We start from the raw sequence: 110383 nt of genomic DNA, 5'->3' as shown, positions 1-110383 counted from the left end.
GCCCGGAATAACCCGCCCGCCGCCGACGCCGCGCATAAAAAAGCCCCGCGGCCCAAAGGGCGCGGGGCAAGCGGGTCGAAGCTTCCAACCCAAGGAGCACGCAACGTGCGTTTACCGGTTGGCGAGCTTCTCGCCCGGCCAGCCGCCGCCCAACGAGCGGAACAGGTCCACCAGCGCGATCTGGCGCTGGGTGCCGACTTCGATCAGCGCCGATTCATCGACGAAACTGCTGCGCTGGGCATCGAGGTAGCGTAAGTGACTGTCGATCCCGCCTTCGTAGCGGGCCTTGGCCAGGGTGAGGGTCTCGCGGCTGGTGTCGGCCAGCGCACGTTGGGCCTGTTCCTCGCGGCGCAGGGTGTCGGTGGCCGACAAGGCGTCCGCCACCTCACGGAACGCCGTCTGGATCGTGCCTTCGTACGCGGCCACCGCCGAATCCTTGCGCGCCTCCGCCAGGCTCAGCCCGGCGCGGTTGCGGCCGCCGTCGAACAGCGGCAGCGACAGGGTCGGCACGAAGCTCCAACTGCGCGACCCGCCGTCGAACAGGCCGGACATCTGCGCGCTCGACGTGCCGAAGCTGCCGGTCAGGGTGATGCGCGGGAAGAACGCCGCCCGCGCCGCGCCGATATCGGCGTTGCGTGCCTGCAAGCGGTGCTCGGCGGCCAGGATGTCCGGACGGCGCTCGATCAGCGACGACGGCGTGCCCGGCGCGATGTCCTGCACCAGCATCGGTGAGTCCTGCGCGGTCTTCGGGATCGACTTCGCCGCATCCGGCGTGCCGAGCAGCAGCACCAGGGCGTTGAACGCCTGCTGCTTCTGGCGCAGGTTGCGTTCCTGTTCGGCGCGGGACTGCTCCACCAGCCCCAGCGCTTCCTGGTAGTCCAGGGCGCTGGCGGTGCCGACCGAACGGCGTTGGCTGATCAGGGCGAAGGAGTATTCGCGGCTGATCAGGGTCTGCTGGGTCAACGTCAGACGGCGTTGGGCGCCGTCGTGCACCAGGTACGCCTGGCTGACCTCGGCGATCAGGGCGATCCGCGCGGCGCGGGCCGCCTCCTCCGTGGCCAGGAATTCCTGGAGCGCGGAGTCGCTGAGGCTCTTCACCCGGCCAAACAGGTCCAGCTCGTACTCGGGCAGCGCCAGGCCGACCTGATACTGGCTGGCGACTTCGGAACGGCCGCTGTTGGACAGGTCCGCCGGCTGCCGCTGGCGGTTGCCCGAGGCGCCGGCGTTGAGGCCCGGCACCCGGTCGGCGCGCTGGATGCGGTACTGCGCGCGGGCCTGTTCGATGTCCAGCAGGGTCTGGCGCAGCGAGCGGTTGTTGTCCAGGGCCGTGGTGATCAGGCCCCGCAGCTGCGGGTCGACGATGAACGTCTGCCAGGACAGTTCATTGATGGCCGTGCCGGCCTGGGCCGACTGGCCGCGCCAGTGGTCGGCCACCGGCGCGTCGGGCCGCTCGTAGGTCGGCGCCATGGAGCAGCCGCCCAGGGCCAGGGCGATCAACAGCGAGGAAATGGCTGAAAGACGCATGGGATCACTCCTGGGCCAAGGCCGGTTTTTCGGAAGGCTCGGACGGTTCGATCGGAGCCGGTTTGCGGCGCAGCACTGTCAGCACCCAGACAAAGCAGATCGGCACGAACAGCACGCCCAGCAGCGTGGCGCTGAGCATCCCGCCGATGACGCCAGTGCCGATGGCGCGCTGGCTCATGGCGCCTGCGCCGGTGGCCAGGGCCAGCGGCACCACGCCGAGGATGAACGCCATCGAGGTCATCACGATCGGTCGGAAACGCAGGCGCGCGGCTTCCACCGCGGCGTCGCGCAGGCTGTAGCCCTTCTCCCACAGTTCCTTGGCGAACTCGACGATCAGGATCGCGTTCTTCGCCGCCAGGCCGATGATGGTGATCAGGCCCACCTTGAAGTACACGTCGTTGGGCATGCCGGTGACCATCACCGCCAGCACCGCACCGATGGCGCCGATGGGCACGATCAGCATCACCGTCAACGGGATCGCCCAGCTTTCGTACAGCGCCACCAGCAGCAGGAACACCACCAGGATCGCCAGGGCGAACAGTTGCGTCGCCTGGCCGCTGGACACCTTCTCCTGGTACGACAGGCCGGTCCACTCGTAGCTGAAGCCCGCCGGCAACTGCGCAGCCAGGCGTTCCATCTCGGCCATGGCCTCGCCGGTGCTGGAACCCGGCGCGGCGTCGCCGACGATGCGGATCGACGGATAACCGTTGTAGCGCACCAGTTGCACCGGGCCTTCTTCCCAGTGAGTGGTGACGAACGCGCTGAGCGGCACCAGATTGCCCGCGCTGTTGTGCACGTACAGCTTGAGCACGCTTTCCGGGGTCATCCGGTCGCCCTGCTCGGCCTGCACCACCACCCGCTGCTGACGGCCGGCGTTGGTGAAGTCGTTGATCACCTCGGAACCGAACGCCGCCGACAAGGCGCCGCTGACCGATTCGAAGCTCACGCCCAGGGTGCGCGCCTTGTCGCGGTCGATCACCACGCGCAGCTGCGGCGACTCGGCCAGGCCTTCCATCATCGCGTAGAGGATTTTCGGGTTGCCGTTGGCCTGGCCCAGCAATTGGTCACGGGCGGCGATCAGGGCCTCACGGCCGAGGCCGGCGCGGTCCTGCAGACGCAAGGCGAAACCGCCGGAGTTGCCCAGACCGTCAATCGGTGGCGGCGGCACCGCCATCACTGCGCCGTCGCGGGGCACGGCGAACTGCCCGTTCAAGGCGTTGATTTCCGCCAGGGCCGATTGCTCTTCGTTGCGCAGCGACCAGTCCTTGAAGGTCGGGAACACCAGCGCCGCGTTGTCGCCCATGCCGGAGAAGCTGAAGCCCGACACCAGGAACGTCGAAGCCACGGCCTCGCGGGTGGCGAGGTAGCGCTCAAGCTCCGCACCAGCCGCGTCGGTACGGGTGCGGGTGGCGCCCGGCGGCAGTTGGATGTCGACGATCATGTAGCCCTGGTCTTCCACCGGCACGAAGGACTCCGGCAGGCGCACATAGAAGTAGCCGAGCATGGCGATGATGCCGACGTACACCAGCATCATGCGGCCGGCACGCATCACCAGAGCGTTGTTGAGCAGCGAATAGCGCTCGGTGAGCCGGGCGAAGCCACGGTTGAAGGCGCCGAAGAAACCGCGCTTCTCATGGTGCCCATGGGGGATCGGCTTGAGCAGCGTGGCGCACAGCGCCGGGGTGAAGGTCAGCGCCAGGAAGCCCGAGAACAGGATCGACACCGCCAGCGACACCGAAAACTGCTGGTAGATCACGCCGACCGAGCCGGACATGAACGCCAGCGGCATGAACACAGCCGACAGCACCAGGGTGATGCCGACGATGGCGCCCGACACCTGCCCCATCGCCTTGATCGTGGCGTCCACCGGCGACAGCCCTTCCTCGGCCATGAGCCGCTCGACGTTCTCCACCACCACGATGGCGTCGTCCACCAGGATGCCGATGGCCAGCACCATGCCGAACATGGTCATCATGTTCACCGAGAAGCCGAGCAGATACATCATCAGCAGCGTACCGGCCAGGCACACCGGCACCACGATCGACGGGATCAGGGTGTAGCGCACGTTCTGCAGGAACAGGTACATCACCAGGAACACCAGCACCATCGCTTCGATCAGGGTGTGGATCACCTTCTCGATGGCGACGTCGACGAACCGCGAGGTGTCGTAAGGGACGGAGTATTCCACGTCAGCCGGGAAGTACTGCGACAGCTCGGCCAGACGCTCCTTCACCGACGCGGCGGTCTGCAGCGCGTTGGCGCCCGGCGACAGCTGGATCGCCGCCGCCACCGCCGGCCGGCCGTTGAGGCGCGAGGAGAAGTTGTAGCTTTCCTGGCCGATTTCCACCCGCGCGACATCCGCGAGCTTGACGGTCGAGCCGTCTTCGTTGGCGCGCAGGACGATCTGGCCGAACTCCTGCGGGTTGTCCAGCGTGCCTTTCACCGCCAGGGTGGCGGTCAGCTCCTGCTGGCTGCTGCCCGGCACGCTGCCGAAACTGCCCGCCGGCACCTGCACGTTCTGCCCGCTGATGGCGGCGCTCACGTCGTCGATGGACAGACCGTAGCCCACCAGTTTCTGTGGGTCGATCCAGACCCGCATGGCCGCTTCGGAGGAGAAGAACTGCAGCTTGCCGACGCCCGGCACACGGCGCAGTTCGTTGTTGATGTTGCGCGCGGCGAAGTCGCCCAACGCGGTCGCGTCGGCGTGCTGCGCGCCTTCTTTGTAGTAGAGCGCGTAGATCAGCAGGAAACCGGCGCTGGTCTGCTCCACCTCAAGGCCCTGGGTCAGCACGGCCGGCGGCATGCGCGCCTCGGCCTTCTTCAGGCGGTTCTGCACGTCCACCTGGGCCAGCTGCGGGTCGGTGCCCGGCTGGAACGTCACCACGATCTCGGCGATACCGTTGGAGTTGTTGGTGGACTCGAAGTACAGCAGGTTGCGGGCGCCGTTGAGCGACTCCTCGATCACGCTGGTGACCGAGTCCACCAGCACTTTGGCGGAGGCGCCGGGATAGGTCGCCGTCACCTTGATCTGCGGCGGCGCGACGTTGGGGTACTGCGCCACCGGCAGCATCGGGATGACCAGCAACCCGGCCAGGGAGATGAACAACGCCACCACCCAGGCGAAGTTCGGGCGTTTGATGAAAAATCGGGACATCGGAAAATCCTCGCGGCCACCGGGCCTTACTGATGGGCGCCGGACAACTGTGCTTGAGCTTGTGCTTGAGCCTGGCTGGCCGTGACCTTGGCGCCCGGCTGCAGGCCGGCCATGCCGCCGACGATCACCTGGTCACCGGCCTTCAGGCCTTCGCTGATCTGCCAGCGCGAACCTTGCATCGCGCCGGTCTGCACGCTGCGGGCCTCGACCCGCTCGTCCGCGCCGACCACCAGCACCGTCGCGCCGCCGTCGCTGCCGCGCTGCACCGCGCGTTGCGGCACCAGAATGGCTTGGCCGTCGGTGCCTTGAGGCGTGCGCACCCGCACGTACATGCCCGGCAGCAGCACGCCGTCGGTGTTGGCGAACTTGCCGCGCAGCGACACCTGACCGGTGCCGCGGTCCACCGCCACGTCGGTGAACATCAGGGCACCCTGGCGCTCGTAGGCCGTGCCTTCGACCCGGATCGACAAGGCGCTGTTGCCGTTGGCCGAGAGCTTGCCGTCCTTGAGCGACTCACGCAGGCGCAGCGCGTCGGCCGCCGGTTGGGTGAAGTCGACATACACCGGATCCAGCTGCTGGATCCGCGCCATCAGCGTGGCGTCGCCCTGCCCGACCAGCGCGCCTTCGGTCACGAGCGCGCGGCCGACCCGGCCGGAAATCGGTGCGGTGACCGAGGCATAACCGAGGTTGAGACGGGCGGTTTCCACATCGGCCTGGGCCGTGCGTGCAGCCGCTTCGGCGCCGCGCAGTTGGGCGGTGGCGCTGTCGAAGTCCTGCTGGCTGACCGCTTCGATCTTCACCAGCGGCTCGTAGCGCTTGAGCCGCGCCTGCGCCTCCTGCTGCGCCGAGCGGGCCCGGGCCAGTTCGCCTTCGGCACGCGACAGCGCGGCCTTGAGCGGTGCCGGGTCGATCTGGAACAGCAGGTCGCCGGCCTTCACGTCCGCGCCTTCCTCAAACCGCTTGTGCAGGACGATGCCCGACACCCGTGCGCGCACTTCCGCCACGCGCATCGGCTCGACCCGGCCCGGCAGCTCCGAGCTCAACGCCAACGGTTCGGTGACCACCGGCACCACCTCGACCGGCCGCGGAACCTCAGCCACGTTCTGCTGATCGTCCGCCGCCCCGCACCCGGCCAGCGCAATGGCCATCGCCAATGAACTCGCCATCCCTATTGCACGCAAATTACCCATGAGACACCCAAGGCTTGATCAAGAATGGCGCGAATGCTACTTTCAGATTCGTTATGAGTCAAATGTGTCTCATATGAATGTTTTTTGTCATTCCCTTGAACCCGACCCTGGTCTGCGCCATGCCCCCAACAGAAATGCCTGCTTCCGCCACCGCTCCACCTGCCCCGGACTGGACGCATCCGCCGACACCCCACGACGAGCATCTGTTCAAGCGCCTGACGGCGGCGTTCGTCAGCCGGCCCCGGGCAACCATGAAGGAACTGGCGCAGATGGCCGGCCTGAGCAAGGCCACCCTGCACCGTTTCTGCGGGACGCGGGACAACCTGTTGAACCGGCTGGAGCTGCATGCCGAAAACATGCTCAGGATGATCATCGCCAATGCCCGGCTCGACCCGGCCGATGCGCAGGAGGCCCTGCGTCGCCTGATCCGGGAGCACCTGACCCACCGCGAGCTGATGGCGTTCCTGATGATCCAGTACCGGCCCGACTCGCTGGACTTCGACCAGCCGGACGCACGCTGGAAACTCTATTTCGATGCGCTGGACCGGTTCTTTCTCGGCGGCCAGCAACTGGGCGTCATCCGGATCGACATCACGGCGGCCGTGCTCACCGAACTGTTCATCTCGCTGATGTACGGCATCGTCGACGCCGAACAGCGCGGGCGTGCGGCGCCGGCCGACTCGGCCCGGGCGGTGGAGCAAATGTTCCTGCACGGCGCCGTGGGCCGCGAACAGACCGCGGCGGCCCATTGACCGCGGCGGCCGGACAGACAGTCGCGCAAAGTCAAAAACCAGTCATGCAAAGCCAATCAATCGGCGCAGGACTGGCCAAGAATCCAGGTGCTCTCTTCGCAATCATTCGAGACCTGCACCAATGGAATTCGACTACATCATCGTGGGCGCCGGCTCCGCCGGCTGTGTGTGGGTCAAGTGGAACTGATGACCTTCCACACCGACCTGCAAGCCGACATCTAGGCGTTCGCCAAGGTCCAGGACGAGTATTTCCCCGACCGCTACCCGGCGTGGAGCGCCCTGGGCATCTCGCAGCTGTCGTTGCCGCAGTTGCGGGTGGAGATCCGCGCCGTGGCCGTGGTCGGCAGCGGCCGGGCCGGGTGCTTTCCCCCGATAATTTTCCTATAGTGCGGGACTGGATCACTTGCGCAACGACTGCGCCCGGAGCTCAGCCATTCCCATGCCCAACGCCCCTCGCCCCGCCCCTGCCGACACGCCCGGCCCGCTCCTCGACGGCCAACCCGAACCGCGCGCCCGCCGTGGCCGCCCGGTGGGCAACCATGAGGAAAAACGCACCGGGCTACTCAAAGCGGTGATGTCGGTGATCGCCCGCGAAGGCTATGCCGACACGTCGATGCGTAAGGTCGCGCAGCAGGCCGGCTGCACCACCGGCGCGGTCACCTACTACTTCGCCAACAAAGAGGAAATGGTCACCGCCGCCGCCCGCCACCTGTTCGACGAATTCGACATCCTGCTCCGCGGCGGCAGCGACCTGGACATCGGCGCTTTGATCAAGGAATGGCTGAACCTGGCCAAGACCGAGGAGGCGGACGCCTGGCTGGCCCTGTTCCAACTGATGGCCCACGCCCGGCACGAGCCGGCCTTCGTCAAAGTCTTCGAGGAGCGCTATGCGCGCTTTCGCGAAGCGTTCAGTTCGGTCCTGACCAGGGGGCAGCGTGACGGCACGATCCGCGAGGACGTGGAGGCCACCGTGCTCGCCGACCTCATCTGCGCCATGGGCGACGGCTGGATGATGGCCAAGCCCATCGAGCCCGAACGGTTCACCGACGCCCGCAAGGAAGCCTTGCTTGCGGCGGTGCTGACCCTGATCGCGCCACCGCCCGCACGCTGAACCGACGGCGGGCTGTGCCGGCGCCCTTGGGCGAAGGCGCGCAATTGAATTGACATGGTTGCCTTGGGCAACTATATAGTTGCTCAAGGCAACTATAGGGTCTTACATCATGTCCCCGATCATCGAACGCGCCGAAACCGTCCGCCGCTTCAACCGCTTTTACACCCATCAGATCGGCGTGCTGCAGGAACACCTGCTGCGCAGCGAGTTCTCGCTGACCGAAAGCCGCATCCTCTACGAACTGGGCGCACGGGCCGACCTCACCGGCGCCGACCTCTGCCAGATGCTGGGGCTGAACGCGGGCTACCTGAGCCGGGTCATCGGCGGCTTCGAGAAAAAGGGCCTGATCGACAAGACCCGCTCCGCCACCGACGCCCGGGCCTCGTGCCTCGGGCTCACCGATCAGGGCCGGCAGGTGCTGGCCACCCTGGAGCACGCCTCCCGCGAAGAAGTCATCGCCCTCCTGCAGCGCCTGCCTGAACCCCAGCAGGAGCAACTGATCCAGGCCATGAAGCGGGTACAAAACCTGCTGGGCGACAGCGACCCCTCCTACCTCTTGCGCGACCCCAAGGCCGGCGACATGGGCGCCGTCGTCCAGCAGCAGGCCGAGCTCTACACCCGCGAATACGGCTGGAACAGCGAGTTCGAGGCGTTGGTGGCCGAGATCGTCGCCAAGTACCTGCGCGAATTCGACCCCAGCGGCGAGCGCTGCTGGATAGCGGAAAAGGACGGCCGGGTGGTCGGTTCGGTCTTTGTCGTGCGCCATGACGCCACCACGGCCAAGCTGCGGATGCTCTACGTCGATGCCGGCGCCCGTGGCCTGGGGATCGGCCAGCGCCTGGTCGAAGAGACCCTGCGCTTCGCCCGCCAGGCCGGCTATAAGACGATGATGCTGTGGACGGTCGACATCCTCACCGACGCCCGCCGGCTGTACCAGAAGGCCGGCTTCCGGCTGGTCGAGGAGGAGCCGATGCACAGCTTCGGCAAGGCTCTCGTCAGCCAGACCTGGGCAGTGGACCTGTGACGCTGACCGGACCTAAGCAACGGATTCGACCATCAGCGGGTGGAGTTCAGGGGCAGTTCTGTGGTGTCCTGTCGGCAAAGGCCCGCCGTTGCCGGCGGGGCTCACGTCATTCGGCTACTTCACGATGAGGTTCGATTCATGAGCAAAGCGCCCTACGTCCCGCCCAAGGTCTGGAAACACGAGGCTCCGTCCGGCGGCCAGTTCGCCAACATCAACCGCCCGGTGGCCGGGCCGACCCACGACAAGGCCCTGCCGGTGGGCAAGCATCCGCTGCAGCTGTATTCCCTGGCCACGCCCAACGGCGTGAAGGTCACCATCCTGCTCGAAGAACTGCTGGCCCTGGGGCACTCCGGCGCTGAGTACGACGCCTGGCTGATCCGCATCGGCGAGGGCGATCAGTTCTCCAGCGGCTTCGTCGAGGTCAACCCGAACTCGAAGATCCCGGCGCTGCTGGACCGCAGCGTGGAACCGGCCATCCGCGTGTTCGAGTCCGGCTCGATCCTGCTGTACCTGGCGGAGAAGTTCGGCGCCCTGCTCCCCTCCGACCCGGCCGGCCGCACCGAAACCTTGAACTGGCTGTTCTGGCAAATGGGCTCGGCCCCGTACCTGGGCGGCGGCTTCGGCCACTTCTACGCCTATGCGCCGGAGAAGTTCGAGTACCCGATCAACCGCTTCACCATGGAAGCCAAGCGCCAACTGGACGTGCTCGACCGCCGCCTCGGCGAAAGCGCCTACCTGGCCGGCGACACCTACACCATCGCCGATATCGCCGTCTGGCCGTGGTACGGGCAACTGGTGCGCAACAACGTCTACGCCGCCGCCGAGTTCCTCAACGCCCAGCAATACACCCACGTGCTGCGCTGGGCGGAAGAGATCGCCAAGCGGCCGGCGGTGCAGCGCGGGATGCGCGTTAACCGCACGTGGGGCGACGAGGCGAGCCAGGTGCCGGAGCGGCATCGGGCTGAGGATTTGGGGTAAGGGTGTGGAGTTTTACTGATGGAACGGCTGGTCAAGCATTGGCTTGACCAGCCGTTTTTTGCTTTAGCGCATTGGCGATTCTTTGTGGGGCTGCGCCTACATTCGTAAAGGGGCAGCTATCGGCCAAAAGCGGACGGTCAATCAGGAGTTGTAACAAAGAGTTGTCCGCCATTTAATGAGTGATCGAACATCAGGTTGATGACCCGAAAATGAGTAAATTGGGTTGCATGTGTGGCCATGTGATTACCGATCAGACCGACGGCTTGCCCTATAAGGCGAGCCTGCTTCGCGACGAGGTGGAAAATGAATTTTGGAATGAGGTGCACCGTGAACTCAAACCTCTGGTAGAGGCGGCGGAGTCCGGAGACAAGGCTGCGATCGCCGATGCATTTGGCGAGTTTTCACCCGGGTTCAGCGCTGCTGACGAACTGCAAGACCGAATTTCCAGCCTCTACATTCGCCGAATGTCGACTGCCTACGAGTGTCAAAACTGTGGACGCCTTTGGGTGCAAAAAGCTGACAGTGAAAGATTTGTTTCCTATGTCCCTGAGGAAGGTGCATATGGCGCAATCCTGGCAGTGGCATCAGTAGCATCTGAAAATCTGAATTAAGCGTTCGCGATGGGTCGGAAGCGGAAATTGCAATAGGCAGCAATCGGCCAAAAGCGGTCCCCAACTAGCAATACGAGAAGCAGCCATCACCTGGATCTTGCCCCTTGCCAACCGGGGCACCGTGCAGATACTGTCCATCTATGAATCAGCTTCGTATTGCCTCGACCACCACTACCACGACCGCCCGAGGCGGGTCGTGAGAGGTGTCGTGAGTCAATAATGCACGATCTTCAAAGGCCCGCCAGTGATGGATAGGGCCTTTTCTTTTGCCCTTGTGTCGCTGGCCCAAACGCAAGGAAAAGCACTATGCATGCACTGTTGATTCTCGATATGCAGGTTGGATTGTTTCATGGCCCAGAAAAACCATGGGCTGGTGAGGCGCTGCTAAACACGCTGAATAGTCTGTTGAATAAAGCCCGCAGGGCCGGCGCGCCCATTTTTCTTGCTCGCCATGTGGGGCCGCCCGGCTCACCTATCGAACCAGAAAGCCCGTTGACGCAATTGGTGGAGGAACTGCTGCTGAGGGGCGACGAAGTGATTTTCACAAAAAGCCGGCCTAACGCTTTCGCCATGACTGACCTGGCCGATCGACTAAAGGCTTGTGGTGCTCAAGGCGTGGTTATTGCCGGAATGAAGACCCAGTATTGCGTCGACAGCACCTGCCGCGCCGCACGAGATCTAGGATTCGATGCAGTGCTGATCGCCGATGGTCATACCTGCACCGATACTCCCGCGTTGAAGGCTGAAAGTATCGTCGCTCATCACAATGCAACCCTGGAGGGCCCATTCTGTCGTGTCGTTCACGCTGCGGACTGGCATTTCTGAACGGCATTGATAGATCGGCTCAAGTTCTGGGTCGATCTGTCTGCTTTGGCGGAATAAAGAAAATAAAGAAAATAAAGAAAATATGGGGCGGATTTATTTTCGGATAATAAATTCGCCCCCTTCTTTCGCTTTTCGCTTTTTTGCTCAAGTAAATAATTCTGCCCATTTTTTTCATTGAGTGAGTATAGTTGAAAAGACCGCTTATAACCTTGCCAATAAAATACAAACTAAAATCTTCACAGATCCGCTTCGGACTCCAGAAGCAGGAACTCTTGATAGCGTTCTTTTGGCCACCCTTCATCGTCTGGCTCTAGGCTAATCGCCCTCTCGAACATTTTAACTGCCTCATCGCGTCTATTGCTTATTTCTCCGAGATATATAGCATAATTAACCATTATCCAGTGATTCTCAGGCTCGCACTCTAGAGCTCTTGCATATAGAGACCCTAGTAGATCATGGTTCTCTTCATGATCTAAGTGATCGCGAATAAAGTTGGCATAGGTGCAGGTAAGCCATCCGCTGTCTGGATGTTCAGCCATCAACTTCTTAAATAGCTGTTCAGCCTCGACGAGATCGCCTCTGACATCAGCTAGAAACCGGGCATAAGTGCCGACATGAACTTGATTCTCAGGACCTAGCCGAATTGATTCTTTGTAGTATTCCTCTGCACGATCGTAATCCTCTGTAGTTGAACTTAAGTGATTGGCGTAATCATTGAGAACACTTGCATTGTGAGGATCTATTTCAATGGCCTTCTTATACTCAATATCAGCCTGCTCATTTTCATCGCAGTCGACTGATAAAAAGAATGCGTAGTTCCCGATTAGGTCTGCACTGTCGGGGAAGTGTCTAAGCCCCTCAAGATAAACACTGCGCCGAGATTCGATATCCGTTTCAGCCTGTGCTTTCATATCCCACGCCCACCAACTCTGATCGGAACGCACAGATTGGCTTAATACCTCTCCGCCTCTCCTCTCGGCAGGTGATCCGTGGATTGAGGTGTCACGAAGTTGAATTGCTTGTTCGCGATAGCGACGTGCACGCTCTAGCCCAAGATCAGCAGTTCGCTCAGCGATCGCAGCGACATCGAAATCAGTGACCAACTGCGCAGCCAATCGCAGCATAAATTGGTCAAACCCAGGAACCTTTACGAGTAAGCCATTATGCTTGTTAAGGACATTTAGAGCCTTCTCAGGTGGCGGGGAGCCTTCTCGGTAACACCATACCATACGCCCAGAAATATCTCCTGGCTCCAGATCCATGAGCATATCCATCAAGCTGCCGTCGTTACCCCCATAACCAACTACAACGGGTGTGAAATATTGGAATAGCCTCTTTAAAGCGAGCTTCCAACCTTTCTCCATTTTTGAAACGCCAGCCGGATCATTTATAGGATTTAGATATAGGTCTCTATGAATCTTAGCTACCAATGGACGGCGCATTTGTGGACGTACAAAACCGGCTAGAGACTCATGCGCCACGACTAATGGTGACTGGTGCGCATGCATCGCAAGTGCATCGGCGACCAAATTGTCGAAATTTGTAGTTACAACAACTTTGTGCCTAGTGTTTTGTATGATCTCAGCCAGTAGAGAATAGCCGAGACTTGGAAGTTTTCCCTCCATGGCGGCCTCTAACTCTGCATACCCTGCTTCCTTGTCGCAGCGAAATCGATGCTCAAAAATTTCAGGGTAAAATTCGCCAGAGTTTTCTATCGTTAATTTTTCATCAATTATCTTCGTCTCGTTGAGCCACTCGCGTAAAGGGCGTTCAACGAGGCACTCCCTCAAATGAATGTCCTCAAGCCATCTTTTAGCTAGCTCTTGTCCAGTGGGAATTCCGGATGTTCGGGAGGCACCAGCCCCTAGAATGAATGCGAACTGTCGATCTTTCATTGTTAGATCAATACGCTTCATGTCATCGAGAACACCATCTAGTGACCATTCCGTAACTAGGTTATCCATGTCCCACCATCCTAAAAGCTACGTCTTCGAACAAAAATTAAGCAACTTTAGCGAAGGCGGTGGCCTTTTGCTAGCCCCAACAGTGCTCTGTTGCGAACATCTCTAGTAAGCTGCTAAGCGCATCCCCTACGCCGCGTGGACATCTTCTAGCCAATCGGTGTCATTCGCGTCGGGTAGCAATGCGTGGATAACTGTCCCTAATGAACCACTGCTAATGGCCGACAGCGGTCGCTCCAGAGCGTCCGCTTTTCGCCGTAAGCAGTCGCTCATGAGCGGCAGCTTTAATCAGACCTTCACCTTTTCTCCGGTACGAGAATGCTCCTGCAATCCCACCCCCGTGCTCAGGTGCAGTGACAGCGCCTTCAAAGGATCTCGCACAAAACCTACCCCCATAGCTCCCCGCCCACCCTCCACCTCACCCCAACCTAACAACATCCACCGAAACCTCCCTAGCCACCTCCGCCCCCCGGTTCTCCAACCAATGCGTGGTGTTCCGATCCTCCGGCCAACCGACACCCGGCCCGTAGTCCGTGGCGATGCCATTGCGGTGATCCGTAATCGTGCCTTGCAGAATGAACACCATGCCGGGCCTGTCCTTGTGGTCGTGTAGCGGGCCGAACACGCCGCCGGGGTCGATGGTGACCAGGCGCATGCGCAGTTGGCGCCCTGCCATGCCTTCGATCTCCGGGCCCAGGTCCAGGGTTGCCAGCAGCTCCACGGTGACACCTTGGGTTGCCGGGGCCGTGCGTTCGTCGCTCATTTCGGTGTCCTCCGCAAAAAGACAGGGCTTCATCAGCAGTAGACACCTTGAAGGCCTTCAGCGGGCGATAAGCGACAACCGGTCAGACGGCCCACGGCGCCGCAGGGTCGAACTTCGACTCGATCCACTGCTTGAACGCGACCACCGTCGCACTGGGAAACCGCGCCGAAGGCCTGACCAGGTAGACGCCGCCCGGCGTATCGAGCTGCCAGTCGGCGAGCACTTGGCGCAGCCGCCCGGCGGCGATGTCGCGGCTCATCAGCCAGTCGCCGGCGCCGAGGATGCCCTCGTCGGCGCAGGCTGCCGCCAGCAGGGATTCGCTGTCGTTGGCGGTCAGGTTGCCGTTGGGCGTCACGGTCCGGATTTCGTCGCCCCGGTGCAGGCGCCAGTGCGGAAAGGACGCGAGGCCGCTGAAGCGCAGGCAGTTGTGTCGGAGCAAGTCCTGCGGCGTTTCGGGCGCGCCGTGCCGCTCCAGGTAGGCCGGTGAGGCGCAGAGTACCCGGCGGTGGTCGCAGAGTTTTTTGGCGACCAGTCGGCTGTCTTCCAGCGCGCCGATGCGGATGGCCGCGTCGAACCCTTCGTCGATGATGTCCACCCGCCGTTCGCTGTAGTCGGCGTAGACCGAGACCTGCGGATACGCCTTGAGAAATTCCGGCAGCATCGGCCCCAGCCAACGCCGGCCCATGGCCGCCGGCAACGCGAGGCGCAAGGTGCCGCGCACCTCCCCCGCTGCCTCTGCCGTCTGTTGCTGCGCTTCCTCCAGCAGCTCGATGGCCGCGCGCAGGCGCTGCTCCAGCCGCAGGCCCGCCTCGGTGATGCGCACCTGTCGGGTGGAGCGCTCGACCAACCGCACGCCCAGGCGCGCCTCCATGGCGGCGAGGCGTTTCGAGACGACGGTCGGGTGCCGCTGCAGCACCCGGCCGGCGCCGACGAACGAGCCTTGCGCGGCCACGGCCAGGAACGCCGCGACCTCGTCGCTGTGCTGATGACTCAGGACATCCAGATTCATGGCTTGAGAATGATCGCCCCCGATGATCGCCCGGACTCCAGGTCCGCGTGCGCCCGCGCGGCGTCGGCCAACGGGTAGGCCGCCCAGATCCGGGGCTTGATGATACCTGCCCCGACCGCCGCCAGCACATCCTGCGCCCGCGCCTGGTACTCGGCGTCGGTGGCCGTGTGCGCCGCGAGCGAAGGACGCGTCAGGAACAGGGAACCCTTGGCGTTGAGCGTGGCCAACTCCACCGCCGCCGGTGCGCCGGACGACGCCCCGAACGACACCATCAGGCCGCGCGGGCGCAGGCTGTCCAGCGATGCCTGGAAGGACACGCGCCCGATGGGGTCGTAGACCACGTCCACCTTCTGCCCGTCAGTGATGCGCGAGACCTGCGCCGCCAAGGTGTCCGGGTCGAACACCAGCACTTCGTCGCAACCGGACGCCCGGGCCTTCTCGACGCTGGCCTGCTTCGACACCACGCCGATCACCCGGGCGCCCAGATGTTTCGCCCACGGCGCCATGATCTCGCCCAAACCGCCCGCCACGCCGTACAGCAGCACCGTGGTGCCCAGCCCCACCGGATACGTGGACTTGAGCAGGTACTGGGCGGTGATGCCCTTGAACAGCACGGCGGCGGCCTCATCGAAAGACAGCGTGTCCGGGAGTTTCACCAGCCGCTGCGCGGGAAACAGCCGAGCCGAAGCGTAAGCGCCCAACGGGCCGGTGGCGTAGGCGACACAGTCGCCGACCTGCACAGTGCCGACGCCCTCGCCCACCGCCGCTACGCGCCCGGCCCCTTCCAGGCCCAGCCCGGACGGCAGCGCAACGGGCACAGCGCCCTTGCGTTGGGTCACGTCGAGGTAGTTGACGCCGATGGCTTCCTGGCGGAGCCAGACCTCGCCGGGGCCGGGCGACAGCTCGTCGAGGGTGTCCAGGGTCAACACGTCAGGCGCGCCGGCCTCGGCAAAACGGATCGCTGAAACCATGGGGGTTTTCCTTACTGTCAGAAGCGGTCTTCAAAGGGTTGGCCGAGTATGGAAATTCGCTTCTGCGCCAACAATAAGGCCCCTTGCAGATCATTGCTGCACCCTTTACAGCAATCCAACAAACCGGACATTGACCTCAACCGGCCAAGCATCGAACATTCGCCGCGAACCTCTGAATGAAAGAAACGGGCATGAACCTCGACAAGATCAAAGGACGATTGGCCTTCCTGCGTGAAGCGGAGAAGCTCAAAAGCGTGCTGCGCAGCGCCCATACCGCCGCCGGACGCCCGGAAAGCACCGCCGAACACAGTTGGCGCCTGTGCCTGATGGCCATTGCCTTCGAAGACGAACTGACCGGTCTGGACCTCTCCAGAATCCTCAAGCTGTGCGTCATCCATGACTTGGGCGAAGCCATCAGCGGCGACATTCCTGCCGTCAACAAGGCGTCGTTCCCCGACAAGAGCGAGCAGGAAAAGAACGACCTGCTGCTGTTGACCCAGGCGCTGGACGCGCCCCTGCGGGACGACATCCTCGCGCTGTGGGACGACTACGAACACGGGCGCTCCGCCGAGGCCCAGGCGGTGAAGGCGCTGGACAAGCTGGAGACAATCCTGCAGCACACCCAGGGCGCCAACCCGCCCGACTTCAACTACGCGTTCAACCTGACTTACGGCAAGCGCTACACTGACGCCACACCGCTGTTTCAGACCCTGCGCGCGCTGATCGACCAGGACACCAAAGAACGGATCGGCATGAACATCGCAATCCGCAAAGAACAACCCCAAGACACCGAAACCATCGCCCGCCTCACCGAAGCCGCGTTCCGCGACGCCGAGCACTCCAGCCACACCGAGCACTTCATCGTCGACGCCCTGCGGCGCGCCGGGCAGCTGAGCCTGTCGCTGGTGGCGGAAGAGAACGGCGTGATCGTCGGCCATGTGGCCCTGTCGCCGGTCACGGTGTCGGACGGCACCACGGGCTGGTACGGCCTCGGGCCGATTTCCGTGTGGCCGGAGCGTCACGGCCAGGGCATCGGCGCGGCGCTGATGAAAGCGGCCCTGAGCGAACTGCGGGAACTGGGCGGCGCCGGTTGCGTGCTGCTGGGGGATCCTGACTACTACGGCCGCTTCGGTTTCAAGCCTCATCCGGGCCTGGAATTGCCGGGGGTGCCGGCCGAGTACTTCCAGGCGCTGGCGCTGGGCGACGCGGTGCCGACAGGCGTGGTGCGCTACCACGAGGCTTTCGACGCCACGGAATGATGCCCCACCGGCAGCCCGGTTCCGCCGGGCTGCTACACTCTCGACGCTTTGCGCGATGTTCCGATGTGCTCCCCTGACTGTCCCCGCAGCGCTCGCCGTTCGGGTCGTCGTCCCCCCGTTTCGCCAACCGGAGGTGTCCCATGAGCAACAGTACCGAACTCTCGTCCTTCACCGGCTGGGCCGCCACCGCCGCCGGCGCGCCGCTTGAACGCTACAGCTACGATCCCGGCCCGTTGGGCGACGAAGACGTCGAAGTGGCCGTGGAATACTGCGGCGTCTGCCACTCCGACCAGTCGCTGATCGACAACGATTGGGGCATCAGCCAATACCCGTTCATTCCCGGCCATGAGGTGGTCGGCAAGATCGTGCGCACCGGTTCCCAGGTGCGGGGTCTTGAGGTCGGCCAGCGAGTGGGCATCGGCTGGTACAAGGGCAGCTGCATGCACTGCCCGTCCTGCATGGGCGGTTCGCATAACCTGTGCAGCACCGCCAGGCCCACCATCATCGGCAGCCACGGCGGGTTCGCCGACCGCGTGCGCAGCCACTGGGCCTGGGCCCTGAAGATTCCCGCGGGGCTCGACCCGGCGCTGGCCGGGCCGCTGTTCTGCGCCGGCTCCACGGTGTTCAACCCGCTGGTGGAATTCGGCGTCAAACCCACCGACCGCGTGGGCGTGGTGGGGATCGGCGGGCTCGGTCACTTGGCGTTGCGCTTCCTCAACGCCTGGGGCTGCGAGGTCACGGCGTTCACGTCATCCTTGAGCAAGCAGGACGAAGCCAAGCGCCTGGGCGCCCACAACGTGGTGGCCTCCACCGACAGCGCCGCGCTCAAGGCCATCGCCGGCACCTTGGACTTTCTGCTGGTCACCGCCAACGCCAACCTCGACTGGTCGGCGATGCTCGCCACATTACGCGGCCGGGGCCGCCTGCACTTTGTCGGCATCGTGCCCAGCGCCATTCCGGTGCACGTGTTCGAACTGATTCCCCAGCAAAAAGTCCTGTCCGCCTCGCCGGTCGGCTCCCCCGCCGCCACCGCGACCATGCTGGAGTTCTGCGCCCGGCACCAGATCGTGCCGCAGGTCGAGCAGTTCCCCATGAGCCGAGTCAACGAGGCCGTCGACCATTTGCGCAGCGGCAAGGCGCGGTATCGCATTGTGCTGGATGCGAGCCGGTGAACCGAGGGGCGTGTCGGGAGGTGACCGGCGCGCCCGCCTTTATCTTCGATTCTCAAACGTAGTTCTACTTGAGTCTGGGCAGACCTTGGCAGTGTAAAGTGTCTGCTTGAGAAACTTGTAGAACTATGCTGTCAGCCAATAGGCCACCCGTTAAGTCAAGCCTCCCAAAATTCCAGTTTTTCACCATACTCTTCAAACGTATACTCATGCGCGAGCTTCAGCAGCTTTAGCCGATAGGCTTCAATTTCTTCCAAGTCCGCATCGGCACTACCTATATCTTTGAAGAGCCTGCAAATAGCATCACACGTCGAATAATGCACTGGCAATTTAGCCTTAAACTTATCCATAAAGTTCCGCAACAACTCATTCACCACATATCTTCGAACACCCTCAGACTTGACCTCATCAAGCGCAGCGAACGCCTCCGCAGCTGCTTCTTTCAGGCTATAAACAGTGTTAAGCAATTCAACATCGGCAGGAAACAATCTTAATAGGCTATTTGCGTACCGTTCCCCTACCCAGTCGCGAACTTCTACAAGTTCATCAAGCACTCTCTGAGCATGAGTAGCCATTACTGCAAGCCAGATATCTAGTTTTCCAACAGGTGCATGATCAAGCAAAATCTCCCAAGCACCGGGCATGAACCCTCCGTTCGTACGGACCTTATGCTCAAGCAGCCTGTCAAACATCTCCTGCGGATACTGTCCAACCAACTTAGAAACGAAGTTTGAAACTTTCTCATCATCGGAGCTAGATGTAATGTGTGCCCATGCCTTATTGAACAGCGCATGATCTGGATTCAAAGCGATAGACTCTACTATCGGCTCCCAAGTCTTCCCTCCGGCAAGATGTGCTCCGATATTGCCTAGAATTCCGGGATTCCCCATATAGATTTTCAATGCACATTCAATGAGTGTCGATTCAAACCCCGACAGGGTTACAACCGTCGGCAGGGCCCCAGAAGGGAACACGAGCGCAACCACCTCCGGAGGAACGGCGTACCTTGTCACTGCCGTAGCATGTAACCACCTTTGGTCGACTCTATCTTCGCTCAAATAGCCGAGCACCTGAGTTCGGTCTGCCGCAGTCAGCAAGTCCCATCCATCCACAAGCTCCAGCACGACCCTTATCTGAGCGCCTGTACCATTTACCTTAAACAAACGATCCAGCCTTGTACCCCTTAGGTCAGGCGCAGCCTCTGTCCCTCTGATCAGCAAGTCAGTGACCGCCATTGCGTAGTCGCTCGGAATCGCTCGTAACGCTTCTCTCTCAAGCAAGCCAATCCAGGCATCGGCAATATTGATAAAGTCCGACTGAGCAATATGCTTCAAACTTTTCTCGACCGCCGCATGCAATCTGGCGTCGTTCAGGTTGGCGCCTTCGGGCAATGCGGACAAAATATCAGGAAGCAACCCACCAAACAGTCCCCAGGGCAGTTCATTACCGTACGCCTGATGTTCCATCTTTAGAATAATGGCTATCATTGTTGAGGCTGACGCTGGGAGTGCAGCGCACCTCTTCAACCCAGCCAGCAAGTCACGCTGTCTGTCCGAATCGCATTCCGGCCATATACGTGCCGCACCTTCCAAAGCGGCCTGTGCCACCGAAGGGTGCTGATCCGAAAAAATCTTCTTCAGCACTTCCTGGTCATTGTGCCGGACACTGCTGATCCATACCTTTGCTGCCGCTGCCCTTACACCGCCCAAATCATAACTAAGAAGGCGCAACACAATAGGTTGAGTCAGTTCTTCCGGGCATCCCTCCAAGTAGCACATTGTCTTCCAGGCATCTTCCGCGCTGATTTCTTCATCCGACTCGCCACTGAATGCAATTAGAAACCCTTCGACTTCTTCTCTTTCGTAGAACTCAAAAATCTTCCCTTCAAGTGTAAAATTCTCACCGGCAGGCAGCATTGCCTGCCCTTTCTCCCAAAGCACATGCTTCAGAGTGACAAACGACACTTTGTTGACCCACTTATTAAACTGAGATCGCTTGCCTTCCGAAATATCCTCTATGGACTGAAGAAGAAAAAAGAAACAGGCTTCTTTTGTTACCAGATACCTTGATTCGAGCCCTTCTATCGCAAAGTCCACGACTTTGTGCCGTTGAACAGACGCCCTCATCGCCTCATAAATCCAACGCAGTGCAATCGCAGTGGCCCGCGAAGACTCAAAGGAAAGCGAGAACAAACCTCGCTCTGCGTATTGCAACAATCTTCTGTCTACAGCGCTTGCCCGCCCACTGGCAGAGAGCTCCGCCGCCGACCGGTAAAACTCGTGAGAGAAGTTGAACCGTTCTGCACCCGTTTCTACGATTATTCGACGACGCTCCAGAATTTCAAAAAGCGTTTCGTCTTCCGCAGAGAACGTTAGCTCACCATAGGTTTCAGGCACTCGATCCACTGGTTTCGGCGCCATTCCCAAACTAGCCGACAGGCCTAAGTAGCTGGCGACCGCATAACGGTTTTTCGTTCCGTCACCATTCAGCACATACTTCAGGTCCTGCAACGAGCAGGAGTCCTCATGAGAGGTCACCACAGCCAGTGCCTGCAACAAAGGGCTAAGCCCTTCACCAACCAGTGCCGAGGCCAATGACTTCGAATCCTCACGAGCAAGACGTACCGCCGCGTTCAAATCAGCAGGCTCGTGCAGGCGGTAGCATGAAGCCGCCAAGTGCATCAGACAACCTGGTTCTATACTCAAGGAGCCGCTCCGCAAGGCCCCGAGCATGTTCTCAGACAAAACATCCGGAACGTCGAACAGATTCTGCAGTTCTTGCCAAATCTCCACCAGAAAACTGCTGCGGTACTTGCCTAGATCGTGCCATCGGCGCCTGCCCAGCCATACATCCTCAAGCTGCGCATCTCCGGAAAACTGCAAAAGCCGATCTTGCACTTGAGAGACAATAAGCTTCCTTGACGGTGTCAACCTTTCCGACAGTTGTTGCAATTTAGAAAGCGCCCGGCCGGGATCATCGCTCAGAAAGCTCCCTCCCAAGGGGTCGTCCACGACAGCAAGCCGCTCGCCGGGTGCCGGATCAAGCAGGAAGCGCTCCACCTCGTCGAGATTGCTGCTCAGCTTTAACTGATACCCCAACGCTTCAAATTCAGCCGCCATCCAACGCCCGGCGTTTGTCTTACCTACCCTGGGCGAGCCAGAGAGCAGAAGGATATTATTCTCTGACAGTTCCTTCTTCCAATCCTCTTCGAATCCTCGAAGCACGTAGTTCCTGGGTCGAATCTGTTCGGGAAGATTCTTGTTCAACTCCGCCAACAGATCAGAATGAATATTCCCCTTACTCTCTTTTGCCTTTTTGATTATCGCAACCAGCTTGCCAACAACAACTTCACACCTGTCAAGCGGCAACCTCAGCTTTCGCAGTTTCCTTTCACAGGCGTCCCGCAACTCATCTTCCAACACATTTTCGACAATGGTCAGACGAGCCAAAGCATTTCGGATCTGATCCACCTTTGCACCCTTGACGAACTTACGCAGGTGAAGCACCCTTTCGTCATCGAGGGATGACTCGGTTTCCTCCAACGTACTGGCGTAATTTTCAAGCTCGCCCAACAGTTCGCCGGCAACCTCCCTGGAAAGTTTTTTGCCCTGCACATCCCAGGGTGCGGTGGCGCTCTTGCAAAGCACCGAAATCTTATCGCTGCACCTTGCCGACACCACAAATACGACGTGCGTATCCAGATCGTCACACAATCGTTCCAGCAGCGTATTCACAGCCTTTCTTTCTTCAAAGTGCGAAAGCCATTTTGCGAACTCCGCCAGCGTCACCCCCTCCAGAGCGCCCTTGACTTGTATCTCAATGACTTTCTTTCCACTGGCGGATGGAATGATGACTTTCGCGTCTTCACCGGCCTTTGGCTCTATATACAGTTCGACGCTTTCTTCACCCTGATGACGTAGAAAGACATCAACGCAAACCAAGTCTTGAAAATCGTACTTTTTTGGCCCTACCGTCGCGATCGACATCTGAACTCCATGTAAAAAAACAAATATAAATTTATGCAAAAAACAAAAAACACATCACTACAAAAACAGCCACCCGCACGATGAACTTAAATAATTCGCCATTTCATGAGACTTTGGCGTGCGGATAGTCAACAACCCTTCAGGCGCCATGATTATGCCATCAATCAAATCAAGGCCAACCCTTTATGGTTCACGGGAGAACAGATCTTTTGCTTGCGAAATGGCGGAAGGCAGCCGGAGTCGAACCTGCCCGGGAACGGATGCCGTCCCCAACCGGGTTTGAAGCCCGGCCGCGCCACCGGGCGCGATTGCCTTCCTTTGAACTCAGTGTGCGTCGGCGCTGGCCAGCGCGCTGTCGAAGCGGATTTGCCGGTGATCGGCCACCCGCCGGGTCAGGCCCAGGCGGTCGAAGTACTCAAGCACCTGAATGCTGCGCTTGCGCCCCAAGCCTAGCGCATCACGGAACGCCGTGACCTGGATCTGCGGATTTTCTTCGCCCAGGCGCAGCAGCACCGCCGCCATTTGCCGCAGCGTGAGGTCGGTGACGAACAGGTCGCGCACCACCTGATGCATCAGCCCCAGCCGCGCCAGCTTGCGCAGCAGCAGGCGCACGGCGGCATCGTCCCTGCCCGTCACCGCCGCCACGTCGCGCACCCACGGCGGATCGAATCCCGCTGCTTCGAACAGCGGTTGCAGCACTTGCCACAAAGCCTCGTCGTCGGCATTCAGGCGCACCTGATGGTCCGGTAGATGCAGCCACGGGCCACTGGCGGTGACCGAGCCGGCGGCGCGCAATTCGTCGAGCAGGCTGAGGAAGGTCGAACGCTCCACCTCCAAGCCGCTGAAGCGCCGCAGGCGGTCGCGGTCGGGGCCCATCTGGTCGGGCTCCAGCTCATGCAGGCGGGCGAGCTTTTCCAGGAGGGTGAACTTGAGGATGCCCCAGCGCTGGGCGTTGAACAGCACCGGCCCTTGGCGGGTGTCGATCTGCCGGACGTTCTCCGGCAACGCCCAACCGGCCTGCGGACGGTTGAACTGGCGCTCCAGCCGTTGCGCCGCCAACCCGCTGGAACTGTGGTCGAGCAATGCCGGCAAGGCCGCCTCCATCGCTTCGCTGCCGGCCAACGCCCGCAGTTGCGCCAGGCGCTCGGGGCTGCGTCGCTGGCGCGTAGGGGCAAACGGATCGAGCACCTGTCCGCCGCCCAAGGTGCGCTGGGCGCTGGCATCGCGCAGGATCAACCGGTCCCCTTTGACCGCCTGCACCGGCGAGGCCGTCAGCAATTGCGCGAACGTGCGCTCGCCGGGATTCAGCCGCGCCCCTTCCAGCAGCGCCACGCGGGCGATCACGTCTTGCGTGCCCAGGTGCAGGTGCACCGGCTGGAAGTGCTCGAAGGTGCGGGTCTCGTCGGGCAGCAGCCGCCATTCGATGTCCAGCCGCTGGGTCGGCGCGTGCAGCCAGTCGGCCGACAGCCATTGGCCCCGGTGGATCTGCCCGAGCTCAAGGCGTTCGCCGCTCAGGTTCAAGGCCACCCGCTGACCGGCGAAGGCGTGTTCGGCGGGTTGGTTCTGCGCATGCAGGCCGCGCACACGCACCGACTTGCCGGATGGCCCGAGCACCAGCCTGTCGCCCACCGCCACCGTCCCCGACAGCGCCGTGCCGGTGACCACGATGCCCGCCCCGGCCACGCTGAACGCCCGGTCGATGGGCAGGCGAAACCCGCCCTCCAGGCTGCGGGCCTGCACCTCGCCCTGGGCCAGCAGCAGTTGCTCACGCAGCGCCTCGACGCCCAGCCCGGTCACGCTCGACACTGCCACCATCGGCGCCTGGCTGAACGGCCCCGGCGCCAGCAGCGCCCTCACCTGCCGCCGCACCGCGTCCACCCTGGCCGGTTCGACCCGATCCGTTTTGGTGATCGCCACCAATGCACGCGGGATCCCAAGCAGCTCGACGATTGCCAGGTGCTCGCGGGTCTGGGGCATCACGCCGTCGTCCGCCGCCACCACCAGCAGCACCAGATCAATGCCTTGGGCCCCGGCCAGCATGTTGTGGGTGAATTTCTCGTGGCCCGGCACGTCGATGAAACCGGTCAGCCCGGCGCCCGGCGCGAGCTCCGCGTACAGGTAGCCCAGATCGATGGTCATGCCCCGCGCGCGCTCCTGCGGACGGCGGTCGCCGGCCTGGCCGGTGAGCGCCTGAAGCAGCGAGGTCTTGCCGTGGTCGATGTGCCCGGCGGTGCCGACGATCATTCAGGCACCTGCAGATGCCCGAGCTGCGCCAGCCACGCCGGTTCGTCGTCCAGTTGCCGCAGATCCAGCCACAAGGCATCGTCGTCGAGACGGCCGAGCACCGGCACCGGCAAGCGGCGCAGCGCCGCTTCCAGGTTCAGCAGGCAGCGACCGCGCAGGCGCTTGGACACCTGCGGGCGTGCGCACAGGGCGGCGCTGGGCAGCCGCGCCACCGGTTGGCTGCCGCTGCCGATCATGCCCAGGGCCGGTTCGGCGCTGACCTGCCAGGCAGGCCCCAACGTCTGGGCCAACGCCGGTTGTAGGCGTTCGGCCTGGGCCAGGATGTCCTCCTGCGGGCGGGTCAGCAGGCGCAGGCTCGGCAGGCGCTCGGCCAAGCGGTCCGGATCGCGGTACAGGCCGAGCACCGCTTCCAGCGCCGCCAAGGTCAGCTTGTCGACCCGCAGCGCCCGTTTCAGCGGGTTCTTCTTGATCTTCGCGATCAGCTCTTTGCGCCCGACGATGAGCCCGGCCTGGGGCCCGCCGAGCAGTTTGTCGCCGCTGAAGGTCACGATGTCCGCGCCGTCGAGCAAGGCCTGGCGCACGGTCGGCTCCGCCGGCAGGCCCCAGCGGGTCAGATCCAGCAGGCTGCCGCTGCCCAGGTCTTCGAGCAGCGGCAGGCCATGCCGGTGGGCCAGCTCCGCCAGTTCGGCGGTGGGCACCCGGGCGGTGAAGCCTTCGATGCTGTAGTTGCTGGCGTGCACCCGCATGATCAAGCCGCTGCGCGGGCCGATCGCTGCTTCGTAGTCGCGGGCGTGGGTGCGGTTGGTGGTGCCGACCTCGTGCAGGCGCACGCCGGCGCGGGCCATGATGTCGGGGATGCGGAACGCGCCGCCGATCTCGATCAGTTCGCCGCGGGAAATGATGCCTTCCTTGCGCGCGCCCAGGCTGTTGAGGGTCAGCAGCACGGCGGCGGCATTGTTGTTGACCACGGTCACGGCCTCGGCGCCGGTCAGTTCGCGGATCAGCCCTTCGATCAGGTCGTCGCGGTCGCCGCGCTTGCCGCTGGCCAGGTCGAATTCCAGGTTGAGCGGATAGCGCGCCGCGACCTGCACCGCCTCGATCGCTTCCTCCGGCAGCAAGGCGCGGCCCAGGTTGGTGTGCAGCACCGTGCCGGTCAGGTTGAACACCCGGCGCACGTGGCTGCGCCGCTGCGCCGCCAACCGCTCGGCGGCGCGGCCGGCCAGCGCCTCGGGGCCGATCTCGATGGCCGCCACCTGCCCGCTCAGGACCTCGGGGCGCAGTTCATCCAGCAATTGGCGCAGACAGGCCAGCAGCGCCTCCCGCCCGAAACGCTCGCTCAGCGGCCGGCAGGCGGGATGACGCAACAGGCTGTCGATGGAAGGCAAACGCGGGGCGACACTCACAGACATCCGGCTCTCCCGAAATCAACAGATCGTCGGGCCTGAGTGTAGACGCTGCCGTCATTCGTCTCCGGGGGCCAGCAGCAGATTCGGCGCCAGCCGTTGATGGCCGTCCTGGGCCAGGCGCATGTCCAGCAGCAGGCTGGTCAGATCCGCCGACAGCGCTTCGGCGTCGGGGTCGTTCTCCAGATAGACCAACTTGAGGTAGGTGTTGCAGGTGGGGCACACCTCCGCCCGCAGCGGCGCCCGCTCCGCCGTGTGGCGGTCGTCCGCCAGGCTCATGTATTCCAGGCCTTTGCTCTGCTCGCAGTACACGCACTTGACCCGCACCACGTGCCATTCGCAGGCGCACAGCGAACACACCAAGTAGCGCAGTCCGTTGTGCTTGCCGCGGTGGCGGATCACCCCGGCCATGGCCTGCGATCCGCAGGCCGGGCATTGGCTGAGGCTGTCGCCGGGGGTGAGCCGCAGGTTCGGCACGCTGAGCAGCCAATGGCTCCACGCCGCTTGCAGGGCCGCGCCGAGAAACGGCACCAGCGCCGCCGGCACCAGCGAATACTGGCCGCTGACCAGCGCCACCGCCCAGGCGCGGCGCTGGCCGGGGCTGGCTGTGCGCAAGGTGGTCACGGACTCGACCACCGCCGCTTGTTCGGGTGCGTCATAGCGTTGCAGCAAAGCGTCCAGGTAAGCCTGCCAGGCGTCCTCGCGGATCAATGTGTCGGCGGCGAACGGCGGCAAACCGTGCTGGTGGCACGTCTCCAGCCGCTGCGCATCGGGCGCCACCGCCAGCGGCGGATCGTCCAGCACCTGCTGCTGCACCCGGCACAGGCCGGCGATCAGGCGCAGGTACGCGGCCAGCGGATGCCCCTCGGCGAGATGCTCCAGCCGCAGGGCCCGCAAGGTGAACAGATCGTGCGGCGGCAAATGCAGGAACGGCGGCGAACTGGCCGCCGCTTCGATTTCCCCAGGTTCCAGAATGGTCGGCAACGGTCAGCCCTTCTTGGTGATCGGCGGTTTCGGCGCAGGCTCGCCTTCCACCTCGCGAGCCCACAGCGCGTGGTGCTTGCGGGCCCAGGCGCGGCTGACGCGGCCATGCATCATCGCGTCCACCGAGCCCTTGATCCAGATCCCGGCGTAGATGTGCACGATGATGCTCAGGATCAGCACGAACCCGGCCAGCGCATGCAGCAGCATGGCCCAGCGGATCGTGGTGATGCCGAACCAGTGGCTGAAGTACGCCCGCCAGATCACCAGCCCCGTGAACAGCAACGCCAGCATGCACAGCAGTAAAGTCCAGAACAGCAGTTTCTGCCCGGCGTTGTACTTGCCCACCGGCGGCACGGTCTCCTCGTCGTTGACCAGCACCCGGTCGATGCGCCGCAGCCACTTCCAGTCGTTGTCGATGAAGAAGTTCGAGCGCCAGAAGCGCAACACCAGCCCCATGAAGAACACGAACATCAGCACGCCCATGAACGGGTGCAGGATCCGCGTCCACGGCCCGCCGCCGAACAGGTTCGTCAGCCAGAACAGCGCCGGGTGGAACAGCGCCAGCCCCGACAGCCCGGCCATGAAGAACAGGATCGCCACCAGCCAGTGATTGGTGCGCTGGTTGGCGGTGTAGCGCAGGATCGGTTTGTCGCTCATGGCCTGCCCTCCCCGCGGGGGTCGAAGGTGTGCACCGCCGGATCGACGACATGCACCGAGGTGTCCGGCGGCTGCGGATGCTCATCCTCTTCCGTGCGGTTGGGCCCGACGCGCACGTAATGGAAGAACCCGGCCAGCACCGCCGCGCCCATCGCCAGCAGGCCCAGCGGCTTGCTGATGCCTTTCCACAGGCCCACCAGCGGGCTGATCGCCGGCGCGTCCGGCAGGCCTGCGTACAGCCGTGGCGTGTCGGCGTGGTGCAGCACATACATCACGTGGGTGCCGCCGACGCCTTCGGGGTCATACAGGCCGGCCTGGCCGAAGCCGCGGCTCTTGAGGTCGACGACGCGTTCGGCGGCGTGGACCTTCATGTCTTCCTTGCTGCCGAACACGATGGCACCGGTCGGGCAGGTCTTCACGCAGGCCGGCTCCAGGCCCACGGCCACCCGGTCCGAGCACAGGGTGCACTTGTAGGCCTTGTGGTCCTTCTGGGAGATGCGCGGGATGTTGAACGGGCAACCGGTGATGCAGTAGCCGCAGCCGATGCAGTGGTCCTGATCGAAATCGACGATGCCGTTGGCGTGCTTGATGATCGCGCCGGGGCTCGGGCACGCCGCCAGGCAGCCGGGTTCGGCGCAGTGCATGCAGCCGTCCTTGCGGATCAGCCATTCCAGGTTGCCGGCGTCGGTCTCGTGCTCGGTGAAGCGCATCAGCGTCCACGAGTCGGCGGTCAGATCCTGCGGGTTGTCGTAGGTGCCGTGGTTGTGGCCCACCTCGTCGCGCAGCTCGTTCCATTCCGAGCACGCGACCTGGCAGGCCTTGCAGCCGATGCACTTGGTGGTGTCGATCAGCTTGGCGACCTCTTGCTGACCGCGCACCGACGGCGCCGGCGTGGTGGTGGCCGAGCGGGCGATGATGTCTTGGCTGGCCATTTACAGTTTCTCCACGTTGACCAGGAACGACTTGGATTCCGGGGTCTGGGTGTTGCCGTCGCCGAGGAACGGCACCAGCGTGTTGGTCAGGTAGCCGTGCCGCGTAAGGCCCGTGAAGCCCCAGTGCAGCGGAATGCCGATCTGGTGCACCACCTGGTTGTTGACCTGCAGCGGCCGGATCCGTTTGGTGACCACCGCCACCGCCTCGATGAAGCCGCGTTTGCTGCTGACCCGCACCCGGTCGCCGGCGACGATGCCCTTCTCTTTGGCCAGCACCTCGCCGATCTCCACGAACTGTTCCGGCTGGACGATGGCGTTCAAGCGGCAGTGCTTGCTCCAGAAGTGGAAATGCTCGGTGAGCCGGTAGCTGGTGGCGGCGTACGGGAAGTCCTTGGCCTGGCCGAGGCTGTCCCACACCGAATCGAAGATCCGCGCCGCCGGGTTGCTGGTGGCGTTCTTGTTCTGCGGGTGCAGCGGGTTGATGCCGATCGGCGTCTCGAACGGCTCGTAGTGCTCGGGGAACGGCCCTTCGTTCATCTTGTCGACGGCGAAGAACCGCGCCACGCCCTCGGGGTTCATGATGAACGGGTTCATCCCCGCTTCCGGCGGCACGTCGGCCTTGTAGTCCGGCACGTCGGTGCCGCCCCAGGCCTTGCCGTTCCACCACACCAGGCGTTTCTTCGGATCCCACGGCTTGCCTTGGGGGTCGGCCGAGGCGCGGTTGTAGAGGATCCGCCGGTTGGCCGGCCATGCCCACGCCCAGCCCTGATGCTGGTGCATGCCGTAAGGGTCGTTGTTGTCGCGCCGGGCCATCTGGTTGCCGGCCTCTGTCCAACTGCCGCAGAAGATCCAGCAGCCGGACGCGGTGCTGCCGTCATCCTTGAGCTGGGCGAAGGCCGCCAATTGCGCGTTGGCCTTGACCGCCAGGCCGCTGGCATCGGTGAAGTCGGTGGTGGCGTAGCCGTTGACCTCCTTGGCGATTTCCTCCGGCGACGGCTCGTCGGCAATCTTGTACGGCCACGACAGCTTCAGGATCGGCTCGGCCCAGGCGCCGCCCTCGGCCTGATAGCGCTGGCGCAGGCGCAGGAACAGCCCGCTCATGATCTGCACGTCGGTGCGCGCCTCGCCCGGTCCGTCGGCGCCTTTCCAGTGCCATTGCAGCCAGCGGCTGCTGTTGACCAGCGACCCGTCCTCCTCGGCGAAGCACGTGGTGGGCAGGCGGATGACCTCGGTCTGGATGTCGGCGGTCTTCACGTCGTTGTAGGGGCCGACGTTCTCCCAGAACTGCGAGGTCTCGGTGGCCAGCGGGTCCATCACCACCAGCCACTTGAGCCGCGCGAGCGCTTTCATCACCCGGTTCTTGTCGGGCAGCGCGGCGATCGGGTTGAAGCCTTGGCACATGTAGCCGTTGACCTTGCCCTGGCCCATCAGGTCGAAGACCTTGAGGATGTCGTAGTTGGGGATGTCGAGCTTGGGCAGGTAGCTGTAGCCCCACTGGTTCTCGGCAGTGGCGTTGGCGCCGTACCAGGCCTTCATCAGGCTGACGTGGAACTTGCTGTAGTTCTGCCAGTAGGACAGCTGCCCCGGCCGCAGCGGTTTCTGTGTGCGTTTGGCGATGAAGGCGTCGTAGTCCTGCTCGGCGTCCAGCGGCAGGGTCAGGTAGCCCGGCAGCGAGTTGGACAGCAGGCCCAGATCGGTCAGGCCCTGGATGTTGGAGTGCCCGCGCAAGGCGTTGACCCCGCCGCCCGGCATGCCGACGTTGCCCAGCAGCAGCTGCACCATCGCCGCGCTGCGGATGATCTGTGAGCCGATGGAGTGCTGCGTCCAGCCCAGCGCGTACAGGATCGTCATGGTCTTGCCCGGTTGCGAGCAGGTGGCGATCTCTTCCCAGATCTTCTTCATGGCCTCGACCGGCATGCCGCAGATCTGGCTGGCCAGGTCGATGGTGTAGCGGCTGTAGTGGCTCTTCATCAATTGATAGACGCAGCGCGGATCCTGCAATGTCGGGTCGACCTTGGCGAAACCGTCCTCGCCCAGTTCGTAGCCCCAGGTGGACTTGTCGGTGTAGCTGCGCTTGGCCGCGTCGTAGCCGGTGAACAGGCCGTCCTCGAAGCCGAAGCCGGCCTTCACGATGAAGGACAGGTCGGTGTAGTTGCGCACGTATTCGTGCTGGATCTTGTCCTCGGTCAGCAGGTAATTGATCAGCCCGCCCATGAAGGCGATGTCGGTTCCCGTGCGGATCGGCGCGTAGTAGTCGGCCACCGATGCGGTGCGGGTGAACCTGGGGTCGACCACGATCAGCCGCGCAGCGTTGTGCGCCTTGGCTTCGGTCACCCATTTGAAGCCGCACGGATGCGCTTCGGCGGAGTTGCCGCCCATCACCAGGATCAGGTTCGCGTTGGCGATGTCGGTCCAGGTGTTGGTCATGGCTCCACGGCCGTACGTCGGGGCAAGACTTGCCACCGTCGGGCCGTGTCAGACACGCGCTTGGTTATCGAACCCCAGCATGCCGAGGCTGCGCACCACCTTATGGGTGATGTAGCCGGCTTCGTTGGACGCCGCCGACGCCGCGAGGAACCCGGTGGTGAGCCAGCGGTTCACCGTCTGGCCCTGGGCGTTGCGCTCGGTGAAGTTGGCGTCGCGGTCGGCCTTCATCAGGTCGGCGACGCGGTCCAGCGCTTCGTCCCAGGAAATCCGCGTCCACTCGTTGGAGCCCGGCTTGCGCACCTGCGGGTATTGCAGGCGGCCCGGACTGTGGATGAAGTCCAGCAGGCCGGCGCCTTTGGGGCACAGGGTGCCGCGGTTGACCGGGTGGTCGGCGTCGCCCTCGATGTGGATGATGTTCTGCGCCACGTTCTTGCCGGCGTCGCCCTGGCTGTACATGATCAGCCCGCACCCGACCGAGCAGTACGGACAGGTGTTGCGGGTCTCATGGGTGTGGGCGAGCTTGAAGTGGCGCACCTGCTCGGCGAAGGCCGGCGTCGGGGCCATGCCCAACGCGCCCAGGCTAGAGCCTGCAAGGCCGATGCCGGCGACCTTGAAGAACTGACGACGGCTGAGATCCATCGTGCACTCCTGATCAGGTGGAACCCGGTGCGTTGCCGGGCTGTTCTGGACAATCACGGTTGCGGCAGACGCACTGCCGATCCTTTCACTCTAGCCAACGAACCGACGGCCGGCGCGCCAACCGACCGTCGGTGGCACGCGGTCATTCGCCGATTCCCCTTGTGGGAGCGACTGCCCTGCCCTGGGCCGATGATGTCCGGACTGACGCCATCGCCAGCAGGCTGGCTCCCACAGGGGAATGTATGTGCACCCCGGAACACACGGTCGTCTGCCGATGCCTTTGTGGGAGCCAGCCTGCTGGCGATGGCGGCCTGCCTGGCACACCGCGATGACCGCCCGGTCGCGCAAGGGCAGGCAGTGGCTTATCATGGCGCCCATCAACGACCCCGCCTTCACGAGACCCCGCATGACTTTCGATTTTGATCAGGTATTCGACCGCCACGACACCGGCAGCACCAAATGGAGCCGCTATGCGGCCGACGTGCTGCCGATGTGGGTCGCTGACATGGATTTCGCCGCGCCGCCGGTGGTCATCGAAGCGTTGCAGCAACGCCTGCTGCACCCGCTGGTGGGCTACAGCGTGGCCCAGGACAACCTGCGCCAGGCCATCGTCGCCGACCTGTGGGCCAAGTACGCCTGGCGCGTGCAGCCCCAGGAGCTGGTGTTCCTGCCGGGCGTGGAGTCGGGCTTCAACATGGCGCTCAAGGCGCTGGTGCAGCCGCAGCAGAACGTCGTGGTGCAGACCCCGAACTACCCGCCGCTGCGCCATGCGCCGGGCCACTGGGGCCTGAACAAGGTCGAACTGGAATTCCTCGCGCAGGACGACGGCACCTACGCCACCCCGCTGGACGCCCTGCGCCAGTCCCTCGAAGGCGGTGGCGCGCTGCTGCTGAGCAACCCGCACAACCCGATCGGCAAGGTGTTCGGCCGCGAAGAGCTGCAAGCGGTGGCCGACCTCTGCGTGCAGCAGGACGCCTGGATCATCTCCGACGAGATCCACGCCGAGCTGTGCTACGACGGCCGCGTGCACATTCCGACCGCCTCCCTGGGCGCCGACATCGCCAAGCGCACCATCACCCTGATGTCGGCCAGCAAGGCCTACAACATCGCCGGCCTCAAGACCTCGTTCATGATCATCCAGGACGCCGCCCTGCGCGAGCGGGTCAACCACGCCCGCTGCGGCATGGTCGACAGCGTCAACCCGCTGGGCATGGAAGCCACCCGCGTGGCCTACAGCGAGGCCGGGCCTTGGCTCAAGGCGCTGAAACAGTATCTGCAGGCCAACCGCGATTACCTGGTCGAGGCAGTGCGCAGCCGTCTGCCGGGCATCTCGATCAACGTGCCGCAAGGCACTTACCTCGCCTGGCTCGACTGCTCGGCGCTGGACCTGGGCGACCCGCAGCGGTTCTTCCTCGAACACGCCAAGGTCGGTCTGAGCGCCGGTTCGGATTTCGGCGACCACAGCCAACCGTTCGTGCGCCTGAACTTCGGCTGCCCACGCTCGATGCTCGAAGAAGGCATTGCCCGGATGGAACGCAGCCTAGCGCAGCGACGCGGCGCCTAACCCGCAAAACCTGTAGGCGCTTGCCTGCAAGCGATGACGCCGGCACTGCCGACATCTATGGCGACTGCTCCACCGCCATCGCCAGCAGGCTGGCTCCCACAAGGGGTCGGGGGTGTTCGGAATCGGTGGTCACCGCAGAACCTGTGGGAGCGGGCTTGCCCGCGATAGCGTCAGACGGGTCGCCGCAACATCCGGAAATGAGTAACATGACCGCCCGTCCCTGCAGCCCGTCTGCGCCCTGCCGAATAAGCCGATTCCATGCCCTTCGATCTCAGCGTTGACCTCACCACCCTGGCCATCCTGGCCCTCGTCGCGTTCATTGCCGGTTTCATCGACGCCATCGCCGGCGGCGGCGGCCTGTTGACCACCCCGGCCCTGCTCACCGCCGGCCTGCCGCCGCACCTGGTGCTGGGCACCAACAAGCTGAGCTCGACCTTCGGCTCGGCCACCGCCAGCTTCACCTTCTACCGGCGCAAGCTGTTCCACCCAAGGCAATGGATGCACGCGATCGTCGGCACCCTGGTCGGCGCACTGACCGGCGCCATCGTCGCCCACTACCTGCCGGCGGAGTGGCTGAACAAAATGCTGCCGGTGATCGTGTTCGCCTGCGGCCTGTACCTGCTGTTCGGCGGCACGCCGAAGGCGCCGCTGGACAGCGACGCGCCGATCAAGAAGACCTGGCAAGGCCCGCAAGGCTTCAGTCTGGGCTTTTACGACGGCGTGGCCGGCCCCGGCACCGGCGCGTTCTGGACGGTCAGCAGCCTGCTGCTCTACCCCATCGACCTGGTCAAGGCCAGCGGTGTGGCGCGCAGCATGAACTTCGTCAGCAACGTCGCGGCGCTGGCGGTGTTCGTGTTCTCGGGGCAGGTGGACTGGATCATCGGCCTGTGCATGGGCCTGTCGGTGATGGTCGGCGCGTTCTTCGGGGCGCGCACCGCGATCAGCGGCGGCGCCAAGTTCATCCGTCCGGTGTTCATCACCGTGGTGCTGGGGCTGACCGTGCGGCTAGCCTGGCAGCACTGGTTCAGCGTGGCCTAAGCGGCGGGCCACGTAGACGTCGATCAGGTAACGTGCAATCGATTTCGACGCCGGCAACGGCGGCAGATCGTGCACGTTGAACCACTGGGCGTCTTCGATTTCGTCTTCCTGGCAGACAATCTCCCCGCCGGCATATTCGGCATGAAAGCCCAGCATCATCGAATGCGGGAACGGCCAGCACTGGCTGCCCATGTACTGAATGTTCTTCACTTCGATGCTGACTTCCTCACGCACTTCGCGAATCAGGCAATCCTCGGCCGACTCCCCCGGCTCGGCGAACCCGGCCAGCGTGCTGTAGACCCCGGTGACGAAACGCGGCGAGCGCGCCAGCAGCACTTCATCGCCCCGGGTCACCAGCACGATCATGCTCGGCGAAATGCGCGGATAGCTGCGCAGGTCGCACGGTTGGCAGTACATCGCCCGCTCCCGCGGCACCTGGGTCATGGCCTGACCGCAGTTGCCGCAGAACCGGTGTTCGCGGGCCCAAGTGCCGATCTGCGCCGCATAGCCCAGCACCTTGTAGACGGTGTGGTCACCGTCGAGCATGAACGCCCGCAGGCCTTTCCAGTTGCAGCCCGGCACCTCGCTGTGGCTGCGCAGTTCCAGCAGGTACACCGGCTCGCCGTCGAGGTGGCCGATGCCGTGTTCGGCGAGGATCGCCAGGTCCTGGCGCTTGAGCCATTCCCGGGGGAACAGCGCGCCGTTGTCGTCGAACAGAAAGCCCTCGGGGCTGCGCGCCACGGCCCAGCCGCCGGGTTGGTCGGTGTCCAGTACTGCAGTGGTCCAGCGAGATGTCATGGTTTCTCAATCCAGAAATTCGGGTTTCTGTTTGCTCATGTGGGCGGCCATGGCCACGCGCAAGTCGGTGGATTGCAGCATGGCGGCGTTCCAGGTGGCAACGTACTCGAGGCCGTCGTCGATGCCATGGTCGCGCATGTAGCTGATCATGGCCTTGGTGCCGGCGACCGCGATCGGCGACTTGGCGGCGATCTCCCGGGCGATGTCCAACACGCCTTCGATCAGGCTGTCCTTGTCGCCGTAGACGCGGTTGACCAGGCCGATGCTGCGCGCCTCCTCGGCGCCGAAGGTACGGCCGGTGTAGGCCAGCTCACGCAGCATGCCGTCGCCGACGATCCGTGGCAACCGTTGCAGGGTGCCGACGTCGGCGGCCATGCCGATGTCGATTTCCTTGATCGAGAATTGCGCGTCCTCGGCGGCGTAACGCATGTCGCACGCGGCGATCAGGTCGATGGCCCCGCCCAGGCAATAGCCCTGGATCGCCGCCAGCACCGGTTTGCGGCAATTGTCCACGGCATTGAACGAGGCTTGCAGGGTGAGGATCTTGCGCCGCAGCAGGCGCGCGTTGCGGCCGACGTCCTTGCCCAGTTCGTTGGCCACGCCGGCCAGCATCATCAGGTCGATGCCGGAGGAAAAATGCTTGCCGGCACCGCTGAGCACCACCGCCCGCACTTCGTCGGTGTCGTCGATCCACTGGAACACCTCGACGATCTCGCTCCAGAACGCAGCGTTCATCGAGTTGATCTTCTCCGGACGGTTGATCTGCACATGGGCGACGTTGTCGGCCAGTTCGACGCTGAAGGCGGTGTATTGGGTCATGGCAGAAATCCTTTACCGGGCATTGAATGAGGCCCGCACTATAACAAGGCACCTTGACCCGCAGTAAGGCAGCGGTTCGGCCAAAAGCGGGACTGACCCGGCCTCGCCCCGAACCCTGTGGGAGCCAGCCTGCTGGCGATAAGGTCGGTGAGCGCGCCACAGGGTTGCGCCCTGTGGAGGCTGGGCTGACGCCATCGCCGGCAGGCTGGCCCCTACAGGTTCAGCTGCCCTTCACCGCCACAAACGCCGCCGTCTCATAAGGCACCGTCACCACATCCCGGCCCCGCAGCTCGGGCTCGGAGAGGATCAGCGCGCGGATCCGCTCATCGACCTTCGCCCGCTGCGCCGCCGGCAGCGCGGCGATGAAACTGGTGGAGCGCACCCGGTTGAAGATCACGTCCTCCGGCGAGCCGGTATGGCCATGGTGAAACCGCTGCACCTGCAACGGCCCGAACGCCGGATGCGGAAACGCCTGGCGCCAGGCGCCGGTGTAGTAGCGCGGGGTGTCGCCCTCCAGCGCGTTGACGATGGCGTCGAGCTTCGGCACCCAGCTCACTTGCGTGTCGCGCAGGTTCCAGATCAGACCGAGCCGCCCCCCGGGCTTGAGCACCCGGGCGATTTCGTCCAGCGCCTCGGCGGTGGCGAACCAATGGAACGCCTGGGCGCAGACCACCGCGTCCACCGAGGCGTCCGGCAACGGCAGGTCGGTCGCCGTGCCGCTGACCGCCAAGGCCTTGGGCCAGGTGACGGCGAGCCGGTCGAGCATCTGCGCCACCGGTTCCACAGCGATCACCTGGGCACCGGTCGCCAGCAGCCGGCCGGTGAACTTGCCGGTGCCGGCGCCGAGGTCGATCACCGTCTTGCGGCCGTCGAGCCCGAGCGTGTCGCTCAGCCAGTCCCCCACTTGGGGCGGGTAGTCCGGACGGCCTTTGACGTATAGGTCGGCGGCGCTCTTGTAGCCGGCGGTGGCTGAATGATGGACCTGATCTTTCATGGCGCACTCCAAAAAGACGACGGACGCCGACGAGCATAGCGTCCGGAATTGGGCTTACCTTGAACGAACCCTGACAAAGCGATGAATAAAAATTCACCCTGGGGTGTTCAAAGTGAAACGTGACCCACGGTGGAGCCTTGCCCATGACTATCCGTTCCGTTATGTTCGCCGCCCCGTTGCTGATGGCCGCCGTTCTGGCCAGCCCCCTGGCCCTCGCCCATGGCGATGAGGACGAGCCGGTCAAGGCACCGAACTGCCCCAAAGGCCAGGTGTACGACAGCAAGTCGCAGAAGTGCGTCATGCAGACCAGCCACCTGCTGCCGGACGCCGACCGCACCGACTACGCCTACCGGCTGGCCAAGGCCGGCCGCTATGAAGAGGCCCTGGCGCTGCTCGACACCCTGCGGCAGCCGAACACCGCCAAGGCCCTGAATTACCGCGGCTACGCCACCCGCAAACTGGGGCGCACCGACGAAGGCATCGGCTATTACCTGCAATCGGTGAAGCTGGATCCGCAGTACGCGCAAGTGCGCGAGTACCTGGGCGAAGCCTACGTGGTGAAGGGCCGCATCGACCTGGCGCAGGAACAGCTGCAACAGATCAAGGCGATCTGCGGCACGGCCTGCGAGGAGTACCGCGACCTGGCCGAAGCCATCAACGATTCATCGAAAACCTGACACGACACGCGGAGGCGATCATTTTCAGCGAACAGGCATTCAGAGCCGAACTGGGGCAACACCTGGCGCGCTTGTGGCGCTACGGCCTGCTGCTGTCGCGCAACCGCCACGTGGCCGAGGATCTGGTGCAGGCCACCTGCGTGCGCGCCCTGGAGCGTTCCGGCCAATACGTGGCCGGCACGCGCATGGACCGCTGGCTGCTGAGCATCCTGCATTCGATCTGGCTCAATGAAGTGCGCGCCCGCCGGGTGCGCCAGGGCCAGGGCACCTGCGACGCCGACGGCCAACTGGCGTTCGACGGCGAATACGCCGCCCAGACCCACGTGATGGCCGCGCAGGTGATCCGCCGGGTCGATGCGCTGCCCGAGACCCAACGCGAAACCGTCTACCTGGCCTATGTCGAAGGGCTGTCCTACCGCGAAGTCGCCGAGATCCTGCAGGTGCCCATCGGCACGGTCATGAGCCGCCTGGCCACCGCACGCCTGAAACTGGCCGAATACCCGCCGCTGCAAGCGGTGCCGAACACCCCCGCAGGAGACCGCCAATGAACACGCCTTCAGACGAGCAACTGGTGGCGTACCTGGACGACGAGATCGACCGCGAACAACGCGACCTGCTGGACACTGCCATCACCGACGACCCGCTGCTGAGCCTGCGCGTGCAATGGCTGGCCCGCAGCAACCTGCCGTTCCGGGACGCCTACGACGAACTGGCCCGGCAGGCGCCGCTGGATCGCCTGCAAGCCCGGCTGGACGCCGCCCCCTCCCCGGCCCGCCCCGGCATCAGCCGGCGCTGGTTCATCGGTGCCGCCGCGGCCGCCCTCGCGCTGGGCGGCGTGGCGGCCGACCGCCTGTTCCTCGGCTGGCAGGCGCGGCAGCCGCACAACTGGCGGGCGATGGTCGGCGACTACATGGCGCTGTACGTGCCGCAGACCCTCGAACATCTGCCCACCGACGAAGCCTCCCAACGCGCCCAGTTGCGCACCGTCGACGCGCGGCTGGGCCTGAACCTGACCGCCGCGCAGCTGAAACTGCCCGGCGCCGAGCTCAAGCGCGCGCAACTGCTGGAATACGACGGCATGCCCATCGCCCAGCTGACCTGGCTGGACGCCGCCCATGGCCCGCTGGCGCTGTGCGTCATCCGTTCCAACAGCGGCAGCCGGCCCTTGGCCCACGAGCGGCGCCACACCCTGAACGTGGTGTACTGGACGGAGCGCGAACACGCGTGGATGCTGATCGGCCACAATCCGCCCGCCGATCTGGAGGCGCTGGCGAAAATGTTTAAGGACCGGCTCGGCGCCTGACCGAAGCGGCCGCTATGCTGGGTAAGTGATTATCCAGGGAGGAACACTGTTTATGCCGATCTCACCACGCTCTGCATTGCTGGTCATCGACGTCCAGAACGACTTCGTTCCCGGCGGCCGGCTGCCGGTACCCGAAGGCGACCTGATCGTCCCGCTGGTCAACCGTCTCGGCGCCCGCTTCAAGCAAGTCATCGCCGCCCAGGACTGGCACCCGGCCGGCCACGCGTCGTTTGCCTCAAGCCATCCCGGCCACGGGCCTTACGATGTGGTCCACTTGCCGTACGGCGAGCAGACCCTCTGGCCGGACCATTGCGTGCAGGGCTCGCCGGGGGCCGAGTTTCACCCGGGGCTGGACCTGCCCCACACGCAGTTGATCATCCGCAAGGGCTGCAATCCCGACATCGACAGCTATTCGGCGTTTCTGGAGGCGGACCGGGCCACGGTCACGGGCCTGGCCGGTTACCTGAAGGAGCGCGGCGTCGACACCGTTTACGTGGTCGGGCTGGCCCTGGACTTCTGCGTGATGTTCACCGCGCTGGATGCGCGGGCGGCCGGCTTCAATGCCTTCGTGGTGATGGACGCCTGCCGGGCCATCGACCACAACGGCTCGCTGGCCGCAGCGGTCGAACGGATGCAGGTGGCGGGCGTCGGCCTGATCCAGTCCAAAGACCTTCTCTGACTGGCTTCGCGGGCAAGCCCGCTCCCACAGTGGATCTAAGCCTTGCACATACTCTGTGGGAGCCAGCCTGCTGGCGATGGCGGCCTGCCTGAAACATTGGATCTACGCCGTGCGCCTACCCTGTGGGAACCACTGTCTTGCGCCGGGCCTGTGGTGTCCGGACTGACGCTATCGCCAGCAGGCTGGCTCCCACAGGGGGATCCTCGGCCCAGGCACCGCCATCAGGCCGGGGTCGGCAGGCACAGCCGGAACCGCGCCCCGCCCAGCGGAGAACTCTCCACGGTCAGCGTGCCGCCCTGGGCCTCCAGAGCCCGGCGGCTGATCGCCAGCCCCAGGCCAAAGCCGCCGGTGGCCCGATCGCGACTGCGGTCGAGCCGGTAGAACGGCTCGAAGATCCGCTCGCGCTCGTCGTCCGGAATGCCGATGCCGTCATCGTCCACCCAGATCTCGCAACCCTTGGGGCACACCTGCACGCCGACCTGGATGCGCTTCTCGCAGTAGCGCATGGCGTTGCGCAGCAGGTTCTGCAAGGCCCTGGCGGTGAGGCGCGGATCCAGCGTGAAGCGCTCAAGCTGACCGTGCAGCAGCACGTCGATGACGACCTCCGAGGACTCCTGCTCGTCATCGACGCTGCCCAGGATGCTGTCGATGAACTCGTCCAGCGACACCTCGACCTGCTCCGGCAGCTTCGCCGGATTCTGCAGGCGGCTGTAGGACAGCAGCTCCAGTACCAGGTCATCCAGCTCGCGGATGTGCGCAACCAGCCCTTGCAGGCGCTCGCGGCTGGCCGCCGGCAAGTCGTCGGACAGCGCCAGCGCCAGGCCGAAGTCCAGGCGGGTCAGCGGCGTGCGCAATTCATGGGAGACCGCGTTGAGCAGGTCGCGCTGCTGGTTGAGCAGGCTTTCGATATCGCTGGCCATGGTGTCGAACACGTAGGCCAGGCTGCCGATGTTCGAGCTTTGGGCGATCTGCGTGCGCTCGCTCAGATGGCCCTTGCCGAACCGTTCGGCGGTGCGCTTGAGGCGCTCCAGGTCGCGCCAGTGCGGGCGCAGCCACAGCAGCAGGCACGCCAGCATCGTCGCGCCGATCAGCACGTTGATGCTCCAGTACAGCAGGTTGACGTCCATCGGATCCGGCGGCACCACCATTCGCACCGCCATCTCGTCGTTGAGCGGCGTCACCGCCAGGGTGCGCCAGCCCCAATCGCCGATGCGCACCACGTTTTCGCCCTTGAGCAGACGCTCGCGCTCAGGCGCGGTGAAATCGGCGTCATCGATGCGCGCCAGCACGATGTGCAGCGGCTGGAAGTCCTTGTCCATCGAGGCCGCGACCTCCGGCCAGCGCTCCGGCGGCGCAGCGCGGAACTGCTTGGTGATCAGCGACTGCAAGCCCCGCGAGAATTCCAGGTTGTAGGTGATGAAACGATCACGGAAGACCATCACCACCAGGTCCGGCATCAGATAGGTCGCGGCGCTGAACGAGACGATCGTCACCAGATAGAGGCGGAACAGGATTCTGAACATCGGCTCAGCATTCCCACTCGGAACGGCTGAACAGGTAGCCCTTGCCCCACACCGTCTTGATCTTGCGCGCCTCGCCGGCGTGGTCGTCGAACTTGCGCCGCAGCTTGGAGATGGCCACGTCCACCGAACGGTCGGTGCCGTTGAACTCGATGCCGCGCAGGCGCTGCAGGATCTGGTCGCGGCTCAGCACTTCGCCGGCGTGGCGGGCCAGCACCACCAGCAGGTTGTATTCGCCGCTGGACAGCTCCACCGCCTGCCCGCGCCAGGTCACGGTGCGCTCCGACAGGTCGATGCACAGGTTGCCCATGACGATCCGGTCGTTGACCGTCAACGGCTCGCCCAGGCTGCTGCGACGCAGTAAAGTGCGCACCCGGGCCAACAGCACCCGGGGCTCGCAGGGTTTGGTGACGTAGTCGTCGGCGCCCATCTCCAGGCCCAGCACCTGATCGTGGCTGTCGTCGCGGGCCGTGAGCATCAGGATCGGCAGCGTCGCCGAGTCGGCGCGCAGCAGGCGGCACACCTGCAGGCCGTCGAGGCCCGGCAGCATCAGGTCGAGGATCACCAGGTCCGGCGGGCTGAGCCGCGCCCGCTCGCGCACATGGTCGCCGCGGCCGATCACGCTGACGGAATAACCGTTGCGCTCCAGGTAGCTGGCAATCAGTTCGGCGAGGGCGGTGTCGTCTTCGACCAGGAGGATGTTGGGCATGGGGTGTTCCAGAAAGTGCTGGCGACCGGACAACCGCCATCGCGAGCAGGCTCGCTCCCACAGGTTTTGTTCGTTGTAGGAGCGAGCCGGCTCGCGATGGCGGCCTGACTGTCACAAAAGAATTCAAGGCATAAAGGATATACGCCCTCACCCGTCCCTGACTAAAACCCTTACACAATTTCACACAGCGCCTACAAAGCTTCACCGCTGCCGGCGGTCGCTACCCGTAGGATTCGCCCATCAACATTGGGGGTAGTACATGTCGAAGAAACTGCTGGCCGGGCTCGGCCTGATCGCAACGGCGCTGGCGCTCGGCGCCTGTGGTGCGTCCTCGGACAGCGAAGAGCAGGCGCCGCCGGCCACGGTGCGGATCGAGACCCTCAAGGCCCATCCCCTGTCGCTGAGCAGTGAGCTGAGCGGACGCATCGCCGCGCCGCGCATCGCCGAAGTGCGGGCGCGGGTGGCCGGCGTGGTGCTGCAGCGCACCTTCCGCGAAGGCAGCGACGTGAAAAAGGGCGACGTGCTGTTCCGCATCGACCCGGCCCCGTTCAAGGCTGACCTGGACAGTGCCGAAGCCGCGCTGCGCAAGGCCGAGGCCAATGCGTTCCAGGCTTCGCTGCAAGAGCAGCGCTACGCCCAGTTGATCGGCGACAAGGCCATCAGCGCCCAGGACTACGACAACGCCCGGGCCAACGCACGGCAGACCGCCGCCGAGGTCGCCGCCAACAAGGCGGCCGTCGAACGGGCGAAGCTGAATCTGGGTTACGCCACCGTCACCGCGCCGATCTCCGGACGCATCGGCCGGGCGCTGGTGACCGAAGGCGCGCTGGTCGGCCAGAACGAAACCACGCCGCTGGCACTGATCCAGCAGCTCAACCCGATCCACGCCGACGTCACCCAGTCGACCCGCGAGCTCAACGAACTGCGCCGCGCCTTCCGCTCCGGCCAGTTGCAGCAGGTCGGCCAGGATCAGGTCAAGGCCACGCTGATCCAGGACGACGGCAGCCTCTACCCGTTGCCGGGCAAGCTGCTGTTCGCCGACATCACCGTCGATCCGGGCACCGGCCAGATCATCCTGCGCAGCGAGTTCCCCAACCCGGACCTGGATCTGTTGCCCGGCAGTTTCGTGCGCGTACGCCTGGAGCAGGCGGTCATCCGCGAAGGCCTCACCGTGCCGCAACGGGCCGTGCAACGCGACAGCGCCGGCATCGCCCAGGTGCTGACCCTCGACGACCACCTGCGCGTGGCACAGCAGCCGGTGCAGCTCGGCGCGGTGCAGAACGACCGCTGGATCGTCACCGGCGGCCTCAAGCCGGGCGACCGCATCATCGTCGAAGGCTTGCAGCACGCCCGTCCCGGCGAAACCGTGCAGATCGACGACACCCCTCTTCCACTCGCCCAGACCTCCGGGCAGTAAGCAGGACACCTCTTTATGCCGCAGTTCTTTATCGACCGCCCGGTGTTCGCCTGGGTGGTCGCCCTGTTCATCCTGCTGGCCGGCGCGCTGTCGATTCCGCAGTTGCCGGTGGCCCAGTACCCGGACGTCGCGCCGCCGCAGATCGAAATCTACGCCGTGTACCCCGGCGCCTCGGCGCAGACCGTCGACGAAAGCGTGGTCAGCCTGATCGAGGAAGAGCTCAACGGCGCCGACCATCTGCTGTACTTCGAGTCGCAAAGCAGCCTGGGCAGCGCCACCATCAAGGCCACGTTCCAGCCGGGCACCAACCCGGAGCTGGCCCAGGTGGACGTGCAGAACCGCCTCAAGGCCGTGGAGTCGCGCCTGCCGCAAGCGGTCAACCAACAAGGCTTGCAGGTCGAGAAGGTGTCGGCAGGCTTCCTGCTGCTGATCACCCTCACCTCCAGCGACGGCAAGCTCGACGACGTGGCGCTCAGCGATTACCTGGCGCGCAACGTGATGAACGAGATCAAGCGCCTGGACGGCGTCGGCAAGGCCCAGCTGTACGGCGCCGAGCGGGCGATGCGGATCTGGATCGACCCGCAGAAGCTGATCGGCTTCAACCTGACCCCGGCCGACGTCAATGCCGCCATCGCCGCGCAGAACGCGCAGGTGTCCGCCGGCAGCATCGGCGACCTGCCCGCGCCGAAGGCCCAGGAGATCACCGCCACCGTGTTGGTCAAAGGCCAGTTGTCGACCCCGGAAGAGTTCGCCGACATCGTGCTCAAGGCCAACCCCGACGGCTCCACCGTGCGCATCGGCGATGTGGCGCGGGTGGAGGTCGGCAGCCAGGAATACCAGTTCGGCACCCGCCTCAACGGCAAGCCGTCCACCGCCGTGGGCGTGCAGCTGTCGCCGGGGGCCAATGCCCTGAACACCGCCACCCTGATCCGGGCGAAGATGGACGAACTGTCGCGCTACTTCCCGACGGGCGTCGCGTACAAGATTCCGTATGACACCTCGCCGTTCGTGAAGGTCTCGATCACCAAAGTGGTCTACACCCTCGGCGAAGCCATGCTGCTGGTGTTCGCGGTGATGTTCCTGTTCCTGCAGAACGTGCGCTACACGCTGATCCCGACCCTGGTGGTGCCGGTCGCCCTGATGGGCACCTTCGCCACGATGCTGGCGCTGGGGTACTCGATCAACGTGCTGACCATGTTCGGCATGGTGCTGGCCATCGGCATCCTGGTGGACGACGCCATCGTGGTGGTCGAGAACGTCGAGCGGATCATGGCCGCCGAGGGCCTGTCGCCCAAGGAGGCCACCCGCAAGGCGATGGGGCAGATCACCGGCGCGATCATCGGCATCACCCTGGTGCTGGTGGCGGTGTTCATTCCGATGGCGTTCATGCACGGCTCGGTGGGCGTGATCTACCGCCAGTTCTCGCTGTCGATGGCCACCTCGATCCTGTTCTCGGCGTTCCTCGCCCTGACCCTGACGCCCGCGCTGTGCGCCACGCTGCTCAAGCCGATCGCCAAGGCCGAACACCATGAGAAGGCCGGGTTCTTCGGCTGGTTCAACCGCCGCTTCGAACGGCTGACGGCGCGCTATCAGGGCTGGGTGGGGTACGCCCTCAAGCGCAGCGGGCGCTACCTGCTGATCTACGTTGTGCTGCTGATCGGCCTGGGCGTCCTTTTCGTGCGGCTGCCCTCTTCGTTCCTGCCGACGGAAGACCAGGGCTACACCATCACCGACATCCAGCTGCCGCCGGGCGCGACCCAGAACCGCACGGTGCAGGTGGCCGAACAGCTTGAGGCGCACAATGCCGGCGAGCCGGGCATCAGCGACAGCGTGGTGATCCTGGGCTTCAGCTTCTCAGGCAGCGGGCAGAACGCCGCGTTGGCCTTCTCCACGCTCAAGGACTGGTCCGAGCGCGGCAGCGACGACTCGGCCGCCTCCATCGCCGACCGCGCCAACGCCGCGCTGAGCCAGGTCAAGGACGCCGTGGCCTTCGCCGTGCTGCCGCCGCCGGTGGACGGCCTCGGCACCTCCAGCGGCTTCGAGTTCCGCCTGCAGGACCGCGGCGGCCTCGGCCACGCCGCGCTGATGGCGGCGCGCACCGAACTGCTCGCCGCCGCCGAGAAGAGCCCGGTGCTGATGAACGTGCGCGAGAGCGCCCTGGCCGAAGCGCCGCAGGTGCAGCTGGAGGTCGACCGCCGGCAGGCCAACGCGCTGGGCGTGTCGTTCGCCGACATCAGCAACGTGCTGGCCAGCGCCGTGGGCTCGACCTACGTCAACGACTTCCCCAACCAGGGCCGCATGCAGCGGGTGGTGGTGCAGGCCGAAGGCGACCGGCGCAGCCAGGTCGACGACCTGCTGAAGATGCACGTGCGCAACGACGCCGGGAAAATGGTGCCGCTGTCGGCGTTCGTCCAGGCCAAGTGGACGCAAGGCCCGACCCAGCTGACCCGCTACAACGGCTACCCGGCCATCGCCATCTCCGGCGAGCCCTCGCCCGGCCACACCACCGGCGAAGCCATGGCCGAGATCGAGCGGCTGGTGGCCCAGGGGCCGAAAGGCCTGGGCCAGGAATGGACGGGGCTGTCGCTGCAGGAACGGTTGTCCGGCAGCCAGGCGCCGATCCTGCTCGGGCTGTCGCTGCTGATCGTGTTCCTGTGCCTGGCGGCGCTGTACGAGAGCTGGTCGATCCCGACCTCGGTGCTGCTGGTGGTGCCGCTGGGCGTGCTCGGCGCGGTGCTGGCGGTGACGTTGCGCGGGATGCCCAACGACGTGTTCTTCAAGGTCGGGCTGATCACCATCATCGGCCTGTCGGCGAAGAACGCGATCCTGATCATCGAGTTCGCCAAGAGCCTGTACGACGACGGCCACGACCTGCTCGACGCGACCCTGCAGGCCGCCCGCATGCGCCTGCGGCCGATCGTGATGACGTCACTGGCGTTCATCCTCGGCGTGGTGCCGCTGGCCATCGCCACGGGCGCCAGCTCCGCGAGCCAGCAAGCCATCGGCACCGGGGTGATCGGCGGGATGATCACGGCGACATTGGCGGTCATCTTCGTGCCGGTGTTCTTTGTGGTGGTGATGAAGCTGGTGCGGCGCTCCAGCCGTCACTGATCCCTGTAGGGCGGACTGGCTCGCGAAAACGGTGTGCCGAGAAAGGTCGGTTGACATGACACCGTCGCGAGCAAAGCCCGCCCTACCAACCCGTGTGTGGCAATGAGCCTGTGGGAGCCTGACTGTCGCTCCCGCAAACAACGCACTGAGGCTTTCGGTCAAAAATGCGGTGGGGCTGCTTGACTCCGTTCAACTGAACAGCAGCATGTATATAGATACACCTGTCAACCCTGACAGTTATCTCAATTTTTTTTCATCCTTAGACTCCGGGCAAGCAGACGACATCCTGTCGGTTGCACTCGCTAGGGCTTAAGCCCTCGGAGAACGCAGATGAAACAAGAAAAACAAAAGATGACGGCGACCATCACTCAAAATGACAAAGAAACACATTTCGTTGCCGACTCTTCCTTCTCCTTAGTGGAGACCCCGAGCGGATTTTATGTAAGAGCGGTCGAGGAACATGATGACTACCGGACCAGCCTTTACCTTATGCAAATCCCTCTCAGCATTCCGAAGGATGGCACGCCTATAGGCTTGACGCTGACAGACAAACCGCAAGGGGATAAGCAAGCCAGCGGACGTTATAGGACGACAACAGCCGAAGGTATCGTAGATATGATTTCGGGGGCGGGATCGGCAATCATTCACTACGACGAAAAGCACCATAAAATGTGGGGAACATTCCGTTTCAACAACTCCGATACAAACCGCGGTCTCGTAATCGATCATGGCGAGTTCGAAGTGCACGAGTGAAAAGGCACGAACGAGATAGGCAGCGAAGTAACGAACAGTCACCTGCGGGTGACTGTTTTTTTACGCAGAGGCGCAGAAGTGTGAAACAGCCGTCCTGCTGAAGCTTCTATCCATCACCGCTTTCTTCGGGAGGTGCTTGCCAGTGCAATCAATCCTTGCATCGACTCGAAGGTTGCCCCAAATACGCTAAGGTGTCAGCAAACCCTGACCCTACGAGCCCCCATGCGCTTTCTCGCCCGCACCCACCCTCGCCTCTCCGCCGCCGCGCTGTTCGGCATCGCCGTCGGCCTGCTCACGCCCAACGCCTCTCTCGTCAGCAAGGTCCTGATCGGCTGGAACGCCGGCGTCTGGACCTACCTGGCGCTGATGCTCTGGCTCACCGCCCGGGCCAAGGCCCCGGACGTCAAACGCATCGCGGAAATGGAAGACGAGAATGCCGGCCTCGTCCTGCTGATGGTGAGCATCGCCGCCCTGGCCAGCCTCGCCACCATCACCTTCGAACTGGTCGGCAGCAAGGACCTGGAAACCACCCGCAAGCTGCTGCACTACGGTTTCACCGCGCTGACGGTGATCGGCTCCTGGCTGCTGATCGGGGTGATCTTCAGCGTGCACTACGCCCGCCTCTATTACACCTGGGACGGTCAGGAGCCGGCCCTGCGCTTCGCCGAAGGCCTGACCACGCCCAACTACTGGGACTTCCTGTACTTCTCGTTCACCATCGGCGTCGCGGTGCAGACTTCCGACGTCGGCGTCGCCACCCGCGAGCTGCGCAAGATCGTGCTGGCGCAGTCGTTGATCGGGTTTGTGTTCAATACGGCGATCCTGGGGTTCTCGATCAACATTGCGGCGGGGTTGTTTGGCTGATCTGCACAGGGACCGCCTGTATATAGACACACCTGTCAACTCTGACAGTTACTCAGGTGTTCTCGCTCCATTATGCTGACCCCGCACTCGTGCAACACACAACCCAACTCGCACGAGTGGTAAGACCGTGTACTGAACACTGAAGGCGGTGCGCCGTGCACATGTCATAAGTGCCAGTACACGAGCACCAACATTGGTTCTCGCATGACTCTATCCATGCCTCGCTGGCCTACCGCAGTGCATGGATCATTCGTTTAACCCTACGGAGATGATTCATGAACAGTTCAGCCCTGAAAGTGACCGACACTGACCCGCTGGAAGTCTTCACTGCGATCCTGGAAGACGGCTCGGAGTTCTCTGCCACGCTCACTGAAATAAAACTCGAGCACTCACCCGGCCGCGGCGAACTTTGGGCCGTCATCGCCACTGAGTTCAATGACGGTGCCGCCAGAAGCTTCACCATCAAGTTTTCCAAAGCAATCGATGAGGCCATCGCAAGAATTACCGATGAAGACGGTGAGGGTGACGTCACTTTGTTTTTCAACGACTACAGCGACCCGGAGCGCCCGACCTTGCAGAAAGCCAGATCGGGAAACATCCAATACAGCCTTGATCCAAAAACCCTCCATTTCTTCGGCACTTTCAATGCCCATATCGATAAGGCTGACGGCAGTAGTCAGAGCTATCTGTCCAAAGGCGAATTTGATACGGTGCTAGGCCACTAAGCCTGAAGAATAGGCCCCGACTCAGATCGGGGCTTTTTTTTGCGTCAGGTTCAAACGCTGATCCGCGTTATGCCCCTACCATTTGAACTGAACGCCCAACGTGCCGCCGATGGGCATTTCGATGTTGCTTCCATTCATGTACTCGACTTCCGCATGGGCCTGCCAACGCTCCGACAAATTGACGGCGATGCCGGCTCCCACTTCGGCACGCGAACCGGAAAGGTCATTGTCGAAGGCATTGTTGTTGACTTTGACTTCGTTGTTTCTGGAGAACTCATGCACCAACGCCGCGCGCACGTAGGGCTGAACCTGCGTGCCGTCACTCAACTGCATCTTGCGCCCTGCCGTGGCGCCAGCCTTGCCGAGCAATGAACGGGTGCGGTCCCCTTCGGCCCGCAGTCCGTTGTTCAGGTCGAAGTCCCTGCCCTGGATCACCACGGCCGACCACTGGGTGAACGGTTCGATGAAGTAGCCGTCGTCCAGCTTGATGTGCCGCCCCACTTCCACCGATCCGCCCACAGCGCTGTTGTCGTAATCGCCCTTGGCGCGCGTCCCGTCGCTCAGGCCGGCCTTGGCATCGTTGCGGAACCGGTTGACCTTCAACACGCTGTCGACGTAGTAACCGCTCGCTTCATCCAACCAGGTCAGGTAGGTCCCGGCGTAATAGCTTTTGATCGTGCCGCTGCTGCCCGTGTGCAGATTGAGGTCGGATGTGCTGTAGCCGGCCATCACGCCCAACAGCCATTGCCCGTCGGAAAAGTGCAACGGTGCGTCCGCCCCCAACGTGAATCCCTGCTGGGTCTGTCGGTAGCCGTCCCCGAACGCGTCATTGACGTTGTATTTGTTGCCGTAGGCCCTCGCCCATGCCCCGGACTTTTCCTGATTGAAGCGCACTTCCCCCATGCGGCTGCGCAACGACGTCAGCTCGCCGTACCATACCGTCGGCGCGGTGTTGAACAAGGCCATGACGGTGCGGGTCGAGGGGCTGACCGTGCGCCCGGACGGATCCAGGAACCAGTTGTTGCGGCTCTCGTCCGCCTTCAACCCATAGGAAAACGCGCCGAGATCGACTTTGCCGTCGGCATTGGCAAGAGAGAACGCCGCATCCCCGCCTGCGGTGTGAACGACCGTGACGGGCTGGCCGCTGGGAGGTTCGGTGCCGGTGCTGGCGATCAACAGTTGATGGTTGCCTGTCGCAACACCGGTGACATTGAGGACGTCCGATTGAAGGGTCGCAAAATCCACGCTCATTTCAAACAGGCCGTTGCCGGACAAGTTGTTCACGTTCAACTGATGGAACCCGTCGTCCGAACCCAGCTTGACGGTCCCTCCATCGAGGTTCAGGTCACCGACCTTGCTGTCGCCTGTCAGTGCCCAACGGGATTGCCCACCGACGTCTACCTTGGCGACATCGGTCATGACACCCTTGAGTTGCGAGCCCTGCTGCAGCCCGACCGATACGGCGCTTGAGGCGTCTCCTGTCACGTTGCCGGTCAGCGATCCTTGAGTGAGGGTCAGTGCAGCCACACTGCCGTCGCTCACCTGAACATTGCCGACGAGGTCGCTGCGTTCCACGTTGATCGCGGCATCGGCGGCGCCCTTGACCTCGACGGCGATCCCGTTGCCGCCCGTCAATGTGGAGCCGTCAAGCACATCGATGCGTGTGACCGGTGCGGCACGACCGTTGTTGTCGACCAACACCGCAGAACCGCTCTTGCCCTCGACGCTCGCCCCGTCCAACGTCAATTGGCTGGCAGGCAGGCCTGCGCCTTCGAGACCGAGGGTCACGCCGTTCTGGCCACCGACGATTTGCGTTCCGTTGCGGGCCGAGGCACTGCCGCTCAACAGGGACACGCCGGCACTGCCGGCACCGGTGCCTTCCACTCGGGAGCTGGAAAAATCGAGGCTGCTGAACGCTGTGGCGCGCGCACCGCCCGAAGCGCCGGTGATCCGGCTGTCCGTCACGCTGATCGAAGAGCCGCTGGCGGTACTGACATTGCGGGCCGCCTGCAGGCCCAGGCGGTTGCCTGTGACGGTGCTGGCATTGATGGTGCCGGTGCTGTTGATGATTTCCACACCGGCCCGGGCATTCCCGCCGTTGACGGTCGAGTCGCTGAGGTTGACCACTGAACCCTGGCTGACGGAAATCTGCTGGGTTGTCGCACCGGTCGCATTCAGGGTGGAATGCGATGCGTTGATGCCCAGCGTCTGCGCCTGCTCAACGTTCAATGTTGCGCCTTGGGAAAGTGTCCATGCTTCCACAGGTGCGCCGTTGGTGAGGGTCTGACTCCCACCGACCAATGTACCGGCAGAGGAAAGATCGGGGAGCCACAAGAGGGACAGTGATGAAAGACTGATCAGCCTCCTGAGGCCGGACTTCGCATCAATACAAGATGACAACATAAGAAATTCCCTTGAATGGCTCCCGCAGGAGCACGGAGCTGAATTCGCGGGCATAGCTCCCACGCCCAAGACGGCGCGTAAATTACAGTTCCGTAGTAGGAAGATATGTAGGACTTATCCGGCAGCTATGCGGGAAAGGTCTGTACACGCAGTTGAATCAACAATGCCGAAGAGAATTCTCTTCGGCATTCATCAACGCCTTCAGTCGGTCGGTGTCCCCTCGCAATAGTTGTTACTGGCATTGAGCAGCGACACTTCGTTCAGGAACTCCATCGACGGCAGCGGTGCGCCTGCAACCGTGATTTCGTACCAGATCTTGATGTAACCGTTGGGTAGACTGGAACTGGCCGGAGGCTGAATGGGTTTGAGTTTTGTCAGGTATGGCTGAATGTTCTGGATGAACACGCCATCGGCTTCCGCCCCGGTGATCGTGTAAGTGTCGGCAAAGTCTGTGCCCGGAATCGGCATCAATCCCTGGCTGTCGGTCGTGCCGATGGATCGCAATGTGACTACGGTTCCGACCGGCATCGCGGTGGGGTGAATCGGCACTGTCACCGGCAACTGGAAGTCAGGCCGGGTGAGATAACGGCAAGACACAAAGCCGTTGAAGAGCCGCACCGTCGGTTTCGGCAAGATAAGCCGGACGGCGTCGAGCTGGACTTCGGTGTCGAATGACTTCATCACATTGCGGCCGCCCGTTTCCTCGATCGTCCAGTAGGCGATTTTCTTGCCGGGTACGGCCGCCTCGATCACCGCCGCCGGAATGGGCGCGGTCAGTACGGTCACGGTGCCGGCCGTCAGCAGTTCGCTGTGCACTTCTTTGCCGTCGAACCAGAGTTTCGCTGTCTCGTCTCCCAGCGGTACCCAAGGGTTGGGGGCCGCCACCATCGGCGTGCTGATGGTCACCACGTCCAGACGATCGTCTTCCGTGATGTGATTGGGCGTACCGGATTTGCCGACGACCGTGACCCTCACCATGTTCGGGTTTTCCCGTCCCGGGAAAATGGGGTTGATGGGCCCCCTGTACGTGAAGTCAAGCGCGGACGAAGTCGACCTTGAATTCTGCGGGGGTTGAACGCCGCGGGTGAAGACATAGGTGCCGGTGATGGGCACTTCAGCCGTCGCATTGTTCCAGAGCGCCAGCAACCGGCTGTTGCTGAGAGTGAATTGCAGATTGGCCGGTCCGATCCCCAAGGCTTTGCTGCCCAACAGCACATCCAGTGTTCCATTGCTGACGGTCGGGGTGATCCGGTCCGTCTGCTGCCCGTTTGTGGAGTAGGGAACTTCCAGGAACACAGGGGTTTCCAGGTCCGCCAGGTCGATCACATCCGGCAGGATCCCTTTCGGAAACACACAATCCAACAGTACCGGTGCCGGACGGCGAGACACTCGCAAGCCTCTGGCAAGTGAGGGGTCGCTGACATTGCCTACGATGTCGCGCAATTCGTACCAGAGAAAGTACTGTCCATCCAATTGCGGGATGTCGTCCGTCGGAATGGCAACGGAACTGTTTGACAGCGTCTGCTCAAATACCGGCATCCCCACACCATAGTTGGTCGAGAGATAGACAATGATGGTGTCATCCGGACGATAGAACTGATAAGAGATATTGACGTCGATATCAAGCGAGTCGTGGGTGCTCAGCCACTCATCATCAATGATGCCGGGCGCCGGCAGGTTGATGAGCGTGGCGGTCTCCGGCTTGAACTTCTGACCTGACGCCTTATCTTGCTCCGGAGCGTTACGGTCGATCTGGACAGGGAACCAGTCCGAGCTGTCCGGGTTGCCGTTATCCCCCCTATACACAACCAGTTCAAACTCCCACAACGTTGAAGCCTGCGCCAGATCGTCGTCCACAAGAGCGACTGTGGGCACTTCAATGTCCACCGTCGCCGGGCGACCTGCGGCTTGGCCCAGGTTACCGTCGGCCACCATTTCTGGTGCATCTGAAGGCCCTTTGCGCTGCCAAAGCTCATACTCGTCATTATCCTGTGGATCCAGGATCGTGTTGGTGTGAAATCGAATGATCAGGTCTCCGGAGTCCAAAATGGTCTTGGGGATCAGGTCATCGACAATCTTTCCCACCACTTCGGGCTTTTCCAGCAGTACGCCGGAAACCTGTCCAGATGTGCGCAAGGACAAGCGAGCACGTTCGCCGATTTCCTGCAATGTCAACCTTGCGCCTTTACCGATAATGTTTTGTACGGTCATTTCATGTTCTCCACGTTGAGCGATATTGAACAACCACCTCACAAACAGATGCAGCCATGGGTAAAACATCGGAATCATTCAGGGCTCACCCCCACAAGGCGGAGATCCCGGCAATGTGCGGTCGATCTTGACCAGCCCCTTGCGGGATTTGCGGAAGGAGACACCTGCACGAAAAAGGGTGTATTGAGCGAGGGCCGAATCGTTGTCCACCATGGGCCGGACATAGGGATCGAACGGAATGTCGATGACGAAGCCGTTGCTGACATCAGCAGGGCTCAGGGTTCTTCTGAATTCGTGCACCGGCGTCAATGCCGGCGGAGATCCGTTGAGAGAATCGAACCCCTGCCATTGCAGGACGCATTCGTCTCCGTTGAGGAACACCGGCTCGCTCAGGATCTTGACCCGGATCCTTTCCCAGACCGGCGGCGCAGAACTGCAATTGATGTAGCCATAGAAGTTGACGTCAGGAAACTCAGGCGCCCTGAGGGTGGGTGCCAACTCATGGTCGATCGTCAACTTACGCTCGGGTGAGGGATCCAGATTGCCATTGAACCCCTCCAGTTCGTAATAGATGACCGCCGTTCCGTCGACACTCATTTGTTCAGGAGTGATCGGAAAGGTGAACTCCGGCCGGTCATCCGCCTGGGTATAAGTAGCGGTAAATATTTCGTCCGTCGCACCGTCTTGCCGCCAATAGACACGGAGGATCGTGAAGTCGTCGGGGTCGGCCGGAAAGTTGGGCCACCGAGGTATTCTGCCGATCGTGCCGGCGATCAAAACATCTCTCGGAATATGGCCGTCCGGATCCAGTTCGCTGACCCCGTCTATCGTCAATGGGGCCGCTGTTATCTGGTTCTTGAGTGTGGGCATGTCAAGATCCTCTCCTGAAGCAGCGCTCTTGCTTCAGGTGTTCCGGGAAAAGTTGATGAGTCGATTAAGCGCCCCGGCCGAGAGGTTGCCTACTGTCATATCTGACAGGTCTTGCTACCGTTCGTCGTTCGATGCAGCCCCTCTCTCCAACGGTGCCCTTGACGGCTTTCGCTGGATGGTGTTTTCTGAAACCGGTTTCAACACCTAAAACAATAAGGCTCAACCCCGTGAACGACTTCTCCGCCGCCCAGCGCAGCCGCGTGACCATGCTCGACGTCGCCGAGCACGCCGGCGTGTCCAAGGCCAGCGTCTCGCGCTTCATCGGCGATGACCGTGCCTTGCTCTCCGAGGCCACCGCCGAGCGCATCGAGCGGGCGATCGCCGAGCTGGGCTATCGCCCCAACCAGATGGCCCGAGGCCTGAAACGCGGGCGCACCCGCCTGATCGGCATGCTGGTGGCCGACATCCGCAACCCTTACTCGATCGCCGTGATGCACGGGGTGGAAACCGCCTGCCGCCGGTACGGCTACAGCCTGGTGGTGTGCAACACCGACCGCGACGACGAACAGGAACGCCAGCACCTGGCGCTGCTGCGCTCTTACAACATCGAAGGCCTGATCGTGAACACCCTCGGCCATCACCGGGACGAACTGCATGAGCTGAAACGGGAAATGCCGCTGGTGCTGGTGGACCGCAAGGTCGAAGGGCTGGACAGCGACATGGTCGGGCTGGACAACCCCCGCGCGGTGCAAATGGCGCTGGAACACCTTGAGCAGCGTGGCTACCGCGATCTGCTGCTGGTGACCGAACCCTTCGACGGCACCAGTTCGCGGATCGAGCGGGTCGCAAGCTTCCAGCAGCAGATCGGCCAGCGAAGCGGCCTGAGCGGCGCGGTGCTGGAGACCGGCGAAACCCTCGCCGCCGACCTGCAAACCTTTTTGAACCAACCCGGTGCCGGGCCCAAGGCGCTGTTCTGCGCCAACGGTGTGGCGGCGCTGGCCTGCACCCGTGCCCTGCGCGAGATCGGCAGCCGGCTGTTCGAGGACGCCGGGCTGATCGCGCTGGATGACCTGGACTGGTACCCGCTGGTGGGCAGCGGCATCACCGCCCTCGCCCAGCCGACGGCGGACATCGGCGCCCGAGCGTTCGAATGCCTGCTCAAGCGCTTGCGGGGAGATGACGAGGCGGCGCGGGTGGTGGATTTTGCGCCGGTGCTGATTGAGCGCGGATCGACCTGTGGGGTTTGTGGTGACTGATTGGGCCTCATCGCTTGCAGGCAAGCTCCCACAGGTTTTGGGGTGTGCCGGGATCCTGCGGGTAACCGGAATCCCTTGTGGGAGCCAGCCTCCCACAGATTTTGGGGGTGCACCGGGATCCTGCTGGCGAGCCGGATCCCTTGTGGGAGCCAGCCTGCTGGCGATGGCGGCCGTCCTGACGCCGCACGGCATCTTCAAGACACTCCGACAGGCGACGATTCGACTGGCCCGCGCAGAGCTCCATAAGCCCACCGCAACCTTTTTTTTGAACAAGAATGAAACCGGTTTCAGAGGACAACAACAATGAATGAACCTGCCGTTTCCATCAGCCTGTCCAGCTACGGCGCCGACCTGGTGCGCCAACGGGGCCAAGGCTTCTTCATCGATGTGCTGACCGCCGCCGGCGCCAGCCGCATCGAATGGCGCGAGGAATTGCTCACCGGTGAGGTGCCCGCACAACTCGCACAGGCCAGCGCAGCGGCACGGCTGCAAAGCATCTATTCGTCGCCGACCGAACTGTGGCGCGCCGGCCAGGCCTTACCGAACCCGCAACTGGACACCGCCCTGCAAAACGCCGAGGCCTTCGGCGCCCGTTGGTTGAAAGTCTCGCTGGGCCACTTCGCCGACGGCCACGATTTCAGCGCGCTGGCCCACTGCTTGAGCCAAAGCCCTGTGCGGCTGCTGGTGGAGAACGACCAGACCCCGCACGGCGGCCGCATCGAGCCGTTCCAGCGCTTCTTCGCCGCCGTCGAGCATCACGCACTGCCGGTGCGCATGACCTTCGACATCGGCAACTGGCAGTGGCAAGGCGAGTCCGCCGTCCAGGCCGCACGCGTACTGGGCAGGCAGGTCGGCTACGTGCACTGCAAGGCCGTGGCCCGCCGCGCCGACGGCAAGCTCGTCGCCGTGCCGCCCGTCGCCAACGACCTGCATCACTGGGAACAACTGCTGCGGCACATGGATCAAGGCGTCATGCGCGCCGCCGAATACCCGCTGCAAGGCGACGACCTGGTGCAGCTCACCCGCGACCACGTCGCCGCCCTCGCCCGCCTCGGCCAATCCTGCCTGGAGCCTGCCCATGTCTGAGATCGACATTCTTTCGTTCGGCGAAACCATGGCGATGTTCGTCGCCGAGCACAGCGGCGACCTGGCGTCGGTGGGCCAGTTCCACAAGCGCATCGCCGGGGCCGACAGCAACGTCGCCATCGGCCTGTCCCGGCTGGGGTTCAATGTGGCGTGGCTGAGCCGGGTCGGCGCCGATTCCCTGGGCCGCTTCGTCGTCGAATCCCTGGCGCGGGAGGGCCTGGACTGCAGCCATGTGGCGGTGGATCCGGCACACCCCACCGGTTTCCAGCTCAAGTCCCGCAGCGACGACGGCAGCGACCCGCAGGTCGAGTACTTTCGCCGGGGCTCGGCGGCCAGCCATCTGTCGCCCGAAGCGATCACGGCAGAGCTGCTCAATGCCCGGCACCTGCACGCCACCGGCATTCCGCCGGCGCTGTCGGCCTCGGCCCGGGCCATGTCCCATGACCTGATGACGCGCATGCGCCAGGCCGGGCGCAGCGTGTCGTTCGACCCCAACCTGCGCCCGAGCCTGTGGGGCAGCGAACGGGAGATGGTCACCGAGATCAACCGTCTCGCCGCCCTCGCCCACTGGGTGCTGCCGGGCCTGGCCGAAGGCCGTCTGCTCACCGGGTTCGACGACCCGGCGGACATCGCCGCGTTCTACCTCGACCGGGGCGCCGAAGCGGTGGCGATCAAGCTCGGGCCCCAAGGCGCCTATTACCGCACGCAACTGGATCAAGGCTTTGTGGCCGGCGTGCCGGTGGCGACGGTGGTCGATACGGTCGGCGCCGGCGACGGGTTCGCCGTCGGGATGATCAGTGCCCTGCTGGAGCACCAGAGCTTTGCCGAGGCGGTCAGGCGCGCCAACTGGATCGGCAGCCGTGCGGTGCAGAGCCGTGGCGACATGGAGGGGCTGCCGACCCGGGCTGAACTGTGCGCCGAATTTGAGGCCGCCATCGCTGGCAAGCCAGCTCCCACAGATTTTGTGTACACCGCAGATCCTGTGGGAGCTGGCTTGCCAGCGATGAGGCCCTGACAGACAAACCACCCATTGAACCTGCTGCGACAAAAACAACAAGCTCAGGAGCAAGACCCATGAAAACCGCAACCCTCGCCGCCCGCCGCTGGTGGTACATCATGCCCATCGTGTTCATCACCTACAGCCTGGCGTACCTGGACCGCGCCAACTACGGCTTCGCCGCCGCCTCCGGCATGGCCGCGGACCTGATGATCACACCGGGCCTGTCGTCCCTGCTCGGCGCGCTGTTCTTCCTCGGCTATTTCTTCTTCCAGGTGCCGGGCGCGATCTATGCGCAGAAGCACAGCGTGAAGAAACTCATCTTCGTCAGCCTGATCCTCTGGGGCGGCCTCGCCACTCTCACCGGGGTGGTCTCCAACGCCTACTGGCTGATCGTGATCCGCTTCATGCTCGGCGTGGTCGAGGCCGCGGTGATGCCGGCGATGCTGGTCTACCTCTGCCACTGGTTCACCCGCGCCGAACGCTCCCGGGCCAACACCTTCCTGATCCTCGGCAACCCGGTGACGATGTTGTGGATGTCGGTGGTGTCGGGCTATCTGGTGCAGCATTTCAGCTGGCGCTGGATGTTCATCATCGAAGGCCTGCCGGCGGTGCTCTGGGCGTTCATCTGGTGGCGGCTGGCGGATGACCGTCCGGCCCAGGCCAGCTGGCTGAGCGACGGCGAGAAGCGCGACCTGGAAAGCGCCCTGGCCGCCGAGCAGGTCGGCATCAAAGCGGTGAAGAACTACGCCGAAGCGTTCCGCTCGCCGAAGGTGATCATCCTGGCGCTGCAGTTCTTCTGCTGGAGCATCGGCGTCTACGGGTTCGTGCTGTGGCTGCCGTCGATCCTCAAGGCCGGCGCGCAGATGGACATGGTCGAGGCCGGCTGGCTGTCGGCGCTGCCGTACCTGGCGGCGGTGGTCGGCATGCTGCTGGTGTCGTGGGGCTCGGACAAGCTGCAAAAGCGCAAGCGTTTCGTCTGGCCGCCGCTGCTGATCGCCTCAGTGGCGTTCTACGGCTCCTACGCCCTGGGCGCCGAGCATTTCTGGTGGTCCTACACCTTGCTGGTGATCGCCGGGGCCTGCATGTACGCGCCTTACGGGCCGTTCTTCGCCATCGTGCCGGAGATCCTGCCGGCCAACGTCGCCGGCGGCGCCATGGCATTGATCAACAGCATGGGCGCCCTCGGCTCGTTCGGCGGCTCCTACCTGGTCGGCTACCTCAACGGCTCCACCGGCTCGCCCGGCGCTTCGTACTTGCTGATGAGCGGCGCGCTGCTGCTGTCGGTACTGCTGACGGCATTCCTCAACCCCGGCGCCAGCGACCGGGTGACGCCCAGGCCTGCGGCGCGACGTCCGTTGCCGGCCCATTCCTGATTCGAAAGAGAGATGAACGCGATGAAAAAGCAGGTTGTGCTGTACAAGAAACTGTCGCCGCCGCTGATGGCCCGGCTGCATGAGCACGTGGACGTGACGCTGATCGACGCCCTCGACGCCGATGGCCTGATGAAGCTGCGCGACGCCCTGCCCGGCGCCCATGGCCTGCTCGGCGCCAGCCTGAGACTGGACGCGGCGCTGCTCGACCTGGCGCCGCGCCTGGAGGCGGTATCGAGCGTGTCGGTGGGCGTCGACAACTACGACATCGACTACCTGACCCGCCGCCGGATCCTGTTGAGCAACACCCCGGACGTGCTCACCGAAACCACCGCCGACACCGGTTTCGCCCTGATCCTGGCCACGGCCCGGCGCGTGGTGGAACTGGCGAACATGGTGCGCGGCGGCCATTGGCACCGCAGCCTCGGCCCTGCGCATTTCGGCACCGATGTGCACGGCAAGACCCTGGGCATCATCGGCATGGGCCGGATCGGCGAGGCGCTGGCCCAGCGCGGGCATTTCGGCTTCGGCATGCCGGTGCTCTACCACAGCCAGTCGCGCAAGCCGGCGGTGGAGCAGCGCTTCGACGCGCAATACCGCAGCCTTGAGGCGCTGTTGCGGGAAGCCGACTTCATCTGCCTGACCCTGCCGCTCACCGCGCAGACCGAAGGCCTGATCGGCGCCGAGCAGTTCGCGCTGATGCGCCCCGAGAGCATCTTCATCAACATCGCCCGGGGCAAGGTGGTGGACGAAGCGGCGCTGATCGAAGCCCTGCGCCACAAGCGCATCCGCGCCGCGGGGCTGGACGTGTTCGAACGTGAGCCGCTGAGCCACGATTCGCCGCTGCTGCAGTTGAGCAACGTGGTGGCGACGCCGCACATGGGCTCGGCCACCCACGAAACCCGCGAGGCCATGGCCCGGTGCGCAGTGGACAACCTACTGGCGGCGCTGAGGGGAGAGAAGCCTGCAAACCTGGTGAATCCCTCGGCCTGGCAGGCTTGAGGGCTGCTGTGCCTGTCACCCGAAGGGTGAGGGATCCCGCCCTGCGGCGTCTTCACTGCCGCCATCGCCAGCAGGCTGGCTCCCACAGGCATCGCGGCTGTAAGCAGCATCTGAGGCCACACCAAAAACCTGTGGGAGCTGGCTTGCCAGCGATAGGGCCGACACAGACAGCACATGACTGTCAGGCCGTACGCGCCTGCAACAGCTGCGCCGCGCACAGCGCAATCCGCGCGCAGGCATCGGCCAGTTTCACCCGGTCCACCACCAGCCCGATGCGGATGTGCCCCGCCGCACTGGGCCCGAAGGCCTCTCCGGCGAGCACCGACACCCCGTAACCCTCCAGCAGCCGCTCGGCGAACGCCTGGGCGCCGAGCCCGGTCTGGCGCACATCGACCATCACGAACATCCCGCCGTCCGGGCGCACCGGGTGCAGGCCCGGGCAACCGCGCAGACGGTCGCACACCAGGTCCCGCCGCAGGCGGTATTCCTCGCGCATCCGGGTCACCTCCGGCAGGTCTTTCTCCAGCGCCACCTGCGCCGCTTTCTGCACGAAGTCCGGCAGGCCGAACAGCATGCTCAAGGACAGGTTCACCAAATGCTCGGCCAAGGTCTTGGGCCCGATCATCCAGCCGATGCGCCAGCCGGTCATGGCGTGGGACTTGGACAGGCTGTTGACCGTCGCCGTGCGTTCGGCCATGCCCGGCAGGCTCGCCGGGCTGACATGCTCGCCCTCGTACAAAAGATCGCTGTACACCTCGTCGCTGATCAGCCACAGGTCATGACGGATGCACAGCGCCGCCAACTCTTGCCAGATCAGCAGCGGCAGGCTGGCGCCCGAAGGATTGTTGGGACTGTTGAGCAACATGGCGCGGGTCTTGGCGGTGATCCGCGCCGCGACGTCCGCCGGGTCGACACGAAAGCCGTTCTCAGGCCGCACCGGCACCGGCACCACCGTCGCCCCGCAAGCACCGAACACGCCTTCGTAGGTGACGTACATCGGTTCGGCGACGATCACCTCGTCGCCCGGATCCAGCAGGCACTGCGCCACCGAATACACGGCGCATTGCGCGCCGGGCATGACGATCACATGGTCGGCGTCCACCGCCTGACCGCTGCGCCGCTGGTGGCGCCGGGCGATCAGGCTGCGCAGGGCATGCTGGCCGCGCACCTCCGAGTAGTGCGTATCGCCGGCCAGCAGGCTGTCGATGGCGCCGTGGATGATCGGCAGCGGCGTGTCGAAATCCGGATCGCCCACGGTCAGCAGCAGGACATCGACGCCTTCGGCGCGCAACTCCAGCGCTCGGTCGTGAATCCGCCAGGCCGCTGCTCCCTCCCCGGCGATCCGTTGGGTCAAGGCTGAATAGCGCATGTACGTCTCCTGGTTGCGCGGTCTCCAGCCTTCACCGTATCTCAAATCACGAAACGCGCCACCATGGCGTTCAAATCCACCGCCAGACGCGACAGTTCGTGGGTCGCGGCGCTGGTCTGGTTGGCCCCGGCAGCCGACTGGGTGGCCAGGTCGCGGATGTTGACCAGGTTGCGGTCCACTTCCCGCGAGACTTGCGCCTGCTCTTCCGACGCGCTGGCGATGACCAGGTTGCGTTCGTTGATCTGTAGGATCGACTGGGTGATCTGCTCCAGGGCGATGCCGGCGGCGCGGGCCATTTCCAGGGTGGACTGGGTGCGCTGGTTGCTCTGCTGCATCGACTCGACCGCCTCGCCGGTGCCGTTCTGGATGCCGGCGACCATTTTCTCGATTTCCTGGGTCGATTGCGCGGTGCGGTGGGCCAGGGCCCGCACTTCGTCCGCCACCACCGCAAAGCCGCGTCCGGCCTCGCCGGCACGGGCCGCTTCGATGGCGGCGTTGAGCGCCAGCAGGTTGGTCTGTTCGGCGATGGCGCGGATCACGTCCAGCACCTTGCCGATGTCACGGCCCTGGGCGGCCAGGCCTTCGATCATCTGCGCGGTGTTCTGCACGTCGTGGGTCATGGTCTGGATCGCGTCGACGGTTTTCACCACTTGGTCGCGGCCTTCACGGGCGGCGTGGGTGGACTGGTTCGAGGCTTCGGAGGTGGACACCGCGTTGCGCGCCACTTCTTCCACCGCTGCGGTCATTTCGTTGACGGCGGTGGCGGCCTGTTCGATTTCATCGTTCTGCTGCTGCAGGCCGCGGGAGGCCTCTTCGGTCACCGCGCTGAGCTCTTCGGCGGCGGCGCCCAGCTGCGTGGCGGAGCCGGCGATCTGTTCGATGGTCTTGCGCAGGTTGGCCTGCATCTGCGCCAGCGCTTCGAGCAGGCGCGCCGGTTCATCCTTGCCGTCGACCTCGATGGCTTTGGTCAGGTTGCCGCCGGCGATGGTCTGCGCCGCCGTCACCGCCCGGTTCAGCGGGGTGACGATGCTGCGGGTCAGCAGCAAGGCCAACAGTACGGTGGCCACGGCCGCGATCAGCGCGACGACGACGATCCCGGTGATGGCGCTGTCGTAATGCTCGCCGGCCTGGGTCGAGGCGGTCTTCGCATCGGCGGCGTTGATCGCGATCAGTTTGTTGAGCTGCTCGCCCATCAGGTCGGTGCCGTCCTTGATCTTGGTGTTGATCAGGGTGCGCATCTCGTCGACTTTGTCCTGGCGCGACAGATCCAGCATCTGGTTCTGCGCTTGCAGGTAGCTGTCCAGGGTGTTCGCGAACGACTGATACAACGCGCGCTCTTCGGCGCCGGCCGGCAATGCCGCGTAGGCGGCCTGGGCGGTGCGCACTTTCTCGACCAGCACGCCGATGCGGGTCTGGGCCTCTTGCAGGCCGGCCGGCTCGCGGTTGACCAGGATGCGGAACGACAGGATGCGCAGGCGCAGGACGTTTTCCGTCACCACGGCCAGTTGGGTCACGCTGGGCAGTTGCGTGGTTTCCATGTCGATGGAGGCCTGGCGGATGATCGACATGCGGTTGACGGCGAATACGCCGAGCACGACCACCAGCAGGGCAATGAAGGCAAAACCTAAGAAGGCACGGGGCGCGATATTCAGATTACGCAAAGACATAGGAGCACTCTCGAATGAGGGTAACGGCGAGCGTCCTTGCGCTTATCACTGGCCCGTGGTCGGATCCGGTGCGGCGCCACTGTTCGAAGGAGTCTTTGTGCGCCTGACCGTTGTATCGGCCAGGCTTGAGGTTTTTTTCGGGCGGGGATGAAATATTTTTCAAGGTGTTGCAGCGATGAAACACCGCCTGCCGTGAGGGAGTTGTCCGACCGCGCAGCACTCACCTCGATGAGAGGGGCGCCGGGCAACTCAGCGGGAGCAGCTCCCTCACCCCTGGGGTGCTCTGGTCAGGCGTTGCGCTTGGCCAGTCGCCACACCCTGGCGATGTCGCAGGCCCGCTCGCGCAGCAGGCGCGGCGCTTCGGCGCAGGCTTGCTCCAGCGGCATCGGCCCGCCGGTCACGGCGAAGGCGGCGTCGATGCCGTGGTCGTAGAGGGCCTGATAGCCCTCGCCCAAGGTGCCGGCGATGACGATCACCGGCACGCCGCGCTGGCTGGCGATGCGCGCCACGCCGAACGGCGTCTTGCCGCGCAGGGTCTGGGCATCGAAGCGCCCTTCCCCGGTGATGACCAGATCCGCGCCCTGCACGGCGTCCGCCAGGCCCACCAGTTCCGCCACGACCTCGACGCCCGCCTGGAAGCGCGCACCGAGAAACGCCTTGGCCGCAAACCCCAGGCCGCCCGCCGCGCCGCTGCCGGGCTCGTCGCGCACATCCTTGCCCAGCGCCTGGGCACAGAGGTCGGCAAAATGCCCGAGGGCCTGATCCAGCTGTTGCACCTGTGCCGGCGAGGCGCCCTTCTGCGGGCCGAAGATCGCCGAGGCGCCGTGGGGGCCGCACAGCGGGTTGTTGACATCGGCGGCGATGTCGAAGCGCACCTGCGCCAGGCGCGGGTCCAGCCCGTCGAGCTCCAGTTGCGCCAACTGCGCCAGGGCGAGGCCGCCCGGCGCCAGCGCTTGCCCTTGGGCATCTCGCAGGTTCACGCCCAACGCCTGCATCGCCCCGGCGCCGCCATCGTTAGTGGCGCTGCCGCCGATGGCCAGGATCACCCGCTGCGCCCCGGCGTCCAACGCCGCGCGGATCAGCTCACCGGTGCCGAACGTGCTGCTGACGCAGGCGTCGCGCTGCCCCGGCGGCACCAATTGCAGGCCGCTGGCCTCGGCCATTTCGATGATCGCGGTGCGGCTGTGCGAAAGCCAACCCCAGGCGGCGTCGACCGGCACCCCCAACGGGCCGCGCACCTGGGTGCGGCGCAGCTCGCCTTCGCAGGCGGCCAGGATCGACTCCACCGTCCCCTCGCCGCCGTCGGCCATGGGGCACTTGACCAGCGTCGCCTCAGGCCAGACCTGCGTCAGGCCCGCCGCAATGGCCTCGGCCACGCCTTGGGCGCTCAGGCTGTCCTTGAACGAATCGGGTGCGATGACGATCTTCATGCGAATTCTCCAGTTGCAATGGCGTCCATGCTGCCAGCCCCCAGTGCCCTTGACGCCTGTCCGCTGCACAAGCGGCGGGGGCGTTTATTGTTCAATTCCACAAAACCGGGGCTCTGCGAATGACATTGTGGGAGCTGCGGTGCGACGACTCGACTTGCCAGCGATGGCGGTAGTCAGGCAGCAGAGATGCTGGCAGTGCCGGCCCCATCGCTGGCAAGCCAGCTCCCACAGGTCTGCGGTGACCTCCGATGTGGTGGGTACCCCCGCAATCCATGTGGGAGCCAGCCTGCTGGCGATGGCGGCGGGTCAGGCAGCAGAGATGTCGGCAGTGCCGGCCTCTTCGCTTGCAGGCAAGCGCCTACAGGGTTTGGCGGTGTGTCCTCAAAGCCCTCAGGTCTGCGGCAAGAGCTGCACCCCCAGGTACAGCGCGAGCATTCCGTCCAGCCGCAGCGGGTCCACCCCGCTCAGTTCGGCGATCCGCTCCATGCGGTAACGCAGGCTGTTGCGGTGGATGCCCAGCGCGTCGGCGCAGGCCTGGCTCTGGCCGTCGTGCTCGCACCAGCTGCGCAGCGTCGCCAGCAACTGGCCGTTGCTGTCCTTGGCGATCACCTTGCGCAGCGGCTTGAGCAGTTCATCGAGGGCGTCGTCGTTGCGGTGCCGCCAGAGCATCACCGGCAGGCGATAGCGGTCGAGCTTGAGCAGCCGCGAACTCGGCAGCACCTCACGGCCATACGCCAGCAAATCGCCGACCCGCCGGTAGCAGCGGCGCAGCCCAGCCAAACCGTCGGCCTGCCCGCCCACGGCGATGCGCAGGATGTTCCAGCCCTGCCCGTCGAGCTTTTCCAGCAGGCGGTCATGCTCCAGAGCCTGCCCCGCCGGACGGCACCACAGCAGCGACGATTTGGCCGAGCTCACGCACCAGCTGTCCGGGTAGCGCGACATCAGCCAGGCACCGAGGGCCTCGACCGTTTGCCCCGCGCCCTGCTCCAGGCCCAGCTCGAACAGGTACGGCACCCGCGTCAACTGCGGCTTGAGCCCCAGCTGCTGCGCCTCGTCCACCAGCCTCGGCGAATCCCCCGCCTCGCTCAGCAGCAGCGCCAGCAGGTCATCGCAGCGCTGGCGCCGCCACTGCTGCTCAGCCTGCTGGTTGCGCTGGCCCACCAGCATTTCGGCTGTCATGCGCACCAGTTCGGCGTACGTGCGCAGTGGCTCCGGCTCGCCGGTGATGCCGAGCACGCCGATCAGCCGACCATCGAGCATCAGCGGCAGGTTGATCCCCGGCTGCACGCCTTTGAGGTGCACGGCGGTCTGGGCGTCGATCTCCACCACCCGGCCGTTGGCCAGCACCAGTTGCGCGCCTTCGTGGCGGGTGTTGATGCGCTCCGGCTCGCCGCTGCCCAGGATCAGCCCCTGGCTGTCCATGACATTGACGTTGTAGGGCAGAATGGCCATGGCCCGGTCGACGATGTCCTGCGCGAGGTCGTGATCGAGTTCGAACATAGTGGGCAAAATCCTTGAAAACGGGCGCGGACGGTTGTTCACCCGCACAGGGTCCGGCGACAAACCCTGTGCTCAGGCACAAAGACAATCCGGCCAAAGGTGGCCGAGACTCTCAGGGCGATCAACGTTACCCTTGCATCGCAAAAAATCATAATAAAGAGAGAGTCGCCATGTCACAGAGCGCCGCAGCTGTCCAGGCCATCGCTGACGACAAGAATGCCGTCTACAAACGCATCACCCTGCGTTTGATCCCCTTCATCTTCATCTGCTACCTGTTCAACTACCTCGACCGGGTGAACGTGGGCTTCGCCAAGCTGCAGATGCTCGACGCGCTGAAGTTCAGCGAAACCGTCTACGGCCTCGGCGCCGGGATCTTCTTCATCGGCTACGTGCTGTGCGGCGTGCCGAGCAACCTGGCGCTGACCAGGTTCGGTCCGCGGCGCTGGATCGCCCTGATGATGATCACCTGGGGCACGCTGTCGACTTGCCTGCTGTTCGTCACTACCCCGACCCAGTTCTACACCTTGCGCCTGTTCACCGGCGCCGCCGAAGCCGGGTTCTTCCCCGGTGTGGTGCTGTACCTCTCGCAGTGGTTCCCGACGTTCCGCCGCGGGCGGATCATGGCGCTGTTCATGTCGGCGATCCCGGTCTCGGGCCTGCTCGGCAGCCCGTTCTCCGGCTGGATCCTCAACCACTTCGCCGCAGGCCAGGGCGGCCTCGCCGGCTGGCAGTGGATGTTCCTGCTGCAAGGCATTCCGACCGTGGTGCTGGGCGTGCTCGCGTACTTCCTGCTCAGCGACAGCTTCGCCAACGCCAAGTGGCTGAGCCCCCAGGAGCGCAAGGTGCTGGAGGCCGACCAGGCCGAAGACCTGGCGAACAAGCCCAAGACCGCCTCCGATTCGTTGACCGAAGTGTTCAAGAACCCGGCGATCTGGGCGTTCGGCCTGATCTACTTCTGCATCCAGAGCGGCGTGTACGCGATCAACTTCTGGCTGCCGTCGATCATCAAGAACCTGGGCTTCAGCGACAACCTGGTGATCGGCTGGCTGAGCGCGATCCCGTACCTGCTGGCGGCACTGTTCATGCTGGTGGTCGGCCGCTCGGCGGACCTGCGCAAGGAACGCCGCTGGCACCTGGTGGTGCCGATGCTGATGGGCGCCGCCGGCCTGCTGATCGCGGTGAACTTCGCCGCCAACCCGACCCTCGCCATCCTCGGCCTGACCCTCGCCACCATGGGCGCCCTCACCGGCCTGCCGATGTTCTGGCCGGTGCCGACGGCGATGCTCAGCGCAGGCGCGGCGGCGGGCGGCCTGGCGTTGATCAACTCCATGGGCCAGATGGCCGGTTTCCTGAGCCCGTACCTGGTGGGCTGGGTCAAGGACAGCACCGGGTCGACCGATGCGGCGCTGTACCTGCTGGCGGCCGTCATCGTCGGCGGCAGCCTGTTGGCGCTGCGCATGACGCGCACGTTGCGGGCGTAATTCGCGAGCGATGCACAAACGGCCCTTTCGGGCCGTTTTTCGTGGGTGACCCCCTGCCTGCATCGAGCGCACTCAAGCAACGCGCGCTTTCGCATCCAACTCGATCACCAGCCCGCCGGGCATCTGCACGAAGATCTGCCAGATCCCGTCCTCCGGCACCTGCGCCACCTGATACGGCAAACCGCTGGCTTGCACCCGCTTGAGCACGAGCGCCGCGTCGTCATCGGTGCGAAAGGCAATGTGGCTCAGCACCGTATCCTCTAGCGCAGGCTGCTCGATCACATGCACCAACGCCTGGGCATCCTGGTACAGCCATCGGCCGGGAAACGGAAACGGCGGCCGCCGGCCGGGCTTGAGCCCCAGCAATCCATCGAAGGCGTCCTGCACCGCTGGCCCGTCCGGCGTGCTGAACGCCAGGTGGTCGAAATGCCAGGTCATAACAGTCCGCCTCCGTCGACGTCGATGATGCTGCCGCTGATGAAGCCGTTTTCCATCACCAGCGTGAAGGCGTCTGCCAACTCCTGCGGCGTGCCGATCCGGCCCACCGGCAACGCCGCCGAGGTGCGGGCGAACATCGCCGCACGCTGGCTTTCATCCATGCCGGCGTAGGCTTCGGTGTCGGTCACGCCGGGGCTGATCACATTGACCCGGCGCGGCGCCAGCTCCTTGGCCAACTGTTTGGCCAGCGCCTCAAGCGCGGCGTTCAGGGTGGTCTTGATGAACTGCCCGGCCACGAACTTGCGCGACAGCAGGCCGGACGTCAGGGTGATGCTGCCCCGCTCGCTCAGGTACGGCAGCGCTTGCTGGATCGAACGCACCGCGCCCCAGAACTTCACGTCGAACGCCTGTTGCGCGAGCAGCAGGTCACTGTCGGCCAGGGGCTTGGCGCTGACGTTCGGGCCCGCAGTGATCACCAAGTGATCGAAGGCGCCGATGCGTTCGAACAATTGGCGCAGCGACGCATCATCGGTGATGTCGGCGGACGCCTGACGGACGTCGCCGGCGCCGGCATCGATCCGCCGGCCGACTGCGTAGACGCGGGCGCCCCGCGCGGCGGCGCCGGATGCGACGGCGGCACCGATGCCGCTGCTGCCGCCGATGACGACGACGGTCTGATCGCGCAAGGAAGATTCGAGTGGTTTCATGACAGTGGCTCCGCTGGGCTTAAGGAGATTCCATATTCACGGGTTGCCAATCGAAGAAAAATCCCGGTAAATCGGAAGGATCTTTAAAGGATTTTTACCAATGAGCTCGATACTCGATCTGGAGATCTTCGTCCGCACCGCCGATTCGGGTAGCATTTCCGCCGCCGCCCGGACGCTGGAGCTCACCCCGGCGGCCGCCAGCATCGCGCTGAAGCGTCTGGAGACACGCCTGGGCATCCGCCTGTTCGCCCGCTCCACCCGCAGCATGCGCCTGACCGAAGAGGGCCGGCGCTACCTGGAAAGCGTGCGCCTGGCCCTGGCCACGCTGGCCGAGGGCGAACTGGCGCTCAAGCAGCAGACCGAAGGCTTGAGCGGCGTCCTGCAGCTGGCGGCACCGTCGGACTTCGGGCGCAACGTGCTGCTGCCGTGGCTGGACGATTTCAAGCGCGAGCATCCGCACATCCAGCTGCAGCTGCTGCTCAACGACCGTCACGCGGACCTGTTTCGCGAAACGGTGGACGTGGCGCTGCGCTTCGGCGTGCCGAGCGATTCAACGCTGGTGGCGCTGCCGATCCTGCCCGAGCACCGTCGCGTGGCCTGCGCCAGCCCCGCGTATGTGGCGCGCCACGGTTCGCCGCAGCACCCCGGCGAACTGAGCGGACACAGCGCCCTGCTTTACCTGCGCAATGGCCGGCCGTACAACACCTGGCGTTTCGGCCGCGGCGACGAGAGCCTGGAGGTCGAAGTCCACGGCGACTATCTGAGCGACGACGGCGAAGTCGCCCGGCGCTGGGCCTTGGCCGGGCACGGGATCGCCTACAAGGCCTGGCTCGACGTGGCCGAGGACGTGCGCGCCGGCCGGCTGGTGACGCTGTTCGACGACTGGCACGGCGAAAGCGTGCCGTTCAATCTGCTGTGCCCGCACCGGGTGCAGGTGTCGGAGCGGGTCAAGGTGTTGCAGGCGTTCCTGCGCGAGCGCTGCAAAACGTTGAGCCGATAATTCACTTTGCCGCGCCAGGCGCTTCTGGTATTTGATGGAGGCTTTCCCTCCGGCAAAAGGAATTCGGCATGAGCTATCGCACTTTGGGGCACTCGGGTCTGCAGGTGTCCACCCTCACCCTGGGCACGATGATGTTCGGCGAACAGACCAGCGCACAAGATTCGCTGCGCATCATCGACAAGGCCTGGGACCAGGGCATCAATTTCATCGACACCGCCGACGTCTACACCAACGGCCGCTCGGAAGAGATCGTCGGCGAGGCCATCGCCCGCCGTCGCCACGAATGGGTGCTGGCGACCAAGGTCGGCTTCGGCCCGACCGAAGGTGTGCCGAACCGCAGCGGCTTGAGCCGCAAGCACCTGTTCAACGGCCTGGAGGCCAGCCTGACCCGGCTCGGCACCGACTACCTCGACATCTATTACCTGCACCGCGAGGACCACAGCACGCCGCTGGAGGTGACGGTTTCGGCCATCGGCGACCTGATCCGCCAGGGCAAGATCCGCTACTGGGGCCTGTCGAACTACCGGGGCTGGCGGATCGCCGAGGTGGTGCGCATCGCCGACAAGCTCGGCGTCGACCGTCCGGTGATCAGCCAGCCGCTGTACAACATCGTCAACCGCCAGGCCGAGACCGAGCAGATCACCGCCGCCCAGGCCTATGGGCTGGGCGTGGTGCCCTACAGCCCGCTGGCCCGTGGCGTGCTCAGCGGCAAATACGCGCCGGACGTCAAACCCGACGCCGACAGCCGCGCCGGCCGCCAGGACAAACGCATCCTGGAGACCGAATGGCGGGTGGAGTCGCTGCGCATCGCCCAGCAGATCCAGCAGTACACCCAGGACCGCGGGGTGGGGATCGTCGAGTTCGCCATCGCCTGGGTGCTGAACAACAGCGCCGTGACCTCGGCCATCGTCGGGCCGCGCACCGAAGCGCAATGGGATGCCTACACCAAGGCCCAAGCGGTGAAGATCACCGCTGAGGACGAGGCGTTCATCGATTCGCTGGTCACGCCGGGGCATGCCTCGACGCCGGGGTTCAACGATGTGAGCCATTTCGTGTCGGGGCGCCGGCCGCGTTCGGCCTGAGGGCTGTTTTGCCTCGACTGAAGCCATCGCCAGCGGGCTGGCTCCTACAGGGATTCAGGTGAATGCAGGTTCTGCGTTCACCTGAAAACAAGGTGGGAGCCAGCCCGCTGGCGATGGCGTCACTGAGGCCGCCCCGGGGCAGGATCAAGACAATCACTCCCCCGGTTTTTGTGCTTATCTTCACGATGTGGGAAATATTGAGCACTCGGCCAATATTCAGCACAAAAACCACGTATCCTGCGCGCCCCGTTTGACCTGCAACCCGCGAGGACAGTTTGGCTAAAGGTATCGCTCTCTCGGTGACGGCTTCGACGCTGTTTGCCGTCATGTATTTCTACACCTCGTTGCTCAGCCCCCTGAGCGGCGTGGAAATCTACGGTTGGCGGATGCTGCTGACCGTGCCCTGCATGACCGTGTTCATGCTGCTGTCCGGCGAGTGGCGCCGGGTGGCGGAACTGCTGCGCCGGTTGGCCGGGCAGCCGAAGCTGATCGGCGGCCTGGCGCTGTCGTCCGCCCTGCTCGGCGTGCAGCTGTGGCTATTCATGTGGGCGCCGCTCAACGGCTACAGCCTCGATGTGTCGCTGGGCTACTTCCTGCTGCCGCTGGCCATGGTGCTGACCGGCCGGATCGCCTACGGCGAGAGCCTGTCGTACCTGCAGAAGGTCGCCGTGTTCTTCGCCAGCCTGGGCGTGCTCAACGAGCTGTACCAGGTGGGCGGCTTCTCCTGGGCGACGCTGGTGGTGGTGGTCGGCTATCCGCTGTACTTCGTGCTGCGCAAACGCCTGAAGACGGACAACCTCGGCGGCTTGTGGGTCGACATGACCCTGATGCTGCCCGTGGCCTACTGGTTCGTGCGGGGCGGCGAGCAAGGCTTCGGCGTGTTCGACCAATACCCGGCCCTGGCCTGGCTGATCCCCCTGCTCGGCCTGATCAGCGCCTCGGCGCTGGTGGTCTACATCATCGCCAGCCGTCTGCTGCCGTTCAGCCTGTTCGGCCTGCTCAGCTACGTGGAACCGGTGCTGCTGCTGGGCGTGGCGCTGCTGCTGGGCGAAAGCATCAAGTCCGGCGAATGGCTGACCTACATCCCGATCTGGATGGCGGTGATGGTGCTGGTGTTCGAAGGTTTCAAGCACCTGATGCGCCAACGCCGCCCGTAGTCCCCGAACCAAAAACCTGTAGGAACGAGCCTGCTCGCGATGACGTCTTCAGACTCGAAATGGATATCGACCGAACGATCGCAATCGCGAGCAGGCTCGCTCCCGCAAGGGAATGTGAAGGCATGAAAAAGCCCGGCCTGCAGGATTGCAGGCCGGGCTTTTTTGCATCGTTGAAGCTTACTCGGCGGTCAGCACGCCACGACGCACCTGGTCACGCTCGATCGACTCGAACAGCGCCTTGAAGTTGCCCTCGCCGAAGCCATCGTCGCCCTTGCGCTGGATGAATTCGAAGAACACCGGGCCCATCAGGGTTTCCGAGAAGATCTGCAGCAGCAGGCGCTTGTCGTTCGGCTCCGAGGAACCGTCGAGCAGGATGCCCCGAGCCTGCAGCTGGTCGACCGGCTCGCCGTGGTTCGGCAGGCGGCCTTCGAGCATTTCGTAGTAGGTGTCCGGCGGCGCGGTCATGAAGCGCATGCCGATCTTCTTCAGCGCGTCCCAGGTCTTGACCAGGTCGTCGGTGAGGAACGCCACGTGCTGGATGCCCTCGCCGTTGAACTGCATCAGGAACTCTTCGATCTGGCCGGCGCCCTTGGACGACTCTTCGTTGAGCGGGATGCGGATCATGCCGTCCGGAGCGGTCATCGCCTTGGAGGTCAGGCCGGTGTATTCGCCCTTGATGTCGAAGTAGCGGATCTCGCGGAAGTTGAACAGCTTCTCGTAGAAGTTCGCCCAGTAGGCCATGCGGCCGCGGTACACGTTGTGGGTCAGGTGGTCGATGATCTTCAGGCCCGCGCCTTTCGGATGACGGTCGACGCCTTCGAGGAACACGAAGTCGATGTCGTAGATCGAGCTGCCTTCGCCGAAACGGTCGATCAGGTACAGCGGCGCGCCGCCGATGCCTTTGATCGCCGGCAGGTTCAGCTCCATCGGGCCGGTCTCGATGTGGATCGGCTGGGCGCCGAGTTCCAGCGCACGGCTGTAGGCCTTCTGCGAATCCTTGACCCGGAACGCCATGCCGCACACCGACGGACCGTGCTCGGCGGCAAAGTACGAGGCGACGCTGTGGGGTTCGTTGTTGAGGATCAGGTTGATCGCGCCCTGACGGTACAGGTGCACGTTCTTGGAGCGGTGGGTCGCGACCTTGGTGAAGCCCATGATCTCGAAGATCGGCTCCAGGGTGCCGGGCGTCGGCGACGCGAATTCGATGAACTCAAAGCCCATCAGGCCCATTGGGTTTTCGTACAGATCTGCCATGGTAGGCGCCTCATCATTCTTATCAATTAACCAAAGTTAGTTGCCAGTCATGCTGAGGGCGCGGGGCGGTGCGCAGGAGACGCCACGCACGCTGCGGGCGAGGAAGTCACCGTAGATCAGTTGTAACCCGAATATCTTCATTGTCGACCCAAGGCTCTTGCGGGCGAGGCTTCTGCTGCCAGAAGACGATTATTATTGTATGCGTAACCGGATTCTACACAGCGTAAAACGGATTGTCTGCCCTCTCTATAAAATCCGCCTTTTGCGCGTCGCTGCAAAGGGTTTGTTGCACAGGTAGATCCCCGCCAGGATCACCGCCCCGCCCAGGCACATGGCCGGCGTCAGCCGCTCGCCGAGCAACAGGGCACCGAGGATCACCGCCGTCAGCGGGTTGAGGGCGATGAACACGCCGGCGCGCGTCGCGCCGATCTTGCGGATGCCGTCGTAGTAGCCGATGTAGGCCAGCGCCGAACCGAGCACGCCGAGGTAGACCAGGCTCCACCACTGCTCTGCGCCAAGGTCGGCCAGTCTCGCCCAATCCAGTTCGCCGCGCAGGGCCGCCAACGCCCACAACATTCCCGTGCCGAGCAGGATGGAGTAGGTCACCGTCTGCACCGGGCCGAGGCTCTGGCTGAGGCTACGGGAAAACAGCGAGTACACGCCCCAGCCCAGCACGCAGCCGAAGATCAGCAGATCTCCGATCCAGGCCTTCGGCGATGCCGCCAGCGATTGCGGGTCGCGGCTGACGATCACCGTTACCGCGCCGGCGATGCAGACCGCGATGCCGAGGACTTTCATTCGTTCCAGCCGTTCCTTGAACAGCAGCCAGGACGCCAGGCCGATCACCGCCGGATTCAACGCCACGATCAGCGAGGCCCGCGACGCGTTGATGTATTGCAGGCCGTAAAAGAAACACAGGTTGTAAAGGAAGATCCCGAAGAACCCCAGCACCGTCAGTTGCAGCCATTGCCGGCGGCTCGGCCGGGCCAGCGGGATCCGCGCCAGCCGCAGAAAGACCAGCAGCGCCGCGCTGGCCAGCAGGAACCTGAGGCTGGCGGCAAACATCGGGCTCAGCTGGCCGGCCAGCAGCCGACCGGCCACCCAGGTGCCGCCCCAGACCATGGTGACCAGCGCCAGGTTCACGTACACCGGCACGTCCGAACGCGCCGGGCGGATTTGCTCATAACCGGACATAACACTCCCGAGACAAAGAGAACGGATGCCGTATCATTTGTTCGATTGTTCATCATCGTAAAATGAGTAAAAGCTCATGACCCTGACTCAACTGGAAATCTTTTCGCGGGTGGCCGAATTGCGCGGATTCACCCTCGCCGCCAATCGCCTGGGCATTTCCCAGTCGGCGGTGTCCCATGCCCTGAAGTCGTTGGAGCAGGAACTGGGCGTCGAACTCTTGCGTCGGCATGCCGCCCAAGTGGAGCTCAGCGACATCGGCGAACAATTGCTGCTGCGCGCCCGGGCCATGCTCGGGCTGGCCGACACCTTGCGTCAGGAGGCGGCCGATGCCCGGGGAATGAAGCGCGGCACGCTGCGCATCGGTTCGTTCGGCCCGACCTCTTCGGTCACGCTGCTGCCCGGCATCCTGGAGGCATACCGCCAGACCCATCCGGGCATCGAGGTGCACATCGAGGAAGGGCCGGACCGACAAGTGATCCAGTGGCTGGAAGAGCGGCGGATCGACATCGGTTTCGTGGTCTTGCCGCAAGAGCGCTTCGACACGTTCCCCCTGATCGAGGACCGGATGGTCGCCCTGCTCCCGGCCGGCCATCCGTTGGCGGCACGGGCGCACGTGAGCCTCAAGGATCTGTGCGACGATCCTTTCGTGCTCACCGAGGCCGGCTCTTCGGAACTGGTCTCGCGCCTTTTCAGCGCGGCCCGCCTGAGCCCCAACATCCGCTACCGCTGTTCGCAACTGCTGAGCACACTCGATGTCGTCGGCCGTGGCGACGCGGTCAGCCTCGTGGCCGAAGGCTCATTGCCGGCGGACACCGCCGGCCGCTACGTGAAACGGCCGTTGTCCCCCGCCGTGCGCCGACAGGTGGGGCTGGCCGTGCTGGACAGCCGCCAGGCGTCGCCCGCCACCCTCGCCTTCATAGCGTCGGCGACCCGGCGACATCGCCCTTGAACGGCACAGGCACCGACAGCCATCTATCATGGGCGTTGACGACTCACTTACCGGAGGGCGCCCTGCATTCAAGGGCGGCTCTCCCCCGCGACAGGATGCCCCCATGCCGCTGACCGCCCGATCCCGCCGCAAGCCCGGCACCCGGATCATCGTGACCCTGCTGTGCGGCTTGCTGCCGATCCTGTCGGGCACCGCCATTCTCTACCTGCAGGCCGAGCGCACCTTGCAGCAGAGCGCGGAGCAGACCGCCGAAGAAGCGCTGCGTCAGTTCGAACTGATGCTCGACAACACGGCCCAGGCCGCCCTCGAACTGCTGCCTCTGGCCGGCCAACCCTGCGACACGGCGCAACTGGCCCTGCGCGAACAGGTCACCCGCCGCCCCTTCGTCCGCTCGACCAACCTTGTGTGGGACGACAACCTTTATTGCAGCTCGCTGTTCGGCCACTTCAAGGAGGCCGTCAACCCCGGCGACTACACCCAGGGCAAACTGTGGCTCATGAACGGCAACCCGGTGACGCCCGACACCGCACTGCTGGTCTATCGGCTGAGCGGAGGCCGGGGCGGCGCACTGACTACGCTGGACGGCTACCACCTGAGCAACATCCTGCGCCTGATCGGGCGGCAGACCCTGCTGCTGTTGCAGGTGGGCAACAACTGGCTGTCCGCCGACGGCAAAGTGCATCAAGGCGCCCTCCCACCGTTGCCGGTGGCGCAAAGCACGCTGAACTCATCGCGCTATGCCTTTTCGGTGTCGGCGGGGTTTCCTGAGGGCAAGGTGTGGCGTTACATGGCGGACGAATACCCGCCCTTGTTCAGCCTGCTGATCTTTTTCGGCGCGGTGTCCGGCGCCATCGGCTACATCGTGCAAAAGCGCTCCACGTCACCGAGCCATGAAATGCTCCGCGCACTGGAAGCCGGAGAGTTCATTCCCTACTTCCAGCCGGTGGTCCACGGCGACAGCAAGCAATGGTCGGGAACCGAAGTGCTGATGCGCTGGAACCACCCGAAAGAAGGCCTGGTCCGCCCCGACCTGTTCATCCCCTTTGCCGAGCATTCAGGCCTGATCGTACCGATGACCCGCTCGCTGATGCAGCAGACCGCCGCCCTGCTGGGGCCGGTTTCGTCTACCTTCGTCACGCCCTTCCACATCGGCATCAACATCAGCGCCAGTCACTGCCAGAACCTGGAACTGGTACAGGACTGCCGCGAATTCCTCGCCGCGTTCGAGCCGGGCAGCATCCACCTGGTGCTGGAGCTCACCGAACGCGAACTGGTCGAGCCCACCGACATCACCCACCGCCTCTTCAGCGAACTGCGCGAAGCGGGCGTGAGGATCGCCATCGACGACTTCGGCACCGGCCATTCGAGCCTGACTTACTTGCGCACGTTCAACGTCGACTTCCTGAAGATCGACCAGAGCTTCGTCGCCATGATCGGTCTCGATGCGTTGTCGCGGCACATCCTGGACAGCATCATCGAACTGTGCGCCAAGCTGGACCTGGGCATCGTCGCCGAAGGCGTGGAGACCGAAGAACAAAGCCAATACCTGACGTTACATCACGTCAACTTCCTGCAAGGCTACCTCTACGGCAAACCCATGCCGGCGGCCGAATTCATTAACGCATTAACTCACCGTTAATTAGGCGTTCTCATCCTTCCCCCTGTGGCCTGGCGCACCAATTTGAAACAAAACAACGCGATTGTTACATGAAGAAAAAGTCAGGATTTACTCTTGCGGCATTAACTACTACAATTTTTCTTACCTGTTGCAAGATAGGCAGGTGAGCCAATTATCACCGAGTCGCTTCAAGGCTGACGTCCGAAGGCTTTGTTTGCGGTTGGTATCAGCCAAACACACTATTGGAGTAACGATATTGTCCAGACTCGCTGAATTTCGTGCAGCTGAAAAAGCCCTTCAGGAACAGCTCAAGCAGCTGGAATCGCTGAAGAACGATGCCGGGCTCAAGAAAGAAATCGAATTCGAAGAGAAGCTCCAGGGACTGATGAAAACCTACGGCAAAGGCCTGAAGGACATCATCGCCATCCTCGATCCGAACCCGGCGAAATCCGGCCAGCAAGTGGCCGCAGCACCCAAGACCCGCCGCGCCCGCGTGGTCAAGGTGTACCAAAACCCGCACACCGGCGAACTGATCGAGACCAAAGGCGGCAACCACCGCGGCCTGAAAGCCTGGAAAGAACAGTACGGGGCAGCCACCGTCGATTCCTGGTTGCGCGGCTGATCTTGCGCCAACAGAAAAAGCCCTGCCGATGCAGGGCTTTTTTGTGGACAATATTTAACAAATGCAACGAGCCCCGTCTGAAAAGTTGATCGGCCTTGCGCCAGACGCAGTACGAATTTGCAGCAGAATATTGCCGGCCGGCTCGCAGTTATCTTTGTGCTTAATGCTTTCGGGCATCTATAACGGTGCAGACCGCCCGGTCAGGATTAAAGTTTCAAGCTGTTTCGTATCGACGCTATTTCGTCGGTGCTCTGTTTGAACATCTCGGCCTCTCCCGCATACGAAAGTACATAGGCGTTCTGAGCGTCGAGGGCAGCGACCAATGTTTGCGACAACACGTGCCTGCCGTTTTCAGTGACCGTGCAGGTGGTCTCAAGTGCCGACAGCGAACCCAGGACGGATGAGTGGATCCTGTTGCACACACTCTGGTAGCCGCCCTGGAAGAAGTCCTTCTGCACCGCTTTGCGCATTTCCAGCAGCACCCCTTGCAGGTTGACTTGATGGCCGGTTTCCACTCGGGTCATGGTCAACTCCATCACCATCACCTGATTCCCTTCGGCATCGGTCTTCACCCCGCGCTGACGCGACACCTGCGGCGATGTGTCAGGCAGGGCCTCAACCTGCCAGCCGGCGGGCCAGGCTATCTCCGGCGCCTGGGCCGACGCGCCCGCGGCGCACAACGACAAGCAAAGGAAAACGAACAGCGATTTGAACGGTCGGATCATTCGAAGGACACCGGCAGACTGAGCCGAGCAGTCTGAGCCCAGCCTCCTGGCAGGGCAAGCCTGCACGTGAGGTTTGGCGATGTCCCAAGGCATGCGTATCATTGCGCCATTCACTCGCCCCATTCGTCACGGAGGGCCCATGAGCCTGCACGAACTGAACACTTTCCCTGGCGTGACCGCCACGCCGGACAGCGCAACCCGCAACTTCGTCTTCAACCACACCATGCTGCGCGTAAAGGACATCACCCGGTCGCTGGACTTCTACACCCGCGTGCTCGGTTTCTCGCTGGTGGAAAAGCGCGACTTCCCGGAAGCCGAATTCAGCCTGTACTTCCTCGCGCTGGTCGACAAGGCGCAGATCCCGGCGGACGCCGCAGCCCGCACCGAGTGGATGAAGTCGATCCCCGGCATCCTGGAACTGACCCACAACCACGGCACCGAAAACGACGCGGACTTCGCGTACCACAACGGCAACACCGACCCGCGCGGTTTCGGCCACATCTGCATCTCGGTGCCGGACATCGTCGCCGCCTGCGAGCGCTTCGAGGAACTGGGCTGCGATTTCCAGAAGCGCCTGACCGACGGCCGCATGAAGAGCCTGGCGTTCATCAAGGATCCGGACGGCTACTGGGTCGAAATCATCCAGCCGGCACCGCTGTAAGCAACACCCGAAAACGACAAACCCCATGAGCGATCATGGGGTTTGTCGTTTCAGGCTCAAGGCTTATGCCGGGGCCGACGTGCGAATCAAGTGATCGAACGCGCTCAACGATGCCTTGGCGCCCTCGCCCACCGCGATCACGATCTGCTTGTACGGCACCGTGGTCACGTCGCCGGCGGCGAAGATGCCGTGGATCGAGGTTTCGCCGCGGTTGTCGACAATGATCTCGCCACGCGGCGACAACTCGATGGTGCCCTTGAGCCAGTCGGTGTTGGGCAGCAGACCGATCTGCACGAAGATCCCCTCCAGCTCGACGCTGCGCAACTCATCCGACTGACGATCCTTGTAGCGCAGGCCGTTGACCTTCTGCCCGTCACCGGTGACTTCGGTGGTTTGCGCGCTGGTGATCACGGTCACGTTCGGCAGGCTGTGCAGCTTGCGCTGCAGCACGGCGTCGGCACGCAGCTGCACGTCGAACTCCAGCAAGGTCACGTGGGCCACAATCCCGGCCAGGTCGATGGCCGCTTCCACGCCGGAGTTGCCGCCGCCGATCACCGCCACGCGCTTGCCCTTGAACAGCGGGCCGTCGCAGTGCGGGCAGTACGCCACACCTTTGTTGCGGTATTCCTGCTCGCCCGGCACGTTCATTTCGCGCCAGCGCGCACCGGTCGCCAGGATCACGCTCTTGGCTTTCAGAATCGCGCCGCTGGCGAAACGGACTTCATGCAGCTCGCCGTTCTGGCCCGGGATCAGCTTGTCGGCGCGTTGCAGGTTCATGATGTCCACGTCGTATTGCTTGACGTGCTCTTCCAGCGCCACCGCCAGTTTCGGGCCTTCGGTTTCCTGTACGGAAATGAAGTTCTCGATGGCCATGGTGTCCAGCACCTGACCGCCGAAGCGTTCGGCGGCGACGCCGGTGCGGATGCCTTTGCGGGCTGCGTAGATGGCTGCCGAAGCGCCGGCCGGCCCACCGCCGACCACCAGCACATCGAAGGCTTCTTTGGCGCTGATCTTCTCGGCCTGACGCTCGATGGCGCCGGTGTCGAGCTTGGCGAGGATTTCCTCAAGGCCCATGCGGCCCTGACCGAAGTTCTCGCCGTTCAAGTAGATGCTCGGCACGGCCATGATCTTGCGGTCGTTGACTTCGTCCTGGAACAGCGCGCCGTCGATGGCGACATGGCGGATGTTCGGGTTCAGCACGGCCATCAGGTTCAGCGCCTGGACGACGTCCGGGCAGTTCTGGCACGACAACGAGAAGTAGGTTTCGAAGCTGAATTCGCCCTTGAGCGAACGGATCTGTTCGATCACCTCGGCGCTGGCCTTCGAAGGGTGACCGCCGACCTGCAGCAGGGCCAGCACCAACGAGGTGAATTCGTGGCCCATCGGGATGCCGGCGAAACGCAGACTGATGTCGGCGCCGGGGCGGTTGATCGAGAACGACGGCTTGCGGACATCGTCGCCGCTGTCGATCAGGGTGATTTGGCTCGAAAGACTGGCAACGTCTTTCAGCAGTTCAAGCATTTCACGGGATTTCGCACCGTCGTCGAGAGAAGCGACGATCTCGATCGGCTGGGTGACCCGTTCCAGGTACGATTTCAACTGGGCTTTAAGATTGGCGTCCAACATACGGGCGATCTCCTGAACGTTCTTTGAGGCGAAAAAAAACGCCCGAGCGAATCTCGCCCGGGCGTTTTCATTGGGCGGTGCAGCTTACTTAGGTAGGTGCGGAGTTCCGCCCTGAGTGATGCGGTGTCACAGGATCAGATCTTGCCGACCAGGTCCAGGGACGGAGCCAGAGTGGCCTCGCCTTCTTTCCACTTGGCCGGGCAGACTTCGCCTGGGTGGGCAGCGACGTATTGAGCGGCCTTGATCTTGCGCAGCAGCTCGGAAGCGTCACGGCCAACGCCGCCGTCGTTCAGTTCAACGATCTTGATCTGGCCTTCAGGGTTGATCACGAAGGTGCCACGATCCGCCAGGCCAGCTTCTTCGATCAGCACGTCGAAGTTGCGGGAGATGACGTGGGTCGGATCGCCGATCATGGTGTACTGGATCTTGCCGATGGCTGGCGAAGTGTTGTGCCAGGCAGCGTGGGCGAAATGGGTGTCGGTGGAAACGCTGTAGATCTCTACACCCAGTTTCTGGAAGGCTGCGTAGTTGTCGGCCAGGTCTTCCAGCTCGGTCGGGCAAACGAAGGTGAAGTCGGCTGGGTAGAAGAACACGACCGACCACTTGCCTTTCAGGTCAGCGTCCGAGACTTGCACGAAGTCGCCGTTTTTGAACGCGGTGGCTTTGAACGGTTTTACTTGGCTGTTGATGATAGGCATTGATGACTCTCCGTCAGGGGTTGTGAACTCGATGGGGTGAATCCTACCCACTCGCTCGACGGATGGCTCATTGGCAAACCTGATGCTGCTGATTTGTTTTCGCTATTAGCTGACTGTATTAATAGAAGAAAACGATATCTAAAGCGACGGCGGCTTATCCGTGATCCGAACCATCCCTTCAAAGGGGCTGGCTTCAACATAGCGCATGGCGGACTTCATATCCTTCCAGCCCACATAGCTCATCAGTGACTTGAGGTCCCAGCCGCTCTGATTCGCCCAGGTCGCGAAACCGCGGCGCAGCGAATGGGTGGTGTAATGTTCGGCCTCGATGCCGGCGCGCTTGAGCGCCTGGCGCAGCAGCGGAATCACGCTGTTGGCGTGCAGCCCCTCCTCGCTCAGATGCCCCCAACGATCCACCCCGCGAAAGACCGGGCCGCGCACCAGGGCTGCCTCGGTGACCCACTCGATGTACGCCTGCACCGGGCACAGCTTGAGCAGTGCCGGCGCCTGATAGGTCTTGCCCAGGTTTTCCCGGTCACCCTTGCTGCGCGGCAGGTACACGGTGATGCCTTTGCCGGCATGGGCCTGGACGTGTTCGACCTCGAGGCGGCACAGCTCGTCGCTGCGAAAGCCGCGCCAGAAGCCCAGCAGAATCAGCGCCCGGTCACGGCAAGCCTTGAGCAACTGCGGCCGGTTCTGTTGCGCCCGGGCTTCGCTGATCTCCTGATCCAGCCAAGCCACCGCCTGCTCCAGGTGTTGCAGCTGCAAAGGCTCGGCCTGTCTCTCCTGGGCCGGGTGCAACGCACGGATGCCTTTGAGCGTCTTGCGCACGAGCGGCGCTTTGGTCGGGTCGGCAAACCCCTGGCTGCTGTGCCATTGCGCCAACGCCGACAGGCGCAGTTTCAGCGTATTGATCGATAACACACCGGCATGGGCCACCAGGTAGCGGGCGACGCTTTCCGCCGTCGCGGGCAGGAAACCACCCCAGGTCACTTCGAAATGAGTGATGGCCGCACGGTAGCTGCGGCGTGTGTTGTCACGAGTGGCGGCTTGCAGATAGCGATCCAGATCGCTCATGGGCGGGTTTCTCATGGGGTGTGTACTGACGGGCTGCGCATAAAACGCGATTCAGCGCTTCACGCGGGATAATACGAGTATATCCCGCCTCTTGAAAATCAAACATTTAAGATTTTTCTTGCCGTGGTACACTGCTATTTTTGTGGCATGTACCACAGTACGTAAAGGTAGGATCACTCATGGCCCGTGGCGGCATCAACAAGGCATTGGTTAAAGCGGCGCGGCAGGCGATTCTGGCTCGCGGAGAACACCCGAGCATCGATGCGGTACGCATTGAAATGGGCAATACCGGCTCAAAAACCACCATCCATCGTTATCTGAAGGAGCTGGATGACGGCCGAGAACCGGTCGAAGTGCCGTCGGAACCCATCGACGACGAACTGACCGCGCTCGTTGCGCGTCTGGCGCAACGCCTGAAAGAACAGGCACAGGAGCCGATCGAACAGGCCCGCGAGGCATTCGAAGAACAGCGCCAGGCGCTGGAGACCGAGCTGAATCAGACGCGCCAGGCGCTCACCCAGCTGGAACAGCAACATGAAATCCAGAGTGCAGCACTCTCCCGCGAATCCGAAGCGCTGACCGACACCCGGTCGATGCTTCAGACGGAACAGACCCGCAACGCCGGCCTGAACCAGGCACTGGCGGATTTTGAATTGCGCCTAAAGGACAAGGACGAGCAGATCCGCTCGCTGGAAGAGAAGCACCTGCACGCCCGCGACGCCCTTGAGCACTACCGCAACGCCATCAAGGAACAACGCGAACAGGAGCAGAGCCGCCACGAAGGGCAAGTGCAGCAGTTGCAGATGGAATTGCGCCAGGCCCAGCAAAGCGCACTGGTGCGTCAGGACGAAATCACCCAACTGCACCGCGACAACGAACGCCTGCTGACCGAAAACCGCGGCTCGTTGCGCGAGCTCAGCCTGTTGCAGGATCAGCTCAAGCACAGCAACCAGCGCCAGGACCAGCTGTTCGAGCAAGCGTCCCGCGTCGACAGCGAACGCACCCTCCTCCAGGAACGCTTGCGCGTCGCCACCCTGGAAAGCCAGACGCTCAAACAGAGCCTCGACGAACAGGCGCAACTCAATCAGGGACTGGAAAAGGAACTGACCCAGGCACAGGCGAGCCTGGAGGACAGCCTGCGCCTGGCCGCCACCGTGGCGGCAGCGGCAGACGCAGCCAAACCGAAAGGCGCTTAAGCGCCGACCGGCGAACGCATGGTGACAAACTCTTCGGCCGCCGTCGGGTGAACCCCGATGGTGTCGTCGAAGTCGCGCTTGGTGGCGCCGGCCTTCAGGGCGATGGCCAACCCCTGCACGATCTCGCCGGCGTCCGGGCCGACCATGTGGCAGCCGAGCACCTTGTCGGTCTTGCCGTCGACCACCAGTTTCATCAGCGTGCGCTCCTGGCAATCGGTCAGGGTCAGCTTCATCGGACGGAAGCGGCTTTCGAAGATCACCACGTCATGCCCGGCGCTCCTCGCCTCCTCCTCCGTCAGACCGACGGTGCCGATGTTCGGCAGGCTGAATACCGCCGTCGGGATCATCTTGTAATCCACCGGACGGTATTGCTCTGGCTTGAACAGGCGCCGCGCCACCGCCATGCCCTCGGCCAGCGCCACAGGCGTCAGCTGCACACGACCGATCACATCGCCCAGGGCGAGAATCGACGGCTCGCTGGTCTGGAACAGCTCATCGACCTTGACGAAACCCTTGTCGTCCAGTGTGACGCCGGTGTTTTCCAGCCCCAGGTTGTCCAGCATCGGACGCCGGCCCGTCGCATAGAACACACAATCGGCTTCCAGGACGCGACCATCCTTGAGGGTGGCTTTCAGACTGCCATCAGATTGCTTTTCGATCCGTTCGATGTCGGCATTGAACTGCAGATCCATCCCGCGCTTGGTCAACTCTTCCTGCAAATGCTTGCGCACCGAACCGTCGAAGCCGCGCAGGAACAGATCGCCGCGGTACAGCAGCGTCGTGTCCGCCCCCAGACCGTGGAAAATGCCGGCGAACTCGACCGCGATGTAGCCACCGCCCACTACCAGCACGCGCTTCGGCAGGTCCTTGAGGAAGAAGGCTTCATTGGAGCTGATTGCATGCTCGCGCCCCGGAATTTCCGGAATCTGAGGCCAGCCACCAGTGGCGATCAGGATGTGCTTCGCCGTGAAACGCTCACCGTTGACCTCGACCTGATGCGGGTCGACGATCTTCGCGTGGCCTTCGTGCAGGGTTACGCCGCTGTTGACCAGCAGGTTGCGGTAGATGCCGTTCAGGCGATTGATCTCGCGGTCCTTGTTGGCGATCAGCGTCGCCCAATCGAAATCGGCCTCGCCCAGATTCCAGCCGAAGCCCGACGATTGCTCGAAGTCTTCGGCGAAATGCGCGCCATAGACCAACAACTTCTTCGGCACGCAGCCGACGTTGACGCAGGTGCCGCCCAGGTAGCGGCTCTCGGCCACGGCGACTTTCGCGCCAAACCCCGCCGCAAAGCGCGCAGCCCTCACACCGCCGGAACCGGCGCCGATCACATAAAGGTCAAAATCGTAGGCCATATCTCTCTCCTTGACTGCTCACCAGCATACCCGCAGTCGTTCATTGGGCAAGCGCTGCCATCCAAATGGGGCCGGAAAATGAAAAAACCACCCGAAGGTGGTTTTTTTCGTGCAGACGCGAACAGACGCTTATCAGTAAGCCTTGCCGGTCTTGTAGAAATTCTCGAAGCAGAAGTTGGTCGCCTCGATGTAGCCTTCGGCGCCGCCGCAGTCGAAACGCTTGCCCTTGAACTTGTAGGCCATGACGCAGCCGTTCTGGGCCTGCTTCATCAGGGCGTCGGTGATCTGGATCTCGCCGCCCTTGCCTGGCTCGGTCTGCTCGATCAGGTCGAAGATGTCCGGGGTCAGGATGTAGCGGCCGATGATCGCCAGGTTGGACGGCGCATCTTCCGGCTTCGGCTTCTCGACCATGCTGTGCACGCGGTAGATGTCGTCACGGATCATCTCGCCGGCAATCACACCGTACTTGTTGGTTTCCTGAGGATCGACTTCCTGGATCGCAACGATGGAGCAGCGGAACTGCTTGTACAGCTTGACCATCTGGGTCAGTACGCCGTCGTCTTCGAGGTTGACGCACAGGTCGTCCGCCAGCACCACGGCGAACGGCTCGTCGCCGATCAGCGGACGGCCGGTCAGGATCGCGTGACCCAGGCCTTTCATTTCGGTCTGACGGGTGTACGAGAAAGAGCACTCGTCCAGCAGGCGGCGGATGCCGACCAGGTATTTTTCCTTGTCGGTGCCCTTGATCTGGTTTTCCAGCTCGTAGCTGATGTCGAAGTGGTCTTCCAAGGCGCGCTTGCCGCGGCCGGTGACGATGGAGATTTCGGTCAGGCCGGCTTCCAGGGCCTCTTCGACGCCGTACTGGATCAGTGGCTTGTTTACCACCGGCAGCATTTCCTTGGGCATGGCTTTAGTCGCTGGCAGGAAGCGAGTACCGTAACCGGCTGCTGGGAACAAGCATTTCTTGATCATATAAGTCCTTGAAAGGGCTGTGTGTACGAGTTTCGGCGCAGTCTAATCAGGCGGCGTGCACCTTACAATGCCCCGCACTGGCTAACCGATGCCAACATAGAGAAATATTCCGGCCGATAGTTCCATAGCCGCTTCAAGACTGCGCGTTGAGCGTAGCTCAAATCAGCCGAGGCGCCGTTTTGCCGGTATCATGGCACCTTTGAACCAGCCGACGAGACAAAGAGATGGCCGCAGCAAAAAGCATCAACGGGTATTTGGTCAGCCAAGCGAAGGACGGCCAGTGGTGGATCAGCAACGCCAAGGGCGAGCAGGTCGTCGGCCCGCTGCCCACCGAGGCGATGGCGTCTGATGTGGCAGCCGTGTTCGAGGACACTCCGCCAGGCCCTAAACGCCGCGGCGACGATCAGGATTGACTTGCATCGAAGTCCCCAGGCCCTGCCGTTGCGCAGGGCTTTTTTGTGCCGCCCCTCGGGGGAAATGGCCAATCGCTATAACCTTTTCGCGCCAACGCTGTCAGATCGTTTGGCCGCCCCTTTTAGCAAGGATGAATGTGTCATGACCGCCCTCTTCAGAACCCTGCCGCTGATCGCCCTGCTGGCCCTGGCCGGTTGCGCCTCCTCGCAGCCCACCTACCTGGACGACGGTGAACAAGGCCTGAGCATCGACTGCTCCGGCGAAGCCAACTCATGGGCCAGTTGCTACGAGAAGGCCGATGACTCCTGCGCCGGCACCGGCTACCGCATCGTCGGCACCGACGGCACGCCCTCCGCCCAGGACAGCGACAAGACCCTGGGGCTCGACGTCGGCAACTACAAGACGCGCAGCGTCGTGGTGGTCTGCAAATAAGCCTACAGGTGGATTTCCGCGAACTTGACTCCCAATCCGCGCACGACGTCGATCAGGTCGTCGAGCCGGCTGAAGGACTCGACCTCATCGTTGTCGTCCACCAGAAAGTAGCTGCGTCCGCCGCTCTTCTTGAAGAACACGATCCACTCCCCCAGGTTCGCCGGGTTCTGGATCACGTGGGTGGCAGAGATCAGGCCCTCTGCATGCCGTTCGCGCACTTGTTCCCGCTTCATGCCTCTCTCCAGAAATGACAAAGCCGCCAAGGGTTCCTTGACGGCTTCGATGCCGACCGCCGGCAGTCTATCAGCCCGAGATGCAGGCGTTGGCGGCGTTGCGCACGTCCCGGGGGCGCACAGGGACGTTGGACATGCGCTCGTGCAGCTTGATGCTGCTGCCGCCGGAGCGATCCTCGATGTCGAACACCGCCGCAGGACCTGAAGACAGCTTGCCGGGGACGATCACCCGCACGCCGTCCTTCTGGGGCTCGACCTGCAAGGCGCCACGTGTGTCCGCCAGCTTTTGCGCCAGGCACCCGGCAAATTCATGGGGTTTCTTGCCGGAAATCACGTTCATGGTCGGCAACGTGGCGTCGATCTCCGAAACGCTCGCGCAACCGCTCATTGCCAACACCGCCGGCAGCCAAACCGCACCCCACTTCATACATATCCTCCAATAAAGCCCCTCCGACAGCACGAATGCCGTTTTTCTCCGGGGGCCTGTTGCGTTTATCGCGCATTGCACCGCGAAAATCCGTTTTAAATTGTCAAAGCAGCGCCCGACGGCGGGATAATAACCCGTCCGGGCTGATAAACTGCGCCCCTAGCCCATGCTATCGTTTTGATTTAGCAGAAAAAGCCCTTCTGGAGGCGCCCATGAAATTCATTCACCAGCGCGAGCACCTCAACGAAGACGACATCGTCGTCATCCAGTGCTCGCAGACCTGCAACATCCGCCTGATGAACGACGCCAACTTCCGCAGCTTCAAGAACGGCGGCCGTCACACCTATCACGGCGGCGCCTTCGACAAATTCCCGGCACGCATCACCGCTCCCAGCACCGGCTACTGGAACATCACCATCGACACCGTCAGCCGCCGGGCGATCAGCGTAACCCGCAAGCCGAACCTGACGCATTCGATCAAGATCATCCGCCGCTCCAGCTCCAAACTCAGCTGAGCCGCCCCTTCATTCCTGGACAGGCAGAGACTTCCGTGGCCCAAACGACCAAATACGTCATCAAGTACAAACTCAACGGCGAGCGTCGCTTCGAATTCGCGCAACTGGAAAATGGCACGCCGGACGAGGCCAAGGCCGCCCTGGAGGCCCTGCACGGGCAAAGCGGCGACGTGATCAGCGAGATCAAAGTCAGCAAGGCGCTTTAAGGCGCCGGCGCACATTCGACCGCAAGCAACGGAGTGCTGCGGGACGGGCCTGCGTACAGACTGACCGCCCCGAACTGCGCCAAGGAGCCGGAATGTCGAACCCGCCCACCCCTTCCCCGCTGGATTCGCTCGACTGGCCCGAGCTTGAGCGGCAGCTGGACCAAGACGGCTGCGCCATCATCCGCACGCTGCTGCGCCCCGAGACCTGCGCTCGCCTGAGCGCGCTCTATCCGCAAAGCGAACCGTTCCGCTCGCAGGTCATCATGGCCCGCCACGGTTTCGGGCGCGGCGAATACAAGTACTTCGCCTATCCGCTGCCGCCGCCGGTCGAACGCCTGCGGCGCGCCCTGTATCCGCACCTCGTGCCGCTGGCCAACCGCTGGTGCGAACGCATGGGGCTCACGGAGCGATTTCCGGCCGAGCACGCGCAGTTTCTGGAGCGCTGCCATGCCGCCGGTCAATGTCGTCCTACGCCGCTGTTGCTGCAATACGGCCCGCAGGACTACAACTGCCTGCACCAGGATCTCTACGGCGAGCATGTCTTTCCGCTGCAAGTGGCGATTCTGCTGTCGGAGCCCGGGCAGGATTTCACCGGCGGCGAATTTGTCCTCACCGAGCAACGCCCGCGCATGCAGTCCCGTCCGCAGGTCATGGACCTTAGGCAAGGCGACGCCTTGATCTTCGCCGTCAACCAGCGACCGGTCAAAGGTGTGCGCGGCGACTACCGGGTGACCATGCGTCACGGCGTCAGTCGCCTGCACAGCGGCAGACGGCATACTCTCGGGATCATCTTTCACGACGCGACATGACGGCCATGCAACCGACCACCCTCGACCTGTTCGCCGACACCGAACCGCAACCGCCGCGCACTGAGCAGATCGGCGAGCAGTCGTGGTTGCTGCGGGGGTTCGCCCTGCCCTGTGTCGAACCCTTGCTCGTCGCGCTGGACAGAATCCTCAAGGACGCGCCGCTGCGCCACATGATGACGCCCGGCGGCTTCAGCATGTCCGTGGCGACCAGCAGCTGCGGCGCACTGGGTTGGATCACCGACCGCAGCGGCTATCGCTACTCCCCTGTGGATCCGCTCAGCGGGCAGCCTTGGCCGGCAATGCCGGCGGCGTTCACCGACCTGGCGCACGCAGCGGCCGCAGAGGCGGGATTTGCCGGATTCACGCCTGATTCCTGCCTGATCAACCACTATATACCCGGTGCGAAGATGTCGTTGCACCAGGACAAAGACGAAAAGGACTACGCCGAACCGATCGTTTCCCTCTCGCTCGGATTGCCAGCGACGTTTCTGTTCGGCGGTTTCGCCCGCGCCGACGGCACCCGGCGCATCCCGCTGCTGCACGGCGACATGGTGATCTGGGGCGGTGTCGACCGGCTGCGCTACCACGGTGTGCTGCCGGTCAAGCCCGGACATCACCCGCGCCTGGGCGAGCAACGGCTGAACCTGACCTTCCGCTGCGCCGGGCCGTCACGCAGAATTTGACCGCAAGCCCCGGAGTGTTGCCGAAAGCCAGGCTGGTTAACCTGAATCAAACAGGTCAACGGACGAATCATCATGAAAACACTTTGCGCGACACCGAACACTGAAGACGATCCACGCTGGGCCGCCGTCCTCGCCCGCGATCCCCGGGCGGACGGGCAGTTCGTGTATGCCGTGAAAACCACCGGCGTCTACTGCCGCCCCAGCAGCCTGGCGCGCCTGCCCAAGCCGCAGAACGTGGAGTTCTTCGACACCGCGCAAGAGGCCGAGGCGGCGGGCTATCGCCCCAGCAAACGGGCGGGCAAGGATCAGAGCAGCATGGCCGCCCAGCATGCGGCGACGGTGGCGGCGGCGTGTCGGCGGATCGAGTCGGCCGAACACCTGCCGCCGCTCAATGAATTGGCCGAGGCCGCCGGCCTGAGCCCGTTCCACTTTCACCGGGTGTTCAAAGCCGTCACCGGCCTGACGCCCAAGGGATACGGCGCGGCCCATCGCTCCCGCAAGGTCCGGGAGCGGTTGGCGGACAGCGGCACGGTCACCGATGCGCTCTACGATGCCGGATTCAATTCCAACAGCCGCTTCTACGAAAGCGCCGACCAAATGCTGGGCATGAAACCCGGCGATTACCGCGCGGCGGGCAAGAACAACGACATCCGCTTCGCGGTCGGCCAATGCTCCCTCGGGGCGATTCTGGTGGCCCAGAGCGAGCGCGGGGTCTGCGCGATCCTGCTGGGAGACGACCCGCACCAACTGGTGTGCGACCTGCAGGACAAATTCCGCCAAGCCAACCTGATCGGCGCGGACAGCGGATTCGAGCAACTAATCGCCAGCGTCGTGGGTTTCATCGAGGCGCCGGCGCTGGGCCTCGACCTGCCGCTGGACGTACGCGGCACGGCGTTTCAGGAGCGGGTCTGGCAGGCGCTGCGGGACATTCCGCCCGGCAGCACCGCCAGCTACGCCGACATCGCCCAGCGCATCGGCGCACCCAAGGCCGTGCGCGCCGTGGCCCAGGCGTGCGGCGCCAACAGCCTCGCGGTAGCCATTCCCTGCCATCGCGTGGTGCGCAGCGACGGCAACCTGTCGGGCTACCGTTGGGGTGTGGAACGCAAGCGCGCGCTGCTTGAGCGCGAAGCGCAGTCTTAGCGGATGCCGATGTAGACCGCCACCGAGCCGGGGCCGGTATAGGCCTCGAAGTCGGTGGTGTAACGCCGCTCGACTTGAGGGTTTTCTTCAAAATAGCGCCAGATCCGGCCCCACGTGGCGATGACTGCCTCCGGCAGCGCGCCCCGCCCTTCGAACACCAGGTACTCGCCGCTCTCGATCCGCACCGTTTCGAACTCGCTCTGCGGATCGAGGATCGCGACGCCTGCCGTCACATCGAACTCCCCCGACGCATCCGACTCATAGGCCGAATACACGCCATAGACCGGTGATTCGGTCTGCTTACCGGGGATGACGGCGGCCAGCCCTCCCTGATGGAAACGCCCCCACATCGGGGCGATCTTCGCGGTGTGCCCGCCCTGTTCGGCGAGGTTGGTGGTACGCACCCGCAGCCCCGCGACCGTGAAACCATTGACGTAAAGTTGCTTGAGATCCATTGAGTGCGCCGCTCCATGTGCCTGAACGCGGCCCCGCAGGGCCGTGAAGGCGCTTACTGTGTCAGCGATTGACGTCCACCACAACCCGTCCGCGCAACTGGCCGGCCAGCAGTTTGGGGGCTGCGGCGATGGCCTCGCTCAGGGCGATCTCGTGGCTGATCAGCGGCAACAGGGCGAAGTCCAGGTCTTTGGCCAAGCGGTTCCAGGCTTCGATCCGTCGGGCCTTGGGCTGGGTCACGCTGTTGATCCCGGCCAGCGTCACGCCGCGCAGGATGAATGGCGCCACCGACGCCGGGAAATCCATGCCCTGGGCCAGTCCGCAGGCGGCGACCGTGCCTTCGGCGCGGGTGCTGGCGCAGGCGTTGGCCAAGGTGTGGCTGCCCACCGAATCGATCACGGCGGCCCAGCGCTCCTTGGCTAGCGGCCGCCCGGGCTCGGACAAGGTCGCCCGGTCGATGATCTCGCCGGCCCCCAGCCGTTTCAGGTATTCGTGCTCGGAGACACGGCCGGTGGACGCCACCACGCGATACCCGAGCCGGTTCAGCAAGGCGATGGCGAAACTGCCGACTCCGCCGTTGGCGCCCGTCACCAGCACCTCGCCCTGCGCCGGCGTCACGCCGTTGCGCTCCAGCGCCATGATGCACAGCATGGCCGTGTAGCCAGCGGTGCCGATAGCCATGGCCTGCGCGGCGGAAAACGCCTTCGGCAGCGGAATCAGCCAATCGCCGTTGAGCCGCGCCTTCTGCGCCAGGCCGCCCCAATGGCTTTCGCCCACGCCCCAGCCGTTGAGCAGCACCGGGTCGCCGGCCTTGTAGTCCGGGTGCGAGCTGACCTCCACGGTGCCCGCCAGATCGATCCCCGGCACCATCGGGAACTGGCGCACCACGGGGCTGCTGCCGGTGATCGCCAGCCCGTCCTTGAAGTTCAGCGTGCTGTACGCCACGCGCACCGTCACATTGCCGTCCGGCAGTTGTCCGTCTTCGAGGGATTGCAGGCTGGCGCGGTAACCGCTGTCGTCTTTGTCGATCAGAATGCCGTTGAACATGACTGCCTCGCTGGGAAGGGTTTCGGGGTCGTGGCATTCAAATACCACACTGCAACACATTGCCACACACGACTTTCCGCCAATCGGCGAATCCGCCGGGTGATTCCATCGCGGGCGGCTATGCTTTTTCGACGATCGCCTTCGCCCGTTAAGGCCCCGTCGATGGAACTGACCATGATCCCTTTCCGCCGGTTGTTTGCCTGCCTGATGCTCTGCCTGTTCACCTGGGGTAGCGTCTGGGCCGCGCCCGCGGCCAAAGGCCCGGACACCTCCACGGTCGAGCCGACATGGCCGCAGGTCATCACCAGCGGCAACGCCAAGCTGACGGTCTATCAGCCGCAGCTCGACAGCTGGGACGGCTACACCCTCAAGGCCCGCGCCGCCGTCGAGGCCACCGGCGCCGACGGCAAATCCATCTACGGCATCGTCCAGTTCAGCGCCCACACGCTGGTGGACAAGGCCACGCGCTGGGTCGCCCTCGATCAGTACAACCTCATCAAGGCCGATTTTCCGGCCGACGCGAGCCAGGCCGACACCTGGGTCGCGGCGCTGCAGAAGGATGCCGCCAACCGCAAGAAAACCATTTCCCTCGATCAACTGGAGGCCGCCGTCGGGGTGCTGGCCGCCGAGCAGAAGGCCGACGCCGCGCCGTTGGAGAACACCCCGCCCGCCATCCTCAGCTCGGACGTCCCGGCGCTGCTGGTGTACATCGACGGCGAACCGGCCTACCGACCGGTGGAAGGCACCGGGCTGCAACGGGTGATCAACACCCGGCCGCTGCTGCTCAAGGACGATCAAGGCAAGCATTACCTGCATGTGTTCGACGGCTGGATGGCCGCCGACCGGTTCAACGGCGACTATTCGCGCCTCCCCTCGCCGCCCGCCGACCTGGAGAAGGCCAAGAAAGCCGCGATCGACAGCCGCCAGGTGGACCTGCTCACCGGCCAGGGCGATCCCAAGGGCAAGGCGCCGAGCCTGGCCAAACCGCCGCAGCCGAAAATCTTCGTCGCCACCATGCCGACCGAACTGATCGTCACCGACGGCGCCGCGCAGTGGCAGCCGATCCAGGGCACGCGCCTGCTGTATGTCAGCAACACCACCGGGCACATCTTCAAGGAGATCGGTGACCAGAACAGCTACGTGCTGATTTCCGGACGCTGGTTCCGCGCCGCTGACATGAACGGCCCCTGGACCTTCACCCCGGCCGACAAGCTGCCGGCGGACTTCGCCAACATTCCCGACGACAGCCCGAAGGAAAACGTCAAGGCCTCGGTGGCCGGCACGCCGCAGGCCAAGGAAGCGGCCATCGCCGCGACCATTCCGCAGACCTCGGCGATCAAGAAAAGCGCAGTCAAGATGACCACCCCCGCCTTCGACGGCGAACCTCAGCTCAAGGCCATCACCGGCACCCCGCTGCAATATGTGATCAACAGCGCCACGCCGATCATCCGGGTCGACGCCAACAGCTGGTACGCCGTGGAGAACGGCATCTGGTTCACGGCCACCGGCGTCAACGGGCCGTGGACGGTCGCAGGGTCAGTGCCGGCGGTGATCTATTCGATCCCGCCCAGTTCGCCCATGCACTACCTCACCTACGTCAAAGTCTACGAATCGAGCGGCGACACCGTGGTCGTCGGCTACACCCCCGGCTACCAGGGCTCCACGCTGGATCCGGCCACCGGCGTGGTGGTCTACGGCACGGGGTATCCGTACACGCCCTGGGTCGGCAGCGTGTGGTACGGGCCGCCGGTGACGTACGGATTCGGCGTCGCCATCCGCTACACACCGTGGACCGGCTGGACCTTCGGTTTCGGCTTCGGCTGGAGCTGGGGCGGCAGCACCGTGGCGATGGGCTGGGGCTGGGGCGCCTATCCGTGGTGGGGCAACTACGGCTGGGGCTATGCCTGGGGCCCGCACCTGTATCCGGCGCCACTGGCCTGGGGTGGTGCCGCCTACGGCTACCGTGGCGGCGCCGTAGCCTGGGGCCCGGGCGGCTGGGCGGGCACCACCGGCAATATCTATAGGCAATGGGGCGACCGGGCGACGGTCAGCCGCTACGGCGGCGGCTACAACGCCTGGACCGGCAACCGCTGGGCGGGACAGGTCGGGGCCTCCTACAACTCGCGCACCGGCGTCTCGGCGGCGGGCCAGCGTGGCGCGGTGCACAACGTCTACACCGGCAACTACGCCGCCGGGCGCAGCGGCGCAGCGGTCGGCCCCGAGGGCGGCGCCATCGCCGGCCAGCGGGTCACGGCCGGCAATGCGCGCACCGGCACCCAGGTCACCGCCAGCCGGGGCGCCGTGTACAACCCCAACACCGGCAACACCACCCAGTACGGCGGGATCCGCGGACGCGATGGCGGCGCTGCGCGCATCGGCGACAACGTGTATGCCGGGCACGACGGCAATGTCTACAAGAAAACCGACGACGGCTGGCAATCGATGGTCAAGGGCGGTGCCACCCGCGCGCCGGTCAACAACACGGCGCAACTGCAGAACCTCAACCGCGAGTCCGCCGCCCGCAACTTCGGCAATCAGCGCCTGAACGAATTCCACGACTCCTCGCGGGTCATGAACCGTTCCTTCGGCGGCGGTGGCGGCGGGTTCCACCGACGCTGAGGGCCGCAAATCCCGGCTGGCCTTGCAGCCGGTTTTGCTGGTACAAAACCGGCTCTGCCGTCCCTGCCCGTTTTGTCGTTCGGAGAACCCTTTCCATGAGCCAATGGCCAGACACCCGCATTCTTGACCTCTTCGGCATCGAACTGCCGATCATCCAGGGCCCGATGGCCGGCGCCACCAACTCTTCCATGGTGATCGCCGCCTGCAACGCCGGCGGCCTCGGCTCGATGCCTGCCGCGATGCTGAGCATCGACCAGTTGCGTGAAGAGCTGAGAAACATCCGCCAAGGCACGTCGAAGCCTTTCAACGTCAACTTCTTCTGCCACCAGCCGCCGGCCCCCGACGAGCAGCGCGCCCGGGACTGGAAAAACCTGCTTGAGCCCTACTACCGCGAACTGGGCGTCGATTTCGACGCACCGACCCCGGTCTCCAACCGCGCGCCTTTCGATGCGGCGGCGTGCGAGGTGCTGGAAGAATTCAAGCCTGAAGTGGTGAGCTTCCACTTCGGCCTGCCGGAGAAAACCCTGCTGGACCGGGTCAAGGCCACCGGCGCGAAGATCCTGTCGTCGGCCACCACCGTCGATGAGGCCGTCTGGCTCGAACAAAACGGCTGCGATGCGATCATCGCCATGGGCTACGAGGCCGGCGGCCATCGCGGGATGTTCCTCAGCGATGACCTGAGCAGCCAGGTCGGCACCTTCGCCCTCGTGCCGCAAGTGGTGGACGCGGTGAACGTGCCGGTGATCGCCGCCGGCGCGATTGCCGACGCCCGCGGCGTTGCCGCCGCCTTCCTGTTGGGCGCCTCGGCGGCGCAGGTGGGCACCGCCTATCTGTTCACGCCGGAGGCCAGGATCAGCGCCTCGCACCACAAGGCCTTGCGCACCGCCAAGGAAAGCGAGACCGCCATCACCAACCTGTTCACCGGCCGCCCGGCCCGGGGCATCCTCAACCGGGTGATGCGCGAAGTGGGCCCGATGTCGGCCATGGCGCCGGCGTTTCCGCTGGCCGGCGGTGCGCTGATGCCGCTGCGGGCCAAGGCCGAAGCGGAGTTCAGCAACCTGTGGGCCGGCCAGGCGTTTACGCTCGGGCGGGAGATCGGCACCGCCGAGCTGACCCGGCAACTGGCCGAAGGCGCATTGGCGAAACTGGCAGGCCGGTGATCCGGCGCGGGCGGAGGCTCCAACCCTTCGCCCGGCACCGAATCACGCATTCCGTTTGGAGGCATTTCGCTATATAGTCGCCTATATAGCGAATCCCCCTCGCATCGGCGCAGTCCCCCTCCAACAACCACTGCCCACTGCACACGCCAACCACGGAGCTGTTACATGACCATTCGTGCCTCACGTCTTGCCCCCGCTTGCCTGGCTTCCCTGATCGCCGTCTTCACCGTGGGCGCCGCCCAGGCCGACGAAGTGCAAGTGGCCGTCGCGGCGAACTTCACCGCGCCGATCCAAGCCATCGCCGCCGACTTCGAGAAAGACACCGGGCACAAACTGGTGGCCGCCTACGGTGCCACCGGCCAGTTCTACACCCAGATCAAGAACGGCGCGCCGTTCGAAGTGTTCCTGTCCGCCGACGACACCACGCCGGAAAAACTCGAAAAAGAAGGCGACACGGTCAAGGGCTCGCGCTTCACCTACGCCGTCGGCACCCTGGCGCTGTGGTCGGCCAAGGAAGGTTACGTCGACGCCAAGGGTGACGTGCTGAAGAAGAACGAGTACCAGCACCTGTCCATCGCCAACCCGAAAGCCGCGCCTTACGGCCTGGCCGCGACCCAGGTGCTGGAGAAGCTGAAACTGACCGAGGCCACCAAGGCCAAGATCGTCGAAGGCCAGAACATCACCCAGGCCTATCAGTTCGTGTCCACCGGCAACGCCGAACTGGGCTTCGTCGCCCTGTCGCAGATCTACAAGGACGGCAAGGTCAGCAGCGGTTCGGTGTGGATCGTTCCGGCCAGCCTGCATGATCCGATCAAGCAGGACGCGGTGATCCTGAACAAAGGCAAGGACAGCGCCGCCGCCAAGGCCCTGGTGGATTACCTCAAAGGCCCGAAAGCCGCTGCGGTGATCAAGTCCTACGGTTATCAGCTGTAAATGTCGCTGACGAGCGCCGATTTCGCGGCGATCTGGCTGACGCTGAAACTGGCGTCCCTGACCACCGCGATCCTGCTGGTGGTCGGCACGCCGATCGCCCTGTGGCTGTCGCGCAGCCGCTCCTGGCTGCGCGGTCCCGTCGGTGCGGTGGTGGCCCTGCCCCTGGTGCTGCCGCCGACCGTCATCGGCTTCTATCTGTTGCTGGCGCTGGGGCCCAACGGCTTCATCGGCCAGTTCACCCAATGGTTGGGGTTCGGCACCCTGACGTTCAGTTTCACCGGCCTTGTGGTCGGCTCAGTGCTGTATTCCATGCCGTTCGTGGTGCAGCCGCTGCAGAACGCCTTTTCCGCCATCGGCACCCGCCCGCTGGAAGTGGCCGCGACCTTGCGCGCCAATCCCTGGGACACGTTCTTCAGCGTGATCCTGCCGCTGGCCCGCCCTGGCTTCATCACCGCCGCGATCCTCGGGTTTGCCCACACCGTCGGCGAATTCGGCGTGGTGCTGATGATCGGCGGCAACATTCCCGACAAGACCCGCGTGGTTTCGGTGCAGATCTACGACCACGTCGAGGCCATGGAATATGCGCAGGCCCATTGGTTGGCCGGGGCCATGCTGGTGTTTTCGTTCCTGGTGCTGCTGGCGCTCTATTCCAGCCGCAAGACCCGCGCCGGCTGGAGCTGACGGATGATCGATGCGCGCTTGAACCTCTCCTATGCAGGCTTCAGCCTGGACGTCGACCTGCATTTGCCCGGCCGCGGTGTGACGGCGCTGTTCGGCCAGTCCGGGTCGGGCAAGACCACCTGCCTGCGCTGCATCGCAGGTCTGGAACGCGCCGAGAACGCCTTCATCCGGATCAACGACGAAGTCTGGCAGGACAGCGACAACGGCCTGTTCGTGCCCCCGCACAAGCGCGCGCTGGGCTACGTGTTCCAGGAGGCCAGCCTGTTCCCTCACCTGTCGGTGCTGGCCAATCTGCAGTTCGGCCTCAAGCGCATCGCCCGGCCGCTGCGCCGGGTCGATCTGCGCCAGGCCACCGAACTGCTGGGGATCGGCCACTTGCTGGATCGGCATCCGCAGAACCTGTCCGGCGGTGAACGCCAGCGCGTCGGCATCGCCCGGGCGCTGCTGACCAGCCCGAAGCTGCTGTTGATGGACGAGCCCTTGGCCGCCCTCGACAGCCAGCGCAAAAACGAAATCCTGCCTTACCTGCAACGCCTGCACGACGAACTGGACATTCCGGTGCTGTACGTCAGCCATGCCCAGGACGAAGTGGCGCGGCTGGCCGATCACCTGGTGCTGCTCAGCGACGGCCGGGCCCTGGCCAGCGGGCCGATCGGCGAGACCCTGGCCCGCCTCGACCTGCCGCTGGCCCAGGGCGACGATGCGGGCGTCGTGATCGAAGGCCAAGTGAGCGCCTACGACGCCGACTACCAATTGCTCAGCCTGCAGTTGCCCAACACCCGGATGAACATCCGCGTGGCCCATGCGCCGATGGACATCGGCCAGCCGCTGCGCTGCAAGGTGCAGGCCCGGGACATCAGCCTCGCGCTAGAGGATCCGGAGCACAGCAGCATCCTCAACCGGTTGCCGGTCACAGTGGTGAGCGAACTGGCCGGGGACAACGCCGCGCACGTCCTGATCCGCCTGAACGCCGGCGGCACACCGTTGCTGGCGCGGATCACGCGGTTTTCCCGGGATCAGCTGGGCGTGCACCCCGGCCAACGGCTGTGGGCGCAGATCAAGGCCGTCGCTGTGCTGGCGTAAACGCCCGGGCACGACGGACGGGGCCCGCTGTCAATCGCCATGACAGCCCTTGACCCGTCACCAGGAAGCCCGCCATGGCCGAGACCGTGCCAACCGACACATTGCCCCCTGACCTGCATTACGTTGATGACAGCCGCCCCGGCATCACCCGCAAAAAGCTGCGCGGCACGTTCTGCTACTTCGACCCGGCAGGCCGGCGCATCACCGATGCCGACGAGATCCGCCGGATCAACGCCCTGGCGATACCGCCGGCTTACCTTGACGTGTGGATCTGCCCCGACGCCAAGGGCCACCTGCAAGCCACCGGACGCGATGCCCGGGGCCGCAAGCAGTACCGCTACCACCCGCGCTGGCGGGAAGTGCGCGACGCCGACAAGTACGGGCGCCTGCGCGCGTTCGGCCTGGCGCTGCCGAAACTGCGCAAACGGCTGGAAGCCATGCTGCTGCCGTCCGGCTTCAGCCGCGACAAGGTCATGGCCACCGTGATCACGCTGTTGGACGCCACGTTGATCCGCGTCGGCAATGCGCAGTATGCCCGGGACAACCGCTCGTTCGGCCTGACCACCCTGCGCAACCGGCACGTCGAGGTCAACGGCAGCGCGATCCTGTTCCAGTTCCGCGGCAAGAGCGGCATCGAGCACCGGATCACCGTCAGGGACCGGCGCCTGGCGCGAATCGTCCGACGCTGCCTTGAGCTGCCCGGCCAGAACCTGTTCCAGTACCTGGACGAAAACGGCGAGCGGCACACCGTCACGTCCTCCGACGTCAATGCCTGCCTGCAAGCCCTGACCGGCGCGGAGTTCACCGCCAAGGACTACCGCACCTGGGCCGGCAGCGCCCTGGCGCTGGCGATCCTGCGTGAACTGCGGTGGGAGTCCGAAGCCGAGGCCAAACGTCAAGTCGTGGAAATGATCAAGCAAGTCTCCCGCGCGCTGGGCAACACGCCGGCGGTGTGCCGCAAGTGCTACATCCACCCGGCGCTGATCGAGCGGTTCATGCTCGGCGAACTGAACGGGCTGCCGCGCCCGCGGGTGCGCAAGGGCCTGCGCGCCGATGAGGTCGCGCTGGCGATGTTCCTGGAACGCGAAGGCATGACGGAGGCGGTTTGAGCCGCTGGCCGACGAACCGGCCTGTCCGTCTTTTGCACGTTCGGCACAGGGTTCTATAGTTGATCTGACACGAATTCGCTGTGGTGACGCCATGGAAGACATTTTCATCGTCAAGCGCTGCAACCGGATCATCATCCACGGTCGGCGCGCCGGGGAAAGCCTGCACGAACCCGCCGAGGCCATCGGCTGGTTCCGCATCTGCGACACGCGCACCGGCGGATTCATCGGCGACGGCTACGACCTTGAGGAAGACGCCCGGCGCGAATGCCGCCGGCTCAACGCAGCCAGTTCACCGTTACCGGCCCGCCAGAACCGCGGCTGATGCCGCCCGTTTGCGGGTCTATACTGAAACCAGCTGAAGGAGCGGCACCCCATGGCGGAGAGCTCGCGCGTCGCGGGCTTTTTTGCTGACTCTCCATTGCTGCGCAGCGGTTTCATGAACGGAGGTGCTCCATGTCCGAAAAAGAGTCCATCACCACCCTCCTCACCTTGCTCGACGCGCGGCAGGCGCGCCTGGCGGCGGCCTGCAAAGAGATCGCCGACTGGGTCGACCACCAAGGCGGCCACCCCACCGCCCTGCGCATCCGTGATCGTCTGAACGACATCGAGAAAGACACGCCGCTGATCCGCAGCACCCTGTCGGCGCTCAAGCCGGTGGATCGGCCGTTGCCACGGTTCAGGTGATCCGGGCGTTTAGATGTCGCCCGTGGATGCCTGACCGGGCGGCGCAATTTGTCAGCCCGGGGGCAACACCCGCACCCTTATGGCTTGGCGGCGGTCATGACCGCCCAGGCAGCGCGGCTGTTGCTGCACGGTCGGCCGAAATGGGCCGGCCCGATGGAATCATTGCGCCACTCTTTACATCGCCCCCTCAGCGTCTAGCCTTACCTTGCCGTGGGCAGCGCAGATGAACGGAACATGGACACCCTGAACAAGAATGAACTCGAAAGCGTGCTGCTGGATCGCCTCCCGCAGTGCGCCGTCGCCTGCTCGATCAACGAGGACGGCAGCCTGTCCGTCGAGGTGACAGGGCCGGACGGCCACCAGTTCACCATCGCCAGCATCGACCGAGCGAAGTACCGGGACGACGCCGGTATCACCAGATTGGCCCGGGAAATCCTCCAGGAAATGGTCCTGTCGCGGCAAACCTCCCATCTCCATTGACGGTTGCGTCCTGCCGCCGGTCAGCCGACCCGCACCTTTGCCTTCGCCCGGCGTTCCAACGCGGTATGCCCGAGGCTGAAAAAGGTGTGTGCCATGAACAGAAAGATCACGGTGCTGACGCTGGCCGGTCTGTTGTCGTCCTGCCCGCTGTTCGCGATGGCGGCCGAGAAAGCCGCGCAGGAATCCGCCGTTCCCCCCAGCGCCGTGCCGGGCCTGAACCAGGGCGGCTCGGCTGCCGGGGACGACAAAGCCGATAAGAAAGGCGAGGAAGCCTCAGGGGGCAACTCCGGCGCTGACCCACATGCGCAGAAGCGGGATGCCGAGTCGTCGGACGAGGGGACGAAGCAGGACGGCAGCTGAAGCGAACCGCTCAGCTTCCTGAACCGGTCGGCGAAACGCAGCCTAAGCCCACCCGTCCAGATCCGCTTTGGCCTGGGTGAACACCACCCCCGCGTCGCGCGTCAATTGCCGCCATTCCTGGCCGGTGATCAACCCTTCTGCATGCATGGCGTCAGCCATTTTCAGCAGTTCGTCGTACTGCTCCTGCGCGGACATCCTGACTTCTGCCTCGCGCAGCCTGTTCAGCCATTGCGCCATGGCTTTCTTTCTTTTTTCCTCGAACATCGCCTCTGCCCTCCGAGCGGGTTTCAACGGTTGAGGCGCGTCGCACCGCAGGTGTTCAAGGCAAGCGACGTGCGGCGACCACCTAGGGCGAGAGATGCCTGCCCCCAGGCTGCACCGACCGTCCGTCGCCGTTTCGCCAATAATTCTCAACTTAATTCACACCGCCCGGCTCCCAATTGAACGGACGGTCACCCACCGTCGTTCATTTGGAGAAACCGGCAAGCCGATCCTGTAACCCCATGCCGGCCTGCCGGCCCGCCCTCCCACTTTCGCCCATCAGGAAACGCATCATGCCCAGTCCCCGCCAGCACACCCAGACCCGCGCTTGCCGCGAGTTCGCCCTGGAACAGAACCAGCGCCTGATCCGCCAGGCCCATGCCCTGAATGCAGAGGCCTTCGCGCTGATCGCCGACGTCCGCCCGAACGTCGACACCTTTGAGCAGTACCACCTGCTGCGCAACAAGGCCGAAGAAAAGTTTCAGGAGGCCAAGGAGCATCTTCGCTTGGTGAACGAAACGTTTGCCGAGCCTGTCGCACCGTCCGAGCGTCCCCGACCGTTGACCGCAGGAAAACCCCGTCAGGCGATCACCCACGAGCCTGTCCTGCTCCTCACCGGGCGCTGAGCCACAGCCGGCCCGCCGCGCCGAGTGAGAGAGAAACGGACATGAGTGAACCCCACCGCTTTTCGTTATCCGACCTGGTGGCCGCCTTGCAGGCGCAAACGCTGCCGCCGACCTTGACGCCCCAGGCGCTGGCGCACGTCTTGCAGACGCTGTGCCGCAGCGGCCTGGATGACCTGCCCCTGCCGGGACAGGGCAACACGCTGCTGCGCTGGCAAGCCCTGGCGCGGGTGGCGGCCTTCGACCTCAGCCTGTGCAAGCTCTACGAGGGCCACACCGATGCGCTGGCGATCATGCGTCACTGGGCGGCGCCGGCCATCCCCTCAGGCAGTACGTGGGGCATGTGGGCGGCGGAGCCGCCGCAGGCGCGGGTCACCGTCCGGACAGCCCACCCCGGCGGGTTCGTCCACTTGCAGGGTGTCAAGGCCTGGTGCTCCGGCGCCGCGACCGTCAGCCACGCCTTGGTCACGGCCTGGAACCCGGAGGGCCGGCAGCAACTGGTGGCGGTCGCGCTTGATCAACCCGGCGTGCGGGTCACGGACAAGGGTTGGCTAGCTGTCGGGATGTCGGCCACGCAAAGCGTGGAAGTGCAGTTCGAGGGCGCGCGGGGGCGTCCGGTCGGGCCACCGGGCGGCTATCTGGCGCGAGCCGGCTTCTGGCACGGCGGCGCCGGCATCGCCGCCTGCTGGTTCGGTTCGGCTCAAATCATTGCGGAAGCCTTGCGCGCGCACTGTGCCCGCAGCGAGGAACCGCACAGCCTGGCGCACCTGGGCGCGGTAGATTGCTCGCTGCATTGCACCGCGAACCTGCTGCGCGTCACGGCGCACTGGATAGACCGTCATCCCGACGCGGATGCCTTTCTTCCCGCACAACGCCTGCGGGCCCAATGCGAACACAGTGCCGAACAGGTGATCAGCCATGCGGGACGGGCGTTGGGCGCCACCGCCTATTGCCGTGACGCGCGTCTTGCCCGTCACTTGTGCGACCTGCCGGTGTACCTGCGGCAAAGCCATGCCGAGCGCGACCGCGCGGCGCTGGGCGCGGTCGTCGCCCGCGAGCTGCCGGGGAGCTGGATGCCATGAGCGCCGATCCGATCTCCGGCGAAGGCACCTCGCCCGAGGCCTGGCTTGCGTCGCGCCGGCTCGCCCAGGTCGCGTCGGTTCAGGCCCAGGCGCTGGTGCCGACAGGATCGCGCGCCGTCATCGTCGCGCCCCACCCGGACGATGAAGTGCTGGGCTGCGGTGGACTGCTGCAGACATTGGCCCGCGCGGGGCGGCACATCCTGCTGGTATCGGTGACCGACGGAGAAGCCAGCCATCCCGGTTCCCGCTGGTGGACGCCCCAACGTCTGCGGGCGACCCGTCGGCAGGAATGCGCGCAGGCCCTCACCCGTCTCGGCGTCCCGCACGAGCGGATGACATGGCTGCATGGCGGCTTTCCCGACACCGCCGTCGCGCGCCATGAACAGGCGCTGACGAACGTCCTGCTGGACTGCCTGCGTCCCGGCGATACCGTTTTCACCACCTGGCGCCACGACGGCCACTGCGACCATGAAGCCGTCGGCCGCGCCAGCGCCGCCGCGACGAGACAGATCGGCGCACGCTTGCTGGAGGTGCCCATCTGGGCCTGGCACTGGGCCTCTGCGCAGGATCCGCGCATCCCCTGGCGACGCGCCCGCAAGGTGCTCATGGACGAAGCTGCACTGGCGCGCAAGCGGCATGCGGTGCAGGCCTTCGTCAGCCAGACCGAACCCGATCCGGCATCGGGCAACCCTCCCGTGCTGACGTCCAGAACCCTGGAGCGTCTGTTGCACGACTTTGAAGTGGTGTTTCTATGAGCGTCGCCAATGCCTATTTCGACCATCTGTTCAGCCGCAGCCCCGATCCCTGGTCCATGCGTGAACGCTGGTACGAACGACGCAAGCGCGACATCGCCCTGGCCGCGCTGCCGCAACGCCGCTACCGCCGCGGCTTCGAGGCCGGGTGCGCCAACGGCGAGCTGAGCGTCAGGCTGGCGGAACGCTGCGACAGGCTGCTGTGCTGCGATGTCTCGGCCCTCGCGGTCAAGCTTGCCACCGAGCGCCTGCAGGACGCCGGCCATGCCCGCGCCTATCAGGCCCGTGTGCCGGACCAATGGCCCGGCGGCGCGTTCGACCTGATCGTCATCAGCGAACTGGGCTACTACCTCGACGCTGCGGATCTGCGCCGGATGGTCGAGCTGGTGAGAGCCGCGCTCACCGCCGACGGCGCCCTGCTCGCCTGCCATTGGCGGCATCCGGTGGCGGTGTGTCCGCAGACCGGCGACCAGGTGCATGCGTGCCTGCACGAACACCTGCACCTGAACCGCTCGGTGCGCCATGAGGAAGCGGACCTTCTGCTGGAGGTCTGGGAAGGCAACGAGCTGTCCGTCGCTGACCGCGAGGGCTTGACGGAGCGCGCGCCATGATCGGGGTCGTGGTGCCGGCCCACAATGAGCAAGCGCTGCTGGCCGACTGCCTGCGCGCCCTGTGCCTGGCGGCATGCCATCCTGGCCTGGCCGGGGAAACCGTGCAGGTTCTGCTGGTGCTCGATGACTGCGTCGACGGCAGCGGCGCCATCGCCGCAGATGCCGGCGTCGAATGCCTGAGCGTCAGCGCCCGCAATGTCGGTTATGCCCGGGGTGTCGGCGTCAGCCATTTGATCGCCCTGGGCGCACGCTGGATCGCCTGCACCGACGCGGACAGCGAAGTGGCACCGGACTGGCTGGTGGCCCAGTTGTCGCTCGAAGCGGACATGGTCTGCGGCACGGTGCATGTGCGCGACTGGGGCGGGATCGGCCTGGCGATCCGGCAGCGCTACGCCGACGCCTATACCCACGCGGAGAACCATCGCCACATTCATGGCGCCAACCTGGGCTTTTGCGCCGTGGCGTACCTGCGGGCCGGCGGGTTCAAGCATCTGCCGGTGGACGAGGACGTGTGCCTGGTCAAAGACTTCGAGCGGTCGGGCGCCAGCATCTCCTGGAGCCAGAGGCCGCGGGTGGTCACCAGCGCTCGCCTTGAGGGGCGGGCCCGGAACGGTTTTGCCGGCTACCTGCGAAGCCTGGTGCGCGGCGAAGAAGCCGGCTCAGGCTAGCCGCTTCATGCCTGTTTCTTGAGACCCAGTTGTCTGCGCATCGCCGCAGTGATCGACTGGCGCACGTCGCCGTACCCGGCCCAAGGGTCTTCCACCTCACCCAACCGCTGCGCCAGATTGAACAGGGTCCATTGTCCGGCGCCTTTGATGTCCGCCAGCTCATCGCGGTGGATCGGCACGGACACCGGCAGCCCCTCGCGGGCCCGCAGCGAATAAGCACAGGCGGTGGTGGCGCCCCGGCCGTTGCGCAGGTAGTCGATGAAGATCCTGCCCACACGGTTTTTCGGCCCGGAGACCGCCGAGATCCGTTCGGGAAACAGCGCGGCCAGGTGCTGAACCATGGCCTGGCTGAAGGCCTTGACCTCATCCCAACCCGCCCGGCGCACCAGCGGCACCACGACGTGCATGCCCTTGCCGCCGCTGGTCTTGAGGAACGCCTGCAAGCCGAGTTCATCGAGCAGGGTCAACGTCAGGCCGGTGGCCTCGACCATCATCTTCCAGGGCAGCGCGGGATCCGGGTCGAGGTCGAGGATCAGCCGGTCCGGCTTGTCGAAGTCCTTGGTCGTGGCGTTCCAGGTGTGCAGCTCCAGCGTATTCATCTGCACCGCACCCATCAGCGCCGGCAGTTGATTGATGACGATCGCCACCTGCCCCGCCTCAGCCTTCGAGTACTGACGCAGCCCGGGAATGGCCAGGTGCGCGGCGTGCTTCTGGAAGAACAGTTCGCCGGCCAGGCCGTCCGGTGCGCGCACCAGGGCCACCGGGCGCTGGGCCAGGTGCGGCAGGATCCAGTCCGCCACCTGGGCGTAATACTCGGCGACCTGGCCCTTGGTGGCGCCGCTGCTGGCGTCGACGATGCGGTCGGGATGGGTCAGGTGCCAGCGGCCGTCGGCCGGGCGGCCCTTGGCTTTCGCCTTCGCCGGCGCCGGCGCCGGGCGTTCCGCTGCCACGGTGTCGGCGGGCTTGTCGTCGCGCAAGCCATGGAACACCGAATGGCGCACCACGCCGTCACGGGTCATTTGGCCGTAAGCGACTTCGGCCAGCAGTTGCGGCTTGACCCAATGCACCTCACGGGCCGAAATGCCGGCCGGGGTTTTCTTCAATGGACTGCCGCTCACCGTCAACGGCTTCAGGCGTGAGTGAATGTGCTGCAGCGTCGTGGCGCTGAACCCGGTGCCGACCTTGCCGGCGTAGCGCAAGGTGCCGCTGTCCTTGTCGTGCAAGGCCAGCAACAGAGCGCCGAAGGCACTGCGGGAGCCTTTGGGCTCGGTGTAGCCGACGATCACGAATTCCTGCCGCTGGCTGCACTTAAGCTTGATCCAGTCGGGGCTTCGGCGGCTGACATAGGGGCTGTCGGCCCGCTTGCCGATCAACCCTTCGAGCTTCATGTCGCAGGCGCTCGCCAGCAAGGACGCTACAGGCTGGTCGAAGGACTCGGAGTAACGCAGCTCCGGGGCCTTTTCATCCGTGAGCACGGCTTGCAACGCAGCGCGGCGCTCCTTCAGGGGACGGTCACGCAGATCCTCGCCGTTCAGGAACGGCGCATCGAAGACGTAATAGACGATACGTGCATCGGCCTGCTCATCGAACGCGTTCTGCAACGCCTGGAAATCCGCGATGCCGTCATCGCCGATCACCACCATCTCGCCGTCCAGCCAAGCGGACTTCAGCCCGAGCCTGGCCAGCGCCCGGGCCTGGCGGGGCATTTTCGCCGTCCAGTCCAGGCCGCTGCGGGTGAACAGTTTCACCTGTTTGCCGTCGATCCGGGCCAGCATGCGGTAACCGTCGAACTTGATCTCGTAGCACCAGTCGCCGGCGGGCGGCGAATCCACCAGCGTGGCCAGCTCGGGCTTGAGCGACGCCGGCAGCGCCGAAGCAGGGGCGGCCTTGCCCTTAGGCTTGGCGGCGGCCGCTTTCGGCGGTTCCGCGATCAGCGTGCGGTCGCTCAAGACACTGTCCGGGCGCGCCTCCAGCACGTCGTAGTCGGATTCGGCCCGGGCCTGATCGTCATCGGACTTGACCAGCAGCCACTGCTCCTTCTTGCCCGCCAGCCGGGTGCGGAACAGGTTCCAGGCTCCCGAGAGCTTTTCCCCCTGCAAGTGAAACCGTAGCTTGCCCTTCGCGTAGCCGTCATGGGGATCGCCTTCCGGCATCCAGACGCCGCGATCCCAGACGATCACGTCCCCGGCGCCGTAATGGCCTTCGGGAATGTGCCCCTCGAACGTCGCGTAGTCCAGCGGATGATCTTCGACATGCACCGCCAACCGCCGCACGGACGGATCGAGCGAAGGCCCTTTGGGAATCGCCCAACTCTTGAGCGTGCCGTCGAGCTCCAGGCGGAAGTCGTAATGCAAATGGCTGGCGTCATGCTTCTGGATGCAGAACTGCAGCGCCTTGGCCTTGCTGCCGCGCGCCTGCTTGCCCGCCGGTTCCGGGGTGGCGTCGAAGTTGCGCTTGCGTTGGTATTCCGTCAGGGACTTGGCCATGGCGCGGCTCCACGATCCTGGGTGACTGCCCCGCTACGACGCCTTGCGGCGCGTGCGTTTGGGCGCAGATTTGGCCTTGCCGCCGCCCAGGCTGCGCTTGAGCAGTTCGGTCAGGTCGACGATGTTGGCCTCTTTGCGCTCGGCGGCGGATTCCGGCGCGGCCACGGTGGCGATCTTGCCCTTGCTCGCCTTTTCTTCGACCAGGGCCATGATGGTGTCCTTGAAATCGTCCAGGTACTGCTCCGGCTCCCAATGGCTGCTCATGTCGTCCACCAGGCGCTTGGCCATCTGCAGTTCCTTCTTGTCCAGTTTGGGCTGGGTGACGCTGGCGTCCAGTTCCAGGCCCTCCAGGCTGCGCACCTCGTCGGGCCAGCGCAGGGTGATCATCACCAGCGCATCCTCCAGCGGGCGCAGCAGGGCCAGGTGTTGCTGGGTATGCAGCACCACCCGCGCCAGGGCGACCTTGCCGGACGCCGTCAGCGTTTCGCGCAGCAGCGCATAGACCTTGCCGCCGCGCCGGTCCGGGCTCAGGTAGTAAGGCGTGTCGAAATGCTGGAGAGGAATCTCGTCGGCCGCGACGAAGGAGAAGATGTCGATGGTCTGGGTCGCCTCGGGCCGGGCCTTGCGGATCTCGTCTTCGCTGATGACCACGTAGCGGCCTTTCTCGAACTCGATGCCCTTGACGATGTTGTCCTTGTCGATTTCCTTGCCGCTGACCTTGTTGATCCGCCGGTAACCGACCGGCTCCATGCTGCGCTTGTCCAGCCAGTCGAAATCCAGCCGCTGGCTGACGACGGCGGAACTCAAGGACACCGGGATGTGCACCAGTCCGAAACTGATCGCACCTTTCCAGATCGCGCGGGCCATGTCGGTCTCCTGTCGGCTGAACCGGTCTGTAGCCGCTCGCGGGAAATGGGTTTGGGGAGCAGCTTGTTGGGTTGAGCGCTGCGGTGAACCGGGAGTTCAAAAAGAATGCGGGCGGAGGACATCCTCTATCCGGCCTGCAAGCCAGACGGCGGCAAATGACAGCAAGTGATGTACTTCGGCAACGACTCAAAGCGAATCGATATCAATCTCCTCGCCGTCGTTTGCTTCCACGTGAGCAAGCAGATTCTTGTATGACTCGAACTCTTCTCGGGCCAGCCTGAATCTTTCCCTCGTCTCCTCCGGGCATGGAGGCTGAGGCTTCAGGCTTTGGGCGTATTGCCGGAACAGATGTCTTTTTCGTGTGCTCTGATCGTCGCCTTTGAGATAAAGATCAATGTTCTCTTGAGAAACAACGTTGTAGGAACCGAAAACAAAGGTCACATGCGCTTTGCAAACCGGGTTTTCGTTGTACCAGATAAATTCCTGCGAGGTACGTTTGTGAGGTTGTGACCTAGGCTTCGGGGGAACCAGGAAGACCACTTGCATTGCTTTGTCGTGCATCCCGCCCAAAAATCTGTCCAAATCCACCGGACTGACGCCAAGGCGTGTGGATGTACGCGAATAATCGACCACGTCGAACGCCGTACGCAGTTCATTGAAGATACTGAACGGCATGATGTGGTGAACCCCCAGAAGCGTAATCTCGCTGTTTTCGCTTGGCGTATTCTGGTTTAGCCGTTCCAGCAGAGTAGGAAAATCGATGCATTGATCGCTGCAATACATCTTTGTTGCATCATCCGGAATGTCGGCCTCCATCTGAGACATCAGCTCCCGGTTCTCCAAGATCGGGATGTCGATAAAATCCTGAATTGAACCTTGTATCTCCGGCATGAAAGCCAGGTCGATGACACTGTGACAACCGGGGACAATTTCGAACTTATTGGTGCTGCGGGTCGGGCTGAACTCCATCCCGGCCTTCTTCACCAAAAACACTTCGTAGTTTCCCTCAGGTAACCCGCCTTTCTGAAAATACCGAGTCGGCTGGGATACAAACGAGCCCTCCTCGCTGCTGTTCAGTTCGAACTCGGTGTGCTCGGTGCTTTGTTCCTCGCGGATTCTCAGGAAGACACCATCGACCAGTTGATCCTTGTCGTCATATACGCGAATACACAGAACACCCGTTTTTTCACAAGGCTCAATTATCGAGCCGATCGGTTTGTCTTCCGGTGAGTTGGCTTTGACGCGACACATCAGAGCATCCCCCCACAGCGCAAATCGGCGTACTGCCTGACCATTTCGTAGCGCCTGCCTGGGTCAATGTCCGCCACGACCAGAAAGTCCTTAGCCCACCAGTTCTGCTCCGCCTCGATGAACCCTGCCCCGTAATACAGTGCGCACTCGATGAAGGTGAAAAACTGCATTTCGGTCATGGCACGGTAACGCTTCGCCCGTTCGAACTCCTGGTCGATAAAGGCATCCAGGGACTGGGTTCCCAAGGCTTGGATACGGTCGGCGTAAAAGGGCTCCAGCCGCGTACGCGCCCTCTGCTTGAAGTTGTCGATCGAAGAAAGCCGGAAAGCGTCCATTTGTTCTTTGCGCATGATCATGGGATTCCGTTCCACGCTCCGTTTAAGCACTACAGAATAGTGGCATCCGGCCATTTTGCAGACTATCTTGATTCCGTCGTATCGATTGCCCCGGCAGCCCGGCACCCGCTCCCCCCAATGACGCCCCTGACCCTCGTCAGCCCGACCGGAAGCCGCGCCGTTTCATGAATGGATTCAGTCCCGCAGGGCCTTGCGCCCTGCGGCACCAGGAAGGAGCCCAAGGTATGCTGGATGCCAACGCGACGCACATCACCCTGAACCTCGAAGGCGTCTCAAACGATCTCCAGGTCGTGAGTTTCGTTGGCCGCGAAGCCCTCAACCAAGCTTTTTGCTTCGACATCGAACTGGTCAGCGCCCGCCCCGACCTCGCCCTCGAAGAGCTGCTGCACAAGCCCGGCGTCCTCACCTTCGGCGCCACCGGCGAGGGCAAGATCCACG

The 110383-nt window shown here is 63.9% G+C and carries 101 protein-coding genes, 1 tRNA gene and 2 pseudogenes; 58 read left to right on the top strand and 46 right to left on the bottom strand.

Features of this window, described 5'->3' with window-relative positions:
• Positions 1 to 111: 111 nt before the first annotated feature.
• The 3 genes from CAG29_RS24580 to CAG29_RS24570 are packed head-to-tail and all read right to left on the bottom strand — an operon-like array spanning position 112 to position 5868.
• On the bottom strand, positions 112 to 1524 hold the full coding sequence (locus CAG29_RS24580; RefSeq protein WP_085583783.1) for an efflux transporter outer membrane subunit: 1413 nt from the start codon (positions 1522 to 1524) through the stop codon (positions 112 to 114).
• 4 nt (positions 1525 to 1528) lie between these two features.
• The gene (locus tag CAG29_RS24575; protein WP_085695271.1) at positions 1529 to 4678 is read right to left on the bottom strand and encodes an efflux RND transporter permease subunit; all 3150 of its coding nucleotides are present in this window, start codon (positions 4676 to 4678) and stop codon (positions 1529 to 1531) included.
• Positions 4679 to 4704: 26 nt separating this feature from the next.
• On the bottom strand, positions 4705 to 5868 hold the full coding sequence (locus CAG29_RS24570; protein ID WP_085583787.1) for a MexC family multidrug efflux RND transporter periplasmic adaptor subunit: 1164 nt from the start codon (positions 5866 to 5868) through the stop codon (positions 4705 to 4707).
• Positions 5869 to 6002: 134 nt separating this feature from the next.
• On the opposite strand from CAG29_RS24570, the gene CAG29_RS24565 reads away from it, so the two are divergent.
• From CAG29_RS24565 to CAG29_RS24535, 6 genes are all read left to right on the top strand, one after another.
• Positions 6003 to 6620: a TetR/AcrR family transcriptional regulator gene (locus tag CAG29_RS24565; RefSeq protein ID WP_085634028.1), complete on the top strand. Its 618-nt coding sequence runs from the start codon at positions 6003 to 6005 to the stop codon at positions 6618 to 6620.
• Positions 6621 to 7059: 439 nt separating this feature from the next.
• Positions 7060 to 7731 (top strand): TetR/AcrR family transcriptional regulator, encoded by a 672-nt coding sequence (locus tag CAG29_RS24555; protein ID WP_085583791.1) that lies wholly within the window; start codon positions 7060 to 7062, stop codon positions 7729 to 7731.
• 109 nt (positions 7732 to 7840) lie between these two features.
• Complete coding sequence (locus tag CAG29_RS24550; RefSeq protein WP_170930088.1) at positions 7841 to 8755, top strand: GNAT family N-acetyltransferase; 915 nt, start codon at positions 7841 to 7843, stop codon at positions 8753 to 8755.
• A gap of 138 nt (positions 8756 to 8893) precedes the next feature.
• Positions 8894 to 9733 (top strand): glutathione-dependent disulfide-bond oxidoreductase, encoded by an 840-nt coding sequence (yghU, locus tag CAG29_RS24545; protein ID WP_085656985.1) that lies wholly within the window; start codon positions 8894 to 8896, stop codon positions 9731 to 9733.
• 209 nt (positions 9734 to 9942) lie between these two features.
• Positions 9943 to 10344 carry a hypothetical protein gene (locus tag CAG29_RS24540; protein WP_170930411.1) on the top strand — a complete coding sequence of 134 codons (402 nt, stop codon included), beginning with the start codon at positions 9943 to 9945 and terminating at the stop codon, positions 10342 to 10344.
• Between the two features lie 306 nt (positions 10345 to 10650).
• On the top strand, positions 10651 to 11169 hold the full coding sequence (locus CAG29_RS24535) for an isochorismatase family protein (protein WP_085695270.1): 519 nt from the start codon (positions 10651 to 10653) through the stop codon (positions 11167 to 11169).
• A gap of 236 nt (positions 11170 to 11405) precedes the next feature.
• On the opposite strand, the gene CAG29_RS28370 is transcribed toward CAG29_RS24535, so the two are convergent.
• The 4 genes from CAG29_RS28370 to CAG29_RS24520 all read right to left on the bottom strand — a co-directional run bounded on the left by CAG29_RS28370 (position 11406) and on the right by CAG29_RS24520 (position 15873).
• Positions 11406 to 13133 (bottom strand): hypothetical protein, encoded by a 1728-nt coding sequence (locus CAG29_RS28370; RefSeq protein ID WP_139831530.1) that lies wholly within the window; start codon positions 13131 to 13133, stop codon positions 11406 to 11408.
• Positions 13134 to 13548: 415 nt separating this feature from the next.
• Positions 13549 to 13893 carry a cupin domain-containing protein gene (locus CAG29_RS24530; protein ID WP_085640901.1) on the bottom strand — a complete coding sequence of 115 codons (345 nt, stop codon included), beginning with the start codon at positions 13891 to 13893 and terminating at the stop codon, positions 13549 to 13551.
• A gap of 82 nt (positions 13894 to 13975) precedes the next feature.
• Positions 13976 to 14902, bottom strand: a complete 927-nt coding sequence (locus CAG29_RS24525; protein ID WP_085695269.1) for a LysR family transcriptional regulator — start codon at positions 14900 to 14902, stop codon at positions 13976 to 13978.
• Positions 14899 to 15873 carry a quinone oxidoreductase gene (locus tag CAG29_RS24520; protein WP_085695268.1) on the bottom strand — a complete coding sequence of 325 codons (975 nt, stop codon included), beginning with the start codon at positions 15871 to 15873 and terminating at the stop codon, positions 14899 to 14901. The genes CAG29_RS24525 and CAG29_RS24520 overlap by 4 nt, the downstream gene beginning before the upstream one ends.
• Positions 15874 to 16064: 191 nt before the next feature.
• On the opposite strand from CAG29_RS24520, the pseudogene CAG29_RS28845 reads away from it, so the two are divergent.
• The 3 genes and pseudogenes from CAG29_RS28845 to CAG29_RS24510 all read left to right on the top strand — a co-directional run.
• A pseudogene (locus CAG29_RS28845) lies at positions 16065 to 16622 on the top strand (HD domain-containing protein); the annotation flags it as partial.
• A gap of 3 nt (positions 16623 to 16625) precedes the next feature.
• Positions 16626 to 17132: a GNAT family N-acetyltransferase gene (locus CAG29_RS28840; RefSeq protein WP_256576806.1), complete on the top strand. Its 507-nt coding sequence runs from the start codon at positions 16626 to 16628 to the stop codon at positions 17130 to 17132.
• A 140-nt stretch (positions 17133 to 17272) separates the two neighbouring features.
• A complete protein-coding gene (locus tag CAG29_RS24510; RefSeq protein WP_085634050.1) occupies positions 17273 to 18304 on the top strand; it encodes an NAD(P)-dependent alcohol dehydrogenase in 1032 nt (343 codons plus the stop codon).
• Between the two features lie 155 nt (positions 18305 to 18459).
• On the opposite strand, the gene CAG29_RS24505 is transcribed toward CAG29_RS24510, so the two are convergent.
• The 8 genes from CAG29_RS24505 to fdnG all read right to left on the bottom strand — a co-directional run bounded on the left by CAG29_RS24505 (position 18460) and on the right by fdnG (position 31573).
• Positions 18460 to 22287: a hypothetical protein gene (locus CAG29_RS24505; RefSeq protein ID WP_085695266.1), complete on the bottom strand. Its 3828-nt coding sequence runs from the start codon at positions 22285 to 22287 to the stop codon at positions 18460 to 18462.
• A gap of 221 nt (positions 22288 to 22508) precedes the next feature.
• Positions 22509 to 22604, bottom strand: a tRNA-Sec gene (locus CAG29_RS24500).
• A 7-nt stretch (positions 22605 to 22611) separates the two neighbouring features.
• Positions 22612 to 24531, bottom strand: coding sequence for a selenocysteine-specific translation elongation factor (selB, locus tag CAG29_RS24495; protein ID WP_085695265.1), 1920 nt, complete (start codon positions 24529 to 24531; stop codon positions 22612 to 22614).
• A complete protein-coding gene (gene selA, locus CAG29_RS24490; protein WP_085695264.1) occupies positions 24528 to 25940 on the bottom strand; it encodes an L-seryl-tRNA(Sec) selenium transferase in 1413 nt (470 codons plus the stop codon). Before selA ends, selB begins: the two co-directional genes overlap by 4 nt.
• A gap of 51 nt (positions 25941 to 25991) precedes the next feature.
• Entirely contained in the window at positions 25992 to 26918 is a 927-nt protein-coding gene (gene fdhE / locus CAG29_RS24485) for a formate dehydrogenase accessory protein FdhE (RefSeq protein WP_085695263.1), read from the bottom strand.
• Positions 26919 to 26921: 3 nt separating this feature from the next.
• Positions 26922 to 27575 carry a formate dehydrogenase subunit gamma gene (locus CAG29_RS24480; RefSeq protein ID WP_085634054.1) on the bottom strand — a complete coding sequence of 218 codons (654 nt, stop codon included), beginning with the start codon at positions 27573 to 27575 and terminating at the stop codon, positions 26922 to 26924.
• On the bottom strand, positions 27572 to 28507 hold the full coding sequence (gene fdxH / locus CAG29_RS24475; RefSeq protein ID WP_085583815.1) for a formate dehydrogenase subunit beta: 936 nt from the start codon (positions 28505 to 28507) through the stop codon (positions 27572 to 27574). Before fdxH ends, CAG29_RS24480 begins: the two co-directional genes overlap by 4 nt.
• Positions 28508 to 31573 carry a formate dehydrogenase-N subunit alpha gene (gene fdnG / locus CAG29_RS24470; RefSeq protein ID WP_139831529.1) on the bottom strand — a complete coding sequence of 1022 codons (3066 nt, stop codon included), beginning with the start codon at positions 31571 to 31573 and terminating at the stop codon, positions 28508 to 28510.
• Between the two features lie 406 nt (positions 31574 to 31979).
• On the opposite strand from fdnG, the gene CAG29_RS24460 reads away from it, so the two are divergent.
• Positions 31980 to 33137 (top strand): MalY/PatB family protein, encoded by a 1158-nt coding sequence (locus CAG29_RS24460; protein ID WP_085583821.1) that lies wholly within the window; start codon positions 31980 to 31982, stop codon positions 33135 to 33137.
• 258 nt (positions 33138 to 33395) lie between these two features.
• Entirely contained in the window at positions 33396 to 34175 is a 780-nt protein-coding gene (locus CAG29_RS24455; protein WP_085583823.1) for a TSUP family transporter, read from the top strand.
• On the opposite strand, the gene nudC is transcribed toward CAG29_RS24455, so the two are convergent.
• The 3 genes from nudC to CAG29_RS24440 all read right to left on the bottom strand — a co-directional run bounded on the left by nudC (position 34143) and on the right by CAG29_RS24440 (position 36786).
• On the bottom strand, positions 34143 to 34973 hold the full coding sequence (nudC, locus tag CAG29_RS24450) for an NAD(+) diphosphatase (RefSeq protein ID WP_085656993.1): 831 nt from the start codon (positions 34971 to 34973) through the stop codon (positions 34143 to 34145). The two genes, CAG29_RS24455 and nudC, sit on opposite strands and share 33 nt — an antisense overlap.
• Positions 34974 to 34979: 6 nt before the next feature.
• Positions 34980 to 35792 carry a crotonase/enoyl-CoA hydratase family protein gene (locus CAG29_RS24445; protein ID WP_085695261.1) on the bottom strand — a complete coding sequence of 271 codons (813 nt, stop codon included), beginning with the start codon at positions 35790 to 35792 and terminating at the stop codon, positions 34980 to 34982.
• 220 nt (positions 35793 to 36012) lie between these two features.
• Positions 36013 to 36786 (bottom strand): class I SAM-dependent methyltransferase, encoded by a 774-nt coding sequence (locus CAG29_RS24440; RefSeq protein WP_085583829.1) that lies wholly within the window; start codon positions 36784 to 36786, stop codon positions 36013 to 36015.
• A 143-nt stretch (positions 36787 to 36929) separates the two neighbouring features.
• On the opposite strand from CAG29_RS24440, the gene CAG29_RS24435 reads away from it, so the two are divergent.
• The 4 genes from CAG29_RS24435 to pncA all read left to right on the top strand — a co-directional run bounded on the left by CAG29_RS24435 (position 36930) and on the right by pncA (position 39445).
• The gene (locus CAG29_RS24435; protein ID WP_085583831.1) at positions 36930 to 37463 is read left to right on the top strand and encodes a tetratricopeptide repeat protein; all 534 of its coding nucleotides are present in this window, start codon (positions 36930 to 36932) and stop codon (positions 37461 to 37463) included.
• Between the two features lie 62 nt (positions 37464 to 37525).
• Positions 37526 to 38011, top strand: a complete 486-nt coding sequence (locus tag CAG29_RS24430; RefSeq protein ID WP_085583833.1) for a sigma-70 family RNA polymerase sigma factor — start codon at positions 37526 to 37528, stop codon at positions 38009 to 38011.
• Complete coding sequence (locus tag CAG29_RS24425) at positions 38008 to 38766, top strand: anti-sigma factor (protein ID WP_085583835.1); 759 nt, start codon at positions 38008 to 38010, stop codon at positions 38764 to 38766. The genes CAG29_RS24430 and CAG29_RS24425 overlap by 4 nt, the downstream gene beginning before the upstream one ends.
• Before the next feature lie 52 nt (positions 38767 to 38818).
• Positions 38819 to 39445 (top strand): bifunctional nicotinamidase/pyrazinamidase, encoded by a 627-nt coding sequence (gene pncA, locus CAG29_RS24420; RefSeq protein ID WP_085633713.1) that lies wholly within the window; start codon positions 38819 to 38821, stop codon positions 39443 to 39445.
• Positions 39446 to 39666: 221 nt separating this feature from the next.
• Here pncA and CAG29_RS24415 read toward each other — a convergent pair whose 3' ends face one another.
• On the bottom strand, positions 39667 to 40968 hold the full coding sequence (locus tag CAG29_RS24415) for an ATP-binding protein (RefSeq protein WP_085583839.1): 1302 nt from the start codon (positions 40966 to 40968) through the stop codon (positions 39667 to 39669).
• A gap of 4 nt (positions 40969 to 40972) precedes the next feature.
• Positions 40973 to 41674, bottom strand: coding sequence for a response regulator transcription factor (locus tag CAG29_RS24410; protein WP_085583841.1), 702 nt, complete (start codon positions 41672 to 41674; stop codon positions 40973 to 40975).
• A gap of 259 nt (positions 41675 to 41933) precedes the next feature.
• Between CAG29_RS24410 and CAG29_RS24405 the strand changes: the two genes are divergently transcribed.
• From CAG29_RS24405 to CAG29_RS24385, 5 genes are all read left to right on the top strand, one after another.
• Positions 41934 to 43091, top strand: coding sequence for an efflux RND transporter periplasmic adaptor subunit (locus tag CAG29_RS24405; RefSeq protein ID WP_085583843.1), 1158 nt, complete (start codon positions 41934 to 41936; stop codon positions 43089 to 43091).
• Between the two features lie 15 nt (positions 43092 to 43106).
• On the top strand, positions 43107 to 46202 hold the full coding sequence (locus CAG29_RS24400) for an efflux RND transporter permease subunit (protein ID WP_085640864.1): 3096 nt from the start codon (positions 43107 to 43109) through the stop codon (positions 46200 to 46202).
• A 330-nt stretch (positions 46203 to 46532) separates the two neighbouring features.
• Positions 46533 to 46955, top strand: a complete 423-nt coding sequence (locus tag CAG29_RS24395) for a hypothetical protein (RefSeq protein ID WP_085695260.1) — start codon at positions 46533 to 46535, stop codon at positions 46953 to 46955.
• Between the two features lie 222 nt (positions 46956 to 47177).
• Positions 47178 to 47819, top strand: a complete 642-nt coding sequence (locus tag CAG29_RS24390; protein WP_085583849.1) for a DUF1345 domain-containing protein — start codon at positions 47178 to 47180, stop codon at positions 47817 to 47819.
• Between the two features lie 275 nt (positions 47820 to 48094).
• Positions 48095 to 48544: a hypothetical protein gene (locus CAG29_RS24385; RefSeq protein ID WP_085657000.1), complete on the top strand. Its 450-nt coding sequence runs from the start codon at positions 48095 to 48097 to the stop codon at positions 48542 to 48544.
• 75 nt (positions 48545 to 48619) lie between these two features.
• Here CAG29_RS24385 and CAG29_RS24380 read toward each other — a convergent pair whose 3' ends face one another.
• The 3 genes from CAG29_RS24380 to CAG29_RS24370 all read right to left on the bottom strand — a co-directional run bounded on the left by CAG29_RS24380 (position 48620) and on the right by CAG29_RS24370 (position 54028).
• Positions 48620 to 50947 carry an autotransporter outer membrane beta-barrel domain-containing protein gene (locus tag CAG29_RS24380; protein WP_085695259.1) on the bottom strand — a complete coding sequence of 776 codons (2328 nt, stop codon included), beginning with the start codon at positions 50945 to 50947 and terminating at the stop codon, positions 48620 to 48622.
• 201 nt (positions 50948 to 51148) lie between these two features.
• Positions 51149 to 53158: a hypothetical protein gene (locus tag CAG29_RS24375; RefSeq protein WP_139831528.1), complete on the bottom strand. Its 2010-nt coding sequence runs from the start codon at positions 53156 to 53158 to the stop codon at positions 51149 to 51151.
• Between the two features lie 78 nt (positions 53159 to 53236).
• Positions 53237 to 54028: a hypothetical protein gene (locus tag CAG29_RS24370; RefSeq protein ID WP_085583857.1), complete on the bottom strand. Its 792-nt coding sequence runs from the start codon at positions 54026 to 54028 to the stop codon at positions 53237 to 53239.
• A gap of 227 nt (positions 54029 to 54255) precedes the next feature.
• Here CAG29_RS24370 and CAG29_RS24365 point away from each other — a divergent pair, with 227 nt between their 5' ends.
• The 6 genes from CAG29_RS24365 (at position 54256) to CAG29_RS24345 (ending at position 59742) form a co-directional block, all read left to right on the top strand.
• Positions 54256 to 55284, top strand: coding sequence for a LacI family DNA-binding transcriptional regulator (locus CAG29_RS24365; RefSeq protein ID WP_085633707.1), 1029 nt, complete (start codon positions 54256 to 54258; stop codon positions 55282 to 55284).
• A gap of 142 nt (positions 55285 to 55426) precedes the next feature.
• Positions 55427 to 55591 carry a hypothetical protein gene (locus CAG29_RS28590; RefSeq protein WP_170930396.1) on the top strand — a complete coding sequence of 55 codons (165 nt, stop codon included), beginning with the start codon at positions 55427 to 55429 and terminating at the stop codon, positions 55589 to 55591.
• Positions 55588 to 56370 (top strand): TIM barrel protein, encoded by a 783-nt coding sequence (locus tag CAG29_RS24360; protein WP_085695258.1) that lies wholly within the window; start codon positions 55588 to 55590, stop codon positions 56368 to 56370. Before CAG29_RS28590 ends, CAG29_RS24360 begins: the two co-directional genes overlap by 4 nt.
• Entirely contained in the window at positions 56363 to 57385 is a 1023-nt protein-coding gene (locus tag CAG29_RS24355; protein ID WP_085583863.1) for a sugar kinase, read from the top strand. Before CAG29_RS24360 ends, CAG29_RS24355 begins: the two co-directional genes overlap by 8 nt.
• Positions 57386 to 57444: 59 nt before the next feature.
• A complete protein-coding gene (locus CAG29_RS24350) occupies positions 57445 to 58743 on the top strand; it encodes an MFS transporter (protein WP_085583865.1) in 1299 nt (432 codons plus the stop codon).
• A 21-nt stretch (positions 58744 to 58764) separates the two neighbouring features.
• Positions 58765 to 59742: an NAD(P)-dependent oxidoreductase gene (locus CAG29_RS24345; RefSeq protein ID WP_085695275.1), complete on the top strand. Its 978-nt coding sequence runs from the start codon at positions 58765 to 58767 to the stop codon at positions 59740 to 59742.
• Between the two features lie 181 nt (positions 59743 to 59923).
• Here CAG29_RS24345 and CAG29_RS24340 read toward each other — a convergent pair whose 3' ends face one another.
• From CAG29_RS24340 to CAG29_RS24325, 4 genes are all read right to left on the bottom strand, one after another.
• Entirely contained in the window at positions 59924 to 61111 is a 1188-nt protein-coding gene (locus CAG29_RS24340; RefSeq protein ID WP_085583867.1) for a pyridoxal phosphate-dependent aminotransferase, read from the bottom strand.
• Positions 61112 to 61152: 41 nt separating this feature from the next.
• On the bottom strand, positions 61153 to 62778 hold the full coding sequence (locus CAG29_RS24335; protein WP_085695257.1) for a methyl-accepting chemotaxis protein: 1626 nt from the start codon (positions 62776 to 62778) through the stop codon (positions 61153 to 61155).
• Positions 62779 to 63065: 287 nt separating this feature from the next.
• On the bottom strand, positions 63066 to 64208 hold the full coding sequence (locus tag CAG29_RS24330) for a glycerate kinase (RefSeq protein ID WP_085583871.1): 1143 nt from the start codon (positions 64206 to 64208) through the stop codon (positions 63066 to 63068).
• 390 nt (positions 64209 to 64598) lie between these two features.
• Positions 64599 to 65708, bottom strand: coding sequence for a sugar diacid recognition domain-containing protein (locus CAG29_RS24325; RefSeq protein ID WP_085695256.1), 1110 nt, complete (start codon positions 65706 to 65708; stop codon positions 64599 to 64601).
• Positions 65709 to 65878: 170 nt separating this feature from the next.
• On the opposite strand from CAG29_RS24325, the gene CAG29_RS24320 reads away from it, so the two are divergent.
• Positions 65879 to 67189: an MFS transporter gene (locus tag CAG29_RS24320; protein WP_085583876.1), complete on the top strand. Its 1311-nt coding sequence runs from the start codon at positions 65879 to 65881 to the stop codon at positions 67187 to 67189.
• Between the two features lie 72 nt (positions 67190 to 67261).
• Here CAG29_RS24320 and CAG29_RS24315 read toward each other — a convergent pair whose 3' ends face one another.
• A complete protein-coding gene (locus tag CAG29_RS24315) occupies positions 67262 to 67627 on the bottom strand; it encodes a hypothetical protein (RefSeq protein ID WP_085633699.1) in 366 nt (121 codons plus the stop codon).
• A complete protein-coding gene (locus CAG29_RS24310) occupies positions 67624 to 68334 on the bottom strand; it encodes an SDR family oxidoreductase (RefSeq protein ID WP_085583880.1) in 711 nt (236 codons plus the stop codon). Before CAG29_RS24310 ends, CAG29_RS24315 begins: the two co-directional genes overlap by 4 nt.
• A 100-nt stretch (positions 68335 to 68434) precedes the next feature.
• Between CAG29_RS24310 and CAG29_RS24305 the strand changes: the two genes are divergently transcribed.
• The 3 genes from CAG29_RS24305 to rarD all read left to right on the top strand — a co-directional run bounded on the left by CAG29_RS24305 (position 68435) and on the right by rarD (position 71573).
• Positions 68435 to 69334 carry a LysR family transcriptional regulator gene (locus CAG29_RS24305; protein ID WP_085633697.1) on the top strand — a complete coding sequence of 300 codons (900 nt, stop codon included), beginning with the start codon at positions 68435 to 68437 and terminating at the stop codon, positions 69332 to 69334.
• Between the two features lie 68 nt (positions 69335 to 69402).
• Positions 69403 to 70416 (top strand): aldo/keto reductase, encoded by a 1014-nt coding sequence (locus CAG29_RS24300; protein WP_085583884.1) that lies wholly within the window; start codon positions 69403 to 69405, stop codon positions 70414 to 70416.
• A 275-nt stretch (positions 70417 to 70691) separates the two neighbouring features.
• The gene (rarD, locus tag CAG29_RS24295) at positions 70692 to 71573 is read left to right on the top strand and encodes an EamA family transporter RarD (protein ID WP_085633693.1); all 882 of its coding nucleotides are present in this window, start codon (positions 70692 to 70694) and stop codon (positions 71571 to 71573) included.
• Between the two features lie 177 nt (positions 71574 to 71750).
• On the opposite strand, the gene hppD is transcribed toward rarD, so the two are convergent.
• Both hppD and CAG29_RS24285 read right to left on the bottom strand, forming a co-directional pair.
• Complete coding sequence (gene hppD / locus CAG29_RS24290) at positions 71751 to 72827, bottom strand: 4-hydroxyphenylpyruvate dioxygenase (RefSeq protein WP_085583888.1); 1077 nt, start codon at positions 72825 to 72827, stop codon at positions 71751 to 71753.
• A 246-nt stretch (positions 72828 to 73073) separates the two neighbouring features.
• Entirely contained in the window at positions 73074 to 74021 is a 948-nt protein-coding gene (locus CAG29_RS24285) for a DMT family transporter (protein WP_085695255.1), read from the bottom strand.
• 76 nt (positions 74022 to 74097) lie between these two features.
• Here CAG29_RS24285 and CAG29_RS24280 point away from each other — a divergent pair, with 76 nt between their 5' ends.
• From CAG29_RS24280 to CAG29_RS24270, 3 genes are all read left to right on the top strand, one after another.
• A complete protein-coding gene (locus CAG29_RS24280; protein WP_085583892.1) occupies positions 74098 to 74970 on the top strand; it encodes a LysR family transcriptional regulator in 873 nt (290 codons plus the stop codon).
• Positions 74971 to 75073: 103 nt separating this feature from the next.
• Entirely contained in the window at positions 75074 to 76609 is a 1536-nt protein-coding gene (locus tag CAG29_RS24275) for an EAL domain-containing protein (protein ID WP_085583894.1), read from the top strand.
• Positions 76610 to 76844: 235 nt separating this feature from the next.
• Positions 76845 to 77210, top strand: coding sequence for a histone-like nucleoid-structuring protein, MvaT/MvaU family (locus tag CAG29_RS24270; protein WP_085583896.1), 366 nt, complete (start codon positions 76845 to 76847; stop codon positions 77208 to 77210).
• A gap of 206 nt (positions 77211 to 77416) precedes the next feature.
• Here CAG29_RS24270 and CAG29_RS24265 read toward each other — a convergent pair whose 3' ends face one another.
• Positions 77417 to 77935: a DUF4946 domain-containing protein gene (locus tag CAG29_RS24265; protein WP_085583987.1), complete on the bottom strand. Its 519-nt coding sequence runs from the start codon at positions 77933 to 77935 to the stop codon at positions 77417 to 77419.
• Between the two features lie 139 nt (positions 77936 to 78074).
• Here CAG29_RS24265 and gloA point away from each other — a divergent pair, with 139 nt between their 5' ends.
• A complete protein-coding gene (gloA, locus tag CAG29_RS24260) occupies positions 78075 to 78596 on the top strand; it encodes a lactoylglutathione lyase (RefSeq protein WP_085583898.1) in 522 nt (173 codons plus the stop codon).
• A gap of 63 nt (positions 78597 to 78659) precedes the next feature.
• Here the strand turns inward: gloA and ahpF are convergent, their stop codons facing one another.
• The 3 genes from ahpF to CAG29_RS24245 all read right to left on the bottom strand — a co-directional run bounded on the left by ahpF (position 78660) and on the right by CAG29_RS24245 (position 81997).
• Positions 78660 to 80222 (bottom strand): alkyl hydroperoxide reductase subunit F, encoded by a 1563-nt coding sequence (gene ahpF, locus CAG29_RS24255; protein WP_085583900.1) that lies wholly within the window; start codon positions 80220 to 80222, stop codon positions 78660 to 78662.
• 134 nt (positions 80223 to 80356) lie between these two features.
• Positions 80357 to 80920 (bottom strand): alkyl hydroperoxide reductase subunit C, encoded by a 564-nt coding sequence (gene ahpC / locus CAG29_RS24250; protein ID WP_085583902.1) that lies wholly within the window; start codon positions 80918 to 80920, stop codon positions 80357 to 80359.
• A 138-nt stretch (positions 80921 to 81058) separates the two neighbouring features.
• Entirely contained in the window at positions 81059 to 81997 is a 939-nt protein-coding gene (locus CAG29_RS24245; RefSeq protein WP_139831391.1) for a site-specific integrase, read from the bottom strand.
• 179 nt (positions 81998 to 82176) lie between these two features.
• Here CAG29_RS24245 and CAG29_RS24240 point away from each other — a divergent pair, with 179 nt between their 5' ends.
• Positions 82177 to 83193 carry a DNA-binding protein gene (locus tag CAG29_RS24240; RefSeq protein ID WP_085695253.1) on the top strand — a complete coding sequence of 339 codons (1017 nt, stop codon included), beginning with the start codon at positions 82177 to 82179 and terminating at the stop codon, positions 83191 to 83193.
• Here the strand turns inward: CAG29_RS24240 and gorA are convergent.
• Entirely contained in the window at positions 83190 to 84548 is a 1359-nt protein-coding gene (gene gorA, locus CAG29_RS24235) for a glutathione-disulfide reductase (RefSeq protein ID WP_085640888.1), read from the bottom strand. The genes CAG29_RS24240 and gorA overlap by 4 nt on opposite strands.
• A 132-nt stretch (positions 84549 to 84680) precedes the next feature.
• On the bottom strand, positions 84681 to 85520 hold the full coding sequence (galU, locus tag CAG29_RS24230; protein ID WP_085583911.1) for a UTP--glucose-1-phosphate uridylyltransferase GalU: 840 nt from the start codon (positions 85518 to 85520) through the stop codon (positions 84681 to 84683).
• Positions 85521 to 85744: 224 nt separating this feature from the next.
• Here galU and CAG29_RS24225 point away from each other — a divergent pair, with 224 nt between their 5' ends.
• Together CAG29_RS24225 and CAG29_RS24220 are read left to right on the top strand one after the other, a co-directional pair.
• Positions 85745 to 85933 (top strand): hypothetical protein, encoded by a 189-nt coding sequence (locus tag CAG29_RS24225; RefSeq protein ID WP_085695252.1) that lies wholly within the window; start codon positions 85745 to 85747, stop codon positions 85931 to 85933.
• A gap of 142 nt (positions 85934 to 86075) precedes the next feature.
• Positions 86076 to 86366, top strand: a complete 291-nt coding sequence (locus CAG29_RS24220; RefSeq protein WP_085583915.1) for a hypothetical protein — start codon at positions 86076 to 86078, stop codon at positions 86364 to 86366.
• Positions 86367 to 86368: 2 nt separating this feature from the next.
• Here CAG29_RS24220 and CAG29_RS24215 read toward each other — a convergent pair whose 3' ends face one another.
• Both CAG29_RS24215 and CAG29_RS24210 read right to left on the bottom strand, forming a co-directional pair.
• The gene (locus CAG29_RS24215) at positions 86369 to 86599 is read right to left on the bottom strand and encodes a hypothetical protein (RefSeq protein ID WP_085583917.1); all 231 of its coding nucleotides are present in this window, start codon (positions 86597 to 86599) and stop codon (positions 86369 to 86371) included.
• 70 nt (positions 86600 to 86669) lie between these two features.
• Positions 86670 to 87026 (bottom strand): hypothetical protein, encoded by a 357-nt coding sequence (locus CAG29_RS24210; protein ID WP_085583919.1) that lies wholly within the window; start codon positions 87024 to 87026, stop codon positions 86670 to 86672.
• Positions 87027 to 87238: 212 nt separating this feature from the next.
• Between CAG29_RS24210 and CAG29_RS24205 the strand changes: the two genes are divergently transcribed.
• From CAG29_RS24205 to ada, 5 genes are all read left to right on the top strand, one after another.
• Positions 87239 to 87541 (top strand): DUF1883 domain-containing protein, encoded by a 303-nt coding sequence (locus CAG29_RS24205; protein WP_085583922.1) that lies wholly within the window; start codon positions 87239 to 87241, stop codon positions 87539 to 87541.
• Between the two features lie 35 nt (positions 87542 to 87576).
• Positions 87577 to 87747 carry a hypothetical protein gene (locus CAG29_RS28585; RefSeq protein ID WP_170930059.1) on the top strand — a complete coding sequence of 57 codons (171 nt, stop codon included), beginning with the start codon at positions 87577 to 87579 and terminating at the stop codon, positions 87745 to 87747.
• Between the two features lie 92 nt (positions 87748 to 87839).
• Positions 87840 to 88556: a 2OG-Fe(II) oxygenase gene (locus CAG29_RS24200; protein WP_085583924.1), complete on the top strand. Its 717-nt coding sequence runs from the start codon at positions 87840 to 87842 to the stop codon at positions 88554 to 88556.
• A gap of 5 nt (positions 88557 to 88561) precedes the next feature.
• Complete coding sequence (gene alkB / locus CAG29_RS24195; RefSeq protein ID WP_085695274.1) at positions 88562 to 89239, top strand: DNA oxidative demethylase AlkB; 678 nt, start codon at positions 88562 to 88564, stop codon at positions 89237 to 89239.
• 72 nt (positions 89240 to 89311) lie between these two features.
• Positions 89312 to 90379, top strand: a complete 1068-nt coding sequence (ada, locus tag CAG29_RS24190) for a bifunctional DNA-binding transcriptional regulator/O6-methylguanine-DNA methyltransferase Ada (protein ID WP_085583926.1) — start codon at positions 89312 to 89314, stop codon at positions 90377 to 90379.
• Here ada and CAG29_RS24185 read toward each other — a convergent pair.
• Both CAG29_RS24185 and CAG29_RS24180 read right to left on the bottom strand, forming a co-directional pair.
• Complete coding sequence (locus CAG29_RS24185; RefSeq protein WP_085695251.1) at positions 90376 to 90834, bottom strand: GyrI-like domain-containing protein; 459 nt, start codon at positions 90832 to 90834, stop codon at positions 90376 to 90378. The genes ada and CAG29_RS24185 overlap by 4 nt on opposite strands.
• Before the next feature lie 61 nt (positions 90835 to 90895).
• The gene (locus CAG29_RS24180; protein ID WP_085583931.1) at positions 90896 to 91879 is read right to left on the bottom strand and encodes an MDR family oxidoreductase; all 984 of its coding nucleotides are present in this window, start codon (positions 91877 to 91879) and stop codon (positions 90896 to 90898) included.
• A 174-nt stretch (positions 91880 to 92053) separates the two neighbouring features.
• Between CAG29_RS24180 and CAG29_RS24175 the strand changes: the two genes are divergently transcribed.
• The 10 genes from CAG29_RS24175 (at position 92054) to CAG29_RS24130 (ending at position 100988) form a co-directional block, all read left to right on the top strand.
• Positions 92054 to 94498: an autotransporter gene (locus CAG29_RS24175; RefSeq protein WP_170930395.1), complete on the top strand. Its 2445-nt coding sequence runs from the start codon at positions 92054 to 92056 to the stop codon at positions 94496 to 94498.
• Positions 94499 to 94593: 95 nt separating this feature from the next.
• Positions 94594 to 95658 carry a nitronate monooxygenase family protein gene (locus tag CAG29_RS24170; protein ID WP_085583933.1) on the top strand — a complete coding sequence of 355 codons (1065 nt, stop codon included), beginning with the start codon at positions 94594 to 94596 and terminating at the stop codon, positions 95656 to 95658.
• Between the two features lie 165 nt (positions 95659 to 95823).
• Entirely contained in the window at positions 95824 to 96591 is a 768-nt protein-coding gene (gene modA, locus CAG29_RS24165; protein WP_085583935.1) for a molybdate ABC transporter substrate-binding protein, read from the top strand.
• The gene (gene modB / locus CAG29_RS24160; protein WP_085583937.1) at positions 96592 to 97272 is read left to right on the top strand and encodes a molybdate ABC transporter permease subunit; all 681 of its coding nucleotides are present in this window, start codon (positions 96592 to 96594) and stop codon (positions 97270 to 97272) included.
• 3 nt (positions 97273 to 97275) lie between these two features.
• On the top strand, positions 97276 to 98355 hold the full coding sequence (gene modC, locus CAG29_RS24155) for a molybdenum ABC transporter ATP-binding protein (RefSeq protein ID WP_085695250.1): 1080 nt from the start codon (positions 97276 to 97278) through the stop codon (positions 98353 to 98355).
• A 74-nt stretch (positions 98356 to 98429) separates the two neighbouring features.
• Positions 98430 to 99464, top strand: a complete 1035-nt coding sequence (locus CAG29_RS24150; protein ID WP_085695249.1) for a DNA topoisomerase IB — start codon at positions 98430 to 98432, stop codon at positions 99462 to 99464.
• A 91-nt stretch (positions 99465 to 99555) separates the two neighbouring features.
• The gene (locus tag CAG29_RS24145; RefSeq protein WP_085583943.1) at positions 99556 to 99786 is read left to right on the top strand and encodes a hypothetical protein; all 231 of its coding nucleotides are present in this window, start codon (positions 99556 to 99558) and stop codon (positions 99784 to 99786) included.
• A gap of 131 nt (positions 99787 to 99917) precedes the next feature.
• The gene (locus CAG29_RS24140) at positions 99918 to 100148 is read left to right on the top strand and encodes a hypothetical protein (protein ID WP_085583945.1); all 231 of its coding nucleotides are present in this window, start codon (positions 99918 to 99920) and stop codon (positions 100146 to 100148) included.
• Positions 100149 to 100382: 234 nt separating this feature from the next.
• On the top strand, positions 100383 to 100628 hold the full coding sequence (locus CAG29_RS24135) for a hypothetical protein (RefSeq protein ID WP_085583947.1): 246 nt from the start codon (positions 100383 to 100385) through the stop codon (positions 100626 to 100628).
• A gap of 93 nt (positions 100629 to 100721) precedes the next feature.
• Positions 100722 to 100988, top strand: coding sequence for a hypothetical protein (locus CAG29_RS24130; RefSeq protein WP_085657017.1), 267 nt, complete (start codon positions 100722 to 100724; stop codon positions 100986 to 100988).
• A 42-nt stretch (positions 100989 to 101030) separates the two neighbouring features.
• On the opposite strand, the gene CAG29_RS24125 is transcribed toward CAG29_RS24130, so the two are convergent.
• Complete coding sequence (locus CAG29_RS24125) at positions 101031 to 101252, bottom strand: hypothetical protein (protein WP_085657010.1); 222 nt, start codon at positions 101250 to 101252, stop codon at positions 101031 to 101033.
• 290 nt (positions 101253 to 101542) lie between these two features.
• On the opposite strand from CAG29_RS24125, the gene CAG29_RS24120 reads away from it, so the two are divergent.
• Genes CAG29_RS24120 through CAG29_RS24100 form a run of 5 tightly spaced genes read left to right on the top strand, consistent with a single transcriptional unit; the run spans position 101543 to position 104985 of the window.
• Positions 101543 to 101875, top strand: a complete 333-nt coding sequence (locus CAG29_RS24120; protein WP_085695248.1) for a hypothetical protein — start codon at positions 101543 to 101545, stop codon at positions 101873 to 101875.
• Positions 101876 to 101916: 41 nt separating this feature from the next.
• Complete coding sequence (locus CAG29_RS24115; protein WP_170930394.1) at positions 101917 to 102954, top strand: acyl-CoA dehydrogenase family protein; 1038 nt, start codon at positions 101917 to 101919, stop codon at positions 102952 to 102954.
• Positions 102951 to 103709: a PIG-L deacetylase family protein gene (locus CAG29_RS24110; protein ID WP_085695247.1), complete on the top strand. Its 759-nt coding sequence runs from the start codon at positions 102951 to 102953 to the stop codon at positions 103707 to 103709. The genes CAG29_RS24115 and CAG29_RS24110 overlap by 4 nt, the downstream gene beginning before the upstream one ends.
• On the top strand, positions 103706 to 104317 hold the full coding sequence (locus CAG29_RS24105; RefSeq protein ID WP_085695246.1) for a class I SAM-dependent methyltransferase: 612 nt from the start codon (positions 103706 to 103708) through the stop codon (positions 104315 to 104317). Before CAG29_RS24110 ends, CAG29_RS24105 begins: the two co-directional genes overlap by 4 nt.
• A complete protein-coding gene (locus CAG29_RS24100; protein WP_085695245.1) occupies positions 104314 to 104985 on the top strand; it encodes a glycosyltransferase family 2 protein in 672 nt (223 codons plus the stop codon). The genes CAG29_RS24105 and CAG29_RS24100 overlap by 4 nt, the downstream gene beginning before the upstream one ends.
• 5 nt (positions 104986 to 104990) lie before the next feature.
• On the opposite strand, the gene ligD is transcribed toward CAG29_RS24100, so the two are convergent.
• The 4 genes from ligD to CAG29_RS24080 form a co-directional block, all read right to left on the bottom strand.
• Positions 104991 to 107471 (bottom strand): DNA ligase D, encoded by a 2481-nt coding sequence (gene ligD, locus CAG29_RS24095; protein ID WP_085695244.1) that lies wholly within the window; start codon positions 107469 to 107471, stop codon positions 104991 to 104993.
• A 33-nt stretch (positions 107472 to 107504) separates the two neighbouring features.
• Positions 107505 to 108338 carry a Ku protein gene (locus CAG29_RS24090; protein WP_085695243.1) on the bottom strand — a complete coding sequence of 278 codons (834 nt, stop codon included), beginning with the start codon at positions 108336 to 108338 and terminating at the stop codon, positions 107505 to 107507.
• Positions 108339 to 108524: 186 nt separating this feature from the next.
• On the bottom strand, positions 108525 to 109589 hold the full coding sequence (locus CAG29_RS24085) for a hypothetical protein (RefSeq protein ID WP_085695242.1): 1065 nt from the start codon (positions 109587 to 109589) through the stop codon (positions 108525 to 108527).
• A complete protein-coding gene (locus tag CAG29_RS24080) occupies positions 109589 to 109945 on the bottom strand; it encodes a hypothetical protein (protein ID WP_085641265.1) in 357 nt (118 codons plus the stop codon). Before CAG29_RS24080 ends, CAG29_RS24085 begins: the two co-directional genes overlap by 1 nt.
• 224 nt (positions 109946 to 110169) lie before the next feature.
• Here CAG29_RS24080 and CAG29_RS24075 point away from each other — a divergent pair.
• Positions 110170 to 110383 (top strand): annotated as a pseudogene (locus CAG29_RS24075) (type VI secretion system tip protein VgrG); the annotation flags it as partial.

The organism is Pseudomonas sp. B7(2017) (genome assembly GCF_002112745.1).
Lineage (GTDB): Bacteria > Pseudomonadota > Gammaproteobacteria > Pseudomonadales > Pseudomonadaceae > Aquipseudomonas > Aquipseudomonas ekonensis.
Note: the sequence above shows the minus strand (reverse complement) of the source record. Positions and strands in the feature narration are given on the sequence as shown.

What these genes read in the sequence shown, in the direction of transcription:
- CAG29_RS24580 (WP_085583783.1), bottom strand. Translation starts at nt 1,524, where the DNA reads ATGCGTCTTTCAGCCATTTCCTCGCTGTTGATCGCCCTGGCCCTGGGC.
- CAG29_RS24575 (WP_085695271.1), bottom strand. Translation starts at nt 4,678, where the DNA reads ATGTCCCGATTTTTCATCAAACGCCCGAACTTCGCCTGGGTGGTGGCG.
- CAG29_RS24570 (WP_085583787.1), bottom strand. Translation starts at nt 5,868, where the DNA reads ATGGGTAATTTGCGTGCAATAGGGATGGCGAGTTCATTGGCGATGGCC.
- CAG29_RS24565 (WP_085634028.1), top strand. Translation starts at nt 6,003, where the DNA reads ATGCCTGCTTCCGCCACCGCTCCACCTGCCCCGGACTGGACGCATCCG.
- CAG29_RS24555 (WP_085583791.1), top strand. Translation starts at nt 7,060, where the DNA reads ATGCCCAACGCCCCTCGCCCCGCCCCTGCCGACACGCCCGGCCCGCTC.
- CAG29_RS24550 (WP_170930088.1), top strand. Translation starts at nt 7,841, where the DNA reads ATGTCCCCGATCATCGAACGCGCCGAAACCGTCCGCCGCTTCAACCGC.
- yghU (WP_085656985.1), top strand. Translation starts at nt 8,894, where the DNA reads ATGAGCAAAGCGCCCTACGTCCCGCCCAAGGTCTGGAAACACGAGGCT.
- CAG29_RS24540 (WP_170930411.1), top strand. Translation starts at nt 9,943, where the DNA reads ATGAGTAAATTGGGTTGCATGTGTGGCCATGTGATTACCGATCAGACC.
- CAG29_RS24535 (WP_085695270.1), top strand. Translation starts at nt 10,651, where the DNA reads ATGCATGCACTGTTGATTCTCGATATGCAGGTTGGATTGTTTCATGGC.
- CAG29_RS28370 (WP_139831530.1), bottom strand. Translation starts at nt 13,133, where the DNA reads ATGGATAACCTAGTTACGGAATGGTCACTAGATGGTGTTCTCGATGAC.
- CAG29_RS24530 (WP_085640901.1), bottom strand. Translation starts at nt 13,893, where the DNA reads ATGAGCGACGAACGCACGGCCCCGGCAACCCAAGGTGTCACCGTGGAG.
- CAG29_RS24525 (WP_085695269.1), bottom strand. Translation starts at nt 14,902, where the DNA reads ATGAATCTGGATGTCCTGAGTCATCAGCACAGCGACGAGGTCGCGGCG.
- CAG29_RS24520 (WP_085695268.1), bottom strand. Translation starts at nt 15,873, where the DNA reads ATGGTTTCAGCGATCCGTTTTGCCGAGGCCGGCGCGCCTGACGTGTTG.
- CAG29_RS28840 (WP_256576806.1), top strand. Translation starts at nt 16,626, where the DNA reads ATGAACATCGCAATCCGCAAAGAACAACCCCAAGACACCGAAACCATC.
- CAG29_RS24510 (WP_085634050.1), top strand. Translation starts at nt 17,273, where the DNA reads ATGAGCAACAGTACCGAACTCTCGTCCTTCACCGGCTGGGCCGCCACC.
- CAG29_RS24505 (WP_085695266.1), bottom strand. Translation starts at nt 22,287, where the DNA reads ATGTCGATCGCGACGGTAGGGCCAAAAAAGTACGATTTTCAAGACTTG.
- selB (WP_085695265.1), bottom strand. Translation starts at nt 24,531, where the DNA reads ATGATCGTCGGCACCGCCGGGCACATCGACCACGGCAAGACCTCGCTG.
- selA (WP_085695264.1), bottom strand. Translation starts at nt 25,940, where the DNA reads ATGTCTGTGAGTGTCGCCCCGCGTTTGCCTTCCATCGACAGCCTGTTG.
- CAG29_RS24480 (WP_085634054.1), bottom strand. Translation starts at nt 27,575, where the DNA reads ATGAGCGACAAACCGATCCTGCGCTACACCGCCAACCAGCGCACCAAT.
- fdxH (WP_085583815.1), bottom strand. Translation starts at nt 28,507, where the DNA reads ATGGCCAGCCAAGACATCATCGCCCGCTCGGCCACCACCACGCCGGCG.
- CAG29_RS24460 (WP_085583821.1), top strand. Translation starts at nt 31,980, where the DNA reads ATGACTTTCGATTTTGATCAGGTATTCGACCGCCACGACACCGGCAGC.
- CAG29_RS24455 (WP_085583823.1), top strand. Translation starts at nt 33,396, where the DNA reads ATGCCCTTCGATCTCAGCGTTGACCTCACCACCCTGGCCATCCTGGCC.
- nudC (WP_085656993.1), bottom strand. Translation starts at nt 34,973, where the DNA reads ATGACATCTCGCTGGACCACTGCAGTACTGGACACCGACCAACCCGGC.
- CAG29_RS24445 (WP_085695261.1), bottom strand. Translation starts at nt 35,792, where the DNA reads ATGACCCAATACACCGCCTTCAGCGTCGAACTGGCCGACAACGTCGCC.
- CAG29_RS24440 (WP_085583829.1), bottom strand. Translation starts at nt 36,786, where the DNA reads ATGAAAGATCAGGTCCATCATTCAGCCACCGCCGGCTACAAGAGCGCC.
- CAG29_RS24435 (WP_085583831.1), top strand. Translation starts at nt 36,930, where the DNA reads ATGACTATCCGTTCCGTTATGTTCGCCGCCCCGTTGCTGATGGCCGCC.
- CAG29_RS24425 (WP_085583835.1), top strand. Translation starts at nt 38,008, where the DNA reads ATGAACACGCCTTCAGACGAGCAACTGGTGGCGTACCTGGACGACGAG.
- pncA (WP_085633713.1), top strand. Translation starts at nt 38,819, where the DNA reads ATGCCGATCTCACCACGCTCTGCATTGCTGGTCATCGACGTCCAGAAC.
- CAG29_RS24415 (WP_085583839.1), bottom strand. Translation starts at nt 40,968, where the DNA reads ATGTTCAGAATCCTGTTCCGCCTCTATCTGGTGACGATCGTCTCGTTC.
- CAG29_RS24410 (WP_085583841.1), bottom strand. Translation starts at nt 41,674, where the DNA reads ATGCCCAACATCCTCCTGGTCGAAGACGACACCGCCCTCGCCGAACTG.
- CAG29_RS24405 (WP_085583843.1), top strand. Translation starts at nt 41,934, where the DNA reads ATGTCGAAGAAACTGCTGGCCGGGCTCGGCCTGATCGCAACGGCGCTG.
- CAG29_RS24400 (WP_085640864.1), top strand. Translation starts at nt 43,107, where the DNA reads ATGCCGCAGTTCTTTATCGACCGCCCGGTGTTCGCCTGGGTGGTCGCC.
- CAG29_RS24395 (WP_085695260.1), top strand. Translation starts at nt 46,533, where the DNA reads ATGAAACAAGAAAAACAAAAGATGACGGCGACCATCACTCAAAATGAC.
- CAG29_RS24390 (WP_085583849.1), top strand. Translation starts at nt 47,178, where the DNA reads ATGCGCTTTCTCGCCCGCACCCACCCTCGCCTCTCCGCCGCCGCGCTG.
- CAG29_RS24385 (WP_085657000.1), top strand. Translation starts at nt 48,095, where the DNA reads ATGAACAGTTCAGCCCTGAAAGTGACCGACACTGACCCGCTGGAAGTC.
- CAG29_RS24380 (WP_085695259.1), bottom strand. Translation starts at nt 50,947, where the DNA reads ATGTTGTCATCTTGTATTGATGCGAAGTCCGGCCTCAGGAGGCTGATC.
- CAG29_RS24375 (WP_139831528.1), bottom strand. Translation starts at nt 53,158, where the DNA reads ATGACCGTACAAAACATTATCGGTAAAGGCGCAAGGTTGACATTGCAG.
- CAG29_RS24370 (WP_085583857.1), bottom strand. Translation starts at nt 54,028, where the DNA reads ATGCCCACACTCAAGAACCAGATAACAGCGGCCCCATTGACGATAGAC.
- CAG29_RS24360 (WP_085695258.1), top strand. Translation starts at nt 55,588, where the DNA reads ATGAATGAACCTGCCGTTTCCATCAGCCTGTCCAGCTACGGCGCCGAC.
- CAG29_RS24355 (WP_085583863.1), top strand. Translation starts at nt 56,363, where the DNA reads ATGTCTGAGATCGACATTCTTTCGTTCGGCGAAACCATGGCGATGTTC.
- CAG29_RS24350 (WP_085583865.1), top strand. Translation starts at nt 57,445, where the DNA reads ATGAAAACCGCAACCCTCGCCGCCCGCCGCTGGTGGTACATCATGCCC.
- CAG29_RS24345 (WP_085695275.1), top strand. Translation starts at nt 58,765, where the DNA reads ATGAAAAAGCAGGTTGTGCTGTACAAGAAACTGTCGCCGCCGCTGATG.
- CAG29_RS24340 (WP_085583867.1), bottom strand. Translation starts at nt 61,111, where the DNA reads ATGCGCTATTCAGCCTTGACCCAACGGATCGCCGGGGAGGGAGCAGCG.
- CAG29_RS24335 (WP_085695257.1), bottom strand. Translation starts at nt 62,778, where the DNA reads ATGTCTTTGCGTAATCTGAATATCGCGCCCCGTGCCTTCTTAGGTTTT.
- CAG29_RS24330 (WP_085583871.1), bottom strand. Translation starts at nt 64,208, where the DNA reads ATGAAGATCGTCATCGCACCCGATTCGTTCAAGGACAGCCTGAGCGCC.
- CAG29_RS24325 (WP_085695256.1), bottom strand. Translation starts at nt 65,708, where the DNA reads ATGTTCGAACTCGATCACGACCTCGCGCAGGACATCGTCGACCGGGCC.
- CAG29_RS24320 (WP_085583876.1), top strand. Translation starts at nt 65,879, where the DNA reads ATGTCACAGAGCGCCGCAGCTGTCCAGGCCATCGCTGACGACAAGAAT.
- CAG29_RS24315 (WP_085633699.1), bottom strand. Translation starts at nt 67,627, where the DNA reads ATGACCTGGCATTTCGACCACCTGGCGTTCAGCACGCCGGACGGGCCA.
- CAG29_RS24310 (WP_085583880.1), bottom strand. Translation starts at nt 68,334, where the DNA reads ATGAAACCACTCGAATCTTCCTTGCGCGATCAGACCGTCGTCGTCATC.
- CAG29_RS24305 (WP_085633697.1), top strand. Translation starts at nt 68,435, where the DNA reads ATGAGCTCGATACTCGATCTGGAGATCTTCGTCCGCACCGCCGATTCG.
- CAG29_RS24300 (WP_085583884.1), top strand. Translation starts at nt 69,403, where the DNA reads ATGAGCTATCGCACTTTGGGGCACTCGGGTCTGCAGGTGTCCACCCTC.
- hppD (WP_085583888.1), bottom strand. Translation starts at nt 72,827, where the DNA reads ATGGCAGATCTGTACGAAAACCCAATGGGCCTGATGGGCTTTGAGTTC.
- CAG29_RS24285 (WP_085695255.1), bottom strand. Translation starts at nt 74,021, where the DNA reads ATGTCCGGTTATGAGCAAATCCGCCCGGCGCGTTCGGACGTGCCGGTG.
- CAG29_RS24280 (WP_085583892.1), top strand. Translation starts at nt 74,098, where the DNA reads ATGACCCTGACTCAACTGGAAATCTTTTCGCGGGTGGCCGAATTGCGC.
- CAG29_RS24275 (WP_085583894.1), top strand. Translation starts at nt 75,074, where the DNA reads ATGCCGCTGACCGCCCGATCCCGCCGCAAGCCCGGCACCCGGATCATC.
- CAG29_RS24265 (WP_085583987.1), bottom strand. Translation starts at nt 77,935, where the DNA reads ATGATCCGACCGTTCAAATCGCTGTTCGTTTTCCTTTGCTTGTCGTTG.
- gloA (WP_085583898.1), top strand. Translation starts at nt 78,075, where the DNA reads ATGAGCCTGCACGAACTGAACACTTTCCCTGGCGTGACCGCCACGCCG.
- ahpF (WP_085583900.1), bottom strand. Translation starts at nt 80,222, where the DNA reads ATGTTGGACGCCAATCTTAAAGCCCAGTTGAAATCGTACCTGGAACGG.
- ahpC (WP_085583902.1), bottom strand. Translation starts at nt 80,920, where the DNA reads ATGCCTATCATCAACAGCCAAGTAAAACCGTTCAAAGCCACCGCGTTC.
- CAG29_RS24245 (WP_139831391.1), bottom strand. Translation starts at nt 81,997, where the DNA reads ATGAGCGATCTGGATCGCTATCTGCAAGCCGCCACTCGTGACAACACA.
- CAG29_RS24240 (WP_085695253.1), top strand. Translation starts at nt 82,177, where the DNA reads ATGGCCCGTGGCGGCATCAACAAGGCATTGGTTAAAGCGGCGCGGCAG.
- gorA (WP_085640888.1), bottom strand. Translation starts at nt 84,548, where the DNA reads ATGGCCTACGATTTTGACCTTTATGTGATCGGCGCCGGTTCCGGCGGT.
- galU (WP_085583911.1), bottom strand. Translation starts at nt 85,520, where the DNA reads ATGATCAAGAAATGCTTGTTCCCAGCAGCCGGTTACGGTACTCGCTTC.
- CAG29_RS24225 (WP_085695252.1), top strand. Translation starts at nt 85,745, where the DNA reads ATGGCCGCAGCAAAAAGCATCAACGGGTATTTGGTCAGCCAAGCGAAG.
- CAG29_RS24220 (WP_085583915.1), top strand. Translation starts at nt 86,076, where the DNA reads ATGACCGCCCTCTTCAGAACCCTGCCGCTGATCGCCCTGCTGGCCCTG.
- CAG29_RS24215 (WP_085583917.1), bottom strand. Translation starts at nt 86,599, where the DNA reads ATGAAGCGGGAACAAGTGCGCGAACGGCATGCAGAGGGCCTGATCTCT.
- CAG29_RS24210 (WP_085583919.1), bottom strand. Translation starts at nt 87,026, where the DNA reads ATGAAGTGGGGTGCGGTTTGGCTGCCGGCGGTGTTGGCAATGAGCGGT.
- CAG29_RS24205 (WP_085583922.1), top strand. Translation starts at nt 87,239, where the DNA reads ATGAAATTCATTCACCAGCGCGAGCACCTCAACGAAGACGACATCGTC.
- CAG29_RS24200 (WP_085583924.1), top strand. Translation starts at nt 87,840, where the DNA reads ATGTCGAACCCGCCCACCCCTTCCCCGCTGGATTCGCTCGACTGGCCC.
- alkB (WP_085695274.1), top strand. Translation starts at nt 88,562, where the DNA reads ATGCAACCGACCACCCTCGACCTGTTCGCCGACACCGAACCGCAACCG.
- ada (WP_085583926.1), top strand. Translation starts at nt 89,312, where the DNA reads ATGAAAACACTTTGCGCGACACCGAACACTGAAGACGATCCACGCTGG.
- CAG29_RS24185 (WP_085695251.1), bottom strand. Translation starts at nt 90,834, where the DNA reads ATGGATCTCAAGCAACTTTACGTCAATGGTTTCACGGTCGCGGGGCTG.
- CAG29_RS24180 (WP_085583931.1), bottom strand. Translation starts at nt 91,879, where the DNA reads ATGTTCAACGGCATTCTGATCGACAAAGACGACAGCGGTTACCGCGCC.
- CAG29_RS24175 (WP_170930395.1), top strand. Translation starts at nt 92,054, where the DNA reads ATGATCCCTTTCCGCCGGTTGTTTGCCTGCCTGATGCTCTGCCTGTTC.
- CAG29_RS24170 (WP_085583933.1), top strand. Translation starts at nt 94,594, where the DNA reads ATGAGCCAATGGCCAGACACCCGCATTCTTGACCTCTTCGGCATCGAA.
- modA (WP_085583935.1), top strand. Translation starts at nt 95,824, where the DNA reads ATGACCATTCGTGCCTCACGTCTTGCCCCCGCTTGCCTGGCTTCCCTG.
- modB (WP_085583937.1), top strand. Translation starts at nt 96,592, where the DNA reads ATGTCGCTGACGAGCGCCGATTTCGCGGCGATCTGGCTGACGCTGAAA.
- modC (WP_085695250.1), top strand. Translation starts at nt 97,276, where the DNA reads ATGATCGATGCGCGCTTGAACCTCTCCTATGCAGGCTTCAGCCTGGAC.
- CAG29_RS24150 (WP_085695249.1), top strand. Translation starts at nt 98,430, where the DNA reads ATGGCCGAGACCGTGCCAACCGACACATTGCCCCCTGACCTGCATTAC.
- CAG29_RS24145 (WP_085583943.1), top strand. Translation starts at nt 99,556, where the DNA reads ATGGAAGACATTTTCATCGTCAAGCGCTGCAACCGGATCATCATCCAC.
- CAG29_RS24140 (WP_085583945.1), top strand. Translation starts at nt 99,918, where the DNA reads ATGTCCGAAAAAGAGTCCATCACCACCCTCCTCACCTTGCTCGACGCG.
- CAG29_RS24135 (WP_085583947.1), top strand. Translation starts at nt 100,383, where the DNA reads ATGGACACCCTGAACAAGAATGAACTCGAAAGCGTGCTGCTGGATCGC.
- CAG29_RS24130 (WP_085657017.1), top strand. Translation starts at nt 100,722, where the DNA reads ATGAACAGAAAGATCACGGTGCTGACGCTGGCCGGTCTGTTGTCGTCC.
- CAG29_RS24125 (WP_085657010.1), bottom strand. Translation starts at nt 101,252, where the DNA reads ATGTTCGAGGAAAAAAGAAAGAAAGCCATGGCGCAATGGCTGAACAGG.
- CAG29_RS24120 (WP_085695248.1), top strand. Translation starts at nt 101,543, where the DNA reads ATGCCCAGTCCCCGCCAGCACACCCAGACCCGCGCTTGCCGCGAGTTC.
- CAG29_RS24115 (WP_170930394.1), top strand. Translation starts at nt 101,917, where the DNA reads ATGAGTGAACCCCACCGCTTTTCGTTATCCGACCTGGTGGCCGCCTTG.
- CAG29_RS24110 (WP_085695247.1), top strand. Translation starts at nt 102,951, where the DNA reads ATGAGCGCCGATCCGATCTCCGGCGAAGGCACCTCGCCCGAGGCCTGG.
- CAG29_RS24105 (WP_085695246.1), top strand. Translation starts at nt 103,706, where the DNA reads ATGAGCGTCGCCAATGCCTATTTCGACCATCTGTTCAGCCGCAGCCCC.
- CAG29_RS24100 (WP_085695245.1), top strand. Translation starts at nt 104,314, where the DNA reads ATGATCGGGGTCGTGGTGCCGGCCCACAATGAGCAAGCGCTGCTGGCC.
- ligD (WP_085695244.1), bottom strand. Translation starts at nt 107,471, where the DNA reads ATGGCCAAGTCCCTGACGGAATACCAACGCAAGCGCAACTTCGACGCC.
- CAG29_RS24090 (WP_085695243.1), bottom strand. Translation starts at nt 108,338, where the DNA reads ATGGCCCGCGCGATCTGGAAAGGTGCGATCAGTTTCGGACTGGTGCAC.
- CAG29_RS24085 (WP_085695242.1), bottom strand. Translation starts at nt 109,589, where the DNA reads ATGTGTCGCGTCAAAGCCAACTCACCGGAAGACAAACCGATCGGCTCG.
- CAG29_RS24080 (WP_085641265.1), bottom strand. Translation starts at nt 109,945, where the DNA reads ATGATCATGCGCAAAGAACAAATGGACGCTTTCCGGCTTTCTTCGATC.